The 100,772-nt window shown below is 33.3% G+C and carries 75 protein-coding genes, 1 other RNA gene and 1 pseudogene (1 of these 77 cut by a window edge); 48 read left to right on the top strand and 29 right to left on the bottom strand.

Features of this window, described 5'->3' with window-relative positions:
- The 18 genes from BC962_RS10905 to BC962_RS10820 all read left to right on the top strand — a co-directional run.
- Nucleotides 1-3,204 (top strand): LamG-like jellyroll fold domain-containing protein (locus BC962_RS10905; protein WP_121346018.1); only part of this gene is annotated, 3,204 nt, incomplete at its 5' end.
- Between the two features lie 17 nt (nucleotides 3,205-3,221).
- The gene (locus BC962_RS10900) at nucleotides 3,222-4,520 is read left to right on the top strand and encodes a hypothetical protein (RefSeq protein ID WP_121346017.1); all 1,299 of its coding nucleotides are present in this window, start codon (nucleotides 3,222-3,224) and stop codon (nucleotides 4,518-4,520) included.
- Between the two features lie 6 nt (nucleotides 4,521-4,526).
- Complete coding sequence (locus BC962_RS10895; protein WP_121346016.1) at nucleotides 4,527-5,408, top strand: hypothetical protein; 882 nt, start codon at nucleotides 4,527-4,529, stop codon at nucleotides 5,406-5,408.
- Between the two features lie 2 nt (nucleotides 5,409-5,410).
- Nucleotides 5,411-6,292 (top strand): glycosyltransferase, encoded by an 882-nt coding sequence (locus BC962_RS10890; RefSeq protein ID WP_121346015.1) that lies wholly within the window; start codon nucleotides 5,411-5,413, stop codon nucleotides 6,290-6,292.
- Nucleotides 6,293-6,415: 123 nt separating this feature from the next.
- Nucleotides 6,416-7,609, top strand: a complete 1,194-nt coding sequence (locus BC962_RS10885; RefSeq protein ID WP_121346014.1) for a glycosyltransferase family 4 protein — start codon at nucleotides 6,416-6,418, stop codon at nucleotides 7,607-7,609.
- A gap of 10 nt (nucleotides 7,610-7,619) precedes the next feature.
- Nucleotides 7,620-8,597: a glycosyltransferase family 2 protein gene (locus BC962_RS10880; protein ID WP_121346013.1), complete on the top strand. Its 978-nt coding sequence runs from the start codon at nucleotides 7,620-7,622 to the stop codon at nucleotides 8,595-8,597.
- Nucleotide 8,598: 1 nt separating this feature from the next.
- Nucleotides 8,599-9,762, top strand: coding sequence for a glycosyltransferase family protein (locus BC962_RS10875; RefSeq protein WP_121346012.1), 1,164 nt, complete (start codon nucleotides 8,599-8,601; stop codon nucleotides 9,760-9,762).
- A gap of 8 nt (nucleotides 9,763-9,770) precedes the next feature.
- Nucleotides 9,771-10,814 carry a glycosyltransferase family 4 protein gene (locus BC962_RS10870; RefSeq protein WP_121346011.1) on the top strand — a complete coding sequence of 348 codons (1,044 nt, stop codon included), beginning with the start codon at nucleotides 9,771-9,773 and terminating at the stop codon, nucleotides 10,812-10,814.
- Nucleotides 10,801-12,048, top strand: coding sequence for a glycosyltransferase family 4 protein (locus tag BC962_RS10865; RefSeq protein WP_121346010.1), 1,248 nt, complete (start codon nucleotides 10,801-10,803; stop codon nucleotides 12,046-12,048). The genes BC962_RS10870 and BC962_RS10865 overlap by 14 nt, the downstream gene beginning before the upstream one ends.
- Entirely contained in the window at nucleotides 12,045-13,319 is a 1,275-nt protein-coding gene (locus tag BC962_RS10860; RefSeq protein ID WP_121346009.1) for a hypothetical protein, read from the top strand. Before BC962_RS10865 ends, BC962_RS10860 begins: the two co-directional genes overlap by 4 nt.
- 4 nt (nucleotides 13,320-13,323) lie before the next feature.
- On the top strand, nucleotides 13,324-14,490 hold the full coding sequence (locus BC962_RS10855) for a glycosyltransferase family 4 protein (protein WP_121346008.1): 1,167 nt from the start codon (nucleotides 13,324-13,326) through the stop codon (nucleotides 14,488-14,490).
- 2 nt (nucleotides 14,491-14,492) lie between these two features.
- Nucleotides 14,493-15,689, top strand: coding sequence for a glycosyltransferase (locus BC962_RS10850; RefSeq protein WP_121346007.1), 1,197 nt, complete (start codon nucleotides 14,493-14,495; stop codon nucleotides 15,687-15,689).
- A complete protein-coding gene (locus BC962_RS10845) occupies nucleotides 15,667-16,266 on the top strand; it encodes an LbetaH domain-containing protein (RefSeq protein WP_121346006.1) in 600 nt (199 codons plus the stop codon). Before BC962_RS10850 ends, BC962_RS10845 begins: the two co-directional genes overlap by 23 nt.
- 478 nt (nucleotides 16,267-16,744) lie before the next feature.
- A complete protein-coding gene (locus tag BC962_RS10840; protein WP_121346005.1) occupies nucleotides 16,745-17,512 on the top strand; it encodes a glycosyltransferase family 2 protein in 768 nt (255 codons plus the stop codon).
- 51 nt (nucleotides 17,513-17,563) lie between these two features.
- Complete coding sequence (locus BC962_RS10835; RefSeq protein WP_245984141.1) at nucleotides 17,564-18,919, top strand: exopolysaccharide biosynthesis polyprenyl glycosylphosphotransferase; 1,356 nt, start codon at nucleotides 17,564-17,566, stop codon at nucleotides 18,917-18,919.
- 29 nt (nucleotides 18,920-18,948) lie between these two features.
- Nucleotides 18,949-19,725: a polysaccharide biosynthesis/export family protein gene (locus tag BC962_RS10830; protein WP_121346004.1), complete on the top strand. Its 777-nt coding sequence runs from the start codon at nucleotides 18,949-18,951 to the stop codon at nucleotides 19,723-19,725.
- A 9-nt stretch (nucleotides 19,726-19,734) separates the two neighbouring features.
- The gene (locus BC962_RS10825) at nucleotides 19,735-22,101 is read left to right on the top strand and encodes a GumC family protein (protein WP_121346003.1); all 2,367 of its coding nucleotides are present in this window, start codon (nucleotides 19,735-19,737) and stop codon (nucleotides 22,099-22,101) included.
- Between the two features lie 7 nt (nucleotides 22,102-22,108).
- A complete protein-coding gene (locus BC962_RS10820; RefSeq protein ID WP_245984140.1) occupies nucleotides 22,109-23,140 on the top strand; it encodes a phytase in 1,032 nt (343 codons plus the stop codon).
- Between the two features lie 117 nt (nucleotides 23,141-23,257).
- Here BC962_RS10820 and BC962_RS10815 read toward each other — a convergent pair whose 3' ends face one another.
- From BC962_RS10815 to BC962_RS10795, 5 genes are all read right to left on the bottom strand, one after another.
- Nucleotides 23,258-23,536, bottom strand: a complete 279-nt coding sequence (locus tag BC962_RS10815; RefSeq protein WP_121346002.1) for an STAS domain-containing protein — start codon at nucleotides 23,534-23,536, stop codon at nucleotides 23,258-23,260.
- Nucleotides 23,537-23,708: 172 nt separating this feature from the next.
- Nucleotides 23,709-23,996 (bottom strand): hypothetical protein, encoded by a 288-nt coding sequence (locus BC962_RS10810; RefSeq protein ID WP_121346001.1) that lies wholly within the window; start codon nucleotides 23,994-23,996, stop codon nucleotides 23,709-23,711.
- Nucleotides 23,997-24,183: 187 nt separating this feature from the next.
- Nucleotides 24,184-24,900 carry an energy transducer TonB gene (locus tag BC962_RS10805; protein WP_121346000.1) on the bottom strand — a complete coding sequence of 239 codons (717 nt, stop codon included), beginning with the start codon at nucleotides 24,898-24,900 and terminating at the stop codon, nucleotides 24,184-24,186.
- A gap of 325 nt (nucleotides 24,901-25,225) precedes the next feature.
- Nucleotides 25,226-26,104, bottom strand: coding sequence for a nuclear transport factor 2 family protein (locus BC962_RS16505; RefSeq protein WP_121345999.1), 879 nt, complete (start codon nucleotides 26,102-26,104; stop codon nucleotides 25,226-25,228).
- Nucleotides 26,105-26,355: 251 nt separating this feature from the next.
- Nucleotides 26,356-27,459 (bottom strand): PAS domain-containing sensor histidine kinase, encoded by a 1,104-nt coding sequence (locus tag BC962_RS10795; RefSeq protein ID WP_121345998.1) that lies wholly within the window; start codon nucleotides 27,457-27,459, stop codon nucleotides 26,356-26,358.
- 221 nt (nucleotides 27,460-27,680) lie between these two features.
- Here BC962_RS10795 and BC962_RS10790 point away from each other — a divergent pair, with 221 nt between their 5' ends.
- The 6 genes from BC962_RS10790 (at nucleotide 27,681) to ligD (ending at nucleotide 38,470) form a co-directional block, all read left to right on the top strand.
- Nucleotides 27,681-29,093, top strand: coding sequence for a glycogen synthase (locus tag BC962_RS10790; RefSeq protein WP_121345997.1), 1,413 nt, complete (start codon nucleotides 27,681-27,683; stop codon nucleotides 29,091-29,093).
- Nucleotides 29,090-30,355 carry a glucose-1-phosphate adenylyltransferase gene (locus tag BC962_RS10785; protein WP_121345996.1) on the top strand — a complete coding sequence of 422 codons (1,266 nt, stop codon included), beginning with the start codon at nucleotides 29,090-29,092 and terminating at the stop codon, nucleotides 30,353-30,355. Before BC962_RS10790 ends, BC962_RS10785 begins: the two co-directional genes overlap by 4 nt.
- A 181-nt stretch (nucleotides 30,356-30,536) precedes the next feature.
- Nucleotides 30,537-32,450 (top strand): 1,4-alpha-glucan branching protein GlgB, encoded by a 1,914-nt coding sequence (gene glgB / locus BC962_RS10780; RefSeq protein ID WP_121345995.1) that lies wholly within the window; start codon nucleotides 30,537-30,539, stop codon nucleotides 32,448-32,450.
- Nucleotides 32,451-32,581: 131 nt separating this feature from the next.
- Nucleotides 32,582-34,984 carry a glycoside hydrolase family 31 protein gene (locus BC962_RS10775; protein WP_121345994.1) on the top strand — a complete coding sequence of 801 codons (2,403 nt, stop codon included), beginning with the start codon at nucleotides 32,582-32,584 and terminating at the stop codon, nucleotides 34,982-34,984.
- A gap of 273 nt (nucleotides 34,985-35,257) precedes the next feature.
- On the top strand, nucleotides 35,258-36,034 hold the full coding sequence (gene ku, locus BC962_RS10770; protein ID WP_121345993.1) for a non-homologous end joining protein Ku: 777 nt from the start codon (nucleotides 35,258-35,260) through the stop codon (nucleotides 36,032-36,034).
- Nucleotides 36,035-36,037: 3 nt separating this feature from the next.
- Nucleotides 36,038-38,470: a DNA ligase D gene (gene ligD, locus BC962_RS10765; RefSeq protein ID WP_121345992.1), complete on the top strand. Its 2,433-nt coding sequence runs from the start codon at nucleotides 36,038-36,040 to the stop codon at nucleotides 38,468-38,470.
- Between the two features lie 22 nt (nucleotides 38,471-38,492).
- Here the strand turns inward: ligD and BC962_RS10760 are convergent, their stop codons facing one another.
- Nucleotides 38,493-40,529, bottom strand: coding sequence for an ATP-dependent helicase (locus tag BC962_RS10760; protein ID WP_121346066.1), 2,037 nt, complete (start codon nucleotides 40,527-40,529; stop codon nucleotides 38,493-38,495).
- Between the two features lie 26 nt (nucleotides 40,530-40,555).
- On the opposite strand from BC962_RS10760, the gene BC962_RS10755 reads away from it, so the two are divergent.
- A complete protein-coding gene (locus BC962_RS10755; protein WP_121345991.1) occupies nucleotides 40,556-41,911 on the top strand; it encodes a GIY-YIG nuclease family protein in 1,356 nt (451 codons plus the stop codon).
- Between the two features lie 219 nt (nucleotides 41,912-42,130).
- Here the strand turns inward: BC962_RS10755 and uvrA are convergent, their stop codons facing one another.
- On the bottom strand, nucleotides 42,131-44,668 hold the full coding sequence (uvrA, locus tag BC962_RS10750; RefSeq protein WP_121345990.1) for an excinuclease ABC subunit UvrA: 2,538 nt from the start codon (nucleotides 44,666-44,668) through the stop codon (nucleotides 42,131-42,133).
- A 477-nt stretch (nucleotides 44,669-45,145) separates the two neighbouring features.
- Between uvrA and BC962_RS10745 the strand changes: the two genes are divergently transcribed.
- The 9 genes from BC962_RS10745 to BC962_RS10700 all read left to right on the top strand — a co-directional run bounded on the left by BC962_RS10745 (nucleotide 45,146) and on the right by BC962_RS10700 (nucleotide 54,849).
- A complete protein-coding gene (locus BC962_RS10745; RefSeq protein ID WP_121345989.1) occupies nucleotides 45,146-45,838 on the top strand; it encodes a DUF6799 domain-containing protein in 693 nt (230 codons plus the stop codon).
- A 60-nt stretch (nucleotides 45,839-45,898) separates the two neighbouring features.
- A complete protein-coding gene (locus BC962_RS10740; RefSeq protein ID WP_245984139.1) occupies nucleotides 45,899-46,798 on the top strand; it encodes a hypothetical protein in 900 nt (299 codons plus the stop codon).
- Between the two features lie 993 nt (nucleotides 46,799-47,791).
- On the top strand, nucleotides 47,792-49,054 hold the full coding sequence (locus BC962_RS10735) for a tyrosine-type recombinase/integrase (protein WP_121345988.1): 1,263 nt from the start codon (nucleotides 47,792-47,794) through the stop codon (nucleotides 49,052-49,054).
- Nucleotides 49,051-49,965, top strand: coding sequence for a hypothetical protein (locus BC962_RS10730; RefSeq protein WP_121345987.1), 915 nt, complete (start codon nucleotides 49,051-49,053; stop codon nucleotides 49,963-49,965). Before BC962_RS10735 ends, BC962_RS10730 begins: the two co-directional genes overlap by 4 nt.
- Nucleotides 49,966-50,056: 91 nt before the next feature.
- Complete coding sequence (locus BC962_RS10725; protein WP_121345986.1) at nucleotides 50,057-50,344, top strand: helix-turn-helix domain-containing protein; 288 nt, start codon at nucleotides 50,057-50,059, stop codon at nucleotides 50,342-50,344.
- Between the two features lie 461 nt (nucleotides 50,345-50,805).
- On the top strand, nucleotides 50,806-51,483 hold the full coding sequence (locus BC962_RS10715) for a BT4734/BF3469 family protein (RefSeq protein WP_183075492.1): 678 nt from the start codon (nucleotides 50,806-50,808) through the stop codon (nucleotides 51,481-51,483).
- Entirely contained in the window at nucleotides 51,483-52,946 is a 1,464-nt protein-coding gene (locus BC962_RS10710; protein ID WP_121345983.1) for a DUF5906 domain-containing protein, read from the top strand. Before BC962_RS10715 ends, BC962_RS10710 begins: the two co-directional genes overlap by 1 nt.
- 371 nt (nucleotides 52,947-53,317) lie before the next feature.
- Nucleotides 53,318-53,824, top strand: a complete 507-nt coding sequence (locus tag BC962_RS10705) for a plasmid mobilization protein (protein WP_121345982.1) — start codon at nucleotides 53,318-53,320, stop codon at nucleotides 53,822-53,824.
- A gap of 521 nt (nucleotides 53,825-54,345) precedes the next feature.
- Complete coding sequence (locus BC962_RS10700) at nucleotides 54,346-54,849, top strand: hypothetical protein (RefSeq protein ID WP_121345981.1); 504 nt, start codon at nucleotides 54,346-54,348, stop codon at nucleotides 54,847-54,849.
- 1,038 nt (nucleotides 54,850-55,887) lie between these two features.
- Here BC962_RS10700 and BC962_RS10695 read toward each other — a convergent pair.
- The 7 genes from BC962_RS10695 to BC962_RS10665 form a co-directional block, all read right to left on the bottom strand.
- Nucleotides 55,888-58,854, bottom strand: a complete 2,967-nt coding sequence (locus tag BC962_RS10695; protein ID WP_121345980.1) for a type I restriction endonuclease subunit R — start codon at nucleotides 58,852-58,854, stop codon at nucleotides 55,888-55,890.
- Nucleotides 58,855-59,084: 230 nt separating this feature from the next.
- Nucleotides 59,085-60,260: a PD-(D/E)XK nuclease family protein gene (locus BC962_RS10690; protein ID WP_121345979.1), complete on the bottom strand. Its 1,176-nt coding sequence runs from the start codon at nucleotides 60,258-60,260 to the stop codon at nucleotides 59,085-59,087.
- Nucleotides 60,260-60,619 carry a hypothetical protein gene (locus BC962_RS10685; RefSeq protein WP_121345978.1) on the bottom strand — a complete coding sequence of 120 codons (360 nt, stop codon included), beginning with the start codon at nucleotides 60,617-60,619 and terminating at the stop codon, nucleotides 60,260-60,262. Before BC962_RS10685 ends, BC962_RS10690 begins: the two co-directional genes overlap by 1 nt.
- Nucleotides 60,620-60,631: 12 nt before the next feature.
- Nucleotides 60,632-61,855 (bottom strand): restriction endonuclease subunit S, encoded by a 1,224-nt coding sequence (locus BC962_RS10680; RefSeq protein WP_121345977.1) that lies wholly within the window; start codon nucleotides 61,853-61,855, stop codon nucleotides 60,632-60,634.
- Nucleotides 61,848-63,311, bottom strand: coding sequence for a type I restriction-modification system subunit M (locus BC962_RS10675; protein ID WP_121345976.1), 1,464 nt, complete (start codon nucleotides 63,309-63,311; stop codon nucleotides 61,848-61,850). Before BC962_RS10675 ends, BC962_RS10680 begins: the two co-directional genes overlap by 8 nt.
- Entirely contained in the window at nucleotides 63,312-65,093 is a 1,782-nt protein-coding gene (locus BC962_RS10670) for a DUF262 domain-containing protein (RefSeq protein WP_121345975.1), read from the bottom strand. It abuts the gene before it with no gap.
- Complete coding sequence (locus BC962_RS10665) at nucleotides 65,093-66,574, bottom strand: type I restriction-modification system subunit M (RefSeq protein ID WP_121345974.1); 1,482 nt, start codon at nucleotides 66,572-66,574, stop codon at nucleotides 65,093-65,095. Before BC962_RS10665 ends, BC962_RS10670 begins: the two co-directional genes overlap by 1 nt.
- A 392-nt stretch (nucleotides 66,575-66,966) precedes the next feature.
- Here BC962_RS10665 and BC962_RS10660 point away from each other — a divergent pair, with 392 nt between their 5' ends.
- From BC962_RS10660 to BC962_RS10645, 4 genes are all read left to right on the top strand, one after another.
- The gene (locus BC962_RS10660) at nucleotides 66,967-67,881 is read left to right on the top strand and encodes a hypothetical protein (RefSeq protein WP_121345973.1); all 915 of its coding nucleotides are present in this window, start codon (nucleotides 66,967-66,969) and stop codon (nucleotides 67,879-67,881) included.
- A gap of 737 nt (nucleotides 67,882-68,618) precedes the next feature.
- Nucleotides 68,619-69,629, top strand: a complete 1,011-nt coding sequence (locus BC962_RS10655) for a competence protein CoiA family protein (RefSeq protein WP_183075491.1) — start codon at nucleotides 68,619-68,621, stop codon at nucleotides 69,627-69,629.
- A 489-nt stretch (nucleotides 69,630-70,118) separates the two neighbouring features.
- Nucleotides 70,119-71,735 carry a reverse transcriptase domain-containing protein gene (locus BC962_RS10650; protein WP_121345971.1) on the top strand — a complete coding sequence of 539 codons (1,617 nt, stop codon included), beginning with the start codon at nucleotides 70,119-70,121 and terminating at the stop codon, nucleotides 71,733-71,735.
- Nucleotides 71,736-72,023: 288 nt separating this feature from the next.
- Nucleotides 72,024-72,374 (top strand): hypothetical protein, encoded by a 351-nt coding sequence (locus tag BC962_RS10645; protein WP_121345970.1) that lies wholly within the window; start codon nucleotides 72,024-72,026, stop codon nucleotides 72,372-72,374.
- Nucleotides 72,375-73,443: 1,069 nt separating this feature from the next.
- Here BC962_RS10645 and ssrA read toward each other — a convergent pair.
- Nucleotides 73,444-73,845, bottom strand: a transfer-messenger RNA (tmRNA) gene (gene ssrA, locus BC962_RS10635).
- Between the two features lie 187 nt (nucleotides 73,846-74,032).
- Here ssrA and BC962_RS10630 point away from each other — a divergent pair.
- The gene (locus tag BC962_RS10630) at nucleotides 74,033-75,241 is read left to right on the top strand and encodes an NAD(P)-dependent oxidoreductase (protein WP_121345968.1); all 1,209 of its coding nucleotides are present in this window, start codon (nucleotides 74,033-74,035) and stop codon (nucleotides 75,239-75,241) included.
- 75 nt (nucleotides 75,242-75,316) lie between these two features.
- On the opposite strand, the gene BC962_RS10625 is transcribed toward BC962_RS10630, so the two are convergent.
- The 4 genes from BC962_RS10625 to kdsA all read right to left on the bottom strand — a co-directional run bounded on the left by BC962_RS10625 (nucleotide 75,317) and on the right by kdsA (nucleotide 80,071).
- Complete coding sequence (locus BC962_RS10625) at nucleotides 75,317-76,174, bottom strand: universal stress protein (protein ID WP_121345967.1); 858 nt, start codon at nucleotides 76,172-76,174, stop codon at nucleotides 75,317-75,319.
- A gap of 6 nt (nucleotides 76,175-76,180) precedes the next feature.
- Nucleotides 76,181-77,806: a BCCT family transporter gene (locus BC962_RS10620; RefSeq protein ID WP_121345966.1), complete on the bottom strand. Its 1,626-nt coding sequence runs from the start codon at nucleotides 77,804-77,806 to the stop codon at nucleotides 76,181-76,183.
- Between the two features lie 70 nt (nucleotides 77,807-77,876).
- Entirely contained in the window at nucleotides 77,877-79,028 is a 1,152-nt protein-coding gene (locus BC962_RS10615; RefSeq protein ID WP_121345965.1) for a hypothetical protein, read from the bottom strand.
- A 224-nt stretch (nucleotides 79,029-79,252) separates the two neighbouring features.
- Nucleotides 79,253-80,071: a 3-deoxy-8-phosphooctulonate synthase gene (gene kdsA / locus BC962_RS10610; RefSeq protein WP_121345964.1), complete on the bottom strand. Its 819-nt coding sequence runs from the start codon at nucleotides 80,069-80,071 to the stop codon at nucleotides 79,253-79,255.
- Between the two features lie 149 nt (nucleotides 80,072-80,220).
- Here kdsA and BC962_RS10605 point away from each other — a divergent pair, with 149 nt between their 5' ends.
- Complete coding sequence (locus BC962_RS10605) at nucleotides 80,221-80,709, top strand: DinB family protein (protein WP_121345963.1); 489 nt, start codon at nucleotides 80,221-80,223, stop codon at nucleotides 80,707-80,709.
- Between the two features lie 63 nt (nucleotides 80,710-80,772).
- Here the strand turns inward: BC962_RS10605 and BC962_RS10600 are convergent, their stop codons facing one another.
- The 4 genes from BC962_RS10600 to BC962_RS10585 all read right to left on the bottom strand — a co-directional run bounded on the left by BC962_RS10600 (nucleotide 80,773) and on the right by BC962_RS10585 (nucleotide 83,317).
- Nucleotides 80,773-81,489, bottom strand: a complete 717-nt coding sequence (locus BC962_RS10600; RefSeq protein WP_121345962.1) for a LytR/AlgR family response regulator transcription factor — start codon at nucleotides 81,487-81,489, stop codon at nucleotides 80,773-80,775.
- 10 nt (nucleotides 81,490-81,499) lie between these two features.
- Nucleotides 81,500-81,820, bottom strand: a complete 321-nt coding sequence (locus BC962_RS10595; RefSeq protein ID WP_121345961.1) for an Hpt domain-containing protein — start codon at nucleotides 81,818-81,820, stop codon at nucleotides 81,500-81,502.
- Nucleotides 81,821-82,147: 327 nt separating this feature from the next.
- Nucleotides 82,148-82,564 carry a response regulator gene (locus tag BC962_RS10590; RefSeq protein WP_121345960.1) on the bottom strand — a complete coding sequence of 139 codons (417 nt, stop codon included), beginning with the start codon at nucleotides 82,562-82,564 and terminating at the stop codon, nucleotides 82,148-82,150.
- A 318-nt stretch (nucleotides 82,565-82,882) separates the two neighbouring features.
- Entirely contained in the window at nucleotides 82,883-83,317 is a 435-nt protein-coding gene (locus BC962_RS10585; RefSeq protein WP_121345959.1) for a hypothetical protein, read from the bottom strand.
- Nucleotides 83,318-83,574: 257 nt separating this feature from the next.
- On the opposite strand from BC962_RS10585, the gene typA reads away from it, so the two are divergent.
- Nucleotides 83,575-85,374 (top strand): translational GTPase TypA, encoded by a 1,800-nt coding sequence (typA, locus tag BC962_RS10580; RefSeq protein ID WP_121345958.1) that lies wholly within the window; start codon nucleotides 83,575-83,577, stop codon nucleotides 85,372-85,374.
- Nucleotides 85,375-85,661: 287 nt separating this feature from the next.
- On the opposite strand, the gene BC962_RS16375 is transcribed toward typA, so the two are convergent.
- Together BC962_RS16375 and BC962_RS10575 are read right to left on the bottom strand one after the other, a co-directional pair.
- The gene (locus tag BC962_RS16375; protein ID WP_183075490.1) at nucleotides 85,662-85,838 is read right to left on the bottom strand and encodes a hypothetical protein; all 177 of its coding nucleotides are present in this window, start codon (nucleotides 85,836-85,838) and stop codon (nucleotides 85,662-85,664) included.
- A gap of 18 nt (nucleotides 85,839-85,856) precedes the next feature.
- Nucleotides 85,857-86,540, bottom strand: a complete 684-nt coding sequence (locus BC962_RS10575) for a cell division ATP-binding protein FtsE (protein WP_121345957.1) — start codon at nucleotides 86,538-86,540, stop codon at nucleotides 85,857-85,859.
- A gap of 250 nt (nucleotides 86,541-86,790) precedes the next feature.
- On the opposite strand from BC962_RS10575, the gene BC962_RS10570 reads away from it, so the two are divergent.
- The 4 genes from BC962_RS10570 (at nucleotide 86,791) to BC962_RS10555 (ending at nucleotide 94,735) form a co-directional block, all read left to right on the top strand.
- Nucleotides 86,791-89,811 (top strand): tetratricopeptide repeat protein, encoded by a 3,021-nt coding sequence (locus tag BC962_RS10570; RefSeq protein ID WP_121345956.1) that lies wholly within the window; start codon nucleotides 86,791-86,793, stop codon nucleotides 89,809-89,811.
- Between the two features lie 31 nt (nucleotides 89,812-89,842).
- Nucleotides 89,843-91,573: a TonB-dependent receptor domain-containing protein gene (locus tag BC962_RS10565; RefSeq protein ID WP_121345955.1), complete on the top strand. Its 1,731-nt coding sequence runs from the start codon at nucleotides 89,843-89,845 to the stop codon at nucleotides 91,571-91,573.
- 232 nt (nucleotides 91,574-91,805) lie between these two features.
- On the top strand, nucleotides 91,806-92,930 hold the full coding sequence (locus BC962_RS10560) for a hypothetical protein (protein ID WP_121345954.1): 1,125 nt from the start codon (nucleotides 91,806-91,808) through the stop codon (nucleotides 92,928-92,930).
- 173 nt (nucleotides 92,931-93,103) lie between these two features.
- The gene (locus BC962_RS10555) at nucleotides 93,104-94,735 is read left to right on the top strand and encodes an amidohydrolase (RefSeq protein WP_121345953.1); all 1,632 of its coding nucleotides are present in this window, start codon (nucleotides 93,104-93,106) and stop codon (nucleotides 94,733-94,735) included.
- Nucleotides 94,736-94,835: 100 nt separating this feature from the next.
- Here the strand turns inward: BC962_RS10555 and BC962_RS10550 are convergent, their stop codons facing one another.
- Both BC962_RS10550 and BC962_RS10545 read right to left on the bottom strand, forming a co-directional pair.
- On the bottom strand, nucleotides 94,836-95,612 hold the full coding sequence (locus BC962_RS10550) for a hypothetical protein (RefSeq protein WP_121345952.1): 777 nt from the start codon (nucleotides 95,610-95,612) through the stop codon (nucleotides 94,836-94,838).
- Between the two features lie 94 nt (nucleotides 95,613-95,706).
- The gene (locus BC962_RS10545; RefSeq protein WP_121345951.1) at nucleotides 95,707-96,444 is read right to left on the bottom strand and encodes a class I SAM-dependent methyltransferase; all 738 of its coding nucleotides are present in this window, start codon (nucleotides 96,442-96,444) and stop codon (nucleotides 95,707-95,709) included.
- A 12-nt stretch (nucleotides 96,445-96,456) separates the two neighbouring features.
- Here BC962_RS10545 and BC962_RS10540 point away from each other — a divergent pair, with 12 nt between their 5' ends.
- Nucleotides 96,457-96,954 (top strand): YkgJ family cysteine cluster protein, encoded by a 498-nt coding sequence (locus BC962_RS10540; RefSeq protein WP_121345950.1) that lies wholly within the window; start codon nucleotides 96,457-96,459, stop codon nucleotides 96,952-96,954.
- Between the two features lie 52 nt (nucleotides 96,955-97,006).
- On the opposite strand, the gene BC962_RS10535 is transcribed toward BC962_RS10540, so the two are convergent.
- Together BC962_RS10535 and BC962_RS10530 are read right to left on the bottom strand one after the other, a co-directional pair.
- Nucleotides 97,007-97,537, bottom strand: a complete 531-nt coding sequence (locus BC962_RS10535) for a GNAT family N-acetyltransferase (RefSeq protein ID WP_121345949.1) — start codon at nucleotides 97,535-97,537, stop codon at nucleotides 97,007-97,009.
- 10 nt (nucleotides 97,538-97,547) lie between these two features.
- The gene (locus BC962_RS10530; RefSeq protein WP_121345948.1) at nucleotides 97,548-98,813 is read right to left on the bottom strand and encodes an exo-beta-N-acetylmuramidase NamZ family protein; all 1,266 of its coding nucleotides are present in this window, start codon (nucleotides 98,811-98,813) and stop codon (nucleotides 97,548-97,550) included.
- A gap of 9 nt (nucleotides 98,814-98,822) precedes the next feature.
- Here BC962_RS10530 and BC962_RS10525 point away from each other — a divergent pair, with 9 nt between their 5' ends.
- Nucleotides 98,823-100,058, top strand: a complete 1,236-nt coding sequence (locus tag BC962_RS10525; protein WP_121345947.1) for an ABC transporter permease — start codon at nucleotides 98,823-98,825, stop codon at nucleotides 100,056-100,058.
- Nucleotides 100,059-100,144: 86 nt separating this feature from the next.
- Nucleotides 100,145-100,772: pseudogene (locus tag BC962_RS10520) on the top strand (PLP-dependent cysteine synthase family protein) (its annotated part continues 350 nt past the right edge of the window); the annotation flags it as partial.

Below are 100,772 nucleotides of genomic sequence, written 5' to 3'. Positions count from 1 at the left end.
ATTACATTTAATGACATTGTTGAAACTCAAACCGATCTTACAAGCACCAGTGCAACACCAAATAACTTAGCCAATAATACCAACTATTTCTGGCGTGTATTTGCATTGAATGCAGGCGGTTCGAGTGAATCTACAATTTGGAGTTTTACCACAGTTCCGGCCATTGCCGATGCGCCAACTTTAGTATCACCATTAGATGCAGTGACAGATGTTGCTTTAAATTCAAGCTTAACTTGGAATGCCGTTTCTGAGGTTGATTCTTATACCTTAGAAGTTGCGACAGACATTGCTTTTGCTAACATCATCGATACTCAAACCGATCTTAAAAGCGCCAATGCAACGCCAAATAACTTGACTAATAATACCAACTATTTCTGGCGTGTATTTGCTTTAAATGCAGGCGGTTCGAGTGAATCTGTTATCTGGAGTTTTACAACAGTTCCTGCCATTGCCGATGCGCCGACTTTAGTTTCCCCTTTAGATGCAGCGATGGATGTTGCTTTAGATGCAAGTTTAACTTGGAATGCCGTTTCCGAAGTCGATTCTTATACCTTAGAAATTGCGACAGACATTGCTTTTGCTAATATCATCGATACTCAAACCGATCTTACAAGCACCAATGCAACTCCTAATAACTTGGCTAATAATACCAATTATTTCTGGAGAGTATTTGCTTTGAATGCTGGAGGTTCGAGTGAATCTACAATTTGGAGTTTTACTACAGTTCCGGCCATTGCCGATGCGCCGACTTTAGTTTCCCCTTTAAATACCGCGACAGATGTTGCATTAGATGCAAGCTTAACTTGGAATGCCGTTTCTGAAGTTGATTCTTATACTTTGGAAATTGCAACCGATATTACATTTAATGACATTGTTGAAACTCAAACCGATCTTACAAATACCAGTACAATACCAAATAACTTAGCCAATAATACCGATTATTTCTGGCGTGTTTTTGCTTTGAATGCAGGTGGTTCTAGTGAATCTGCTATTTGGAGTTTTACAACAATACCGGCCATTGCAGATGCGCCGACTTTAGTATCACCATTAGATATAGCGACAGATGTTGCTTTAAATTCAAGCTTAACTTGGAATGCCGTTTCTGAAGTTGATTCTTATACCTTAGAAGTTGCGACGGACAATGCATTTGCCAACATTGTTGAAACTCAAACCGATCTTACAAGCACCACAACCATTCCTAATAACTTAGCCAATAATACCAACTATTTCTGGAGAGTATTTGCTTTAAATGCAGGCGGTTCGAGTGAATCTGCTATATGGAGTTTTACAACAATAGGAATGGCTGCGGGAAACTTAGTAGCACATTGGAAAATGGATGAAGGTTCAGGAACTATTTTAACAGACAGTTCCCCAAATGGTAATACAGCTTCAACTTTTGGCTCACCTAGTTGGATCGAAGGAAAAGATTCCTATGGTTTAAGATTCAATGGATCCAATCAATATGCTTCAATTGCAGATAATAATATGTTAGATATAAGTGGGGCTATTACAATTGCGACTTGGATAAAGCCAGAAAGAATTACAACCCAATACTTAGTTAAAAAAGCCGATCAAAATGGAATAGACGGTTACGAATTATCACTGTCCAGTACCGGTAAAGTATTTTTCAGATTTAATCAAAAAACCTCAGGAAATACTTATCGATTAGATTCTCAAGTGTCATATCCTTCAAATGGATCCACTTGGATGCATGTGGCCGTAACATATAACGGTTCAGAAATAAAAATGTATATAAATGGGGTTGAGAACAGTTCTATAAATTACACTAATACTCCTCCAATAAGTAATAATTCTCTTGCATTAGCTATAGGAGCGGGATCGGATGGGTTTAGAGGTATAATGGGAGCAATGGATGATGTTCGAATCTATAATACTGCTTTAGACGCTAATGCGATAATGGAATTAGCAACCATTAACTCTAGCCCCGAGCAACCGGAGATACCTTTATTAAGTTCGCCTATTAATGGAGCAACAAATATTTCGATTAATGGTATTTTAAGTTGGAATTCATCATTAAATTCTAATAATTATTCAGTTCAGGTTTCTCCTCAAAATGATTTTTCCACTCTAGTTTTTGACCGAATAGGGGTAAATGGAACTTCAATAACTTTAAATGGATTAAATAATTTTACAACCTATTATTGGCGTGTAAGAGGATATAATTCTGGTGGTTTTGGTGCTTGGTCTTCTACTTGGAGCTTTACAACTATTCAAAATAATTCTAGCAACTTAGTAGCTCATTGGGATATGAATGAAGGCATTGGCTCTAGCCTGGACGACAGTTCTACATATTTGAATAATGCGGTTGTTATTGGCTCTCCTTCCTGGGTAGCAGGGATAGATTCCTATGCCTTAAGGTTTAATGGGTCTAACCAATATTCTTACGCAGCAGATAATAGCTCATTAGATATTTCCGGACCAATTACGATTGCCAGTTGGATAAAACCAGAAAAAAAGGCTACACAATACCTTGTTAAAAAATCTGAACATAATAGCATAGATGGGTATGAATTGTCACTTTCTAGCAGTGGTAAGATCTTTTTCAGATTTAATCAAAAAACTTCTGGAGATACATATAGAATAAATTCCCAGATTTCTTATCCAACTAATGGGTCCACATGGATGCATGTAGCAGTTACATTTAATGGATTAGAGATGAAAATCTATATAAACGGGATAGAAAATAGCTCCAAAGGATTTTCATGGACTCCAGCTATTGCTGTTAATTCTCAAACATTAGCAGTTGGTGCTGGGAATGATGGGTATAGGGGGATAATGGGAGCAATGGATGATGTTAAAATTTATAATAAAGCACTCACAGCTTCAGAAGTCTATAATTTATTTAGTCCGACTTCTTCCCTTAAAAACCATTTTGAAATTTCAGAGAATTCCAATTTAATTAATTCTGAGGATGATGAATTCAGGGAAGAATTTTTGGTTATTCAAAACCCGGAAACTACAGTTGCTACAATACAATTTTCTATGAAGGAATCTTCTAAATATAACTTGGTTCTCTATGATACTAAGGGAACCAGAATATCTAAAATAAAAGAAGGAAATGTTAAGGCTATGGAAACTAACTTATTTCGATGGGATGGTAGTTGGCTTCAAAGAGGTGTTTATCTTCTAAGATTAGAAACTGCATCTGGTTATGGAAAAACACTTAGAATAATTTTGAGATAATAATTAAAACAATTTCTATGCAAACTTTAGGATCCAATGTAAAATTTAGAATTAATAAACTACTTCAGTTTTTACCACCCGAGATATATTCTAAAATTCTTAAGAGTATAGTGATAAGGAGAACTTATAATAAACTTAGAGATGATTATAGATATATAAGATCTAAACTTAATCCACATAAATCTGCAAGAGTATATATAAGAAAGGGAATTAGTCGAATGGAATTTTTTTCTATTCTGAATGATAGAAAGATAGATTATGTCTTACTGAGATGGTGGGAAGGGCTTCCAGAAATGCCCGTAGACGAGGATATGGATATTTTAATTAAGGACGAACATAGAAATAAAATTGATGATCTAATAACATTTACTGATAATGGTAATGGATTAAAATGCGATATATATACACTTACAGGTAGTTTCTATGGAAGTCATAAGGGTATTCCATATTTTCAGTCTAATATGGGGCACGATCTCTTAAAATCTCGGAGACTTTTTAAAGGAGTATACGTTCCATCTCCTAGAGAATACTTTGCTTCATTGGCCTATCACGCCTTATTCCATAAAGGAAAGGCTTCAGGAATTGAGGGATTTGGCGATTATTCTGGCGCAGTAGAGCATGCTTATTCAACAATTCTTTCTGAACATTCGCTTAACATAGGAGAAGAGGTCGATATTAATGCAGAATGTTTGTTTAAATGGTTGGAAACCAATGAATATATTCCTGCTGAAGATACTCTTTCAAAATTAGTGGATATAAAACCCGAATTGGAAATTTTTCAAAAGAGATTATCCAGTGATATCCGTGGCGGGGAACTTACTGTGTTTGTTATAAGGGAAAGATTAGTTAAAGATAAATTACTGGAAGATTTTAAGCTTTTTCTTGAAAATGAATATCAGTTCGAAATATTAGATATACAATTTCTTAACCAAAAGCAAAAGGATAATGCAACTAGATTTATACGTGGTGGAAAATGGGATAAAGGACCATTTAAATACTCTGGTGGTGTGCCTGAAGCTTTTCTAGTTGCCTATGATTTTGAACCGAAACCTTTAAATGATATTGATCAAAAAAAGCAATCCCGAACCACAAATAATAATAATATGCTGGCTAAGTATAGGTTTAGAGATTTAATAACTTCAAATAGAACTATAAAAAAAGCAGATTATAATGGGGTTCATTCTTCAGATAATGAAATGGATGCTAAGTACTATTTATCTTTTTTGGGTGGTGATTACCTAGAACATATTGAAAATATAGTGGAGGATAAGAGAAACTATAAAAGCATTAATAGGATATCGTCTCAATTAATATGATTAAAAATGGCTAGAATAATTGAAATATGTGGTTCGCCGGGAGTAGGAAAATCTACCATTTTTAAGGAGCTCGAAAAGATCTCTGAAAATGGGGATGCTTGGGAGACTGTTTCCAATAAAAACCCGATGGGAGAAAAAAGTCACTTAGAATTTTTAGAAGAGCTATTATCCGAATTAAAGAAAGGTAGAAGACCAATAAATAGTCGTGTATCCAAGCTTGAAGACTCATTTAGTTTTATAAAAAGAATTTACAGAAAATTTAAGTTAGGAAGAAATTTCACAGATCTGTATATTTTAAAGCAGGCTGGTGAAAGATTTGTGTCTAAATATCCAAAATATGTAGATGCCTGTTGGAAAAATATTTTTTATAAGCAAGGGAGTAGTTCGAATGGAATGGATCTAAGGTTTGAGAAGGCAGAATTCATTTATTTGATCATGAAAAAATTCCAAATTTTAATGGAAAAAAAGGACGATAAAACATTTATTATAGATGAAGGTTTAATAAATATGATAGACCGCGGATTGTACAAGAGTAATAATATAATAGATGAAAAAGTAGAAATCAAAGATTTGCTAGATACAATGCCATGGCCTAACGGAATTGTTTATTTGTACACCGATTTAGTGGAAAATGCAAAAAGAATTAAGTATAGAACAGACATAAGAGATATGCATAAGGGATTGACATCTAAAGAGATAATAGAGTTTTCTGCAGCATCTAGGCAAAGAATAGTTACAGCAATTGAGTATGTTAAAGAATGTGGATGCCCGGTTTTAGTTTTAGATTCAACAGAGTCTATCCGGGATAATGCTTTAAGAATAGTTGAGTTTATAAAGAATGAATTCCATGAAATACCAGTTAAAGGAATATTACAAAATAGATATTGATCATGAAAAATCATTTTGTGTCCATAATAATACCGACTTATAAAGATTGGCCTCGTCTAGAATTATGTCTTAATGCATTAAAAAAACAAAGCTATCCGCAGGATCATTTTGAAATTTTGGTAATAAATAATGCTCCAATAGAAGATCCATTGCCAAAAAAAATCCAATTAGCCAAGAACTGCAGGTTGCTTATTGAGAAATTACCAGGATCTTATGCTGCAAGAAATAAGGGGCTTAATGAGTGCAAGGGAGAAATTATTGGATTTACAGATTCAGATTGTATACCAGATTTACTATGGATTGAAAATGCCGTGAATTTTTTCAATAAATTTCCAAAATATCAGCGAATGGGGGGTGGTATTAGAATTTTTTCAAAAAATAAGTTGCCATCTTTTGTAGAATGGTATGATTATATATTTGCTTTTCCTCAAGAGGCCTATGTGCGTTCAGGAAATGCAGTTACAGCTAATATGTTTGCCTATAAGGAAGTTTTCAGAAATGTGGGTTTCTTTAATGATAAATTAATGTCTGGTGGAGATTACCAATGGGGTAAGCTTGCAAATAAAAACGGTTACAAAATAGGCTACGCTCCTGAGAGTTTTGTTAATCACCCTGCTAGATCTACCGTTTCTGAGTTGGTAAAGAAAGCAAAGCGAGTTGGGGAAGGGCAAGCAATGTTTAATACTACTAATAGAGGATCTAAATATAACAGATCCTTAGCCTATCTAAAACTTGTGAAACCTCGCTTTTGGGAGATCAAGAAAATCTTTGCCTATTATAGTGATGGAATTAATTTTTTAGATAAATTCTTCGTGGTTCTTTTAAGGCATTATATAACTGCAACTGGAGATTATGCCAAATTAAAATATGAGAATAAAAAATAGTATCGGACTAAATATAAGCTCAATAAATCCCTCAAGTTTTATTTAATTATTATTCTGAACTATTCATTTACTAGTTTTTTTTGACTTGTAATCCATTACTTTTTACCTATAATTATTTAAAAAATGAAGATCGCACTCTGTTCTAAGGGCAATTTTTCACTAGAAAAAGGCTTCACCAAAAATCGAATTGAATTAGCTCAAGGCCTTGAAGGCTTAGGTTGGAACACCACACTTGTAGATAAAAAATTACTGGGGATCCCAGAAAAGGAGAGATATAACGCCTTGAAGCATAGTTTAGCCTTAAAGCAGTATTTACAGGATAACTATTATGAGTTTGACGTTATTTTATATGAATATGATACTCTCCCATTTAATAGAGATCTTTTTAATCCGAAAACCTTATTCGTAGCTAGGCCGGCAATTTTGGCTTATCATTTTTCTATAGTGAAATTTAAACACGATCTAAAAACTCGCTTGTCCCTTTTTACTAAAGAAATAAAAGATCTTGTTTTTGCTAATAAGGAAAAATTGCAACATCAAAAAAGGATGGACTTTAGTCTATCTCAAAGTGATCTTATTCAGGTACAAAATAAACAAGACAGAGATATGCTTATTTTTAAGGGCTATGCTGCAGACAGAATAATAATTATTCCTAATGGAATTCATTCCCATAGAATACTTAAATTCAATAATATAACAATTGAAAAAACCTTTCCCCTACAATTGGCATTTGTTGGAACCTTCGATTTTAGAAAAGGAGCAATGGATTTCGGCCCAATATTTACAGCATTAAAGGAAAAATTTCCCGAGATACGTTTGAAACTTTTGGGAACTGGGGGTTTGTTTGCTACAAAGGAGGAAGTTTTAAAATTTTTTCCCAGAAAACACCATCCTTCTATTGAAGTTCACCCGAAATTTAAGGCAGATAATTTACCTGAGCTTTTAAAAGGTTGTCATGCCGGAATTTTCCCATCTTATCTTGAAAGTTTTGGGTTTGGTGCATTAGAAATGATGTGTGCCGGGCTTCCAGTAGTTGCATATAATGTTCCTGGACCTTCAGATTTTATACTCCCAGAACTACTTATAACTAGAGGTAATTGGAAAGGAATGGCACATAAGATCACAGAAATTTTGCAATCCCCAGATATATTAGAAGAATTGTCTAAGAGAGCACGTAATAGAGTTGTTAAACATTATTGTTGGGAAAATATAGCGAAAACAGTAGATGAGCAGTATAGATATTTTCATTCTAATCTCCAAAACGAGAATTCTGGCGTTGAAAAGAATTTCAATAAAAACTTAATTTATAAGGCTTAATTTTTTTTATATGAAACCACTAGTGTCCATTATTATTCCATTATATAATTCTGAAAAATATATACATGATACTCTTTATAGTTGTTTAAATCAGACTTACAAGAATTTTGAAATTATTATTGTGGACGATGGAAGCATTGATAGATCTTCAGAAATAGTGAATTCTATGAATGATAATCGAATTCTATACTTCAAGATTCCAAATGGCGGTCCATGTAAGGCAAGGAATTTTGGAATCTCAAAATCTAGTGGACAGTTAATTCAGTTTTTAGATGCAGATGATATATTACATGAAGAAAAGCTAGAATTACAAATGCTTCAGTATTTAAAGTATGGAGATAATTACATCTATAGCGGTACAATGGGATATATTATTGGTGATGAGAAGAAGTTGGAAATAGGATTTGATTTCTATTATTCAAATTTAAAAAGGGAAGAATATTTTAATAGAATGTTTGATAATTTCGGGAAATATTACACTACAGGCATGTGGCTAGTGCCTGCAAAATTGGTTAAAATTACTGCTGGATGGAATGAAGAGGTTTTAATAAATAATGATGGAGAATATTTTACAAGGTTAATTTTAAATTCAGAAGGAATTATTTATAGTGAAGGTTCAATATTTTTCTATAGACGTGATGTTCCTCAAAGCGTAAGCAAAGCATTTAACTCAAAAAAAGTCTATGAAAGTTGGCTATATTCCTATAAATGCTATGTAAAATCTTTCCAGCAATTTTTAGATATGAGAGCATCTCATGAATTGGGTCGAAAAGCTTTAAGCGTTTATTATTGCAACTCTTTTCCAAATTATCCAGATTTACTTTTACAGTGTAAAAATGAGATAAGAAACCTGGGTTATTCATCTCCATCTCCTCACGGTGGTCTTGTCTTTAAAAGTATTTCGATGTTATTAGGAGTAGATTTAGCCCTCAAAATTCGCTTGTTCAAGCAACGAGGAAGATTGAAATTTAACGCTTTAATGAATTGATATGAACATTGTATTTATATGTGGAACATTAGAGCCTGGTCGAGATGGAGTAGGTGATTATACGCGCCGTTTGGCTGCTGAATTAAGGACCCAGCATCTAAATACAGCTATATTATCCTTAAATGATAAATATATAGATGAGTATAGTGAATCTATCCAAGAATTTAAAGGTGTAGAAATTCCAGTGCTTAGGTTAGGAGAAAAATTAGCTACTTACCGGAAAACTATTTTAGCTAAAAACTGGATAGAGAAACAAAACCCTGAATGGCTAAGCTTGCAATATGTACCCTATTCCTTCCAACAAAAAGGAATTCCTTGGAATTTGGCATATCAATTACATTTCTTTTCTAAAGGAAGAAAATGGCAAATTATGTTTCATGAACTTTGGATTGATTCTACTAATTATAAAAATACAATTATCGCCTCTTTACAAAGATTTTTTATTAAAGATCTGGCCAGGAAACTCAATCCAAATGTAATTCATACCAGTCTTCCACTATATAAGAAAAGGCTTAAGTATCTCGGGTTCTCGGCAAAAGAATTACCAATATTTTCAAATATTTTAGAAAACAATGGTTCTTTACATGGATATAGCCCAAATTTTAATATTGTTTTTTTTAGCCAATTTAAAGTAAGGGAAAGTGTTATTGAGTTTATGAAGAAATTGGTTAAAGAACTTATTTTGGCAGATATAGATTTTAGAATTTTACTAGTAGGAGGATGCCACGAAGAACGTGTAAGATTGGTTAATGAATTAAGAAAAATACCTAGAGTTAACAGGAGAATTATTTATAAAGGTTTTTTAAATGAAATTGCACTTAAAAAAACAATTCAATCTTCAGACCTTTGTATTACACCAGTTCCGCAACATGTTTTAGGGAAAAGTGGAAGCGCAGCAGCTTTTCTAGCTCAAGGTATACCGGTAGCTGCTCCATATATTAAAGCGGGTTATGAGGAATTTGGAATTGGATTTTATGATGAGAGATTAAAAAATGCAATATTAAGATCACCGAATTTAAGACACTTAGATATTGCTAGAGAAGCTGCAAAGGAGGCACCCGCAATTTTAAATATTTCAAAGATTGCCAATCAATATTTAGCTGATATTTTAGAAGAATCGTCTGTTAAATTTAGTGGTTATCCTATAAAACTGGAACAAGAATAATCTAGATAATGAAAATTCTGTTTCTTACTCATAGTTTTTTTCCAAAGTTGGGTGGTATTGAAAGAACTTCTGAAATCCTTTCAACCTATTTTACAGATTATGGGGCCGAGGTCCATCTAATTACTTGGACAGTTGATAATGCTATTAATGAATTTCCATTTCATGTAATTCGCAATCCTGGAATATATACTCTTTTAAAGGAATTTCTTTGGGCGGATATCATATTTGAAAATAATCCTTGTTTAAAATTATCTTGGCCAGTAATATTCTTTTCAAAACAACATTTTGTAGTTCTACATACTTGGTTAACTGGTTCAAATTCACAATTAAAATCTGTGAAACTGAAAGAACTATGGCTTAAAAAAGCAAACCATGTAATTGCCGTAAGTAACAAATTAAGAGAAATCGTTTTTCCTTCAGCAGAGGTAATTAAAAACTCATACGATAATAACTTATTTAAGAGGCTTCCTGAAGTTGAAAAAACAAAGGATTTCGTTTTTCTAGGTCGTTTGGTATCAGATAAAGGGGTGGATCTAGCACTTATGCTTTTAAAGTTGTTAAATGAAGATTTAAATAGTAGTGCGAGCTCTACACCCTATTCCCTCACTATCGTAGGAGAAGGCCCAATGGATACTCGGCTAAAGAAAATAATTGAGGAATATAAAATTGAAGATTTTATAGAATTTACAGGTCCATTAACTGGAAATGATCTAGTTAAAACCTTAAATGAACATAAGTATATATTAGTTCCCTCACGATGGAAGGAACCTTTTGGGTTAGTCGCATTAGAGGGAATGGCATGTGGCTGTATTCCAATAGTTGCAGATGGTGGCGGTCTTCCGGAGGCCGTTGGAAATGCTGGAATAATATTTAAACGCAATGATATTTCATCTCTTTATATAGAAGTAACGAACCTGATACAAAACCCTCAATTTGAAATGGAAATCAGAAATAAGCTCTCAAAACATTTAAGTAATCATACTTCAGAAATTGTTTGTAGTAAGTATTTCAAAGCGATCACAAAATTATATCATTTACATGAACAAAACTAACCTGATATTTTCTCATCCAACAGGTAATGCTAATGTAAGAGCATTGGCAGATGGGTTTTTAGAAAACGAACTTTTATTTAAGTTTTATACTTGTATAGCTCTGTTTGAAACTAGTGCAATATATCCTTTAACGACTATTGGAATGTTTAAAGATTTAAGAAAGCGAATTTATAGAACAAATCTTAAGCCTTTTACTCAATCTCACTATATAAAGGAAATTTTAAGACTTGCTTCAGAAAAAACAGGTTATAAGAAATTTACAACTCACGAATCTGGAATGTTTTCTGTAGATAAAATTTACCGAGATTTAGATAAGTATGTATCAAAAAGAATTCAGTCAGCTAATGGAGTTTATGCCTACGAGGATGGAGCTTTACAGATTTTTGAGAAGGCTAAATCTACTGGAATAAGTTGCTTTTACGATTTACCAATCGGGCATTGGAGGGCAATGCGGGAATATTTGAATGTTGAACGAGAACGAAATCCAGAATGGGCAGAGACTCTTATTAACTTTCGAGATTCGCCACGTAAATTATCTAGAAAAGACGAGGAATTAAAACTAGCAGATCAAATTTTCGTTGCAAGTAGTTTTACAGCTAATTCTCTTAAATTATTTCCTGGAAAGTTAGCGCCAGTGCATGTTATACCTTATGGGTTTCCAGATGTTAATAATAAACGTACATATTTAAAAAATTATAATAGACCCATTAAAGTGCTATTTGTTGGAGGTTTATCACAGCGCAAAGGAATTTCATATTTATTTGAAGCAATAGATAAATTTAGAGGTCAATTTGAATTAACGATTGTTGGAAAAAAAGCAACAGACACTTGTGGCATTTTAAATAGTAATTTAAGGAAGCACACCTGGATCCCTTCTATGGACCACACTAGTATATTAAAACTTATGCAGTCTATGGACTTATTAGTTTTCCCCTCTCTTTTTGAAGGATTTGGAATGGTGATTACAGAAGCGATGTCTCAAGGAACTCCTGTAATAACAACTGAAAGAACTTGCGGTCCCGATTTTATAAAAAATGGTGAAAATGGATGGTTGGTAAAAGCTGGATGTCTTCAAGACTTAGAAACAAAATTAGAACAAATCCTTATAAAACCTGGAATTTTAAGTAGTGTTGGGAATGAAGCAAGAATAACAGCTAGCCAACGCCCGTGGTCTGTATACTCTAATTTGTTAAGTATAACTATTAAGAATATTCTTGAAAAAGAAAGAGTATGACGATGAATTTTAATGATAATAATATTCTGAAAAAGTACATTTGGCTTTACTTCTATCTTCTCATTTTTGAAGGCGCTTTAAGGAAATGGGTTTTACCAGGTTTATCTGAACCATTACTAATTATAAGAGATCCGCTCGCTATTTACATACTATTTCTTGCTTTAAGAAATAATCTTTGGAAATTCAACGCCTATGTGAGCTTTGTAATTGGCATAACTATTTTATCATTTATTATTACCCTCTTTATTGGGCATGGAAACATTCCTGTAGCTATCTACGGATTACGTATTGGACTAATCCATTTCCCGGTAATTTTTGTGATAGGGAATGTTTTTAATAAGGAAGATGTTCTAAACCTAGGGAAAAAAGTCCTCTGGATAAGCATTGGGATGACCATTTTAGTAACAATTCAATTCTATAGTCCGCAAAGTGCATGGATAAATCAAGGTGTTGGTGGAATGTCCGGTTCTGGGTTTGGAGAAGTGAGTGGTTTTTTTAGAGTGCCAGGAACCTTTTCATTTACGAACGGTTTATCGTTATTTTATGGGCTTTCCGCAGCTTACATCTTTTATTTCTGGTTAATGGAAACACAAATATCGAAGGTTTTATTAATTACGGCGAGTTTAGCATTATTAATTGCGATTCCATTAAGTATAAGTAGGACTATATTTTTTGAAACTATTTTGTCTTTAGCATTTATGATAGCCATTTCCGGTAAAAAACCACAGGCAATAAAGCGATTTGTAGGACTAGCTTTAGTTTTACTTACCGTATTTATCGTATTAAGTAATTTTAATTTCTTTCAAACTGGTAAAAGAGTTTTTACAGAGCGAATGGTAACTGCAAACGAAGCAGAAGGCGGTGTTCAAGGTACTGTGATAGATAGATTTTTAGGTGGAATGTATTCTGCTGTAATAGATCCCGAAAATTCTTATGCGGGTTTAGGTTTAGGTATTGGAAGCAAAGTAGCCTCTAAATTACTAACAGGAAATGCCAGCGTATATCTTTTGCCAGAGGGGGAATGGGGAAGGATAGTTGGAGAAATGGGTTTTATATTAGGTATTTTTTTCATTCTAATTAGGATGACATTAGTTTTTGAATTCTTTAACAAGACTTGGAACGCTCTTAATTATAATAATGTTTTACCCTGGATGTTATTAAGCTTTGGAGCGATAATTATTATGCAGGGACAATGGTCGCAGCCAACAGCCTTGGGTTTTAGTGTTTTAACTGGAGGCTTGATTTTATCTTCACTTAGGGAAAAAGAATGAACTGATGCATTTGGTACTTTTTACACATCCTAATTTTAAACTATCTCAAAGTATGCCTAGGTATGCTAAGATGATTAAAGATGGAATGATAGCTAGATCTCATACCGTGGAATTATGGACAGCTAGAGGTTATTTTTCAGGATTAATATCTAATGGAACAGTAAAAAAATGGCTTGGATATGTAGATCAATTCTTAGTATTTCCTATTATATTAAAATGGAAATTAAAAAAATACCCATCTAATACCTTATTTGTTTTCACAGATCATGCTCTAGGTCCATGGATTCCTTTAATCTCCGGCCGACCACATATAGTGCACTGTCATGATTTTATGGCTCAACGTTCGGCAATTGGAGAATTACCAGAAAATAAAATAAAATTAACTGGAAGATTATATCAAAAAATTATAAGATCGGGTTACAGAAAAGCAGAGAATTTTATTTCTATATCCCATAATACAAGGTCTGATCTTCATCGGTTTTTAAATAGTAAGCCTAAATTTTCTGAAGTTATATATAATGGATTGAATCAAGATTTTAAGCCGAAAGATAGTGCAATAGCTAGGAAATTATTAGGGGATAATTTTAACTATAATTTGGAGGAAGGTTATATTCTTCATGTGGGTGGAAATCAATTTTATAAAAATAGGATAGGCACTATTAAGATTTATTCTGCCTGGAGAGAGATTTCAAATAAAAAGCTTCCTTTATTAATGGTTGGAGCTCCTCCCACAGAAAAACTACTTCAACTTCGAGCGAATAGTTCTTTTAAAAATGATATATATTTTTTGAATAATATTTCTGATTATGAATTGCAAACGGCTTATCAAGGTGCATCAGTATTAATTTTCCCATCATTGGATGAAGGTTTTGGTTGGCCTATTGCAGAAGCAATGGCTAGTGGGTGTCCAGTAATTACCACTAATAAAACGCCTATGACTGAAGTAGGAGCAGATAGTTGCTTTTATATACCAAGACAGTTTATAAAAAGTACAGAAGATAAGAGTTGGGAGGAAGTATGTGCAGATGTTTTGGAAAATTTGCTAAGCTTATCCAGCAAGGAAAGAGAATTGTTGGTGAAAAGAGGTTTAGAAAATTCTCTTCGTTTTAAAACATCTAGTTCAATATCTCAAATAGAGCAGGCGTATCTCAAGGTTTACGAAAGTTATTAATTATGAAGATATTAAGAGTAATACCATCTATGGATCCAAAACAGGGAGGTCCATGTCAAGGAATTAGAAATAGTATTCCCGCACAAGAGAAATTAGGTGTTATAAATGAAGTATTGACTCTGGATGATCCTGCATCGGCATTTCTCAAGCAAGATAATTTTATAATAAATGCTATTGGACCTTCTAATGGGCCTTATAGTTATTGCTCCGGTCTTAAGGATTGGTTAAAAAATAATTTAGAAAGATTTGATTTAATAATTATTCATGGTTTATGGCAATATCACAGCTATACCACTTATAAAATATGGCGAGAATTAAAGCGCAAATCTCGAAAAGCACCTTCAATATATGTTATGCCACATGGTATGCTAGATCCTTATTTTCAAAGAGCAAAAAGTAGACGATTAAAAGCGATAAGAAATTGGATTTTCTGGAAATTGGTTGAAGGTAATGTCCTTAATAAAACTTCCGGAGTTTTATTTACGTGTGAAGAAGAGTTGTTACTGGCAAGACAAACTTTTAGTCCGTATAACCCGAGATTAGAATTAAATGTTGGATATGGAATTCAGCCTCCTCCATATTTTAAGCATATACATAGCGCAGATTTTCTAGATTCCTGTTCTGGTTTAGATCACAAGAATTACTGGCTGTTTTTAAGTCGGATTCACCCTAAAAAGGGAGTTGATATGCTTATTAATGCTTATACACAATTGGAACAAGAAAACCCTCACTTACCCTCATTAGTAATTGCAGGTCCAGGTATGGAAACTGCGTATGGTAAATATTTGAGGAAATTGGCGGAGGGAAAGAAAATATATTTCCCTGGGATGTTAGAGGGAAATTCCAAGTGGGGAGCTTTTTATGGTTGTAATGCCTTTATATTACCAAGTCATCAAGAAAATTTTGGGATTGCTTTAGTAGAAGCTATGGGCTGTAAGAAACCAGTATTAATAACCAATAAAGTTAATATTTGGAGAGAAATAGATGAGGGGAATGGAGGATTAATCTGTGATGATACAGTATCGGGGGTTAAAAATATGTTGCAAAAATGGTTGAATTTTTCTTCGGATAAAAAATTAAAATATGGAGAAAATTCTTATAAAATTTATCAATCTAATTTTGAAATAGAACATGCATCTTATAAAATGATAGAAGCTTTTAAAAACAATTATAATTATGAAAGAACAGTTATTAATTAATTTAACAGCTTATAATTCTAGTTTTAGTTTCTCTAATAAATTAAAGAGATTAACGTGGAATTTAGCATATTATATATTTTTCCGACCATTTAATCTTGGATATTTTAAAGATTACAGAGCTTTTGTTTTAAGACTGTTTGGAGCAAAGATTGGTAAAAATTCCCATATTTATGCGAGTGTTAAAATCTGGGCGCCTTGGAATCTGGAAATCGGAGAAAATTCTATAATTGGACCCAAGGTAGATTGCTATAATCAAGGAAAGATAACTATAGGTAATCAAACGGTTATCTCTCAAAAAACGTATTTATGTGCATCTTCGCATGACTATAAGATCTTTAATTTTCCCTTAATTAAAAAACCTATCCAAGTTATGGATCAAGTTTGGATTGCTGCTGATGCTTTTATTGGTCCAGGATCTTTTATAGAACAAGGAGCAGTAGTTGCTGCCAGATCTGCTGTTTTTGGTAGAGTAGATTCATGGACTGTGGTAAGAGGAAATCCTGCCACATATGTGAAAAATCGAAATATGACGGAAGTTTACAATGGGCAAATTGTTAAAAATGCCACATCTTTATAAAAACAATTATAGTAATTGGTTTTTGGTTAATTAAATATTAAATTTAAGTACTACTAGAAAACCACCCTACTATTTTAATAGTAATTGATCGAGTTCTAACTTCTTGTTAGAAAAAGATCTTATTTAATTTTATACTCTACAATTTTATTAAGAATTCTCCCCGCTGTATCCCTACATATTTATTGAAGCGTAGATAACTAGATTAGTTATAATCGAGGAATCTACCTTTTTTACTCAGATTTAAAATATTTAAAAACAGTAAAAATATGAGAAAGTCAGCTACTTTTATCTCATTCATGGCAATGGTCCATTTGGGATTTATCGATATAATATTCTTATTAATGCCCTTTCCAACAATCAACTATTTTATTCTAGTCAGTTATAATATTGCTTGGTTTTTAATTGTGTTCCTAATTTGGAATCATAGTTACAATCAATCTAGAAGCTAAAAAATTCTTCGTAACTAATTATTCATTATATGAAAATCTCTATAATCACTATAGTTTATAATAGAGTTGATTTAATTTCAGAATGCATAGAATCTGTGATAAATCAAACCTATGAAAATGTGGAATATATTATTATTGACGGGGCATCAACAGATGGTACTCAAGAAAAAATTGAGGCTTATGGAGATAAAATCGATCATTATATTTCAGAGAAGGACGAAGGAATTTTTGATGCCCTTAATAAGGGTATAAGTAAAGCTTCAGGAGATGTGATAGGTATACTCAATTCTGATGATGTTTTTTATAATTGCAACACACTTAGCAATATTGCTAATGCATTTCACACATCTCAGGCAGATCTTGTATATGCAAAAGGATTATTCGTAGATCGGTTTAACCCGAAAAAGGTGAAAAGAATTTATCCATCTAATCCTTTTAGAAAGTGGTATTTAAATTATGGGTGGATCCCATTGCACACGACCATTTTTGTAAGAAATGAAGTTTTTCAAAAATTTGGTAATTATAATTCAGGATTTGTGATTGCCAGTGATTATGAGATTTCTCTTAGATGGTTTCAAAATGATAAAATTAAAAAGCACTTTTTGAATGAATGGGTAGTTAAAATGCGCTTGGGTGGGCTTAGTACTTCTGCGAGACTACAAATTAAAAAATCTAGAGAAGATCTTAGAATTATAAACTGTTCTAATTTAAACGGCTTCCTTACACTAAGTTTTAAGATTGCTAGAAAAATACCACATTATATTGCCCCGCAATTCATGAGATCTATTACAGTTTGATGAATTATTTCTGCCTTTATTTTTTAAGTTAAAAACATAAATTTTGGTTAGATGTCTGGAAAAATTAAATATTCCTACCTTATTATACCATTTTCGGTTACCGCTCATTTGGTAACCATTAATCTTACATTATATCTTTTAACTCCTGAAACTTATTTTAAAGGGCTGGCTATTTTTGGATATAATGCTTCCTGGCTTTTAATTGCAGTAGGGATGAATTTTTATACTATTGAAAGGAAGGAGCGATTTATTACCAAATTTCATAAATTTCTCAGGCATTATTTTTTGTTTTGTATTTCTTATTTTGCACTTTTCTCTATCCTATCTATTAATTTTTCAATCGGCTATCAGCTTTTTGTGCTCGGTTTTTTATTTTTTATTCTAACCTTTTATCGGTGGTTCTTTTTTTCGTTAAGACGTTTATATAGAGTGGAAGGTGGAAATTTTGTAAATGTAGTTGTAATTGGCAAAGATGATAACTTATCTACAATTCAAAAAACTTTCCAAGAACCCGATTTTGGATATAGATATAGAGGTTATTTCAGTAATAAATTTTCTAATGATAAAGATTATTTGGGAAATATAGAGGAGGGTTTTGGCTACATTTTAGAGAATGATATTGAAGAAATGTATTGTACTATCTCACAGGTAACTAAGAAGGAACTTTCCGAACTTATTTCTTTTGCCGATAATAATTTAAAAAGATTAAAATTAATCCCAGATAACAAGGGGATTTTTACAAGAGCCATGCATGTAGAACTCTTTGATACCGTTCCAGTATTGAATTTAAGAGATTCTCCTTTAGAAAGGAATTATGCAAAATATGGTAAAAGAGCGTTTGATGTTATTTTCTCACTTTTAATTATAGTTTTTATTTTGTCCTGGCTAACCCCTTTGCTATATGTACTATCTCGTATTGAGAATCAAGAATCATTATTTTTTAAGCAGTTAAGACATGGCTATAATAAGAAAGTTTTTTGGTGCTATAAGTTTAGATCTATGGCAGTTAACAAAAATGAAAATTCACAAATGTGTGTGAAAAATGATGTGCGAGTTACTAGGATGGGAAGAGTATTAAGAAAGACAAGTATAGATGAGTTACCTCAATTTTTTAATGTTTTAAGAGGAGAGATGAGTGTAGTGGGACCACGTCCACATATGCAAATGCATACCCTAGAATTTTCTAAATCTGTAGATAAATATTTAGTGAGACATTTTGCTAAACCCGGAATTACGGGATTAGCTCAAATAAAAGGTTATAGAGGAGAAATATCTAAGCCATCGGATATTATTAATAGAACCAGGTATGATATTTTTTATTTGGAAAAATGGTGTCCAATATTAGATCTAAAAATTATAGGTCTAACCGTCACTAATCTTCTTCGCGGTGAAGAAAAAGCATTTTAAAAGCTAGCACTCAATTTAATATTTAAATTATGAACATCTCTAAAATTACTAAAACCGTATTAATCTTTATTTTTCTAATCTTTTTTACCTCATGTGTTTCTCCGAAGCAAATGGTTTATTTTCAAGACAGCAATAACCCTTCAGAAAATATTGCATATCAACATAATGTAAGTCTAGAAATAATGCCGGGAGATTTACTTACTATTAGAGTCTCAGCTTCAGAACAGGAAGCAGCACAACCTTTTAATTTAGTAAAATCTGTTGCTTCCACAGATAGGATAAGTGGAAATGTACAGTTAGAAACTTATATGGTTTCTAATGAGGGAGAAATTGATTTTCCAGTTATAGGAAAAATGGAAGTAAAAGGTCTTACAACTTTCGAACTTTCAGACAAATTAAAGGAAAGAATAAGAGAATATGTAAAGGATGCAATTGTAAATGTGCGTATTCTCAACTTTAAGATTAGCGTTTTAGGAGAAGTTAAAAGCCCGGGAACTTTTACTATTGAGGATGATCACCTTTCATTAGCACAAGCTCTTGGGATGGCTGGCGATTTAACTATTTATGGCAAAAGAGAAAATATTCTTGTAATGCGAGAAGTGGATGGAAGGAAGGTAACAGCACATTTAGATCTCACAGATGGAAATGTTGTTAGCTCCCCATTCTATAGTTTAAGGCAAAATGATGTGATTTATGTTGAACCTAAAGTGTCTAAAGTTCAATCTGCAAGTTCTTTAGGTGTAGCTTCAAGATATCTTTCAATCGCCTCTATTATTGTGTCTTTAGTGATCTTAATAACGAAATAGAAATTTGTTATGGAAAGTAAAAATGAAACATTTATTATTCCTCGAAAACATTCATTAAGAGATGAGTTTGGGAAATATTTAAAATTTTGGCCGTGGTTTTTAATTTGCCTTTTATTAACCATGGGAGCAGCTTGGCTCTATTTAAAATATGCCACTCCAATTTATAAAGCTTCGTCCACAATTGTTATAAATGAGGAGAGTGGTGGTGGTAGCGAATCTGAGATGTCTGCATATTCCTCTATGGGGTTTGTTAATGGCTTACAAAGTAATGATCTAGACAAAGAGCTTGCAATTTTAAAATCAAGGAGATTAATGAGGGAGGTGGTAAAAGCATTAAATATAAATGTTCAATTTTTTAATATGGATGGTCCAATAGAAAAGGAAATGTATAAAAACTTACCATTTTCTTTTCAGATTTTAAAACTGGATGATGAAAAATTAAAAAGGATTAATGGAGTAATATTAGAAATAAGTTATAAAAATGAAAATGAATATAAATTAACAAATAGTAAAAGTGGTAAAATCTATATTCTAGAAGCTGGAAAACCTTTTGATCTTGGATATGCAGATTTAGTAATTGGCAGTGTAAATAAGAAACAAATACCTTTTTCTAATTTAACTGTAAAATTTAATCATTTAGATAAAATTGGATCTTACTATAGGGGGAAAATTCAAATAATTCAAGTTAAAGATAATTCTAATGTATTGGAAATACAGGTTGAAGATCCTGTAAAAGAAAAGACCAAAGATATTATAGATCAATTGATTTTTGAATTTAACCGAGATGCAATTGAGGATAAGAATTTAATTGCGGGAAATACCGCTCAGTTTATCAACAGAAGATTAGATATCATTAACGATGAATTAGAGTCTGTAGAAAGTGGGAAGGAAGAATTTAAAGAAACTAATCGTCTTACCGATCTAGGCGCAGAATCGCAAATGTATATTCAAAATGCGAGTGAATATAATAAGAAACTTCAAGATGTAACAACCCAAATGGAGCTATCTAAAGCAATGTTGGAGTATATCTCATCTGCCTCTAATTCTGAACTTTTACCAGCAAATCTAGGAATTCAAGGAGGAGCTGTGAATCAGCAAATTAATGAGAACAATGATTTAATTTTAGAGCGAAATAGAATATTATCTAGTTCAACTGAAAAGAATCCAACAATTGTAAGGTTAAACAATCAAATAAATCAAATCAGATCAAATATAGTTCAAGGACTTCGCGGAATGCAAACCAATCTACAAATAGCAAGAGATGATCTAAGTAGGCAAGCTTCAAGCATAGGCTCTAGAATTCTTGCGGTTCCATCTCAAGAACGACAGTATCGAGGTATAGAACGCCAACAGGATATTAAGGAGGCATTGTATCTTTTTTTACTGAGAAAAAGAGAGGAAAATTCTCTTGCATTGGCAGTTACAGCTCCTAAGGCAAAAATAGTAGATAAGGCTTATAATACTGGGGGTGTGGTTTCTCCAAATTCTGGAGCGATTTTGTTGGGTAGTTTGGTGCTGGGACTTTTTATTCCTTTTTCTGTAATTTATTTAAAAAGCTTGTTTAATAATAAGATAAGAAGCAGAGAAGATCTTGAAGGGAATCAAGAAATTCCGATTATTGGTGAGGTGCCAAAAATTAAAAGAAAAGAAGGAGTGCTTATTAAGGAAAATGACCGTTCAATTTTAGCTGAATCTTTTCGTATACTTTTATCTAATATGCACTATTTGCGTATTAATTATAAAGATAAAGAAACGGGGGTGATTGCATTTGTAACATCTTCAGTTAAAGGGGAAGGAAAAACTTTTGTATCCCTAAATTTAGGAATAACACTTGCAAATGCCGGACATAAAGTTGTTTTAGTGGGAGGTGATTTAAGAAATCCTAAGTTGAATAAATATGTATCTAAGGAAAACTCAAAACTAGGAGTAAGTGATTATTTGGCGTCTAACGAATTGGAATTAACAAGCTTAATACATAAATCAGAAATCCATGATAATTTAGACTTACTTATTTCAGGAACCATTCCACCGAACCCTTCCGAACTGCTTAATCAGGATAAAACGGGGAAAATGTTCCAAAAGTTAGGGACATTTTACGATTATGTAATTGTAGATACCGCTCCTTCTATGATGGTGGCAGACACTTTTTTTATAACCAAATATGCAGATGTAGTTCTTTATATTGTGAGAGCTGGATATACAGAAAGTAAATTGATGGAATTCGCTACCTCCGCTAAAAAATCTGGATCTATTAAAAATGTAGGATTTATTTTAAATGATGTAAGTAAAGGTAACTTGGGGTACGGGAATAAATATGGATATGGTTATGGTGCGGAAAAGGAGGTTTTTTGGAGAAGGACTTTTAGCTTGAAATAATATAGAAATGATTGGGAATAAATTTATAAGTTTTTTCTTACTAATGTCCTCATTTTTCTTTTGTACCGGCCAAAAGATAGAAAGGAAAATCGTGCAGCCAGATATTATTACACAACAAATCCCAAACGATTCGGAAGATCCTGCAATTTGGGTGAATTATAAATATCCAGCTGAGAGTATCATTTTTGGAACAGATAAAAATATTAAGGGTGCTGTTTATGCCTTTAACCTCAATGGTAATATTATTCCAGAAAAAACGATTTATAATCTTAATGAACCAAATAATATTGATATTGCATATAATGTAATAATAAGCGAGGAATTTAAAGCAGATATTTTAGTTGTTACTGAGAGGGGACGAAAACAGATAAGAATTTTTGCTATTCCCTCTATGCAACCTTTAGATAATGGCGGTTTAGCAGTATTTGTTGGAGAACCAGATAAATATAATGAACCTATGGGAGTTGCTTTTTATAATTCCCCTGTAGATAAATCAACCTATATTATAGTTAGTAGGAAAAATGGACCTGTGTCAGACTATCTTTATCAATATAAACTCATGCCCGATGATGGAGCCTTAGATTTAAAATTAGTAAGGAAGTTTGGTACATTTAGTAATGAACAAGAAATAGAAGCAATAGCAGTAGATAGCGACCTAGGATTTATTTATTATGCTGATGAATCTAAGTGTATTCGAAAATATTATGCAGAACCCCTTAAGGGAAATATGGAATTAGGCTGTTTTGGTGAAGGTTTATTTGAGGGCGATATTGAAGGTATAGCCATTGCAAATTTTAAAAATGGTGCTGGGTATATTATTGTTTCTAATCAGAAAAAAGGGACTTTCAATATCTTTTCCAGAAAAAGTAATGAATTTATTGGAGAGATCAATTTAAATACAAAACAAACAGATGGTTGCGAAGTGGTTACCATTCCACTAAATAACACATTTAAGAAAGGACTATTCGCTGCGATGAATAATGATAGAAATTATTATTTTTACGACCTTGAAAAACTTGGTTTATTCGAACTAAATTAAGTTTCCAATTTAATATAAGAATTAAATTTTTTTAAAAAAATCAGCTATTCAAAGTAGTTGGTTTTTTAAAGAGAAAATTTGAGTTTTAATTTCTAGAGAGGTAGTTTCACGAATAAATTACTCAGAGGGGTTTCTTATGTTTAATAGTAAAACTTCTTCTTGATCACTAAATATAATGACCTCTTTCCCATTCAATCTAGCCTTCTGTTTTAAACCCGATAACAGTTTTACTCCAGCCTTATCTAAATACTTTAAATCACTTAAATCTAATATTAGAGTTTCAAAATGATAAAGTACCATTTCAAGATCTAACTGAATTTCAAAAGAATTAGCATAAGTAATTTGTCCTTTTAGCTCGACAATGAATTCTTCTTGATCTGGAAGTGTGTGAAACATTAGTTTAATTTGTTTACGTTAAGGTAAGATTACTTGTTTCTGAACTTCTATTAATACGATGAGATTGACTATTTCTTAGTCGAATAGGTATAACTAAAACGTGAATGAACTAATAATGAGTTTGTTAGAAGGTGAAGTGTTATGAAAACCTTCTTATTATGAAATATAATTTTTACTGATTTTTTAGTTTTTCTATTACCGACGCGGGTAGCTTAGAAGAATAATTATCCAAAATAAGATTAAAAACTAGCTTCCATTCAGGATTATTCCTATCTAAAAGCGACTCCTTATTTTGTTTCAATTTTTCTAAAACAAGATTTAGTGAATATAGAGGGAAGGCTTCTTGGTATTCCTCCAAATTTTTAATTGATTGGATTACATCTCTATTAAGTATGCTTTTTAGTACATCTATTAATATTTGAGAAGCATCATTCTTACACCACAGTAAGAATAAGAACATGGAATTGGGTTAAACTATTCTAACTACAGGCAATAGCATTCTAGCTTTACTTTCATAGTTACTGCAATATCTGTAGCAGTTTTATTCCGGGAAGAAATGATAGAATTTTAAATTAGTGGAATAAAAAAATTCCGCTGTATTGCTACAAACGGAATTTTACAACTAAAGGTTGTTGGAGTATTTAATTTTATTCTTGAACTTTAAATATGATGGGAATTGCATATTGAACAATCACAGGATTTCCTCTTTGTTTTCCTGGTTTCATTTTAGGCAAAGCCTGGATAACCCGTTTTGCTTCTTCTTCTAATTTAGGATGTGGAGCACGAGCGCCTATATCCACGATATCACCATTTGTATCAATCTTAAACATCACGTTTATTTTGTTAATTCCTTTTAAACCTAATTGACTTCCTAGCGCTGTATTAAATTCTTTATTGATGAATTTTGTGATTTTCTCACTCATACAATTTTTTCTCTCTACATTATTGCTTAAGCTTTCACAGCCAGGGAATATTGGAACATCTTCTATTAATATAAATGGTACTGTTTCTACTTCTACAACCTTTTTCACCTCTTTTATGTCTTCCATTTCAGCGATGGGTTCATTATCTATTTCTGAAGATTTAATAGGATCCTCTTCTATGTCTTCATCATCTAATATCAATTTAATCTCATCTGGAGCTACAGGTATCTCTGGTGGAGGAGGCGTAGGTAAAATAGTAATGGGAATTTCCAACTCCTCTATGGGTGTTGTTACAAATTGATCTTGATTAATTTCTGCTGTTTCGTAAGAACGCCATTGTACAATGAAATAGGCCAGAAGAAGCACGAGAATTAAACCAATTTGTAAGAAGAATACGGTTCGCTTGTTAAGATCTGCTTTTGTAGTTTTTTTTACTTCCATAATTTTTTGAAGATTTAAAAATGAATAGAAAAGTTAATCTGGTTGCGATGAATAATTATCAAATAATATGCCTAAAACATGGTTTTTTGATAATTATTTAATATCACGATAATAATTATTATAAAAAAAACTGTAATAGACTTAATGATTATAAAAAAGGGGGAGTATTTTGTAATGTAGTAGATAGATCACTTTGCATAAGAAGTAGCAAAATAAAATTGAAATCTATTTAAGATTACGTTGTTTATGTCTAGAGGATAAAAAATAATGCCAGAAGTATGTTATGGATATGATATACTTTTGGATTTATACTGAAATTCTTGGTTTACATTTTAAAGGCTTCATCTATTTTCTTGGTATCTACAAATTGCTGGAAGCTTATTATTTTTCCATCTTTCAGTGTGAATAGATGTGCAACTTGTGCATCATAAGTAGCTGCATTATCCTTTATTTTTGCATTATATCTTAATGTAGCAAGAACCTTATTGTTGCTCATTTCGTGCAATTCTATGTCATTCAGTTTAAAATATTCATGATCTGCACCAATCTTTGCAAATACTCCGTTTAATACTGCTTCTGGCCCTATATAGGGATTTCCACTTGCATAAGAATTACCCTCAGCCTCATTCCAAACTATTTCTGGATCCATCGTACTTAAAGCAGCTGGAATGTCACCAATTGAAAAAGCTTCGTACAAGCTGTTAATTACGGCCTTATTATTTGGATCTGAGATTAATCCTAGTTGACTGTAAAATTCCATATTATCCATAAAATCTTGTTCTTGTAGAATCTTAGCATTTTTCATTTTAACAAGTGTAACACCTTGAACCTTTACTTCTTTTCCAGTGGGAGGGATACCAAAGAAATCTCCCGTGTGTTTTCCTTTAAAATTCCAGTGTTTTACAATTTTATCTTCCTGTCCAAAAGCATCAATTATGGTAAATTCAATCTCAGAAAAACCGGTTAGAAAATTTTGGTAATATGCTTTAAAATTTTCGATTCCTACTATGTTTTCAGGCCTCATAACAATAGTGGCATTTTTATCGAAATTTTCACTATTTATCTTTTCAATTTCTCCATTATTAATTATTGCATCCCATACTTCAGAATACATTGTCAAATTTTTATCTATATCATTATTTTGTGCAGATATTACAGATGCGAAGAATAGACTTAAGACAGTGCATATTAATTGTTTTTTCATAATGATCTCTTTTTGAAGACAGAATTCCTAATTATTTGCTTTTAGTTGTAATCTAAAGATAGTCAAATAGTTGTAATAATTTAGAGGCCAGTTAGGAACGCGAAATATTCAACTATTTCAAGTTTTTTTAGCTATCTAAAAAAGGAGGTTTTATAAAAACAATGTATAGGAGATATGATTAGGCGGAGAATCCTTCCATATATTACTAATGTCTTCTGAATACTATTTAATAAGATTGTAGTGTAAGTAAACTATTTCTTGAAGATTAATTTAAAAGTAGTTCCTTCATTTACCTTACTAGTTACAGATATTTTACCACCTAAACTTTCCATATGGCTTTGAACTAGATATAGTCCTATTCCTTTGCTATCGGCATTATCATGAAAACTTTGATGTAAGCCAAAGATGGAACCTTCCACCTTTTCCATGTCAAATCCAATTCCGTTATCTGTAAATAAAAGTTGAACCCCATTTTTCACCTTAGTAGATTTTATGGTAATAGCTGGAGCTATTTTTGGGTTGGAATATTTAATGGAATTAGAAATAAGATTAAGTAATATACTTTGCAAATAAAAAGAACTAAAATTCACTTCTGGAGCTTCAGAAAAATCCACCTCAAAATTGGCATTTGATTTTTGAGCCACAGTATTAATTGAGTTTAGTACCATAAAAAAGGTTTCCTCTAGGCTTAGAGCTTCCACCTGTATATTTATTTTTTTCTCTTGACTCACAGCGTCAACGTATTTATCTAAGGTGCTTTTCATTTGGATAGTAGAAGAATTGAGTAATTCTATATACTCTAGCGTTTGTTCGTCTTCTATCTTAGAAAGATCTAATAAATTGAAAAGCGATAGTAAATTGTTCACAGGCGCCCTTAGGTCATGAGTTGTAGTATAAGTGAATTTCTTAAGATCGCTATTTAATTTTGCGAGATCTATTAGCAGCAAATTTCTTTCTTCCTCTAGTTTTTTAACATGAGTTATATCCTTTGCTATGGCATAAATTAACCGGCTTTCTGGTTCCGAAACAGATGTCCATGACAACCATATAATATTACCGCTTTTAGTAAGATATCTATTTTCGAAATTTAAAACAGGGTTTTTCTCCCTAAGATTATCTCTAAAACGTGAGGTGTTTAATTTATCTTCAGAATATATAAAATTACTAACCGGGCTATCAATCAGCTCCTCCATTTTATATCCTAATATTTTGGAAAAGGCGGGATTTACTTTTTTTAAATTCCCTTTGTAATCTGCAATACAAACTATATCTGATGTTAACTGAAATAACTGCTCAAGATCAAAAGGTGTTTGAGTTCCTATACCTGGAAGGATTGAATTGCTAGCACTTTTCATAAGTAGGAAAAATAACAGTTTGTTTTAACAACTGCAAGTTAGTCTAAAAATTAATTTAGATATCTATTAAAATAGAGCTACTTAGGATATATTTTAAAGTGAGTAATATGTAAATATGAAATTATAATATTTTATATAACACCACTATTTACAATTAACAATTATAGATTTCTGTAAATCGGAGATTTTTTTTTGTAAATTAATTGCTTATATAAATTTTAATGAAGATTATACATATAAGTGCCGAATGTTTTCCAATAGCAAAGGTAGGAGGATTGGCAGACGTTGTAGGGGCTTTGCCTAAGTATCAGAATAATGTAACAACTATAAGTCAGGTTGTTATGCCTTTCTACAATAATAAATTCACTCAAGAGAATAAGTTTAAAAGCATATATAAAGGTATTTTAAAGCTGGGAACAGATTCTATAGATTTTAAGATCTTAATTCCTGAATTAAATACCTTAGGTTACGATCTCTTCCTTGTAGATATTCCAAAATTGTTATTTACAGATTATGTGTATTCTGATAACGATACCGAGAGATTTCTGGCTTTTCAAATTGCTGCTTTAGATTGGATCCTTCAAAATAAAAAATTACCAAATATTATACATTGCCATGATCATCATACTGGTTTGATTCCCTTTATGATGTCTCATGCTAATAATTATAGAGAATTAAAGAATATTCCTTCTGTATTTACTATTCATAATGCCCAATATCAGGGTTGGTTCTCTCATGATAAAATAGATCTTCTTCCTTCTTTTCCTTTGTCCCTTATAGGTTTATTAGATTGGAATAATTGCGTAAATCCATTGGCTACAGCAATAAAATGTGCCTGGCTTGTTACTACTGTTTCTCCAAGTTATATGGAAGAATTGAAAGTGAAAGCAAATGGCCTGGAAAGTTTAATTACTTCGGAAAGTCAAAAATGTATTGGCATCCTGAACGGAATAGATATCAAGGTTTGGAATCCCGAAACCGATGATCTTATCCAAGCGAAATATAATAGTTCTAATTGTAATAATGGTAAAAAGGCATCAAAGGATTGGTTATGTGAAAAGTTTAGTTTAGATCCTGAAAAACCATTATTCGTTTTTATAGGTAGATTGGTGGGCGAAAAGGGAGCCGATCTTTTCTACGAATTGTTCGAGCATGCTTTAAAAAATCTGGATATTTCTATTCTTTTATTAGGTTCTGGGAGCAAGCAGATAGAAGAGCAATTATCTAAGCTTACCAGCAAATATCCAAACTCGTATAATGCATATATAGGTTATGATGAGGCATTGTCTCACAATATGTATGCAGGGGGCGATTTTTTATTAATGCCTTCTCGTGTAGAACCTTGTGGACTTAATCAGATGTATTCCTTAAGATACGGTACCATTCCAATTGTTAATAAAATAGGTGGGTTAAAAGATACCGTTATAGATGTTTCTAAAAATGGTTTTGGATTCGTGCACACAGAGAACACGGTAGAGGGGATTTTTAATTCCATGAAAAGAGCCAGCCAATTTTATAATGACACTTCAAAATTTAAAGACACCAGAAAAACGATCATGCAAATAGATCATTCCTGGGATGAGTCGGCACAGCAATATGTTAGTTTATATAAATCTTTAATTCAGAATTTATGATCAATGACAAGGTATTAGCAATTATTATGGGCGGTGGCCAAGGTTCCAGATTATATCCTTTAACAGCAACACGGTCTAAACCCGCAGTTCCAATAGCAGGAAAATATAGATTGGTAGATATTCCAATTTCTAATTGTATCAACTCCGATATAAAGCGAATGTTCGTGCTCACGCAATTCAATTCTGCTTCATTAAATACACATATTAAAAACACCTACCATTTCAGTTTTTTTAGTTCAGCATTTGTAGATGTTTTGGCGGCAGAGCAGACTCTTCAAAATAACACTTGGTTTCAAGGAACTGCAGATGCTGTTAGGCAAAGTATGCATCATTTCCTAAACCATGATTTTGAATATGCACTTATTTTATCTGGAGATCAATTATATCAAATGGATTTTAATAATATGCTGCAAGCGCATATAGATAGTGATGCAAAAATATCTATTGCTACTTTACCAGTGACAGAAAAGGATGCTACTTCCTTCGGAATTCTTAAAACAGATGAAAGCAACTTAATCACATCTTTTATAGAAAAGCCAAAGACAGAGCTTTTGAAGGATTGGACTTCGCCGGTTAGTGATGAGATGAGTGCAGAGGGGAGAAATCATTTAGCTTCCATGGGTATCTATATTTTCAATAAAGATCTTTTGGTAGAACTTATGAATGATGAGTCCACTGTCGACTTTGGGAAAGAGATCATCCCGCAGAATATCCATAAACATAAAACGCTTAGCTATCAATTTGAAGGTTATTGGACAGATATTGGGAATATAGAATCTTTCTTTGAAGCCAACTTAGGTTTAACCGATGATATTCCAAAATTTGACCTTTATAATAGTGCTAAGCGAATATATACACACGCAAGATTACTTCCTACCACCAAGATATCGGGCACAGTTCTTCACAAAGCCGTAATTGCAGATGGATGTTTGATAACTGCTTCTAAGATAGAGCGTTCTGTTATTGGAATTCGTTCTAGAATAGGTAGCGGTACTGTAGTAAGCAATACTTATATGATGGGGAGTGATAGTTACCAAACATTGGATGATTTAAAAGATAGAGATACTAAGATTCCAATGGGAATTGGGGAAAATTGCAGTATTAATAATGCGATTCTAGATAAGAACTGTTGTATTGGAAATAATGTGAAAATAAATGGAAATGCGCAGTTAGAAGAAAAAGAAACAGACACTTATTTTATAAAGGAAGGAATTGTAGTTATAAAAAAGGGAGCTGTTATTCCCGATGGCTATGAAATTTAAATTTCTTTTTTTAGGAAGTAATTTCGTCACCCTGAATTTATTTCAGGGTCTCAACTAATTGTTATAATTTATAGAGTTATGAGATTCTGAAACAATTCCGATATCTATCGGAACAGAATGATGCCCATTATTAGTTAATGCCACTTTATGAATATCAATCTTTTAATTAGCAGTCAATAATATGTCTAAAGTAATAGCTCACAGTTTATTTACAGATTTTGATATTTCTTTATTCAAAGCTGGCAAACATTTTAAACTTTACGAAAAATTTGGTGCGCATACAATCCAATTAGATGGAGAAGAGGGCGTGTATTTTTCGGTTTGGGCTCCTTCTGCTAAATCTGTTGCAGTAATTGGCGATTTTAATTATTGGGACGGGGATGAACATTTGCTTAACGTGCGTTGGGATTCATCCGGAATTTGGGAAGGTTTTATTCCATTAGCAAAAAAAGGAATGCGCTATAAGTTCAAGATCACTTCCAATAATAACGATATTATTACTGAAAAAGTAGATCCTTACGCGCATTATTTTGAAAGATCTCCAAATACAGCTTCAATTATTTGGGACATTAAGGATTATCTATGGAAAGATAAAAATTGGATGGGTTATAGAAAGGATAAAAACGATCTAGATAAACCTTATTCAGTTTACGAAGTACAACTGGGTTCTTGGAAAAAAAATACAGAAGGTGAATTTCTCACCTACAAAGAACTAGCTGAAGATTTGGTGAAATATGTGAAGGAGATGAATTTCACACACGTGGAGCTTATGCCAATTATGGAATATCCTTACGACCCTTCATGGGGATATCAACTTATAGGGTATTTTGCACCAACTTCTCGCTTTGGATCTCCTCAGGATTTTATGTTTTTAATAGATGCTTTTCATCAGAATGATATTGGCGTGATCCTAGACTGGGTTCCTGCACATTTTCCATCAGACAATCATGGTTTGGGTCTATTCGATGGGACTCATCTTTATGAACATCCAGATACTAAAAAGGGATATCATCCAGATTGGAAAAGTTTGATCTTTAACTATGAGCGAAATGAAGTTCGTTCCTTTTTAATTAGCAATGCGCTATTCTGGCTGGAATATTATCATATTGATGGGCTACGTGTAGACGCTGTAGCTTCAATGATCTATCTAGATTATTCCAGAGAAGACGGGGAGTGGGAACCAAATATATTTGGTGGAAATCAGAATTTGGAGGCTGTGTCTTTCTTAAAAGAATTCAATACAGCGGTTTATAACAATTTTGAAGGAGTGCAAACCATAGCAGAAGAATCTACTGCTTTTCCGGGTGTTACAAAACCTGTAGATCAAGGAGGCCTAGGTTTTGGAATGAAGTGGATGATGGGCTGGATGCATGATACATTGGCATATTTCAGTAAAGATCCCATTCATAGAAAATTTCATCAGAATGAGTTGACGTTTAGTTTGGCTTATGCCTTTACAGAAAACTTTATGTTACCACTTTCTCATGATGAGGTAGTTCATGGTAAAAAGTCACTTTTAAGCAAGCAACCCGGGGATGAGTGGCAACGATTTGCTAATTTAAGAACCTTATATGGTTTCATGTTTATGCACCCTGGAGCGAAACTCTTATTTATGGGCGCTGAATTTGCCCAATATGAAGAATGGAATTTTGAAAAGAGTTTAGACTGGAATTTGCTGGAGTTTCTTCCGCATCAAGGAATGCTGAATTTCGTTAAAGACCTCAATCTATTTTATAAAGAAACACCAGCACTTTATGAAAAAGCATTTAGTACTGACGGATTTGAGTGGCTCGCCTACGATGACAATGAAAATTCGGTGGTGTCCTTTTTAAGAAAGGGTCATGATGCCGAAAATGATGTGATCGTCGTGTGTAATTTCACACCTACTGTAAAGGAGAATTATAAAATTGGACTTACTAAACCAGGACAAATAAAGGAAATCTTCAACAGCGATTTATTGCCTTATGGGGGTAGCGGAATTAGTAATTCTGAAAATATCAAGGTTTCTCAGGAAGCATGGAATCAACGAAATTATTCAGCAATAATCACCTTACCGCCTTTAGGAATAGTGGTTTTTCAACACATGAAATTATAATTGCAAAATACTGTGAATTAGGAGTTTTAATTGCGTTTTATGTAATAAATGCCCTTTATTATTATGGAATTGCACGCTTTAGATTTTGCTTTTTTTAGTACGTTTACACCTTATTTTTTAGCACCCTAACTATGATCACTAATACAGAATTAGAATTAAAAGGAAATCAATTTCCAAACCATATAGTTTCCTATAATAAGAACATCGATGTTCTGGATTTTAAAACAGAAAATGATGTAACTCTTCAAATTACAATTGTTAGAGATAGTGTAATAAGATTTCGATATTCCACAACTTCTAATTTCGATAATGACTTCTCCTATGCTATTACTAAATACGCAAGCACCGGCTATAATTTTTTGGAAATAGAGGAAGAGGAGGAACAGTATATTATTACCACTCAAAAGCTTATTTGCCATGTAAATAAGCAAGATCTAAAAGTGAACATTTATGATGCAAAGGATAAAAGCCTTATAAGTCATGATGAACTTGGTTTTCACTGGGAAGAAAGCTACGAATTTGGTGGTGACATCGTGAAAATGAGTAAAACCTCTCAGGATGGAGAAAGCTACTATGGCCTAGGAGATAAACCATCTCATTTAAACCTTAAAGGAAAGCGTTTTGAAAATTGGGTGACAGATTCTTATGCATATGGCAAGGATACAGATCCTATTTATAAAGCAATACCCTTTTATACCGGCTTACATCACGGGAAATCTTACGGAATATTTTTCGACAATACTTTTAGATCATTTTTTGATTTTGCTCATGAACGTAAAAACGTCACCAGCTTTTGGGCACAGGGAGGGGAGATGAATTATTATTTTATCTATGGTCCAAAAATGACCGATGTGGTTGCTAACTATACCGATCTAACAGGAAAACCACATCAATTACCTGCGCTTTGGACGCTTGGATATCATCAATGCAAATGGAGTTATTATCCGGAATCGAAGGTAAAGGAGGTAACGGCTAAATTTAGAGAACTTCAAATACCTTGTGACGCTATCTATTTGGATATAGATTATATGGAAGGTTTTAGATGTTTTACCTGGAACAAAGAATACTTCCCAGATCCAAAAGGGATGGTGCAGGAGTTGCTAGAAGATGGATTTAAAACTATCGTCATTATAGATCCGGGAATTAAAATAGATAAGGATTACGAAGTCTATAAAGAAGGAATAGAAAACGATTATTTCTGTAGACGTGCCGATGGTCCTTATATGAAAGGAAAAGTATGGCCCGGGGAATGTTATTTTCCGGATTTCACTAACCCAAAAGTGAGGGATTGGTGGTCTGGATTATTTAAAGAACTTATAGAGGATATTGGGGTAAAAGGTGTTTGGAATGATATGAATGAACCTGCCGTGATGGAGGTTCCCAACAAAACATTTCCCGATGATGTAAGACATGATTACGATGGAAACCCTTGTAGCCATAGGAAAGCCCATAATATTTATGGGATGCAAATGGCTAGAGCTACTTATCAGGGTTTAAAAAAGTTTGGATACCCTAAGAGGCCTTTTGTAATTACTCGTGCCGCATATGCCGGAACACAACGTTACACCTCTTCTTGGACAGGAGATAATATAGCCACTTGGGAACATTTATGGATCGCCAATGTGCAAGCACAACGAATGGCGCTATCCGGATTTTCATTTATAGGAAGTGATATTGGAGGATTTGCAGAACAGCCCAATGGAGAACTCTATGCTCGTTGGATCCAATTAGGAGTATTTCACCCATTTTGTAGAACGCATTCTTCAGGAGACCATGGCGAACAAGAACCATGGATGTTTGGAGAAGAGATCACCGGGATAGTGAAAAAATTCATTGAACTTAGGTATCAACTTTTACCTTATTTATACACTTCATTTTGGCATTACTTAAATGAAGGAACACCAATATTAAAATCTTTGGTATTGTATGATCAGGAAGATATTCAAACTCATTATAGAACAGATGAATTTATATTTGGAGATCAAATACTTGTGTGTCCAATAATTGAAGCCAATTCTAAGGGAAGAAGATTATATCTTCCAAAGGGAAACTGGTATAATTACTGGAATAATGAAGTTAGCTCTGGAGGAAAAGAGCATTGGGTAGAGGCAGATCTGGATAGTATGCCGATTTTCGTGAAAGAGGGAGCAATAATTCCTAAATACCCAATTCAACAATATGTGGGTGAAAAAGAGATAGATGAAGTTGGTCTAGATGTTTATTTCAAAACAGGAAAAGAAAATTCTTTTCTGTTCGATGATGCTCACGATGGCTACGATTATACCAAGGGAAGATTCAGCTTAAGAACTTTTAAACTTACGGGGAAAACAAATGAGTTGATCATTCAGCAACACAAAGCTGGAACCTTTATCACGAGTTATAAAACCTTTAAATTAAAATTGATAGGCTTGCCATTCAAGATCTCCAAGATCCAGGTAGATAACGAAGAAATAGCACTTGAATCCTTAAAGGTGAATGGAGATAACACATTGATCATAGATAAAGATTTCACTGAGTTACATATCATGGAGTAGTGCTGAAGTAAACCTCAAATATTATAAAGCAAAAATCCTGTAAACAATAGGTTTATGGGATTTTTTGTGTTTTATAACGCCTAATTTTTATGATGAATTATAAAACTAAAGATATATATTACTTCTGAACGCAAGCTAATTTGCCATTCAAACTTAGAGCGTCTATTCTTTCAGGGCTTACAAATTAATGTTAATTCCAATTATATTTTAGCTTGAATACTTAATTTTAATACAGACAAATATTTCCACTTGTCTAATTAAAATGAGTTAAGTATGAGATCAATTTGGAATGGCTCAATAAGCTTCGGACTAGTTTCAATACCTATTAAATTGTATTCTGGTTCAGAAGATAGAAAGCTGGATTTAGATATGCTTGATAGACACGATAATGCCCGAATTCGGTATAAACGAGTTAATGAAGATACCGGGAAAGAAGTAGAATGGAAAGATATTGTAAAAGGATTCAAAAAAGATGAAAGTTATATAGTTTTGGAAAAGGAGGACTTTGAACAAGCTAATTTGAAAAAAAGTAAGACTATAGATATTGAGGAGTTTATAAATGAAGCAGATGTGGCTGATGTACTCTTTAAAAAACCCTATTTCCTGGAACCCCAAAAAGAAGGGGGGAAATCTTATAACTTATTACGAGATGCATTAAAAAAAACTAAAAAAGTGGGAGTTGCAACCTTTGTTATGCGCCAAAAGGAACACCTCAGTCTTATTGGTATTTATAAAAATGCACTTGTACTTCATGTTATTAGATTCGATGATGAAATTCGAGATCCAAGCGAGCTTAAATTACCATCTACTAAGATTTCAAAAAAAGAAGTAGATATGGCTATTAATTTAATTGACCAGTACACCGATAAATTTGACCTTGAAAAATATAAGGATGTGTACAATGAACAATTGATGAAAATAATTGATTCGAAATCTACAGGGAAAGTAAAGAAACCCGAAAAATTTGAAAGTAAGCCGACTCCTGCCAAAGATCTCATGGCACAACTTAAAGCTAGTTTAGAGAAGAAAAAGAAGAGTAAAGCCTCCTAGATCATGGCACTCCACGATTACAATAAAAAACGCGATTTCAATAATACTCCAGAACCTCCGGCGGAGCTTAGCCATGAGAATGCTGGTCGATTTGTTATTCAACGCCACAAGGCAAGTAGATTACATTATGACCTCCGTCTGGAGATGGAAGGAGTTTTAAAAAGTTGGGCAATTCCTAAAGGTCCATCGATGAATCCGGATGATAAGCGATTAGCTATACAAACTGAAGATCATCCAGTAAAGTACCTCAGTTTTCAGGGCACTATTCCAAAGGGTAATTATGGGGCAGGGGTTATGAAAATTTGGGATGAAGGCACCTATAATGTTGCTCCGGAATTTCAGGAGATGGATCTAGTGAAACAATTTGAAAAAGGAGATCTAAAAATTGAATTTTTTGGTAAGAAGATCAAGGGCACGTTTGCTTTGGTACATACCAAGCGTCGCGATGCAGATAATCACTGGTTATTAATAAAAAAGAAGGATAGTTATTCTACAGATCTCGATTATGATGCAGAAGTTTTTTCTGATGCTAAAAAACCTTCAACAAATAAAGACACTCCAGTAAAAAAGCTGAGTCCGGAGAAGTTTGTAAAACCAATGTTGGCATCTTCAATAAAGGATATTTTTAATGATAAAGCTTGGGTTTACGAGTTAAAATGGGATGGATACAGAGTAATGGCCAATATTAAAGACGGGAAAGTGCATCTTTATTCGCGCAATGGAATTGCCTATAATTCTAAATTTAAGCAACTGGTTAAAGATCTGGAACATGTGGAAAATGATGTTATACTTGATGGGGAAGTAGTTGTGGTAAATGAAAATGGGCTTCCCCAATTTCAAGCCCTGCAAAATTATGATGAAAACACTTCTGGAATACTGCGATATTATGTTTTCGATATGCTCTATCTCAATGGTCACAGTATGCTGGATCTCGATTTACTTGAAAGAAAAAGCTTGATCCCTGAAATCATTGAAAATTTATCCTACACCCTGTTTTGTGACCATATAGAAGGAATGGGAACCGCACTTTATAAAAAAGCAATTGATGCTGGGATGGAGGGAGTGATCGCAAAAAAGATCGATTCCACCTATTCGCCTGGATATCGAAGTGAAAAGTGGCTTAAGATAAAAGCGGTAGAGACTGAAGAAGTGATCATCTGTGGATATACAGATTCAGAAAGTGGGGGAGCTATTTTTGGCAGTTTAATTTTAGGAATGTTTGTAGAGGATCAATTAAAGTATATTGGAAATTGTGGCTCCGGATTTTCAGCAAAGGATCAACGTGAGTTGCTGAATAAGTTAAAAAAACTCGAAGTTGAAAAACATCCTTTTAAGCGAAAGCCAAATCTTAAAGGTCGCAATTCGCATTGGGTAAGTCCGATCTTAATTTGTGAAGTGAAATTTTCTGAATGGACAAAAAGCGGACTTATGCGTCATCCCGTTTATAAAGGGATTCGTAGCGATAGAGATCTTCATGAAGTATCTAAATCCACTCATAAAAAAGAGAAAGTTGAAACACGTAGTTCCAATTCAAAAGCTACTATTTTAGAAGTAGAAGGAATCGATGTGCCAATCACAAATTTAGAAAAGGTTTTATGGCCAGATAACGGATATACTAAATATGATCTTATAGATTATTATCTTAATGTTTCAGATTATATTCTACCCTATTTAAAAGACCGTCCTCAGAGTTTACACCGTCATCCTAACGGCATTAAAAGTCCCGGATTTTTTCAGAAGGACAATGAAAATTTGCCATCATGGATAAAGACAGAAGAAATATTTTCAAAATCCACAAAAAAGAACATTAACTATCTCCTCTGCCAGAATGAAGCGAGCCTCTTATATATGGCTAATTTGGGATGTATAGAAATTAACCCGTGGCACTCTCGGGTAAATAATTTAGACTATCCAGATTATACTATAATAGACCTAGATCCATCTAAAGAAAATACTTTTGAAGAAGTAATTACTGTAGGGCAAGCTGCAAAAGAGGTTTTAGATTTGGCGAAAATAAAAGGATTTTGTAAAACATCCGGTTCCAGTGGTCTTCATATCTACATTCCGTTGAACGCAAAATACACCTATGAAGAAGCTAGAAATTTCACAAAACTCCTTTGCTATTTCATCGAACAAAAAGTGCCTGAACTAACAAGCATGCTTAGGGCGGTAAAAGACAGAAAAGGGAAGATCTATCTGGATTACCTTCAAAACAGAAAAGGGCAAACAATAGCTGCACCTTATTGTGTACGACCAAAAACAGGCGCTCCAGTTTCTACACCATTAGAATGGAAGGAAGTTAAGTCTGGATTGAAGATCTTAGATTTTAACATCAAAAATATTCAAGCACGAATTCAAGAAAAGGGTGATCTATTTGCTGAGGTGTTATCACTTGATACAGATATGATGGCTGCAATCCAGAGACTAGAAAATTAGCCTCAAGTATTACAATTTATTTTTACGAAAAATCCATTCCCGCAGAGAGATCAATTTTATTTGGAGTTAGAATATCTCTTGGTTTAATTACAGAAAACGGATTGATTAGTTGATCTATCAAGTTCTCTGGCAAATTCTCAAGAAAATACTTTGAAGAAGAATCAGAACTTTCAGAATTATTAACTGTATTTATGGAATTAGTATCACGAGTAATGAATAATTCATTTTTAGCTCTGGTTAAAGCCACATATAATACCCGTCTATCCTCTTCAATACTTTCTTCACTATGAAGGTTCCAAGCACTGGGATATACTTTTGGAGAGACATTCAACACATAACACACGTCAGATTCTAAACCTTTAGCCGAATGCACCGTAGATATTATAACATGATCTTTTATCTCGCTATCATTTAATTGAGATCCTTCCAAAACCGGCTCTCCATTTATTTGTTTTGCATTTTCAAGAATACCTTCAGAAATTAACTGGCCAATGGTGGAATAATTGTCACCCAGCATTTCCAGCACTGGAAAGTCAGATTTTCTTTTCTCTTCCCAATCTTTGCGATACTTAAAAGCCAAAGGCATTTCCATTATAGAATATGTCTCTTGAAGTGCCTTTTTAACGTTCCCAGAATTTATAAAAATTGTATTATAGATATCTCCAATTTTTTCTCCATCTGCACCACCAATAACATCTTCCAGATTTTGTGCACACTCTAATGGATCTTTAAATTCTAGGATTTTAGAGATGTATTTACCGGCTCGAATTTCACCAATACCATCCCAAAAAGTTAGAAAACGCATCCATCCAATTTCATCATAAACATTATTCACCACTCTTAAAGCAGATATCACATCTTTAATATGAGCGGCTTCCATAAATTTCCTTCCCCCATAAGTTACGTAGGGAATTTTCTTCTGAATAAATACTGCTTGTAGCGGTTTGGTATAATAAGTAGATTTTGAAAGTATTAAATGATCTATGAAATTCTTATTGTTTTCTGTGAAGTTCTCAAGAATATTTTCGGCTATAAAATTAGCTTCTTCCCATTGGCTAGCAACATTTATCAACTTGGGTTTGAGCCCTTCTCCACGGGTGGAAATTAATTTTTTCTTATAATCCAAACTGGATTCATCTAACAGCCAATTAGAAAGATTTAATATTTCTTGGGTAGATCTATAATTATTATCAAGTATCAAAACTTCAGATTCTGGAACTCTTTCTTTAAATAAATGTACATTCTTATAATCTGCACCTCTAAAAGAATAAATAGACTGGGCATCATCTCCCACACAATAGAATTTTGCAATTTCTAAAAATGGCTCCAGCAAATACCATTGTAGTGGATTGGTATCTTGAAATTCGTCTATCAATAAATGCTTGATCTGATGAGAAAGAATTGTTCTGGCCTCTTCATCGTTTCTTAATCTATTAGCAACTATTAGTAAAAGATCATCATAATCTAAATAACGTCCATCTCCTTTTTTTGTTTGATAGGCTCTTAATAAAACTTCAACTTTTGGTCTAATAATATCTATTTCGTCATTCGTTTCTTCATCTGTCTTACCCTTATAAACTTTTTCTCGAATGGAATTAGAAAGATTTTGTCGGGTATTTCTTCCGTAAGAATAGATGTCTATTAATTGCTGAGGTTTTATGCGTATCCCTTTATACTCAATAACCTGATCTCCACACACCATTTTCATCACGCTTAATTGATCATCTGGATCTATCACAGTATAATTAGAAGCCCCAAATAAATTTGGATATCGCACAATTAACTGATTGCACCAAGAGTGAAAAGTAGAACCATTTAAGCTTTGCGCTTGATTATCTGAAAGTGAAGATTTTACTCGCTCCACAATTTCATTAGCAGATCTTTTCGTAAATGTGAGGATTTGTATCTTTTCTGGAGGTGTTCCCTGATCTATTAAATAAGCTGCTCTCCCTACAATACATCTGGTTTTTCCAGTTCCCGCTCCTGCAAGTACCAATAGATGCTTCCCGCTAAATTCAACAGCTTTTTTCTGCTTTTCGTTAAGAATATGATTCTCCACTTTTTTTTGTAAAGATAATAATTTAAATGCAATTAGGAATTTTTCCAATATGCGGAATATTTCCTATTTTTGTCGAGATGATATTTATTTATATTCAATACTTAACACTAGGCGTAAAGACAAAAGTTCCATTTCGTTTAGTGCTATTTTCTGAAGACTTTCCTCAGAATTATATGGTATTTGGTATTAGACCAGCTTTATCGATTCCTAAAAAGTTATATACTCCGAATAACTTGGATCGATTAAAAATATTATCCTGTGAACCTTTTTGTAATTCTGCAGATGAATTGATCGAACTTTTTACAGATCAGAAATTAGTTTTTAGCGAAAAAGAACAGTTCAATTTACTTAAAGCTCAATTTAGGAATATTGGCTACAATTTTAATCTGAAGCCAACAATTCTATGGACTTCATTAAAAGAGAAAGGGGATTTAGAACAGCTAATAGAATTGATCTCTAAGCGACATTTGCCTAAATCTTTAGAATTTGCTAAGGTCTTCTTGGAGGTAATGTTTAATTACAAAGATCGGCAAGAACAACAATTAGAAGATTACAAGGAAATTCATATAACGAAACAGGCTCATGATCTTTCAAAATTTAATAAATGTCCTGGAGTTTATTTCTTTTTGAACGCTGCAGAAGAAGTGATCTATGTTGGCAAAGCAAAAAATATTAGGAAACGTTTGCAAAGTCATTTTTCCAATACCGCTGAACAAAGTAATATTGATTATTCGGAAGTAGCAGATATTGATGTGATCTATACTGGGAATGATATTATCGCCCAACTTGTGGAAACCGAGAATATCAAGAATTTAAAACCTTTTTATAATACTCAACAAATCACAAACCCTGACCCGTATATAATTACAGTAGGTGCTACTTCTAAAGGAATTTCTAAAATTAAGATCACCCGAAAAGAATATGAAGATAGTTTACCCGAAAAATATTTCAATAGAAAATCTGTAGTAGCTTCATTGAAGACTTTCTGCCTCGAATATCAATTGTGCCAAAAGCACTGCGGACTTGAAAAGGTGAAAGGTCCATGCAGTAATTTCACAAAAAGAACTATTCCCTGCGTCTGTTCAGGGGGAGAATCTTTTGAATCATATAATAAAAGATTTCAAATTGCCTTCGATCAATTCCGAAGAAAAACAACAAGAAGGATCCTTAAGTTAAAAGGTAGAAACCTTTCTGAAGATGCTTTTATTTATGAGTCTAATGGTATCTATGAAGGTTATGGATACATCGAGAAATCTTCCAATATCTCCAATCACAATGATATTTTAGGGCATTTGGTAAAACAAAAGAACAATTATGACACCACTAGGATTGTAAGCTCCTTCGCGAAAACTTTAAGAAAAGAAGACATACTTTATATTTAATTTTCCAAGATCTGGAATTCCAATAGGCTAGGCTCATCTCTATCGTAATTTTACCTTTCATTAGTTCTATATCTGTAATTTATTCTCTTAAATCTATATCTACTGTGACAGGTTCAATGGAAGTGATCGTAATATTAAATTCTTATGAAACCATAGTCTTTTTGCAATTTCAGTATTAAAATCAACCTGAGTTCAGAATACGGTATTAGGAATTAATTACTAATGTCCGCTCAAAGTTCTCGCTAAATATAATGCTGTTTTACTTTGATTGTTTTTTGCAACTTTCTCTGGTGTTCCTTCTGCTACCACTTTTCCTCCTTCTTCCCCAGCACCAGGGCCAATATCGATAATCCAATCACTTCCAGCAACGATCTGCATATCATGTTCTACCACAATTACTGTATTGCCTGCATCCACTAATTTTGCTAGCTGAAGCTGTAATTTTTCTACATCGGTAGGATGTAAGCCAGTAGTTGGTTCATCTAAAATAAAAAGCGTATTTCCTCGGCTTAAACGCTGAAGTTCTTTAGCAAGCTTTATACGCTGCGCTTCCCCTCCGGAGAGTTCGGTTGCCGGTTGTCCTAAACGTAAATAGCCCAAACCTACTTCCTGCAATACTTTAAGAGTACGGCTTACTCGGTCTTCTTTTTCAAAAAAGTCTGTAGCTTCATTTACGGTCATGCTGAGAACTTCAGCAATATTTTTATCGTGATAGGTTACTTCCAAGGTTTCATCATTGTAACGAGTACCACTACATACAGGACATGGAGCATAAACACTTGGAAGAAATAAGAGTTCCACCATAACAAAACCTTCCCCTTCGCAATTGGGACAACGTCCCTTTCCAACATTAAAGGAAAAGCGACCAGCATTATAATGACGTGATTTAGCTAATTTTGTTGAAGCAAATAATTTTCTAACTACATCAAACAAGCCTGTGTAAGTCGCCAGATTAGAACGTGGGGTTCTACCAATTGGTTTCTGGTTAACCACTACCATGCGTTTTATATTTTCGGAACCTTCGGTGATTTCACCTCCCAGCGTGGCTACAACATCCTGTTGCAGCGCATCTTCTACTTCTTCTTCATTAGCAGATCCATTTCCTAATTTTGTAGTCATTAACTCAACCAAAACCTGGCTTACCAAGCTACTTTTTCCCGAGCCTGAAATCCCAGTAACACTCGTTAATGCACCTAATGGAAAAGAAACATCGAGGTTAGATAAATTATTTCTGGAAACTCCACTCAGTTTAAGCCATGAAGAAGGTTTCCGTGGTTTAGATTTCTCAAATGGTAGATCATTAAAAAGATGTTCTCTGGTTTTAGATCTTGAAATGTTTTTCAATCCCTCGGGAGGACCACTGTATAAAATTTCTCCCCCACCTTCTCCAGCATCAGGACCTACATCTACTATCCAATCGGCATGGCGAATTACATCCAACTCATGTTCAACAACAAAAAGTGAATTTCCGCTTGCTTTTAGTCTGTCTAAAGTTTTTAGTAAAGCTTCGGTATCTGCAGGATGTAAACCTGCAGAAGGCTCATCTAAAACATATACCACTCCAAACAAATTACTACGCACTTGGGTTGCAAGTCTTAATCGCTGATGTTCACCCGGGGAAAGGCTAGGCGTGTTACGCTCTAAGGATAAGTAGCCTAGTCCTAATTCTAATAAAACTGTGACTCTTGCAACAAGGTCTTCTGCAATGCGTTGGGCTACCATTGCCTTTTCCTTGTGATTTTCACCCAATTTAGCCAAACCAGGTGCTGAGCCATTGCTATATGGAGAGAAAATAGAAAGTAATTTTTTAAGAGGCAGTCTTGAGATGTCTGCAATATCATATCCAGCAAAAGTCACAGAAAGCGATTCACGACGTAAACGTTTTCCGTTACAGCTAGGACATTCACTGCTTATCATGTATTTTGACACACGCTTTTTCATTAAAGCACTTTGCGTATTTGCAAATGTGTGCAATATGTGTTTTTTGGCACCCGTATATGTTCCCATATAACTTGGCTGTCTTTTTTCTTTAATTGCAATTTGAACCTCATCTCGATTGAGATTTCGGTATACAGGCACCTGTGGTTTTTCGTTTGTGAACAAGATCCAGTCACGATCTTTTTTAGGAAGATCTTTCCAAGGAACATCAACATCGTAACCAAGTGTGACTAAAATGTCTCGAAGATTTTTTCCTTGCCATGCAGTGGGCCAGGCATCTATCGCTCTTTCTCGAATAGTTAAGCTGTCATCTGGAACCATGCTTTTTTCCGTTACCTCGTAGACTTTTCCCAGTCCATGACATTCTGGGCAGGCTCCTTCTACTGTATTCGTTGAAAAAGAATCAGCATATAAAAGAGGTTGATGCGCTGGATAATCCCCTGCTCGGGAATATAACATGCGCAGCAAGTTTGATAAAGTCGTTACAGAGCCTACAGAAGACCTTGTAGTTCCTGAACCTCGCTGTTGCTGTAAGGCAACTGCCGGAGGTAAACCCTCAATTTCATCTACCTCTGGAATTGGCATTTGATGAAAAAGGCGACGTGCGTATGGCGATACAGACTCAAGATACCTTCGCTGAGCCTCGGCATATAGAGTACCAAAAGCGAGGGAAGATTTCCCCGACCCGGAAACCCCGGTAAAGACCACCATAGCATCGCGGGGAATTTCCAGAGAAACATTTTTTAAATTATTTTGGCGTGCTCCAATTATAGCAACGAATCCTTCTTTTATTGTCGTATTGTCATGCGGTTGTTCCATGTCATCCTTTCGACCAATAAATATACCAATAACCTGTAGAAAAAGTTTAAAGCCTAGACTTTTGGATTAGTTTAACGCTTGATCAAGGCTACACAATTAGATTACTTGTTAATAATTTATTTAATAGATATAAGGTCTTAATAGTAGTGATTTAATTCCTTTCGGGATTTTCAAATGATTGTGAACTCTGATGATTTTTAGAGCCCTAGTACTCCCATCCTGCAAATGGAACTTCCCGACGACTAAGGCCGTCGATGTCTTAAAATATAAATTCCCGTTCAGGTGATAACACCTGACGGGAATTTATAATATTTAATCTATTTCGGGATTTCCGAGTTTTAGGGGAGTCGCAAGCTATCGTCCAATCCTAGAACAAGGAGTTGCAATTAATATTTGTCCCTGTTGGAGGTGATATAAATCATTTTTTACAAGTATTGAATAGCATAGTTTTATTAGACAATTTTAAAAATTTCAAAAATGAAAAATTTATTGATTTTGCTGGTACTTTTGGTCTTTAATCCTGTTATGAATGCTCAGGATCAAATTAAAGATCAGGATAGGGATAAGACCAGACTGATGATGGTAGACGGGGATCTGCTACAGATAAGGGATCGCGATCAGGTCCAACTAAAGGATAATGTCACCCTTAATGACGGCACCGTTCTAAGTCCAAACGGCAGCTATGGCACAAGGGAGGGTGAAAAACTTCGTTTGAGAGACGGGGAATGTCTAGACATGGATGGTGTTAAATACAACAACGAGTACCAGTACAGGTTCAAGGTAATGCAGGAAAATAAAGGACTTTCTCAGGAGCAAATAAGAGAAAGAAATGAGAAACGAACCCAGTTTGTAGCGATGGATGGACAGATTTTCCAGATTAGGAACCAAGAACAAAATCGTCTTCAGAATGAGATGGCTTTGGGAAATGGAACCAGAATTAATCCGGATGGAACTTATCAAACCAGGGATCAAAAACAACTCCGGCTTAAGGATGGCGAATGCCTTAATCTTGATGGCCAAAAATACCAGAATATCCTGCAGCACAGAAAAATGGTCATGCAGAAGAACATGAACCAGCAAAAGAACATAAATAAGCCGCAAATGCAGCCAAAGGTTCAGAAAAACGTTCAGAAGAAGACTACTGCAGTCAAAAAAAAGGGTAATAATTAAAAACTAAATTTCAGGAAGAGCGTTTCCAGAGAAAGCTCTCTTCCTGAAATAAGTCAAGTCATGAAAATAAGTACCATATTTTTCCTGTTACTCATATTGGTAAAGGGAAACCTAATTGCCCAAGCCCCCGAAGAATCCTCTCAAGATTTCTCGTATGTTCTTGGGGATATCAGCTATTCAAGTGATGCGGTTTTTATGGGCCGCAGGGACTCTATCAAAGCACCTTATATATTTTCTTCCCTAGGTTATTATAATAAGACCGGTTTTTTTGGAAATGCTTCTGCCTCCTACCTAGTTTCTTCAGATGAGCAAAGATTCGATTTGTTCCTTATTAGTGCCGGATACCTTTTTACAGGAGAGGATTTCAGCGCCGGAATTTCGGGTACTACATACTTTTTTAATGAGGAAAGTTATAATGTGCAATCAGAGATTGATGCAGACATTACAGCAATGGTTGGTTATGATTTCAAGATCGCTGAACTCACCTTAAGTGCAGCAAGTTATTTTGGCTCTGGTAGTTCTACTGATTTGGTTGCCAGTTTGATGCTGGACCGGACATTTTATGCCATGGACAGGAAGCTACTAATTATGCCCGCGGTTATGGTAGGGGCGGGAACCCAATACTTTTATGAAGAGTATTACAATACCAGCAGGCTCGGCAATCGCAAAGGTGGAGGTAACGGGCAACAAGGACCAGGCTCGGGTGGATCCAGTATTATGCAATCTGAAATTAATAATGTGACAATTTCAGAAGCTTCAGAATTCAACATCCTTAACATTGAAGCACGAATTCCAATGCAGTACTACCATAAATCCTTTATTTTCTCTTTTACACCCATGGTTGCATTTCCGCAAAGTAGTGCAAGTATCACTACAGAGAGTGCAGTGTATACAGAAGATCTTGAAAGCGTGTTCTACTGGTCTGCCGGTATAAGCTACTGGATCAAAACAGGGAAGTGATTAGAAGCACGTTTCTCTTTGTTAAAGCTAACGGTGTTAGAAATTCATAGAATCTATAGTAAAAGTCAGTGCTCCCGAGAAATTCTGAATGTGGATGGGCCAAATAAGATTAGCAGGGAGTATAATTTAAAACTACAGGTTGATTTTCTTTCGGAATTGGTTAGGGAAGTAGCAGATGATATAGTTATTTTGGTCTTAAGAATTTAAAGCAAATGCAATTATAGTCCTCATGGCCTGCGGGACAGAAATCTTAAAAATGTCGCAATTTTTGTCACCTTAATACAAAAAAAACCAGTAAAAATAGTGCTTAACGGATTATCTAGTGGAGTCGTAGGGTTTATAGAACCCTAATGCTCCCATCCTGCAAATGGAACTTCCCGACGACTAAGGTCGTCGATGTCTTAAAATAAAAATTCCCGTTCAAGCGAGCTTGACGGGAATCCGTTAGTTTTGATCTGTTACGGATTTACCGCTTCAAGTGGAGTCGGAGGGTTTATAGAACCCTAGTGCTCCCATCCTGCAATTGGAACTTCCCGACGACTAAGGTCGTCGATGTCTTAAATTATAAATTCCCGTTCAGGTGAAAATACCTGACGGGAATTTATAATTTTTAATCCATTTCGGAATTTCCGATTGATTGTGGAGTCGGAGGCTTGAATAAAAATAGAACCCTAGTGCTCCCTATTAGGAAATGCCGCAGTGCTTTACCGTTCCTACGGCCCGGGCGTCTTAAAAACAAAAAATCTGCTCAAGTGAAAATACTTGGCAGATTTTTATTTTTTTAATCCGCAGCATAGCTGCGCTTCATAGTGGAGTCGGAGGGTTTCGAACTTTCTTTATCTTAATTTCATTAAACCATCATATACATTCGACAAAACCCTTTATTAGTTGATGAAATTAACATTAATATTACTGGTTAATATATTAAGTTTAGGTTATATTGTCACCGATATTGTCACCGAGTATTGTCACCTAATCAAATTCTAATACTACATGACTAGTACATTCTATCTGAAAGAACCAAAATCAAAAAAGGAATCGTTAATATATTTTTCGTGCTATTTTAAGGAAGAAGGTAAGAAATTTGTTTATTCTACTGGAGAGAACATTTTGCCGGCTCATTGGAGTCAGGAGAATAAAACCCCATTAGTTAAAGGTAAAAATAAAGCTTTAAATCGAGGGTCTATTAAAACACAGCTAAGTAGGTATGAAAGATGTTTTAGGAATTTAAGATCTCGATGCATTGAAATGCAAGAGGATTTCACTTCACTACTATTAAAAAAGGCTTTTGATGAAGAATTTAAGAATGCCCCTACTGGTAAAAATATTTTCTTCGATGCATTTGATGCATTCGAAGAACAAAAAACAAAAAATAAAGAGTGGGCGAAATCTACTGAAAAGCGTTATAATAACATCCAGAACTTACTTATTAGCTTTGAAAAGGACCGAGGATATAAACTAAATTTTAACTCAATTAATAATAATTTCCATGCTGAATTCACTGATTATTGTATGAGTGAGAAAAAGCATATTAATAACACCTATTCTAGGAACTTGGGACTATTTAAAACGTTTATGTTTTGGGCTTTAGAAAATCGTTATACTTATAATGAAGATTTTAAAAAGTTTCGCAAGAAAGAGAAAGTAATTACTGCTCAAGTTGCTCTTAAACAAAAAGATCTAGAAATAATTTTGAAACACGAATATAACAGCCCTAAACTTGAAAGGGTTAGAGATATTTTTGTTTTTGCTTGTGTAACTGGGTTGCGCTTCGGGGAATTAAAGCTTATATCAAACGAAAATATAATAGATGGATATTTGCACCTTAAAGAAGAAAAAGGCTCGGAAAAAGAAGCGAGAACGATCCCTTTAAATGATCTTGCAATGTATATACTAAGTAAATATGATTATAAACTACCGCTGATTGCCAATCAAAAGCATAATGAATATATCAAAGAAGTTTTCGAAAAGGCTGGATATAATCATTTTGTCGAAAAAATCACTACTAGGGGAAAGGATGTGATCAGAGAAAATGTGCTTTTTAAAGATAGAATTAGTACGCATACATCGCGTAGGTCTTTTATTACAATGCTTAAGCAAAATGGCAAGAGTGATAAGCTAATTATGAAAATTACCGGCCATAAGGATCTAAAAACTTTAAATCAATATTACCAAGTTGATGATCACGCTAAAAAAGAAGCAGTTGAAAGTACTTTTAAAATTAAATTTCAAAACCTAAAAAAGGAAAAACAATGATCTTCAACAAAAATTTAATACCAAAACACGAAGATGTAATTAATGAAGTCACTTACTTTTTGGTTTTATGGGCACGCGATTTAAATTTTGATTATTATTCTGAAGATTATTTTTTTGCAGCATCTTATGATTTCATAAGGGGTAATGATTCCAGTGATCCCATTTCATATGCTATCTTTCAAAATGAGTTCATTGAAAATGAATTAGAAATTATAACTGAAAATATGGAGGAGCTTAAATCTATTTTTTTGCGTTATAACGTAGAGAGTTCTGTCATGGAAATTAAGGATGTAAAATCATTTCGAAAAGCTAATGATTATGATGAAACATTATTAACTGACTTAAAGAGCAAGTCTATTATGCATCAAGATTTAGTGAAATTTATTGAATTAAGGATTAATAAAACTTCGCTTACAAGTTTGATAGATTATTGCTATGTTGTATATCTCGACCTATATAAAATTCATCAATTTTTGATTTCAAAGTTTGATAAATCATTACAAAAATCTTCTGAAATAAATTTGAACTTATCTCAAAATGAAACTAATAATAAATCATCGAATGTTCAGCTATCAATTGCTGAGAACGCTAAAGTATTTAATACTGTTTGGGAAGCGGTTCTTTATCATTCAGTATTAGTAGAAAAGGATCGTAAGAATTATTTTAGACGCAAAAAAGATATATCTGAATTAGTAAAAAATATGATTAAACCAGATGGGAAAGCTATTTCTCATAATACCTTTTATCAAAAGCTTCAGAAACTAAACGATGCAAGGAAAGGTATTTCAGATCCCAAACATGGCAAGTATACTATGAATGATTATAAGTCGGTGGAGGAAAGACTTAAGACTGAATTTCCACAAGCTGTTTCTTTACTCAAACTTAATTATTTCTATAACGAATTATATTAGGTAAAAAATAGTAACCCCTTACTGTAACCCCTTACATTGTAAAAAGAGATATATCTAATGCAATTTTGCCTTGAATAAAAATCTCAAGGTAATGGAAAACATAACACAAGTACATGGTATAACAAAGGATGATTTTTTGAGGGTATTTCAACGCTTAGAAGATAAAATTAATACTCTTCAAAAGGCCAACAAAAAACCTGAAAAGTATTCGGTTAAAGAATTGGCCCAACATTGCGGTGTAGCAGATCTAACCGTTAGAAATTGGATTACGGAGGGCAAAGTAAAGGCTGAGCGAATTGGACGTAGAATATTTATTTCAGAGGAGGAATTCCAAAATGCCCTTTCTGAGGTTAAATCAATAAAATACAAAAGAACATAAAAAAACCCGCAGTCTTCAGCTGTCGGGTTTTTTTTACAAATTATTCCAAATTATAAAATAGATGATAAATATACAAAATTATCAGAAAGAACAGATTTTCAATTTACCGAAATATAGATTAGGATCTCCCAATGAATTTACCTCTTGTAATCATAATAATCCTAATCCTTATGGTTCAATACAGCATTTTAAAAGAGTTAAAGGCTTAAATCATTATACTCTTCAAACGCCGCGTTTATTTGAATTCAACATATTGATTGCACCGGCAGGACTAATTTTTATAATCCATTTATATGAATAATCAACAGAATATATTTAAAATGGAAGTTTCCTGGATTGTCAACTGCAGATCAAAATACTCAACCCCCATCAAATTCATTGAAGCGATTCAAAGAATTAAAGAAGGACAAAGTAAAAATTTGATTTCTAAGATCAGGAGTGCTAAGAATAAAAATGAAAGAATGTTTTTCAAGCAAAAACTACCTGCAACTTGCTTCTCGGGAGTGCTCGAGAATAGAACTACTCTAAAAAGGGGGACGGGCTTGGTTTGCCTCGATTTTGACGAAGTGAATTCTACTTCAAGTCTCATCCAGAAACTTTCAAACTCGAAATATATTTTAGCAACTTGGATTTCTCCCTCTGGTAATGGGGTTAAAGCAATAGTTAAGATCCCAATTGTGAATTCGAAAAAGGATTATAAGGAGTATTATAATGCTGTTATAGACCATTATTGGAAAATGGGTCCTGACCGGACGACCAGTGATGTAAACAGATTGTGTTTTGAAAGTTATGATCCTAACCTGATTTTCAATAAGAATGCTACTCGTTTTAATCTCAGAAAGAAAATTACCGTTACAGAAACTTTATATAGTTCCCATAAAAATAAAATTTATTCTGAAGGATCTGTAGTTGAACGATTGATACGATGGTGGAGCAAAAAATATGATTATTCTTCGGGTAATAGAAATAACAGTTTATTTGTTTTAGCCTGTTCTCTTTCGAATTTTGGAGTTGCCAAATTGACTACGGAAGATCTATTCGGTTCATTTGTAGATAAGGATTTCGGCTATGAAGAAATTCTTAAAATAATTGATTCCGCTTATAAAAGAGCTGAATTTGCCTCTAAATCTTTTGATTAATGGACGGAGCTATCAGAAAAAAATTAGACGGAAAAGTTTTTAATATCAAATATGGAGACAAAACTATATTTTGGAATGAAAAAACTAAGCTTAAGGATGATAAAGTATATAAAGAATATACTCTAAATACACCAAGATTAAGACAATTTATTATTGATTCTGGTTTTAGAAACCACGAGAATAAATTAATCTGCCTAAAGAATAATATTGCAAATCCTGTTTCACCTGAAGTGATTTATAATCACTGTTATAACTATATAAAAAATTTAAAAGATCCAGGGCTAGAGGGGGCATATATAAAACAGGGAGAATCAATTTTAATTAAAAATAGAGGTTTGCTTATTTCCTTGCCAATTATAGAAGTCCCTATGATTAGGGATCACCAAAATATAAGCTATAAATTTTACAAGAATGCAATTGTAGAAATCACTCCAAATAAGCCATTTAAATTGATAGCCTATAAAATGGCTCCCGGTTTCATCTGGGAAAAAGCAATTAAAAAAAGAGATTTCAAAGTATATCCAGATTTGGATGAGTTTTACGATATATCTATGTTTAGTAAGTTTATTAAAAATTTATCTAATGGGTCTGATCATTTTGTTTCAATATGTTCCGCGATTGGATACGCCATTCATACATACAAAGATGAACGAAAACCTATTTGTTTAATAATAAATGATGAGAGTCAACCAGATGAAGAAAAACCGCAAGGAGGAACCGGTAAAGGTCTAATAGTAAAAGCTATATCTCAGATTGTAGAAAAAGCCGTGTATAATGGTAAAAATGCTGATTTTTCAAATAATAAATTTGCATATCAAAATGTGGATGAAACGACTTGTGTTATGTTAATTGATGATGCCTGTAGAAATTTTGACTTTGAATCACTTTTTAGTGTAATTACTGACGATCTACCTGTTGAAAAAAAGCATCAGCCGATAAAATTAATCCCATATAAAATAAGTCCAAAATTTATAATTACTACTAATTATACCATAAAGGGGGATTCCTCAAGTTATAAACGTAGGCGATTTGATATATTTTTAAAAAACCATTATAGCGATACTTTTTCTCCCGCAGATGAATTTAAATGCGAATTTTTTCATGAATGGGATAAAGAAGAATGGAAATTATTTGATCATTTTATGTTAGGCTGCTTAAAGTTGTATCTAAATAAAGGTTTGATTTCTTATGAAAGCAAAAACTTAAGATTGAAAATGCTTAAAAATGAGACGTCTTCGGATTTCTATGATTTAATGGAAGAGAAATTTAACATACTCAATGTCAGTCATGATTATCAGACTTTAAGAGGTGAACTTATTTCAATATATGGTAAAAAGTATAATTTCTTGGAAATAAATAAGAAGCGAATAGTTGAATGGGTAATGAGATATGCCGAGTACAAGGAATATTTTTTAAATAAAAAGAGAGGTAAAAATGGAATGAACTTCACTTTTATTAAATAATTGTTGTAGGAGATGTAGCAGATCAATTTACTAATGTATGTGGAGTGTAGATTAAACACTAGTAATTACTTGAAAAATGTAGGAGGTGTAGGTTAATTGAAAATAATATGTAGAGAGAATTTTTCATAAATAATGTATTAGCAATTCTAGTACACCTGATACACCAAATAACAATTTAGAAAAGATTTAAAATCTCATTAGCAAGAGAAATATTTATCCAAATTATCAGATAGGGAGTAAGTAGAAAAATCGATAGAAATAATATCTGCCAGACGGACTGCAAGATGTGTTTTCGTTAAACGAAAACTAAACCTTGTTTTTCCTGGCGTCAAAAGAAACAAATATTTTCGCAGCTCAATATTTTAAAAAAAATGAAAAAGAAATATAATAAGGAAGAAAAGGATCTTATAGTTGAAGAAGCTATTCAAAGTAAAAATAAGGGGGAAATTGCAAAAAAATACGATATTCATTTAGCTACACTTTATGTTTGGATAGCTAAAAAGAACCCTGAAAGTAAAACAGATTTTATAGGATTTAAGGTTACTGAAAAGGAAAAAAAAATAATTTATGATAGGATTGGTAAACTTGGTTATGGAAATGATATTAGTACATATATGAGAAAAATTATATTTTCAAAGGAAATTCTAGTTGGAGATCCACAAGAAGTTAGGGAAGAATTGTATAGAACCAGGGGAGAATTAAATAAAATTGGGAGTAATATAAATCAAATTGCAAACTACACTAACTATTTATGGAAGAATAAATATGTTGAAAATTCCTTTTCAGATGAAATTATCAAGCAAACTTCTCTATTATTAGAGGTATGCTTAGATCAAAAAACGGTTATAGATAAATCTTTAAGAAGGATCTTTAATTAAAAATTCTAATTAGAATTAAATTGATTCACTAAACTATTAGTGTCTAATAGAACTTTACAAATTAACTATAATATGCTAATATAATATTATCGCATTGCCATAATATATTAAAACTATAATATGCTAATATAATATTATCGCATTGCCATAATATATTAAAACTATAATATGCTAATATAGTATTATCGCATTGCCATAATATATTAAAACTATAATATGCTAATATAATGGCATTATGATATTACACCAATTAAGCAGTTCTATAAATATTCAATTCCATAATTGAGTATTTATGCTATTAATTACCTGACTGTTTTTATATTACAATAATTGGAATTAAATCTTTGGACTTCTTCACATTTCTTTATTCGATAGCAAAACTACCTTATCCATTTCTGAAGCCGGCATAAAGCCGTTACACTTTTTATACGGCTAATTCAGTAATAGATAAGGTTCTTCGTTTGGCATCAAAAAAGTAAACATCAAAGTCCCGAAGAGGATATAATTTAAATCAATTAATTATGGAAAATCAGAAGAACAAATCAGAAATGACATCAAAAGAAATAGTAGAAATACTATTAGAAGATTTTAATAAAATAGATATAGGTAGATATGATTATTATTATATCCCACACAAATCTGACTTCACCAAAGCAATGAGTTTATCCATAAAAGAAACATGTAATAGATTAAATCTAAGAGTTGTTCCTGAAGTAGACATAATTATGCCGGAACATATTAGAAATGAACACAAAAGAAAGATCGGTGGAATTGTAGACTTTATTATAATTAACCCGAATGGAAAAGATATTGCTATAGAACTAGATAGCTCTCATAAAATTTATAGCTATAAGAAACTTGAAGTTTTAAATGATCAAGGCTATGATGCTTATTGGATAGTTTGGAACAAAAACACAAATGGCAAAATTTATCCTCCTTACAACAACAAAGAATTAGGGTTTAATAATGAAAATGTAAATATCGTTAGACATACTTTTCATGCTGATTTAAGTAATAAACCCTAGTCGGTTTATTACTCTTGGCAATCAAACTATACTATTATATGAATAAGTAGTTACAACCTTAAAGTTCAGTGCTCACTGCAAGGTTTTTTTAGTATTTGTAATAGTTAAAATGATTAGAACATATAAAAAAATTATACTGTTCAAACGCAACATATAATTTAAAGGATTTTTTCCTACAAAATATTAATTAATTAATATTATTGAAATTATTATGTTTGTTGAAATACAACACATAAATAATATGAAATTATATAATTCTTATTTAATTAGTTAAAATATATGATATTATTATTAAAACAGTTATAAAACTACATAAATTTGCGTATTTCTTAATTCAATTACGAGTTTTCTAGATGTACAATTTTAAAATTTAGCTATGATTTAATTTTTTTTCCTACACTTTTATTATTTAAATAATATTTTTTGAACTGTTATATAAAAAAATCGCAACATATAATTAATATTAAAAATTCTAAATAATTATATGTTGCGAAGTTGCAGTAATATGCCTGTCATCGACTTGGTTTTTAAATTAAGAATTTAGCATAGTCCAGAAATATTATGCTTTTGTGATAGAATAATTTCTAAAACCATTAAAAAACAGGGTGTTTTATGAATTTGAGGATGAAATAAATATTCTATCTTTTTGTAAACAAAACAATTAACAATTAACAATTACACGTTCCTCAATTAAAATATATAATTGCTAAAGCGCCAAATTTATAATTTAGTCTTCCTTCAATATTTTCTCTTAAAGTTTTACTATTAAAACAACATTTTTATCTTGTTATATAAAATCCACAACATATAATTAATATTAAAAATTATTATTAATTATATGTTGCGAAGTGGCAGAAGAGGCTTGTTTTGTTAACCTATGTAATTAGTGAAATCCTTTAAGAATATGCTTTTGTGGGAGAATGATCTTTTAAACCTTACCACAAAAATAGGTTTATTGTTTAAGGGCATTAATCAGTTCATTGTTTGAAAATGAATAAAATAAGTGTTAAATAAATAATTCTTCAAATGATTCTTTATTTAATAATACTCCTTGATATATGCATAAGCCCTATCAAATAGAACTTGATCTTTGTGTAGTTGATATTTTAAAAGTTGTTTTCGCAGGGACTGCTGTACCTCCCTTTCTCCAGAACTTGTAGTTTGCCATCCAGGAAATCTTATAACCCTTACAATACTGTCTATGTCATCTACAATTCTTTCAACCACTGCAGGAGTTTGATCTGATTTCAATTCTGAAAATAGATCTGATAAGGCAGCCCTTGGCGTTTTCAGTTGAATATTTGCAGCGGCTTCCTTTTCCGCCTGAACCGTTTCTTTAGCCAATTTACAGAGTTCTTTTACAAATTCTATAGAAGTGATTAAACCTTGTTCTGCTCGTTCTCTAAGCTTTTCCAAGCGCTCACTCAGTTTTTTGAATTTAGGGTCTCCCTGATGCTTCTTAAATCGCTTTATGAGCATTTGCTCCAGGGTTCTTGCTCGTTTAGGATCTGGGTTATTGAAAATATCTTCAATTACATCTGCATCTAAGATAAATTCATCTAATGTGTGAACTTGCCCTACATGTATACCTTCATGAATAAGTTTAGTTGTTTGTGCTCCCAGTGTAAACCACAAAAGTTTTCCAATATTATTAGATGCTGGTTTTACTGATTCGAATACCTGAGAAAGCCACTTATAATCTGTATTATAAATATCTAACATTCTATCAGGAGATAAGGATTCCCAAAGCTTAGAGAGAAATTTATAATCCCTCGCAAAAGCATCTTTTTTATCATTAGTATCAATTGCGTTTTGTGCTGCTTCCAGACCTTCAAAACCAAGAATGGCTCTATCTACTCCTTCAAAATGTGCCAATGTATCCTGCATGGCTTTTGGTAATTCATCTCGTAACTTAGATAAGTTGGAAATTACCTGTTTTACGCTTTCTTCATCGAATTGAAGTGCTTTAGCAGCATCATCAAACACTCCGAAATAATCAACTATTCTACCGAATGTCTTTTTAGGATATAACCTATTAGTTCTACATATAGCCTGCAAAAGGGTGTGATCCTTTATAGATTTATCCAGATACATGGTTTGAAGTATTGGAGCATCAAATCCTGTTAATAGCTTTGCGGTAACAATTATGAATTTTAATTCTGATGAAGCATCATTAAACTTATCAATTATTTTTTCCTGTGCACTTTTATCAATTCCCCACTTCTGTTTAAATTCTAAAGGATCATTAGCTGTAGTTGAAATTACAACTTGGCTTGTTTGCTCAGAAAAATATTTGTCAAGCTCCTCTTTATATTGAACACACGCATGTCTGTCTGGAGTTACGATCATAGCTTTGAAGCCATGAGGTTCAACTTTTTCCTTAAAGTGATTTGAGATGTCTTCTACAATTCTTTCAACTCTCTCAGGGGATTTTAAAAACGCAGCCATTTTTGCTGATCTCTGGTTCAATGCATCTGCCTCTTCATCTGAGAGTGCAGAACTTTCCTTAAATTCTTCGAAGGCTTTATCTATTGCTTCTTTATCGACATGAACATCTACTAAGCGAGGTTCAAAATGTAATTTTAAAGTAGCGTTATCTCTTACCGAATCATGGAAGGTATATCTGGACATATAACCACCTTGATCTTCTTCAGCTCCGAAAGCCCAGAACGTGTTTTTATCAGCCTTATTAACTGGAGTTCCAGTAAGTCCGAATAAAAAGGCATTTGGCAAAGCGGCCCGCATTTCTCTACCTAAGTCACCTTCCTGTGTTCTGTGAGCCTCATCTACTAAGACAATTATATTATCTCTAGTATTCATGTTAGGTTTAGCGTCCCTAAATTTGAAGATCGTAGATATAATAATTTTACGCGTATCCCTTTCTAGCATCCGCTGTAATTCACCAATACTCTCAGTAGATTCTACATTGGCTATATCTGCAGCATTAAACGTCCCACTAATTTGAGTATCTAGGTCTATTCTATCAACCAAAACTAGAACCGTAGGACTTTTTAATTCCGGGGATTTTCGAAGTTTCTGGGCTGCAAAAACCATCAACAGTGATTTTCCAGAGCCCTGAAAATGCCAGATCAATCCTTTTTTAATTAAACCCTCCTTAACTCTTTCTACAATTTTATTTGCGCCCTCATATTGCTGAAAGCGAGGAATCACTTTCATTCTCTGCCTTTTTTTATTGGTGGTGAAAAGGGAGAAGTTTTGAAGTATATCTAATAATCTGGCGGGATGTAAAAGGTCTAAAAGCTCTTTTCCAACTTCACCTAAGCCAAAATGTTTTGCTAATGCTTGGTCATCATTTTCTAACCTCCAAGGTGCCCAGAATTCTAAGGGAGTACGAATAGGACCAAAATATAATTCTTTACCCTCTGTAGCAAATGACAAAATGTTGGGAACAAATAATTGAGGAACTGCATTTTCATAAATCTCATGAATTTCATGAGCTCCATCTAACCAGCTTACCGATGGACGAATAGGTGTTTTGGCCTCTCCTATAACAACTGGGATGCCATTAATCATCATAACAACATCCGGAATTTTGGTCTCACGATGATGGATATGAAATTGGTTTGTAACTATATATTCATTGTTGGAATGATCTTTAAAATCTATTAACCTTACCGGGACATGTCTATTATTCTCACCAAAAGGCATGGTTTTTTCACCCGCTAACCATTTAAAAAACTCCTCATTAGCTTTAACTAACCCAATTTGATTCACCGAAATCAAAATAGCCCGGAGTTTGTAAATCACTTCCTCCGCTAACTCTGGTCTAGACTTTATTTCAGGATTTAAACGCACAAGTGCATCGTTTAAATCAGGCTCAATTAAAACCTCATTAATAGATCTGTCTAAGTCTTTAGATGCTTTGAACTTCCAGTGGGGAGAATATCCTGAGATGGGCTCTTGAGCTTCTCCATTATTTAAATTATCTCCACTTAGTTTGTGGATGATGTAGTGTTCTACACTGTTGAGTTCGTTGAAGGCCATTGGTTATTTTTTAATATATGATTTATCTTTTCTATCACTATATACATAATTTCTTCCTGTATAAGGGGGTGTATATGCACCGGTAATTCATCCTCCAGCAATCCTTTATTATAAACGAGCTCCAAGTTTCCATTAAATAGGGTAAAATGCTTTCTTAACTTTCATTTTTAATACTATATCGTAAATCGCGATATGAAATACTTCGTCTGTTCTAACTTAAAACTTGTTTTTCAAATTTTTCCCCTCCTTGAAGTTTCGCTTTGAGTATTTACAGTAAATTCATTTTCATAATCATAAAGTTCCACAATATCTATAGTAGGTTTATCCCTTATATATTCCCATAAAACCTCAGGTTGCTTGACTTTTTTTAATCTGAGATCATCTCTCTTGTAAGGAAATTTAACCTTAGTTTGGTAACCTGCTTTATGAGAACAATATTTATTTACAACACAGGAAATACATTTGTTAACATTAGGATTTCGGGATAAATTCAATTCTTTTTTATTCTGAAAAACTTTAAGTTGATGATGAATTTTGGTTAATAATGAAAAGTCTTTTTCACTTTTTACCACCTTAATTTTAACATCATTAATAAATGGCTCATAAGTTTGGAAATGAAAATCGTAACTCCAATTTATTAATACACCATATTTTATATCGTATTCCGTAATGTATGCTATGTAAGCCTGTAATTGTACTAGTTGATTATCATATTGTCCTGGTTGAACAGCATGAAATTTTTCTTCCACCACAAAATAATCCCCATTTGGATCTTGAAAAATATAATCTGGCTGACCAATGAATTTCTCAGATTCATTTATAAAAACTTTCCTTTCCTTAGTGTGACCAGCGAAAATAAGTTTGCAACCTCTAATCTTTTTAATCTTCTGCGCCTCGGGTGTATAATTCTTGCTATCTGTATTTTCCAAATATTGTTTAGGTAACCGGGAAATTAGTCTTAATTGCTCATGTAAACCGGTTCCAATTGACCTTGAGCGTAGATTGGTGGGGAATTTTACTTCCAAGGATTTAGAAATACTATAACTAACAGGACAAAAACAAAAATTGGCAAGGTCCGTTGCGCTAATTAGTGAATTATGTTTACTATCTATAGAAACTATTAGTTCAAGATTTTCTCTTATTGCAATTTCCATACTCAGCAACCCAAAACAACGGGAGGAATTATAATTAGTGATGCTTCTCCCTCCATGATATCTCGAAATCCTAGTCTTCTCGTTTTTGCCATAAACTTTTATTACCCCTTCTAAATATGCGATTAATCTCTTTTCATCCTTAAAACCAATCTTTTTTAAAAGAAACACCAAAAAAATCATATCCAAATCAGAGAATTGGGGATTTTCTGGAAGTTTTTCTTGGATAAGCAAATCAGTCATAGAATGTGGCATTAATCAATAAATTTAAATTTCTCCTTTACATAAGGCTTAAAATCAAATCCAGTCCCGCCAGACTTTACATCTTTTAAATATTGAATGCTTTTATCTGCTGAAATTTCTAAATCCACTGCATTTTTATCTTCACGAATCTTGAAAGGGACTCCCTTTGCAAATCCTTTTGGTAAGCAAAGCCAGATTGAGTAATTAGAAACATTTAACAGTAAATGCACATCATCATTAAATTTATGAACTGGAATATTTAACCACCAAACTTCTTTAGATTTATTTATACTCCCAAAACTGGTGTTAGCCGCAGATAAAAGACCATTATAATTATGGTTAACAAAGCCTATAAGTTGGTTTTTTCTCATGACCCTTTTTTTCTAAAATACCTGATTGATTAAACTCTTTTGAAGGGCTTTGGATGTTGCTAATTTTGAAAGTATATGATTTCTTGAATTATCTATCCCTGTCAATATTTTCACAATTTTCCTTTGTTCTTCAGCCTTAGGAATTGGTATATATATTGCTCCAAGTTCGTCCCTATTAACTTTAGGCATTCCTGTTCTATTTTGAAACCTTAAAATACTTTGAGTAAATTTTTCTGTCAACAAATAAAAAAACAGAAATTCCTTGCTAATGATATCTTGATTAGGCAGCAATGGGTAAATATCTGCACTACATAACCCCATAATATTTGGATTAGCAACCTTTTTAAAATATGGTCTAATTTTAGAATATATTATATGTTCCTTAGTGAATAAGAAATTTCCACTTGTAATATTTAACTCTTGTGCAGTTTTAAACTCAGTGATTTTTCCAGTATTTGGTTCAATCCTTTCTGATCCAATTTGGTACAAATTTTTAAATTGCTCATCTGTGGGATCAACTTGACCACTTGTGATTTTAACAATTTCTAAAAACTTTCTTTCGTCCCATTTTACAGGAATTATACCAGAATGTCCCTTTCTAGTGGATATTTTCAATCCATTCATAGCAGAAATACCAAAAGTGTATAATCTTTCCCTGTTAACATCTCTAAGAGTCTCGCAATTTAATAACATTTCAGTTTCCTTCTCTATCACATTATCCATCGCCCAAAATAATTTAGCAAGTTGGACTTGTTGGTCTTTGGGTGGAAGAAGAAACTCATACTCTTCTAGATCTCGCCATTTCACACGTTTAGACATTGTGCCTGCCGCATTTGAATTTGCAAAATCCCACAGAGCATTAGAATTTAATAAAAATGCTAAAAAACCGGTTACTACTTTATTGTGATTTTCTCTTAATACAAAAGCGTCCCCGGAACAGCAGCCATCGAATTCGACTAAGGAAGCTCGTCTCAAATAAGCATTACGTCTAGCAAAAAGGATATCTCCAGCTTGGAAAGCTCTTGCTGAGGAGGCAAGGTTTTCAGTGGTTTCCCAAGTTCTAATTTTAATATCACCAGACACGAAATTTCCGAGCCCTACGAACCGGTCATATTCTGATTTACTTGGATTATCAACACGTTTTGAGATATCATTTGCCAAGTCCCCCAGCTTAGCTAATTTCCAATTTGACTTGTCTAAATTCAAAACCTTATTTTCCATTAATATACTATCCATTGCCTAAGGTTTTAAAGAGTTCATCCATAGAGCTTTTAAGTGAAATAGAGCTTTGTTCACATTCTTCAAGAATTACTTCAAAAGATTCTTCATCAATTTTATCTGCTTTCACAAATAACTGTACACTTATTCTTACGTTCTTGTCTTTTAAAATTTCTTCCTTATCAATTACGGCTGAAAAATTTTCTTCATTTTTGAAACTCAAATAAGCATTATGTATCCTTTCAACATGTTGAGGATCTAAATAGCTCATTGTCTTTTCATTTCTTACTTCATTCACGGCTTGTACGAATAGAATTTTGTTTTTTCTATCAGGAGTTTTATTGTTATTCGTAATTAATAAGCAAGATGTCATTGAAGAATTATAGAATAAATTAGGGCCCAAACTAATTACACATTCTACTGCATCTTCTTCGATCATTTTTCTTCTCATCTCTACTTCAGAATCCCTAAACAGAACTCCATGAGGCCATAAAGAAATTGAACGGCCATTTTCATTATCTAAACTCTTTTGTATATGTTGCTGGAAAGCATAATCTGCACAACCTTTCGGTGGTACTCCCCAAAGGTTACGCCCATAAGGATCATTGATAAAGGATTTTTGGTCCCAGGATTTAATGGAATAAGGTGGATTAGCTAATATTACATTAAACTTCTTCAATTCATCATTATGTAAGAATGCTGGATTTGCTAAAGTGTCTCCACGTATAATGCTAAACTCCTCTATGCCGTGCATAAACATATTCATACGCGCAATGGCAGAGGTAAGCAGGTTAATCTCCTGCCCATATAACTTTAAGTTTCTATATTCTTTTCCTTCTTCTTTTAAATGTAAAGCGCAATTCAACAACAAGCCACCAGAACCACAGGTAGGATCGTACACAGATTCCCCGGGTTGCGGGTCCATGATCATTGTCATTAACTTTACTACGGTACGGTTGGTATAGAATTCGGCAGCGGTATGCCCGCTATCGTCTGCAAATTCCTTAATCAAATATTCATAGGCATTCCCAAGCTTATCATCTGGAATATTGCTTAAGCTTAATTTATGCTGAGAGTAGTGTTCTATAAGGTTAGTGAGCGTTTCATCACTTAACCTGTTTTTATTGGTCCAAGAAGCATCTCCAAAAATTCCATATAAGGTGTCTGGATTAGTCTTCTCTATAGCCCTCATAGCTTCTTGAAGCGCCATTCCAACATTAGTGGTGGTTTCTCTCACGGTATTCCAATGAGTATCTTCTGGCACCAGAAAATGATGATTTTCTGCAAAAGAAGCATATTCTATATCGCCATTGCTTTCCTTTAAAGCAATTTCAAATTCTTCATCATATACATCGCATATTCTTTTGTAGAATAATAATGGGAAAATATATTGTTTATAATCTCCGGCATCTATCGTCCCTCTAAGTTGAACAGCGGCACCCCAGAGATATTTTTCTAATTCTTTTTGGGTCATTTAGTTAATTTCTGTGGTTTCCACCTGTTTCACATTCAAAATGGTGTTTAACTTTTTCTCTAGGACAGTTTTTCTTACTTCATAAAAATCTAAAAAATCTTCAAATTTCAGTGACTGATTGGTCTTAATATGATTTTGCATTAAAAAAGATTGGGTATCTAATTCATTTGGAAAGGTTTTACTTATCCATTCTTCAAAATAAATATCACTTTTTTCTATATTTTGGTTTGCCTGTAATAATTGGAGATTTGGTAACTTATTAAAACGAGCTGTAAATTTTTCTTTCAGATCCTCATCTTCAATTCCCAATTCCACAAGTTTTCTTTTATTAAAAAATGATTTTGGATGAATATGATCTTGATGGTATTTAAAATTATAATTGAGAGAGGGATATAATAAGGTTAATGCACAATAAGTTCTCGCTTTACCATAATCCATTTCCAGAATATTGGTTATATCATCTTCTGTAAAAGAAATAGATTTTCTTCTACCTTTATAATAATCAATAATTTCTTCTAATGGGAACCTTTCCTTGTGTTCATTCATTAAGTTTCGCATTACCGGATAAATAGCATCTGGAGTTCCACCAAAAGTTCCTTTAAGGAGTACTCGAGCAAGCCATTCTTTTATAGCTCTACGATCATTTTCTCTTGAGGAAGAATGTAGAATAGAATCTTCAAAGTTATTAGTATAAATAAAATAAGCTATAGGAATTATAGCGGTTGTTGCTAATAAATTATCACGATTGTAACCATATTTTGAAACTAGCTCAATTGCTTTACGAACGCAGGATGAGACCTTCTCCCAGTTAGACTCTATCACCTTCATGTTCTCTTTTGTGAAATTGTCAACCTTGAATTTAATGTCATTGAAATCTGCTAGCACTAAGCAAGACTTTAGAACAAAATCTTTATTAAAGGCAAAACCATCTCCAATTGCATTTATTTCATCTACAAACTCATGAATAACTTCTCTCGCATCTTTTTCTTTCCATTGCGCTGTTGCAATTGATAAAAGTAAATCTGAATAACTGAGTTTGGTGCCACCACTATTTATTCTAATAAAAATTTGAAGAACTTTATCCAATTCCTCGTCTTCTTCAAGATAATAACTAATAGTACCTTTTTGGTGTATCACATTAAAAAAGGAGGTAAGTGTGTCAATAGCGAAATCCCTTTGATTTTCATTATATATAGAAGAATCCATTAGGTTATTTCTAGAAAGATATTTTGAAACTTTTCCCATATCCTCTAACTCCATAATCTCCGAAGTCTCAAACCAATATTTATTCTTCGTTTCTAAAACTTCCTTTTCAGTCAAAAATTTAAAGTCAAATTCCATTTCTATATCATTAGCCTTAGCTAACAAATTGAGATATAATTTTTTAGAAGGAAATCCATTTGGATTATCCCAACTGTAATAAGGCAATTTCTTAGTGTAAGTACCTGTTAAAGCTATAAACAAAGAGGTCATTCTTTGTTGCCCATCAAGAATTGCAATTACATCTTCATCGTTTCCAAGATCTACTTTAGTATTATGTTTTGCATTTTTCTCGTGGTAATGCTTAAGAAATTCGTAAAATTGAAAATTTTTGATATTATCCTTATCTACTTTCCAAAACAGGAAAGTGCTTATTGGATACTCTCTCATTAATGAATCAAATAATTTTTCAATTTGTTCTGTATTCCAAACAAATTCTCTCTGAATTGAAGGCAGAACATATTTTCTTTTTCTAATATGTTCGATTGCCTTTTTAATGGTTATTGGAGTTTCGTACGCCATTATAAAAATTCTTTTAAAATTGTTTTGAACTTTTCTTCTGCAATTAAGCTTTCATTCCAGGCTTCTTTTAAATCTGCCAAGGCTTCGTCCACGGAGGGTAAATTATCTTCAATGATTTTCTCTACATAGAGAGGAATATTGAGGTTATAATCGTTTTCTTTTAAATCAGTTTGTGAGGCTATTTTAACGTAATTCTCTACATTTTCAAAAGCTTTGTACCAATCAAAAATTTGATTTACATGTTCAGGTTCTAAGTAATTTTGCGCTCGTCCAACTCTAACTTGGTCTGAAGCATCTATGAACAGCACCTTATCCTCTTTTACTGCATCCTTTTTCTTCTTAAAAACAATCACACAGGCTGCTAACTGTGCTCCATAAAAAATATTTGGACCTAAGCCAATAACTGCCTCCAGTAAATCTTGTTGCAGTAACTCAGTTCTAATCTTTGCCTCTGCTCCTTTTCTAAACAAAGCACCCGGAGGGAGTACCACCGTCATGCGTCCATTCGAATCCATGGATTTGATCATATGCTGTACCCAAGCCAAGTCCGCATTACCTTTGGGAGGAATCCCTGCAATATTTCTTCCATATGGATCATTCGCCCAATTCTCAGCACCCCATTCTTTTAAAGAAAATGGTGGATTTGCTATCACACAATCAAAAGTTTTAAGACCATCTGCCTCAAAGAAAGCGGGTTGTCGTAATGTATCGCCACGAAAGATTTGAAAATCTTCTATACCATGTAGGAACATATTCATCCTGGCAATAGAACTCGAAGTAAGATTCTTTTCTTGTCCAAATAGTTTAAGGGTGCGGTAATCTTCGTGATTATCTTTTAGATGGTCCACACATTCTAATAGCATGCCTCCAGTTCCACAAGCAGGGTCGTATATACTTTCCCCCTCATGAGGATCAAGAATTAAACCTAATAAATGAATTACGGATCTTGGTGTATAAAACTCTCCAGCTTTTTTGTTAGTAAGATCTGCGAAGTGTTTAATAAGATACTCATAGGATTGTCCGAGCAAATCATTGTCAACCTTACTATTTGATAAATCATATTGTGAAAAATGCTCAATAAGATCAATTAAGAGCCTATCTGAAAGCTTGTTTTTATTACTCCATTGGGCATCCCCGAAAATACCATAAAGATATTCTTGATTAGCCTGTTCTATTCCTCGAAGTGCCTTTTCAATAGCTAAACCAATATTAGTTGTTGTTTCCCGTACATCATTCCAATGACAACCTTTTGGAATTACAAAACGATGAAATTCGGGCAAAGAAGCATATTCATCATCTCCTTCGGAATCTGAAAGAGCTTGCTGATATTCTTCATCATACACATCCGAAATTCGTTTGAAAAATAATAAAGGAAATATATAAACCTTAAAATCTGAAGCATCTACCGGTCCTTTTAAAATCCAGGCGGCTTTAGATAAATATTGTTCTAATTGGGATAGGGTGATTTTTTCTTTTTTCATTAATAAAAAAGATGTAATTGCAAATGAATGATTAAAATGAAATAATTGAATTTGAGCAGTAGGGGCTCATTAACCTCGAATTGTCGAAGAGAAAGTAAATATAGAAAAATCTGAACCAATGGTTAAATAAATTAAGCCATAAAATATCCTGTATTATCTAACCTAAAAATAATCAGAATTATTTAAATTTAAATATGACAAAATGCAGCTCGGAAAAGGTATTTCTATCTCGAAATGAAATTTATGAACTAATATGGTCAAAGCCCTTTACGACATTATCGAAGGAATATAATTATTCTGATAATGGATTGCGTAAGATTTGCAAGAAACACAATATCCCTACACCTAAGGCAGGACATTGGACCAAACTTCGACATGGTAAATCGTCACCTATGAAACCTTTGCCAAAAGGAGTCAACACCAAAATTGAGCTTAATATTAGAGACGAAGGAAGCAAATCAATTCATACTAATAGCCAATTGGCAAAAATCAAAAACGAACTTCAGAATTCAGATTTAAATTATATAGTTCCAGACAGACTTTCCAATCCACATCCTTTGGTCAAGAAAGCAAAAGAAGTTTTAAAAAATCAGAAATTGGGCTGGTATGGTAAAGGTCAAGATATAATTTATTCTAGTGGGGAGTGTATTGCGACTGAAGTTACAAGGTTAAATATCCCAAGGGCTTTAAGGATCTGGGATACCCTAATTAAATTAATATTACAAAGAGGGCATGAAATTTCCAATGAGAAAAAATCTGAATTTTTAATTTATGATGAAAAATTTCAGATTAGAGTAAGGGAAATATTGAAAAAAGTAAAGGCAAACGATTCTTCATGGGAACTCTATGAGATGATAGGGTCGGGAATATTATCAGTTAAAATTGAGAATACTTATCCGGTAAAGGAATGGCGTGATCAGAATACCAAAACCTTAGAACAACAATTACTTAGTATTTTGGCCAAACTAGAATTGTTATCTGAAAAGAAAAAACAATTTAAAATTGAACGTGAAGCTTGGCATAGAGAGTATGAAGAAGAGCAAGCCAAGAAAAAAGCCAGAGAGGAAAAAGTTGCTGAAGAGCTAAACAATTTCAAACAACTTTTTGATACTGCAACTCGCTGGCATAAATCTCAATACATAAGAAATTATATTAAGGAGTTTGAGGAACATTCTATCCAATCGGGATCCTTAAATGAAGGAAAACGAAAGTGGATTAAATGGGCCAGGGAAAAAGCTGATTGGTATGATCCATTTGTTGAAACGGAAGTTGATCTATTAAAAGAAATAAACAGAAACAAATTTTAATAAAAAAATGTAAAAACCATAGAGAAAGTACAGATGATCCCCGAAGAATTGAAATATTCTCTGAGTTCTTTCCAACTAATATCAATGCTCTCCATTGAGATTCTAAAGTTAGATCATTTACCTGGAATTCAATCATAGGTTTAAAAATTCGATATAATGTTTTTTGTTATCAAAAGTGGCGTGGAGTAAGGACGCGAACCTGCCGGCTTGGTTGTTTATCACTTAGTGTAGAAAATATCACTTTCCACTGGAATGCCTATTATTTGCTGTAAACCGTTTTGTCAGCTGGCGTTTCGCGATATCTTTCTACAAATTCGATTAAGCATTCTTCGGGATTAAATTTTTGACCGGCTAGATCGAAGATAGCTTTCTCAATTTCAACTGCATTCATTTATATTCTCCTCTTGCTTATTAGTAGATCGGGATTAAGTCTTTATAGATAGAATTTAAATTATTCCTGTTGCAAAGTAAGTGATTAATAGTGAAATACTTTTTACATCATTTTACAACCTTTGAAATTATCTTATTTTCGGTTTTCAAAACAAGAATAATATTGCTGACGTCCTAAAATCAAAAAAAAATCTAAGCTAATTATGCCTGACCATTTTGATGGCACTGAACAAAATATTACCCTTGTTACCATCACATTGAAAACATTGATTTAGAAAAATATGGCCTTAAAGCTCCCAAAGGTATTAGATAGGAATGGTGATCTAATAGATATAAATGACTCCTCCGTGAAAAGAGGATTTAACCCTAATTTGAAGTGTCCAGATCCTTTCTGTCAGTCCCCGGTTACAGCTAAAAAAGGCAGTATTAGAGATCATCATTTCGCTCACAGCCCCGAAAATGGATGTACTGGTTATGAAAGTATGTTGCATATTTTGGCAAAAGAAGTCCTCAAAGAATTAGAAAAATTTGAACTACCAGATTATAAACTTTACTTCAATGAGCTCATTCCATATTTTAAAGACGAGATAAATAGTTATGAGAAAAAGCTTGGTTTCCAGGTACCAGATAAAGTTTATTATTCTTATGAATTTAGCCATTGCCTAACAAACTGGGACAAAGCTGCAATTCAGGTATTCCCAGGCTGTACACTTGATTTATCCGATATCGATTTATTTGTGGAAAAATCGATAAAGGACATGACGCCAGATCTCAGGCTTCAATTAAAAAATACGGATCGAAATCTTCATATTGAAATTTATGTTACCCATAAAGTGGAAAATAAAAAGAAAGAACGATTGACTGAAAGGAATCTATGCTTTCTTGAAATAGATCTTTCAAATTATTTTAAAAGCAGTGAGGATTACTCAATTGAATACGTAAAAAGCATTTTAGTAAATAAGAGATATTTACACAACTGGCTTCATTTTCCGAATTTAGAAAAGTTTCTTAAACGAAATCGGCAATCAATTCTGAATGAGATGTTATCCAGGGTAAAGGTTTTTTATGATGATTATGTTGAGTTTAAAAATGAGGAGCTAATTCCTGAAATAAGAAATTTTGAGAGAGATCCAAATTATGCTATAAGATTGATTATGGATCTAAAGAAAGATCGCAGCAAAAAATATAAATGTTTAGAGATTCCTGAATTTTACTATTTATATATTGCGATTTTTCAAAACTCCAGTGAATTCTCTGAGGAAATAAGTAATCAGAACATTGAAAGACAAATAAGAAAAAATGATTTTGTTAGCCGATGGGGTGAGGATGTTTATAAGAAAATTTATGGCAAATGGTAGAGAGGTGAAACTAATTGTAATTTAAACATAAGTCTTAGTAATCATTTGAAAAAAGTTTACAGGTTCAAAACTAATATGAGTAATTATATAAAAGCTTTAAGTGACTAATAAAAAAAAATTATATTTGCATGAGAGCTGGTTAGCCGGTAAGTACGTTTATTTACGGTATTCTTACTGTAGAGTAGGAATACAACCAGCTACGGGTTGTCCGTAGTTTGATTGAACATTCCAAAGTGTGGTACGTTCTCTCTTCCCGTTAGTCGGTCAGAGAAGAGCAACCTTACAAGGAACTGCGATATGCTGTTGATAAGTAATTCTGTCATGTTAAGTGGCGTTAATATATTTATTAATATAGCAATAAGTATTCTAATTAGCGTAGGGACGCTATCTATAAGCGTAATTATATTGCGTGATAAAGTAGCAAGCCGATGTACTACCAAGTCTTAAGACAGGCGACAATATAGTCCCGACCAGCTCTTTTTTTTCATTATGGCTACAGATAATTGGTTTAAATTAAAGCAATACGCACATATTGGTCTACCCTTCAAACCGAAGGATAGAAGCTGGCTAGTTGATTACGTCACTAATCCTGAATTAATAAGAAAACATAGATTTACACCATTTATTAAGCGTGAAATCATTCAGCGTAAGTATAGGGCAATAGGATCTGAGAAAAATGAATTTGGGAAAAGAGTAAGAGAAGTCAAGGAACCCCCCAAAAAAAGACCTATCCTCTACGCTACACATTTGGACTCATTGATTTTTAGCTATTATAGTTATTATCTAAGTATAATGTACGAGTGGTTTATTAGGCATAAAAATTATAATCACTGTTCTGTAGCTTATCGAAAAATAAGACAGGAAAAAGGTAAAAAAGGCAATAAATCTAATATTGAATTTGCTCATGATGCATTTAGAGCAATCAACGATTTTGATGGTAAACCAGTTAGTGTAATAGTTGCAGATGTATCAAACTTTTTTGATAATCTCGATCATGGAATCCTTCACACACAATGGAAAAGGATTCTGAGCCAATATGATGACAAAGGAAGGCTTTCAATGCCAGATGATCATTACAATGTTTATAGGGCTTTAACAAAGAAACGCTATGTTAAATTAAATGAGCTTCATAATACTTTTCATAACAGGTTATGGGTAGAACGCAAAAAAATAAATAATCCCAGCATATCAGAATGGAAACAAAAAAAAGTTGCCAAGCTTAGAAATTTCAGAAGAGAAAATGTAATTGCTTTTTGTGAAAAAAAAGAATTTTTTAAGAAGCATACATATTTAGTGCATTCAGAGAGACGTGGACTTAAAGGGGACAAAAACCACAAGAATACATTTTCCGAAAAAGGAATACCTCAAGGTAGCCCTATGAGTGCGACTTTAGCAAATATTTATATGTTATCTTTTGATGAAGAGATGTTTGATGCGGTATCGGCAGTTGGGGGTTTTTATCAGCGTTATAGTGATGATTTGATTTTGATTTGTCCTTTAGAAGCGGAAGCAGAAATTCATAATGCTATGCTCGATTCTATTTCAGGCACTTGCAAACTAGATATTCATCCAGATAAAACAAAGCTTTATCAATATCATCATAGTTCGGGACATTACAAAGGCGGATTGATAGGGGAAAATGGTAAAGTGAACCCAGATTATCAACTTGAATACCTTGGATTTGAATATACCGGGAAGCGTGTTTATGTAAAAACACAGGGAATATCAAGGTATTACCGAAGTATGATAAGAAGTATTAAAAGAGGGAAGTTTTATGCTGGAAAGAAGCATCACCAGGGAAAAGGATTGTTTAAGCAAAAATTAATTAAAAGATTTACCATAATCGGTGGTAAGCGAATTTTAAAAAGAATTCCTGATCCAAAAAATCCAGGCAAATACCTTACTGATCCTGAAAAGACTTACAATTGGGGGAATTATTTCAGTTATCTTAATAAGGTAAACCATGTGATGAAAGAACTGAATGGAGGAGAAGACACAATCAAAAAACAAACTCGAAAATTTGAAAGAAATTTTCATCGCCTAATTAAGAGTCCGGAAACTAAATTACGAGAACGAGAAAAAAGAGTAAAAGGTAATAAATTGTAATACGGTTGTTTCTGTAAAAATTGCAATAGTTGAAAATTCTTAAATTTATTTTATTAGTTTGAACGATTTAAAAGTAAACAACCTTACTAAATTCTTTGTGAATTACAAAAGCTCCGTGAGTAATGGAGACCTATAGAAAATAAAATTTCTTATAAATGTTTCACTAACGATCAAGGTACGCTGGAAGCTGTAGGACCCGTAACAGCAATAGACAGATTAAATCAAAAAGTTTTTGACTACAATAATCGACAACCTATATCTATAACGGAGGATTTTGCCGGACTTTATATGTTTTTAAAGGATGATGAACCTTTTTACTGTGGAATTTCTAGAAATGTGATAAAGAGAATCTTAGATCATCAAAAAGGAGGTACAAGTTCAACAGCAACATTGGCTCATAGAATTGCAAAAAATAAATATCCAGATACTTCAGATAAAAGATATATCGAAGCTTTTGAATCAGAACGTAATGATTTATTGAACTGTGAAATTTCCATGATTAAATTCTACGATCAAGACCTTGAGGCACATGAACAAAACAATTTCGCTCAACATAAAGAGGAAGTAATGCTGTACCTTTTTGAAGTTTTTGTTTCGGTAAGATTTAACACTAAGCATAATAGCTTTAGAACACATTAAAATTTATACCAAATGGAATTACCAAAGTACCACGAGTCCAACATGCCACTGTTAGAAATTCTTGGTTCAGGTGAGCCTATGAATAGTCGAAAATTAGATGCCAAAATTCGTGAAAAATACTTTTCCCATTTACCAGAAGATATTTTATGCAATAGGGTCCAGAAAATGTTCGAGGAGGAAGTACCTTGGTAGCCTATAAAAGGTTAGTAGATCCGTTGAAATCCACTCGAAAAAAATATTTCTTTCTCTCATCAACTTTTCGAAGATTATAAACTTCCATTTAGCGAATTAAGTGATCTAGATCTCTACGGTTTTATTTGTAAAATGGGAAGGTGAAGTTTGGAAGTCAGGATCTTGGACTAACATGGAAGATTAAATAGGAGTGCCTATCTAATAGATAAAGTAATAGGTCGAATGAATGCGTAAGAATAATTGTCTATTTTCCAATCAACTTATTAACCGATGTTAAAAAGTAAAACCGAAGATTTTCAAGACCAATAATTAAATTAAATCATTAAGACTATATTTGTATTATATTAGAAAAAAAAAACCACCTTGTTTTGGCAAGGTGGTTTGAAAATTACAGTTCTCTAACTATTACATAAAGAACTACCATGGCAAATATTAACTGTTCCATTTGATACAATTTGAAGGAACGCTTAAAACTAAAAGATCGGACTGGAATCCGGTCTTTTGTTATTTCAGTCCTAGATAGTTCCATTACTAAGACATTTCAAAATTACTTCTTTGTTACCAGTAAAAACACCTATTGTTATTAAGATTTACTATTTGTTGATAAATCCGGTAAAGGTTGTATCTGCATATATAAATAGGTTTTATAGGATTAAAACCAAAAAATAAGGAGTGGCTACTTGTTAAAATTTGATTTAATATCTTTCGAGAAGATTTAATATCTTTTGCCAGATTTAATTAAAATCTGCTACATTATTTTTTGAAGAAATATCTGAATTGAGTTTTGAATAACGTAATGTTTTTAATCCATTTTTTGTCACCAAAATTGTCACCTAAAAACAAAAAACCCAGTAAGATTAGTGCTTACCGGGTTATCTGGTGGAGTCGGAGGGTTTCGAACCCTCGTCCAAACAAGCAATTAACATAGCTTTCTTCACGCTTAGTTTTCACTTAATTGTCGATGCAAGACCGGCCGAAAACCACCAATCTTACACGTATTCTCAATTGAGTTTCGGAATTACATCAAGACCCTGCAATTCCTATATTTACTTTATCGATACCTCTGGTGTGAACGCCGTAAATCAAGGCTTTCACGAGGCATCTCGGCTCCCTACCTGGTAGGGATAAAGATAATCCTACTGTAATTCGGATTATGCAGCCAAGGCGTAGTTATTCTCGCCGTTTAAAAAAGTGTGAAATATGAGATTTACGAGCTATATCTCAGCGCTCGACGTGCTTACTATCCAATTAGACTCGCTGTCAAATCCAAGTCGACCCCATAAAATAATGAACTTTTGTGCGTTTCCCGCATCTGCGGGACCGGGCTATCCGCTTCAATCCAGTTTAATTTCAAAAAAAAATTAAACTGGGATTTTCACTTCTATCCCTAACGCGGCTGCAAAGATACAGATTAAAATTTATATCTTTGGAACACACAGAATAATCTGCAAAAAATATACCAGTCTATGATAAAATTTGCTTTAATCAAAGAGCGTAAAACTCCACCAGATAGAAGAGTTGTTTTTTCTCCTCAAAAATTACAAGAGATCGTTCAAAATTTTCCAGAAGCAAGTTTTAAAGTTGAAGCCTCAGATCTTAGAGTATTTAAAGATTCGGAATATGAAGATGCAGGATTTGAAGTATCTCAAGATATTTCAGATTGCGATGTTTTGCTTGGAGTGAAGGAAGTGCCAATTGCTAATTTAATACCTAACAAAAAGTATTTCTTCTTTTCTCATACCATAAAAAAACAACCTTATAATAGAGAACTCTTAAGGGCTATTTTAAAGAATAATATAGAATTATTAGATCATGAGGTTATTGTTAAGGAGAATGGACATAGATTAATTGGTTTTGGTAGATATGCAGGTTTGGTAGGTGCTTATAATGGATTTCGTGCTTTAGGATTAAGAGATTCTTTTTATGAGCTACCTAAAGTAGAATCTTTGCCAGATCTAAAATCTGTAATGAAGGAGTTAGATAAGATTAAAATCCCAAATATTAAAATAGTGCTTACCGGCTCAGGAAAAGTTGCCCACGGAGCTAAGGAAATATTAGATCATTTAAAAATCAAACAAGTACCTGTTTCAGAATACTTGGAGAATGAATTCCACGAGCCTGTTTATTGTTTAATAGACGTACGAGATTATAATATTCATAGCAGCGGAAAGAATACTACAAATAGGCATTTCTATAAACACCCCGAAGAATACAAATCCAACTTTATGAGATTTGCAAAGGTGAGCGATATGTTCATTTCAGGACATTTCTATGGAGATGGAGCACCCATATTTTTTACTCAAGAACAGGCAAATTCACCTGAATTCAAGATCAAATTGGTTGCAGACATTTCATGCGATATAGGTATTCCTATTGCAAGCACCATAAGATCATCTACAATTGCAGATCCTATTTATGGATATAATCCTAAAACTGGAAAAGAAACAGATTTCAGAGAAAAGGGAGCCATTACTGTTATGGCAGTAGATAATTTGCCTTGCGAGTTGCCTAAAGATGCAAGTGAAGGATTTGGGGAAATGTTTATGGAGCATGTAATTCCCGCATTTTTTAATGGAGATAAAGATGGGATCTTGAAGCGTGCTAAAATGACTGAAGGCGGAAAACTCACCATAAGATTCAAGTATCTACAAGATTATGTAGACGGGAAAGAATAGGTTTGAGAATTAATAAAAAGAGAAAAAGCTTGGAACATTTAGTTTCAAGCTTTTTCAATATATAATAGATTATAATTATTTTGTGATCCAGAGTGGCACATCTAGATCTTGATTGAATATTTCCTCGGTTACACTACCTACTAAAAGAGAAGAAAAAGTATTTCCACCTTTATCTCCTAAAACAATTAAATCCACTTTAGAATTTTGTGCTTTTATTTGTAATTTTTCAGCAACTCCAGTATCTCTTCCAGGAATGATCTCAATTTCTAATACCCTATTTAAATGGAGTTTTTTTACAAACTTATCATAGCGTTCTTTCAAATGTTTTTCAATTTTGAGATCAAGATTATCTTTGGGAATATATGGAGAGAATTGAACTGGCATATTATAAACATGCACTGCTTTCGCCTGGGCATTTGTACAATTTTGTAATACTTCTGTGAGTTCGAAAACTTTTTTAGAAGCGTTAGAAAAATCTGCTCCTGCCCAAATATTTGTGATCTCCGGTTTTGCGTTTTTTGGGATAGATAAGATATTGCATTTAAGCATACGGAGTAATTTCCCGCTTACAACTCCTGAGCCTCTAACTTTATTCTTGTTACCAATGATGGCAAGTTGAATTTCGTATTTATTAACGATATAATTAATAAGAGATTCTGAATAGGGATCTTCTGAAATAAGAACTTCCCAGTCTACGGGAGCTTTAAATTTCTCTTCCACTTTTTCATTTAATTCGTCCCCTATTATTTCATCTAGATTTAGATCCTTCAGCTGTTCATCGAACAAGGCTGAAATTTCATATTTCTTAATATTATGCACAAAATATACTTTATCTGCTTTAAGACTTTCAGCAATAAATGAAGCATAATTTATTAAAGTGTCATCAATATCAGATAAATCGAGTGCAACCAGAATGTTTTTAATATTGTACATATTGGACTATTTTAATGTGTTTTGCTGATTTATATTTCTCTTCTTCACGATGTCGGAAACTATTTCTTCATAATTTTCGAGTTCCTTCTGAGATTCCTTTTTTTGTAGTTTCTTCAGATCTTCACTTAAACCTTTATATAGTGAGAAGCACATGATTATGAGAATCACTGCAAAGGGCAAGCCTGTAACTATGGTTGCGGTCTGGAGTGCCTGTAAGCCACCACCTATTAATAGAACAGCCGCTACACTACCTTCAGCAATCGCCCAAAAGATCCTTTGACCTACGGGAGCGTCTATCTTACCACCAGAAGTTAAGTTATCTACTACCAAAGATCCAGAATCTGAAGAGGTAATAAAGAATCCTGCTATTAAAATTATAGCAATAATGTTAAGAATAAATGCGAAAGGATAATCTTCTAAAAACACAAATAGGGCAGTGGCAACATTATCATTCACTGCATTTACGATTGTATCGTTTCCAAGAAGTGCCTCGTGTATTGCGGTACTTCCAAATGCAGAGATCCAAAAGAAAGTTACAATCGATGGAACTAATAAAACTCCTAAAATGAATTCTCGTACGGTACGCCCTTTAGAAATACGAGCAATAAACATTCCTACAAAAGGAGACCAGGCGATCCACCAGCCCCAGTAAAATACAGTCCAAGCATTTTGCCAATTAGAACCGGTATAACTTTCTGTCCAAGTTGCGATTTCAAGAAAACCAGAGAAATAATTCCCGGTATTTTGCACAAAAGATTTAAAAATAAAGATAGTTGGTCCTAGAATTAAAACAATGAGAAGAAAGAAAACCGCAACTCTCATATTCCATTCACTTAAAACTCTTACTCCTTTATCTACTCCTAAAACAACAGAAATAGTTGCAATCAAAGTTATTCCGGCAATTAAAAGTATTTGAGTTTGTACCCCGCTATCGATTCCGAAGAGGTGATTTAATCCTGCTGCTATTTGTTGTACTCCCATTCCTAAGGAAGTGGCAAGACCAAATAAAGTGGCTAGTACTGCAAATATATCTATGGCATCTCCAATTTTACCATATATTCTATCTCCTAAAAAAGGATAAAAGATCGATCTGATAGTTAGAGGTAAACCACGGGAATAAGTGAAATACGCCAAGGATAATCCAACTAAGGCATATACTGCCCAAGCGTGGAATCCCCAGTGTAAAAAGGTGAATTTCATAGCTTCCTTGGCTGCTTCGGCGGTTCCGCCTTCTGCCATCGGAGGACTTAGAAAATGATAGATAGGTTCAGAAATACTCCAAAACAATAATCCAATCCCCATTCCCGCACTAAATAGCATCGCGAACCAGGACATGGTTTTAAACTCTGGTTTGGCAGATTGCCCTCCAATTCTTAGCTGCCCAAATTTACTAAAGGCCAGATAGACCATGAATATTAAAAATAGGTTCACACTTAATATGAAGAACCATCCTGCTTTGTTAGCTACAAAATTTTGTGTAGCAGTAAAATATTCTTCTGCCTGCTCCTTAAAAAGCAAGGTGAAAGTAATTATTAGGATGATGATAATTGCTGAGGTGAAAAAGACAGGGCCGTTTACTTCTAAGCCAAAAATGGATTTTCTTTCATCACTTCTTATAATTTTCTTAGCCATAAAATAGATTGTTTAGTTGATGGTAATTAGTTGTAATAGAACTTCAATTCTATAAGTAACAAGTTGGTTTTTAAAAGTAATAACCAATATTAATATTGAATCTAGCTTCCCATTTAGCATCAGGGTTTCCCTTAGAGAAATCGTCAACAAAATTTCCCCCTAACCAAGAATGGTTGTATCCGGCCGCATAATCTACATAAGTATATACATTTCCGGCGCTTACTAGAACTCCTGTAACATTCATGTAGGTGTCCTCAAAACCTTTAGTTTTCTTCTGCATGTAACCAAAATCATTATAGAATTGTAGGTTTGAAATTGGGCCCCATTCCACCGGGATATTTCTGGAAACGGCAAGAGAATACAAGTTGAAATGAGCGGCAACTTCATAAGGAGCACCATATGCAGCCATTACTACCACATCTCTGGGTTCTCCTTCAGCATTTGCAGGATCATGAGTAGCAGTAATAAATTGTGCTTTTGCATTCCACTTTCCTTTGGTAAACTCATAATGGGCTGCAAGTGCAGAGTGATCTCCAAGATCTTCAGTATCTAAGTTGTAAAGCTTCCCATATTCAGCAGAAAAACCAAGCCTATGCGCTGCCTCATTTCCAAACTTATAAATAAATTTACCGTTGAATTGGTTTATTTCTTTATTACGCCCAGTAACATCATAGGAATATCTATTGGGAGAACTTTCAGTATTATTACCAAATTTTAATTCTTCAGCATTTTTGAAGAATGCCAATTGGTATTCAAATGTATCTCCAATATGCATGTATTTTACTCCCATATCGTGATCATCTTCCATCCCTACGTAATAAGTAAGATTAAAAAACCAATTATGTGAGTTGTATTGCTGAATTCCGAAGGGAACTTGGGTAAGACCAATATGAAGTTGATCTAATTCATTGAATTTATAACCTACCCAGCCTTGTTTTAAAAATCCTCCTCCAAAGCCATCTGAATATAAACGATATTCAGCATTAAGAAAGACTCCTTTATAAGCAGCTTCGGCATTCACTCTAAACATGTCATAACCAAAATCTCCTCCGCGTTTTTTTTGCCCATCTTTCCAGGAAGATAAGTTGTAGTTAAAGCGTAATGCTCCTCCTACTTTTAATTGTAGTGAGTCTTGAGCAGTGGCAGGAATTATAAAGCATAAGCTTAATAATAGGAGGTAAAATTTTTTTGAAAATAATAAATGAGTAATGTTATCTATCATGTAGGGAATTAAGAGGTTACTAAATATTTCGGATTGAAAGGGGAAAATCCCAAGTTTGGTAATTTACGACTTCAATAATGGTTTTCAGGCCTATTTAGGAAAGCTATAACAAATTAATATATGAAAACTATAGATATCTAACGAGGGTTTATGCTGATATCTACTTATATAAAACAATAAAACTCTTACCTAAAGCAAGAGTTTTATTTATAAAATAGGTTTGATTATAGTGTGTTTACCGTTTTTCTAATTGCAGTAAGATTGGTAAGTAATTTCTCAAGATATTTTAGGTCTAACATATTCGCACCATCACTTTTTGCATTAGCAGGATCAAAATGAGTTTCTATAAATAAACCATCCACATTATTTACAATTCCGGCTCTAGCGATGGTTTCTATCATATCTGGTCTTCCACCCGTAACTCCACTACTCTGATTAGGTTGTTGTAGAGAATGTGTAACATCTAGAACAGTAGGCGCATACTCCCTCATAGTTGGAATACCTCTAAAGTCTACAATCATATCTTGATAACCAAACATAGTCCCTCTGTCTGTGATCATTACCTGTTCATTATTGCAATCGGTTACCTTGGTCACCGCATGTTTCATGCTTTCAGGACTCATAAATTGTCCTTTTTTTAGATTTACCACTTTGCCGGTGTTGGCTGCTGCTACAACAAGATCTGTTTGTCTAACAAGGAAGGCAGGAATTTGTAATATATCTACATATTCTGCTGCCATTGCCGCATCGCTAATTTCATGAATATCTGTTACAGTTGGCACTTTGAAAGTTTCGGATACCTTTCTTAATATCTTTAATGCCTTTTCGTCCCCGATCCCAGTAAAACTATCTATTCTACTTCTATTTGCCTTTTTAAAAGAGCCTTTAAAAATGTAAGGGATCTCTAATTTATTAGTGATCTCTAAAACTTTCTCGGCAATTCTCAATGCCATTTCTTCACTTTCTATAGCGCATGGACCAGCAAGTAAAAAGAAGTTTTTTGACTTAAGATGTTGTATTTGAGGGATTCTTTCTAGTTTCATGATATTCTATTAAGGGACAAAGATAATGATATAGAAAGTTCTTGGCGAGCAAAATTACGGGAATTCAAGTATTCAATAAATTTTAATATTTGATTTTATGGATTATAGAAATCGTAAATTAACGAGTACTAATTTAAAATAATCAGATCATGGATATTCAAGAAATATTGATCCCTGAATTACAGCAAGAAGCAGCATTGACAGAGAAATTTTTAAGAAGGATCCCTCAAGATAAAATGGAATGGAGGCCTCATAAAAAATCCATGAACATTAGAGAATTAGGTAATCATTTAGCTGAAATACCTAGTTGGATAACCGGTACCATGGAAATGGATGAGATGAATATGGACGATTACAAACCTACTGATATTAAATCTGTGGACGAGCTGGTGGAAACTTTAAGGAAAAATGCCTCGGAGGCTGAAGCATCCTTAAAAAAGTCTGATAAAGAGTATCAGAAAAACTGGAAAATGATAATGAACGGAGAAACGGTTATGGATATGCCTAAAATAAAAGTGCTAAGAAGTATGGTTTTAAATCAGATTCCTCATCATCGTGCACAGTTAGGAGTTTATTTTAGATTATTGGATATTCCTGTGCCGGCAACCTACGGGCCTTCTGCAGATGAAGATCTTTAATTATTCCTTAATAATAAAATCACCATGATGTTCATTTTATTATGAATAGGGTGGAAGATAATATTATAATAAATTTAAACGTTGCATCAACTCTGGGCGTTTAGAGCGACTTATAGGAATAATGTTCTTAGAAATTAGCACACTATTATCTTTAATATCTACTATTTCCTTCAGGTTTATAATATAAGATCTATGTATTTTTAAAAAATAATCTCTTTGAATACGATCCTCGATCTTTTTTAATGTTGAATGAACTGTGTAATTCTTTTGCTCTGTTTTTATTAAAATATAATCTCCTTTTGCTTCTATTACTTGGATTGTCGGAATATCTATTTTAATTAATTTTCGATCTACATTTACAAATAAATCGTCGCTACTAGAGGAAATTGGCATTTCATCTGTTGTTTCTGATATATTTTCAATTGGTTTTTTATCTAGTGCTTTTTGTATAGCTCTTTGAAATCTTTCTAAAGTTATAGGCTTTACTAAATAATCTACTATTGCATCATATTCAAAAGCTTGAATTGCAAAATTTTTATCGGAGGTGGTAAGTATTATTTTAGCCTCACTATTTATAGTTTGAATAAAATCAAATCCATTAAAACCAGGCATATGAATATCTAGAAAGATAAGATCTACCTTAGGATTTGTGTTTAAATATTTAATGGCAGCGATCCCGCTATCAAATTCATTTGCTTCAGAAATATGAGTATTGATGGATGCAAACTGATGAATTATAGCTCTTGCCAGTTCTTCATCATCAACTATAATGCAATTCATTTTTATTTGGTTAAAGGGTATTTATAAATCGTGTCATTTCTTCTAATATTGCTTCAAACTCGCTTTTCATTTCACAGTTACCAGATCTCAATTCATTTTCGAATTTAACTGCTGTTTTGCTTCCTTCTTCGAGACCGAAGATATTAATTTTATGGTTTAATTTATGAACGTTTTCTGCAGCCTTAATATAATTAAAAGCAGCAAAATTTTTATTTAGCTGTTCAATTTCTTGAGGTAGTTCTCTTCTTATTATTGATAAAAGTCTCTTTTCGAACTTGTTATCTCCAGATGCAATTTTTTTAATAGTATCTAATGAAGGCTTTTCGGGCATATTTTAAACGTAAGCGTAGGGAGAATTAGGCTTAAATTTAATAAAAATTAATATATGGGAGGCCGCTTTGACTAATTAATCTGTTGTCAAATAAAATACTTCAAGAATAATGAAATACTTATGCAATGTATATCTGTAGAATAAAAATGGCTAATTTCAAATAGAGTTAGAGATTACTTCAGTAGAAAAGAAATATTGAATATTAAGATTGGAAAATTTCTGTAACAATTTTAAATAAAAAAAGGAGATATTACTAGCTACTAAATTGTAGGGATTTAGTTACTAGATATCTCCAATTAAACAATGTAGGGGATTGTTGTCCTTTATTTATGAGGCTTTTGCCAGCTCATTATAACTCAAGTAGTCAAATAAGCTTTTTAATTTTTCTTGATATTCTACAAACTTTGCTGGTTTAATTATATAGCCTGAAATGCCAAGACGATAACAATTTAAGATGTCCATATTATTCTCAGATGTCGTAAGAATAACAGTTGGGATAAGTTTTAATTTTTCATCTGTCTTCAAATATTTCAAAAATTCAATACCGTTCATTCTTGGCATATTGAGATCAAGTAGAATTAGATTGGGTGAAAAATCATTATTCTTCAGCGCCTCTATAGCTTCTTGTCCATTTTCTGCCTCTATAATTTTATGTGGTAGTTTTAAAGTAGTTAATGTTCTTCTTAGTTTCATTATTTCTATTGAATCATCTTCAACTAAAAGGATTTTAAAATCTTCAATCATAGCTTTTTATAAATAGATATCTTAGTTTGGGAATGTAAAGATGTGGCATTCGTTGGATGATTATAGTTTTATTCGCCCACTGCCCTTATTTTATCGATAATAAACATAATTTAAAAGTTATGTTATACTATCGTATTTTTGAACAGTTGGAAGTTGTAAGCGATTAAAAATGAATATATTATTATCGGTCTTGGTCAACGCAAATCGTGGCTTAGGGACAAGTTCTTATCTACTTTGATGTTTGTTAGTTTATATAAAAGATATCACAATACGCTGGAATACCCGCTATATGCAATAAACGTTGTTGCATGAAGTATTTTATCGCAAAAATCTTATTCTTTCTCCAGAATCTGGATCAGATAAAAAATGCCACAATTGAAAATCTTTATCATTTTTATAGATCTGTAATTCTTTAGAAATATTATCCTTAAAGTTTAATATAATTGATTTTTCTCTCTTAAAACTTTCAATTTTCCAAGTTCCTTTTACTGTTGTATTGTCAATTTTATTATCGAACAATTTGGATGAAGTATTTAATATAAAAGTGCTATCATTTTTAAATTCAATTATAATGCTATCATTTTTGAAACTTGAGAGATATTTATACGAAAATGAATCCATCTTCCATTTCCCTAAGAGTTCATCTTGAGAAATTTTAAAATTTTCGGTTTCTATAGACATATCAACAGGACCGAATCCATTACAAGAGATGTTAAGGAGAATAATTAGTGAAATCAGGTATATTCTATTCATTTCAATTTCTGTAATAATACAGACATCACCTTTTAAAGAGTCTGTAAGAAGCTGGTATTAAATGTTTCCAAATATCCTTTTTTCAGTTTACATTCTTTATATACCTCTGTGATATTAATAGTTAAGTATATGTAATTTTAAAAGACAGTAGGCCAGAATATTGGTTCTTTGCCTTTAAATTAAAGAATATTTGTTAACTATAGTATTTTCGACGAAAATAGGAGTACCTTTGCAGCCTTAAAAATGAGGCGTTTATTATGAAAGCTACTAAAAATATTGCGATTATCGCACACGTTGACCACGGTAAAACCACCTTGGTTGATAAAATTATGTACCATTGTCAACTTTTTCGTGACAACGAAAATACTGGCGATCTTATCCTTGATAATAACGATCTTGAAAGAGAACGTGGTATTACAATTACTTCTAAAAACGTTTCTGTAGTATACAAAGACACGAAAATCAATATTATTGATACTCCTGGTCACGCCGATTTTGGTGGTGAAGTAGAGAGAGTATTAAATATGGCAGATGGTGTACTTCTATTAGTAGATGCTTTTGAAGGGCCAATGCCACAAACGAGATTTGTACTTCAGAAAGCGATCGACCTTGGTCTTAAGCCTTGTGTTGTTATTAATAAAGTTGATAAAGAAAACTGTACTCCAGACGAAGTTCATGAGAAAGTTTTCGACTTGATGTTTGAATTAGGTGCTGAAGAATGGCAACTAGATTTCCCAACGGTTTACGGTTCAGCTAAGAATAACTGGATGAGTGACGATTGGAAAAACCAAACTGAAAATATCGAACCATTATTAGATATGGTTTTAGAACATATTAAATCTCCAGTAATTGAAGAAGGAACAACTCAAATGTTGATCACTTCTTTAGACTTTTCATCTTTTACAGGACGAATTGCAATTGGAAGATTACAAAGAGGAAAGTTAAAAGAAGGTATGGCTGTATCTTTGGTTAAGCGCGATGGAAGCATCAAGAAAACCAAGATTAAAGAGCTTCATACTTTTGAAGGATTAGGAAGAAGAAAGATAGACGAAGTTGTAGCAGGAGATATTTGTGCTATTGTTGGTCTAGAAGGATTTGAAATTGGTGATACCGTTGCCGATCTTGAAAATCCAGAAGGATTAAAAACTATTGCTATCGATGAGCCTACCATGAGTATGCTTTTTACAATTAACGATTCTCCATTCTTCGGGCAGGATGGTAAATTTGTAACTTCTAGACATATTAGAGAACGTTTGGCTAAGGAACTTGAAAAGAACCTTGCGCTAAAAGTTGAACCTACAGATAGTGCCGATAAATTTATGGTATTTGGTCGTGGAGTACTTCACTTGTCTGTTCTTATTGAAACAATGAGAAGAGAAGGGTACGAACTTCAAATTGGTCAGCCACAAGTTATCATCAAGGAAATTGATGGTGTTAAATGTGAGCCAGTAGAAGAAATGACTATAGATCTTCCAGAAACTGTTTCTGGAAAAGCTGTGGAAATGGTTTCTATGAGAAAAGGAGAGATGACAAGTATGGAAGCTAAAGGTGACCGTATGACTATCCAATTCATGATCCCATCTCGTGGAATTATTGGTTTAAGAAACAACTTGCTTACTGCAACTGCAGGAGAAGCAATTATGTCTCACCGTTTTAAAGAATACCAACCATTAAAAGGTGGAATTCCAGAACGTCAGAATGGATCTTTAGTTTCTATGGAAAGAGGAAAAGCAATTCCTTATTCTATAGATAAATTACAAGATAGAGGGAAATTTTTCGTAGATCCGGGTGAAGATATTTATGAAGGTCAGGTTATCGGTGAGAATTCTCGTCAGGATGATATGGCTGTAAATATTACTAAGACTAAGAAAATGTCTAACGTACGTTCTTCTGGAGCAGATGATAAAGCGAAGATTGTTCCGGCAATTAAATTCTCTTTAGAAGAAGCTTTAGAATACATTCAAAAAGATGAGTATGTAGAGGTTACTCCAAAACATATTCGTTTACGTAAGATCTATCTTTCGGAAAATGAACGTAAGAGAAATAAAATAAATTAATACTTTATTGTATTAAACAAAAATCCCGAACTGAAAGGTTCGGGATTTTTTGTTTTATATAATGTTTTAAATGAATGTCACCCTGTCCCGATAGCTATCGGGATTGTCGAAGGGTCTCGTTGGCTAAATTATTATTTTAAGTGTATTCAGAATATGCATTCTTCGACAGGCTCAGAATGACCAAGCAGAAGTCTTCCTGTCCCGATAGCTATCGGGATATTTCAGGATCTGGGGAAAGTAAGAATTCTTTGATATCAGAGATTCATCAATCATTCAATTAAAAACTTTTATTTCTTTTTATTATACTTCTGAATTACAATAATCGTCGCAATGATTATAGCGATAATTAAAAATACGATCACGTAAAATACCCAGTTATAGTTAGGATAGAATTTTAGAATAACACCCAATAATATTATCAGGGAAACACCTATTAAAGTGAAACCAGTTTTTTGAATTTCCATAAATTGGTGTAATTAGAATTATAGGGATTTCTGTACCACCTCAAAAACACGTTCTCCATCACACTTTAACGTTTTAGAAGGATATTTCAGTAATAAGGCATAATCATGAGTAGCCATTAAAATGGTATTTCCATTTTTGCTTATTTCTTGTAATACTTCCATAACCTCTACAGAAGTTTGTGGATCTAAATTTCCTGTAGGTTCATCGGCAAGAATTAATTCTGGATCATTTAAAAGTGCGCGGGCAATCGCAATACGCTGTTGTTCTCCTCCAGACAGTTGATAAGGGAATTTAAAACCTTTAGTCTTCATTCCTACCTTATCCAAAACTTCATCTATCCTGCGTTCCATGGAGGATTTGTCTTTCCATCCGGTTGCTTTTAATACAAAATTCAAATTTTCACGAATATTTCTATCATTCAGCAATTTAAAATCTTGAAAAACCACTCCCAATTTTCTTCTTAAAAATGGGATCTCCTTTTCCTTTAAAGTTCTAAGATTATAATCTACAATACTTCCTTCTCCTTCTGTTAGTGGAAGATCCCCATAAAGCGTTTTCATAAAACTACTTTTTCCGGTTCCGGTCTTTCCAATTAAATACACAAAATCCCCTTTGTAGATGGTTACATCTACTTCAGATAGAATTAAACTTTCCCGTTGGTAGATTGCTGCATTTTTTAATTCTAGGACAATGTTGGACATATGGTATGATTCTGGTTATGTAGGTTAAAAAATATTGGTAAATATACATTTTTCATCTGTTTCTAATATTTCTTTTTAGAGGACATATTAGATTTCCTCAAAGCTTTTTATTTTAAGAAAATATTGAATATTGGCGAATTTGATAATGTTACAAAAGACTTTTTTTCATATTAACATAATTATCACATTGATGTTGCGTTATGGAATAAGTGTTTAAGTATCTTTGATTCATCAACCTAAAAAAAAATTAATGACACGATATTCCGCATCCCTTTTTGTTGGTTTCTTCTTATTTTTTTCTTCACTTTTTGCACAGCAATCTGCAATCAATACAAACGATCTGGTAAAGTTCAATAAAGCTTTAGCGCTTTATAATAATGAGCAATTTTTACCAGCCCAAACTTTGTTTGATGAGGTGAAAGATGAAGCTGAAGATGAAAAAATAGTTTCAGATTGTGCTTATTATATAGCAAATGCTGCTGTAAGACTAGGCCAGCCTGGTGCAGATAAATTAATGGAAAGCTTTGTAGAGCGTTATCCAACTTCAACTAAAAGAAATACTGCTTTTATAGATGTAGCCGATTATTATTTCCAAACCGGTAAATATTCCTATGCTAGAAAATGGTACGATAAAGTAGATGAAAAGGGGATGGGCCGTGCAGATAAAGAGCGTTATTACTTCAACAATGGATATGCATATTTTGCATCTAATAATTTTGAAGAAGCAGCAACCTATTTAAATAAAGTGCGTGATTCTAAAGAATATGGTTCTCAAGCCAAATATTATTTGGGATATATGGCTTATGAAGGAGACGATTATGAGCAAGCAAATGAACTTTTTGAAGAAGTAAAGGGAGAAGACAGGTATTCTGAAAATCTTTCTTATTTCCAAAGTGATATGAATTTTAAGCTTGGAAATTTCGAAAAAGCGATCGCATTAGGATTAGAACAACTTCCAACTGCAGATAGAGGAGAGATTTCTCAACTAAATAAAATTATAGGAGAGAGTTATTTCAATCTTGAAAAATATGCGGAAGCAATTCCATATTTAAAAGAGTACAAGGGATTAAGAGGGAAATGGACGAATACAGACTATTACCAATTAGGATATGCTTATTACAAGCAAGGAGATTATGAAAGTGCTATTTCAGAATTTAATAAAATTATAGACGGAAATAACAGCATTGCCCAGAATGCTTATTATCACTTAGCGCAATCCTATTTGAATTCAGGTAAAAAGCAAGAAGCACTGAATGCATTTAAGAATGCAAGTGAAATGGATTTTGATGCCAAATTACAAGAAGATGCATTTTTGAATTATGCGAAATTAAGTTATGAAGTTGGGAATAGTTATATGAGTCCTTCTGAGGTGATCATTAATTATTTGAATAAGTATCCTAACACTTCAGTAAAAGCCGAAATGGAAACCTTGCTTATAGATTCTTTTATCACTTCTAAGAATTACGAAAAGGCGATGGAATTGTTGGAAACCAATAAGAATTTCAGTGATAAAGGTGCTTATCAAAAAGTGGCTTATTTCTACGGATTGGAATTATATGAGAATGACGATCATAGAAATGCAAGTATCAATTTCGAAAAAGCTTTAAAGAATAGAGTGAATCCTGAGATCTCGGCAAAAGCAGTTTTTTGGAAAGCAGAAAGCGATTTCAACTTAAATAGAATGCAAGAAGCTTTAAGAGGATATCAGGAATTTAGCGCTATGAGCGGCAGTGCTGGTTTAGCTGAAAAAAACAATTTAGATTACAACATAGCATACGCATATTTCAAACAAAAGGAATATGGTAAAGCGATCGATTTCTTCAATAGATATGCTAATAATTCAGAAAAAGACAAGGCTAGAAGAAATGATGCCTTCACAAGGTTAGGAGACACTTATTTTGTAACCAGTAAATATTGGCCAGCAATGGAAGCTTATACGAAAGCGATCGATATGAACCTTGGAAATACAGATTATGCAGCTTATCAAAAAGCCATTAGTTATGGTTTTGTAGATAGAAACGAGAGTAAGATCGAAGAGTTAAGTAGTTTCACCAATAAATATCCAAGGTCTTCTTATAGGGACGATGCGATGTATGAATTAGGGAATACCTATGTAGCCATGAACAATACTGCAAAAGGAATAGAAAGCTACAATAAACTAATTCGGGATGTACCAGGAAGTGCTTTTGTGCCTCAAGCAATGTTAAAGCAAGGCTTAATATATTACAATAGTGATCAAGCTAATAAGGCTTTGGAACGTTTTAAGAAAGTAGTTTCAGACTTCCCAAATACACCAGAATCTTTGCAAGCTGTTACAACTGCTAGGTTAATTTATATAGATCTTGGAAAGACCGATGAATATGCGGCATGGGTGAGAAATGTGGATTTTGTTGAAGTAACAGATTCCGACCTTGATAACACCACTTTTGAAGCTGCAGAAAAGCAATATTTAAATAATAATACTGCTGCTGCAAAAACCGGATTTGAGAAATATCTACAGACTTTTCCTAATGGATTAAATTCTTTGAAGAGTAACTTCTATTTAGCACAACTTTATTTTAGAGACGATCAAAAAGATAAATCTATTTCTAACTATAAATTCGTAGTAAACAAACCAAGAAGTGAATTTTCTGAGCAAGCCTTGGCGAGATTATCTCAGATCTACTTAGAGAAAAGAAATTATCAAGATGCCTTGCCTTTGTTGCAGCGATTAGAAAATGAAGCAGATTTCGATCAGAATGTGATCTATGCGCAGTCTAATCTTATGAAATCTTATTACGAGTTGAAAGATTATGGAAAAGCTGTTGCCTATGCTGAAAAAGTGCTTAAAAATTCTTCCATCGAAAACAACGTGAAATCAGATGCGCAAGTGATCATTGCGAGATCTGCATTTAGCACTGGCGATGAGAATAAAGCGAAAAATGCCTATGCAGAAGTACTTAAAATAGCAACAGGAGAATTAGCTGCTGAAGCGCTGTATTACGATGCATATTTTAAGAATAAAGCTTCAGATTTTAAAGGTTCTAATGCATCGGTTCAAAAACTAGCAAAAGATTATTCTGGTTATAAATTCTATGGTGCAAAAGGATTGGTTGTTATGGCTAAAAACTTCTATGCATTAAAAGATGCTTACCAAGCCACTTATATTTTGGATAATGTAATTAAGAATTTTAAGGAATATCCAGATGTTGTTAAAGAAGCTCAAACAGAGCTGAATAAGATCAAGGCCATGGAAGCTAAAACCAATGCTTCTATAGATACAAGAAACTAAAATTATCAAATTAACATTTAAGTACCTCAATATGCAAACCCCTTCAATTAAAAGAAGTCTGTTTTTATTGTCATTTTTATTTACCGGTGTTTTAGTGGCTCAGGATAAACCTTTGGGTAACGAAACGGTGATCGTAGTTAAACCTTACACACCATCGGTGAATGATGCGTTTAAAATTAAGGAAACTCCGGTTTTAGGAGATTCGGTAAGTTTAGAAAAGAAGCCTATTAAGTACAGTGTTTTTTCTGTACCAGTAGCTTCAACATTCACACCCTCAAAAGGACGTGCAACAAAAGTAGAAAGAGAAAAAAGGATAAAGCTGTATGATAATTATATCACACTTGGATTTGGAACTTATTCTAATGTTTTAGCTGAATTCTACAGTAATTTAGAGGTGAGTAATAGCGATAATTTTGGGGTATATCTTACTCATAATTCTTCGCAAGGAGGAATAGAAGATGTGAGATTGAACGATGAGTTTTACGATACAGAACTTAATTTGAACTACAGTTCTAGAAACCGTAAAAGTTCTTGGAATACAGAATTAGGTTTAGAACATCAGTTATTTAATTGGTACGGATTACCAGAGCAAACTAGATTAACAAATGAGATTGTACATGCAATAGATCCTCAGCAAAATTATTTTTCAGGAAGTCTTGGAGGTGAATTAGAATTATATGATTCTTTTCTAAATAAGGCAGCAGCTAAATACAGATATTTTGGAGATTCATTCGATTCTGCTGAACATAATTTTAAAGCCGATGGAGCTTTTGAGGTTAATATAGCAGACGAACTTATAAGCACTAAAGTTTTTGCGGATGTTTTAAGTGGGAAATTTGATAAAGGATATAACGATCCAAATGAATTGAAATATTCACAAATGATCTTTGGAATTACGCCAAGTTTATTGATTTTAAGGGATGATCTTACTTTAAATTTAGGAGCATCATTTGTCTACGGCTTAGATACAGAAAATAGTGATAACAGTTTTTATATCTATCCACAGGTAACTGCTAGTTACAGGTTGGCGGGAGACTATTTTATTCCATATGCTGGATTGGAAGGAAGTTTAAGCCAGAACACTTATTATAATTTCGCTCAAGAAAATCCTTATGTTTCTCCGACCTTAAATATAACACCTACAGATAAATCGTATGATGCTTATGTAGGAGCAAAGGGGAAACTTACAAATAGCATTGGTTATAATCTAAAAGGTGGATATTCTTCAGAAATCAATAAAGCATTGTACTTGGCAAATTTGAGTAATACATCTAGTTCAGAAGATTATGCCTATGGAAATTCTTTTGGAGTTGTTTACGATGATATAAACACGCTTTCTATCTCGGGAGAGATAAATGTAGATGTGAATAGAGATTTTAAATTAGGCTTGAATGGATCTTTCTTTAGTTATAATTCAGAATTTGAAGCTGAAGCATGGAATTTGCCAGAGATGAAAGCTTCTTTATTGATGGATTATCAGATCAATGAAAAGTGGTTTGCAGGGGCTAACTTATTCTATACAGGAGAAAGAAAAGATAGAGAAGAAACATTAAACGGGGTTGGTACTTTAGGAAGTAGAACGATCAGTCTAGATGGTTTTACAGATCTTAATGCGAATTTGGGCTACAGGTTTAATGATCAACTTTCTATTTTTGCAAAAGGAAATAATCTCTTAGGAGATTCTTACGAACGCTGGTCTAATTTCCCAGTTCAAGGAATACAGATAATGGCTGGAGCAACCTATAAATTCGATTATAAGTAACATATAATTAATCATATTAAAAGGGCTATTCTTCTGGAATAGCCCTTTTTTTAGTTCGTATAATGTGTTGACAGGTAGATTAATGTGGCATTTAAATAACATTTAAAACCTTTGGTCGAATTAATAATTCCATATTGATTTAAAAAGTTTATTTTTGAACCCCATAAAGCAAAAAAATAAAAATACACATTCAATAATTTTATTTCCCATTAAACAAAAATACCCTAACTAGATGAGTAAGTTTAAGAGAAGCGATAGATCACGCCCATACCTGAATATTTTGGATTTCATGATTCAGGAAAAAGCGTTTCTGGCGCTAATAATTATTGGAATCGTATTAGCAGGAATTTTCACTGGTAACAGTCAGGCAGCAATGTGGCTTGGTTTCTTTTTTGCCGCTTATGCTACAGTAGCAAACGATAGTATTCAATCTTTAGGAACATTTATCGAGAGTAATAAAACTAGGAAATGGTGGGTTTTATGGCTTTATATAGGAGGGATTTTTCTAGCTACAGTTATCTTTAGTTGGGTTTATTTTGATGGTGATGTTACCTTCCAGAGGCTTTTAAAAGCCGATGGAACTACTAAATATCCACATCCCGAAAACTTTAGTTTTTTCCAGATTATTGCACCATTAGTGTTGTTGATCCTAACAAGATTAAGAATGCCAGTTTCTACCACTTTCCTTATTTTATCGGTGTTTAGTGCAGATACCTCTGGAATAACATCTGTAGTAATGAAGAGTTTGTCTGGTTATGCGATGGCCTTTGTTTTATCATTTGCCGTTTGGTATTTTTCTTATAATTTAATTAAGACTTTCTTTAAAAGCAGGAAATTCCATCAGGGATGGAGTATTGTTCAGTGGGTGGTAAGTGGTTCTTTATGGGCCGTTTGGGTAATGCAGGATGGAGCAAATATCGCTGTGTATTTACCAAGACAACAAACCCTTACTCAATTTATAATATTTGCTACTACCATATTTGCTGGTCTTGGTTTGTTATTTTACTTACGTGGAGATAAGATCCAGAAAGTTGTAAGTGAGAAATCTAGAATATCAGATATTCGAGCAGCAACCTTAGTAGATCTAACTTATGTTATTCTACTTATCTACAAACTATTTATAAGTACTGTTCCAATGAGTACCACATGGTTGTTCCTGGGAATTATAGGTGGGCGTGAAATAGCTATTAGCCTTGCCAGAAATAAGAAAGGAAAGAAACATCGTAAAAAAGCTGGTAAGATGATCTTTAAAGATTTCTCTTATGCAATTATTGGACTTACAATATCTATTGCCTTAGCTGCTGCTGCTAATCCAAGTATTAGAGAAGCAATATTAGAGGCAGTTGGATTAAGATAATTTGCATTTTATATAATTTAAAAGATCGAGATTTTTATCTCGATCTTTTTTTATTTATATCCATTTCTAGGATTGATAATTTTGAACCTACAATTGTTCCTTTTTCTTGAAACATTCTTAGGTAAATCTTTCAAATTGAATCACATTAGTTATTTTTATGAAAAATATTAAATATGTTTAAGAAATTATCTTTTTTGGTATTGCTGCTAGTACTAATTGCTTCTTGTAGTTCGAATGTTAAGCAGTCGGCAGATCTTTTAGTGTTTAATGCACAGGTATATACCGTAGATTCCTCATTTGCCATTACTAATGCTTTCGTTGTTAAAGATGGCAAGTTTCTAGAAACTGGAACTGCTGAAGCACTTAATGAAAAATATGATTTTAAGGAAAAAGTAGATGCAGAAGGTAAAACTATTCTTCCGGGCTTTATAGATGCTCATGCTCATTTTTATAGAATGGGTTTGCAACAACAAAAGGTAGATCTTACCGGGACTAATAGTTTCGATGAAGTTTTAGACCGAATAGTTTCTTTTCAGAAAGAACAAAATGCAGATTTTATTACAGGTAGAGGTTGGGATCAAAATGATTGGGAGATTAAGGAATTTCCTTCAAAGGAAAAATTAGATAGTTTATTTCCAGATACCCCAGTGGCAATGGCGAGAATAGATGGACATGCATTGTTGGTGAATCAAGCAGCTTTAGATAAAGCAGGAATTAATGCAAATACGAAGGCAGATGGTGGGGCTATTGAAATTAAGAACGGAAAACTTACAGGAATTTTAATAGACAATCCTATGAGTCTTGTATATAATTCTATAGAAGAACCTTCGAGAGAAGAGCAAATTCAGGCCTTGTTAGATGCTCAGGAAATATCTTTAAATTATGGGTTAACCACAGTTGTTGATGCTGGAATAGATAAAACCACAATAGATTTAATAGATAGTTTAAATACATCTGGCGATTTGAAGATCCGAATTTATGCTATGGTAAGTAATACTCCATCTAATTTGGATTACTACCTAGATTTAGAACCATACAAAACAGATTTATTAAATGTTCGATCTATTAAATTCTATGGAGATGGCGCTTTAGGATCTAGAGGAGCAGCATTAAAAGAGCCGTATTCAGATATGGCAAATCATTATGGTGCATTATTATCTCCAGTTGCAGATTTTAAGGAAACAGCGAAAAGAATTGCGAATTCTAAGTTTCAAATGAATACGCATGCCATTGGGGATTCAGCTAATAGATTAGTACTACAAACCTATGATGAGCTATTAAAAGGAAAAGAGGATCGCAGATGGAGAGTGGAGCATGCGCAAATAATAGATTCAATAGATTTTAAATATTTCAGTAAAAACATTATTCCATCTGTACAACCTACACATGCTACGAGCGATATGTATTGGGCAGAAGATAGACTTGGAGCCGAAAGAATTAAAGGAGCTTATGCTTTTAAGAAATTACTGGATCAGGCTGGAGTCATAGCTTTAGGTACAGATTTCCCTGTAGAGGAAGTGAATCCGTTTTATACTTTTTATGCTGCTACAGCTAGAAAAGATCTTAAAAACTATCCAGAGGCTGGATATAGAATGGAGCAATCATTGTCTAGAGAAGAAACCTTAAAGGGAATGACTATATGGGCTGCCTACTCTAATTTTGAAGAAGAAGAAAAGGGAAGTATTGAAGCTGGGAAATTTGCTGATTTTATAATCCTTGATAAAAATATTATGGAAGTGTCTGAAAATGAAATTCCAGATATCAATGTATTACATACTTATGTAAATGGGGAAAAACTTAAATAATAATAAGATTTATTTGAGACAAGGTTACCTGGAAATTTAAAATGCTTAAATAGTTCTTTTGGAAGGTACACTATTTAAAAAATCTTCAAGTAACCTCTATTTATCTTCCGCCATTAGCAACTAGATCGTTAATACAAAGATCGTCTAATTCAAGGATTTTATTATCTACCATATCTATAATACTACTTCCAAATTCGATATTAGATGTCATTAAACATCCGTTAACATTGCAATGTGCTAAATTTTCTGGATCTAAATGATCAACTTGCATAGGCGATCCTACATCTACCAAACCAAATAAGTGGCCAAATTCATGTTTAAGAACTGCAGATTCTACATCGCTTCTTGAAACAGAATTAGCATTGTTCGCAATATTTGCAATGGTCTTACCATATAGGACCATAGATGTGTTTCTAAAAGCAGACCCTACAACTACTTTATTATCTTCATCATTTTCATTACTTCCATCTGCAACATAAATAAACACAGCAATTTCGTCTCCAGCGTTGTAAACGGTGCGTTCTTCTGCTTCTAATTCTGCGATCTCCTCAATAGAAAAAGGTGCTTTATTAGAGCTGGCAACCGCTCTGGTAGAAATTTTAATCCCATCGGGTTTAAATGTGTGCTTGGATAAGAACTGTGCTAAATTATTAAGAGCAGCATCAGTGGGTTTGAAGCCCGTAACATAGACTACCTCAATTGTTAAAGAAGTGAACTTCATGTCACTCAAAAGTTCATTTGCAGATGCTCCTAAGGATTTTAAATTCGCACTCCTATCTATACGCGGATTTTCGCTATCTGGATTGGCCGTATCTTTGGAACATGAGATTATTAATAGGAGCGTTATAAGAGGAAGTATTATTTTTTTAAATTTCATTATGGATTGTTTTGAATAAAGAATTATCTAAATTTAAATATATTATGCGAAACTTCTCGAAATACAGCTTCATCTAATATTTACGAACTTTTAGTTATAAAGGTTTTAGAATGGCCAAATAATCATAATGTTCCCCTTTCTTAACTATTTCACAGCTAAAATTATTTCCTTCTGCTGCAAGTGCCAAACTATTATAATCTAAATATAGCCAAGGAAATTCAGTAGAATGTTCTCCTTTAAAACTAATTCTGAAATTTAATTCTCCATAATAAGGAGCATCTGGATCTATCCAGATCCCACCATCTTCATCTGGATCAAATAAATAACTTAAGTCTGAGGAGTCGATTAAGATTTGTCCGTTTTTTGCTAAAAGTGTCTTGGAATGCTGAAAAAAATTATCCAAATGTTCTAGTTTTCCAATGATTCCTGTACCATTCATCAATAAGAGAATAGTGTCGAATTTTTCATTTTTTAATTTGAAGTAGTCGATGTTTCTAACATCTTTAATTCCTCTTTTTTCGCAAATTTCCAAAGCACCTTCAGAAATGTCTATTGCGGTTACTTGTAATTTTTTTTCGTTTTGAAGATATAAAGCATGACTTCCCGCGCCACAGCCTACATCTAAAATTTTTCCTGAAGCCTTTTCTAAAGCAGCTTTCTCTAATGCGGGCATTTCTTTGAAATCTCGGAACAAATAAGGAACTAAGATCTCATCGTCATCGAAATCTGGAGAGTGCACCAATATCGGGGTTTCGTCTTTGTAATAATAGAATGATGAAATTGCTTTACCAAACACATCTATCCCAGCCTTGTTGCTTTCTTGCTTCTTCATATCTTTGCACTTATGGAAGAAATTTTGAAGGATCTCCCGAAAAAGGCCAAAGATAAGCATAAGGAAAATAAAAAGTTCTTTGCTAAGCTGCGTAAAAAGCCGCCGAAACATTTAGACATACAGATGCAAGAATTGCATGAAGAAGAATTTAAGCGCACAGATTGTCTTACTTGTGCCAATTGCTGCAAAACTACCGGCCCATTATTTACGAATAAAGATATAGAACGAATTGCGAAGCATTTCAGACAGAAACCTGTTCAATTTATTGAAACTTATTTGAGGGTAGATGAAGATAATGATCATGTATTAAAGCAGGTGCCCTGTACTTTTCTAGGCGAAGATAATTATTGTTCTATCTATGAGGTACGTCCAAAGGCTTGCAGAGAGTATCCACATACAGATAGAAAAGATTTTCACAAGATCTCTAACATCACTTTAAATAATACGGCTATTTGTCCCGCTGCATATAATATTGTGGAAGAAATGAAAAGAAGGATCAAACTGAAATAAAATTTTAGTAGCTCTTTGGCTGAATTAAATCTCTAATAATTTTTTTTGACTTTTAGTCTTTAAAGATTAGTCGAAATCCATATACAGGGAGGCTGCCTTGCATAAAGTCCAGATCTTCCGATCTTTTAAATCCTAACCTTTCATACATTTTCCAAGCAAGCTTCATGAATTCTGTTGAGTGAATGATTACTTGTTTTTGGTGGATCTCCTTAGCCTTATCTATGCATTTAATAGTCAGTAATTTTCCAATTCCTTGACCTCTTGCTTCATGATCTACAGCTAACAGTCTAAAGCCCGATGACATCTTTTCGTTGGTTGCAGTTCCTCCAGAACCATATAAGCTCATATCACTAAAATATACTACTGCTCCTAGAACTTTTTTTTCGGGTGAGAGAGCAACCAATAGTTCTGTATTCGGTTTTTTAACGAATTCCCCAATGTTTGCGAGCATTTTATAATATTCGGGTTGCTCATATTCTTTAGGGAAACCTTCTAATTGTGAATAGACCTGGACCATTAAATTCCCTATTTCTTCAAATTCTTCAGGAGCTGCATTTCTAATTAAACAATTTGTGTTGGTCATAAATCTCTACCTATTTGTAAAGTAAATAAGGTTGTCTTTTCAATTTAAATTCCTTTAATCCCGGTTGCCAACTTTTCTTTATCTCTTCTGAAGTCATTCCGGCTTCAATTTGATTTTGAAGTTCTTTTCCACCAGCGAGTTTTGTAAAAAAGTTATTGAAAAACTCTTTCTTGTTTTCAGTATTCTCATAAGCCTCTATTAGCCAATTCAAATTGATCTCTTTTAGAAAAGCAGATTCGCTAAGATCTTCTCCATAACAAAGTTTTCCTAGATGTTTTGGATTTTTTGCACCATCTAAAGATTCTGGGGTGTAAGAATATTTGTAGATTTCCTTATTTAAAAATGGAGATCCATAAACTTGAAATTGTTTATTAGTTCCCCTGCCCGCATTTACATTGGTACCTTCAAAAAAGCACAAACTAGGATATAAATTAATGGACTTGGCATTAGGTAAGTTTGGCGAGGGTTTAACAGGAAGCTCATATTTTAGTTCATGAGTGTAGTGTTGCATTTTAATAACTTTAAGTTCGCATTTAACCCCATTTTTCAACCAATTTTCGCCATTTATCATCTGGGCATATTCCCCCATTGTCAATCCATGTACTATCGGAATTGGATGCATTCCCACAAAACTACTATGTTCTGGGTTTAAAATTGGACCATCTACATAATGTCCATTTGGATTTGGCCTATCCAAAATAATAAGTTGAATGTTATTTTCTGCACATGCTTCCATCACATAATGTAAAGAAGAAATGTAGGTATAGAATCTGGCGCCCACGTCTTGAAGATCGAATATCAGTACATCCAGATCTTCTAATTGTGCAGGATTTGGTTTTTTATTGTCTCCATACAGAGAAATAATAGGAAGCCCAGTTTTTGCGTCTTTCCCATCTACTATAATTTCTCCAGCATCCGCAGTTCCCCGAAAGCCATGCTCTGGCGAAAAAAGCCTTACCACCTCAAGATTCAATGCCACTAAAGAATCTACTAAATGAGTATAGGTTGGAACCTCCTTTTTTAAAGAACTGTTTAATATTAAACTGCTTTGATTCCCTACAATTCCAATCTTTTTATTCTTCAGCAGAGGCAGATATGCTTCAATATTATTTGCTCCTAAAATTAATTCTTGCGCATTTTTTTCTACTGAATTCAATGAATCTATTTCCTTGATGTTCTCATTGTTTTCGCTAATGATTTGTCCGGTACTTCTTCCGCAGGAAACAATAAGTATAAAAGCGAATAAAAATGTATTTTTGAATAATCTATAAACCATAAATATATCTTGAATTTCGAATTTTTTATTGCCAAACGGCTTATCCGGGCAAAGAAGTATAAAAGTAGTATTTCAGCACCAATAATAAAAATCGCAATTGCAGCAATCGCTATTGGGGTAATTATGATGTTGGTGTCTTTTGCTACCGGGATGGGGCTTCAGGTGAAAATACGTGAAAAGATTGCTGCTTTTAATGGACATATCACCATTGAGAGTTACGATAATAATAGTTCTCAAGTTTCTCTAATGCCTGTTTCTCTTGAACAGGATTTCTATCCGGAATTCAAATCTGTAGAGGGAATTACACACGTGCAGGCGGTCGCAACAGAGGCTGGTATTATTAGAACAGAAACAGATTTTGAAGGTGTTATAGTAAAAGGAGTAGGAGCAGATTATAAATGGGAAAACTTCTCAGACTTTTTAGTAGAAGGGGAATTGCCAGATTATACAGATAACTTGAACGAAGATGTACTAATTTCTCAATATATCGCTAATAGATTGGGCTTTAAAGTTGGAGATAAAATTATTACATATTTTCTTAGGGAAGATGCAAGCCGACCACCTTTACTTAGAGCTTTTAAGGTAAAAGGGATTTATAATTCTGGTTTTCAGGAATTCGATGAACTGTATATGCTCTCCGATATCCGTCATATTCAACGAATAAATGGTTGGGAGAAAGATCAAGTTGGTGGATTTGAAGTCTTTATTGAAGATTTTGATGAACTGGATCTTAAGGGTGCAGAAGTCTATGATAACACGAATTCTTTTTTAGATACTCAAACTATCAAACAGAAATACGCTTCGATTTTTGAATGGCTTTCTTTATTCGATTTTAATATTGCGCTCATAATCGGGATCATGATCTTAGTAGCTGGCATAAACATGATCACCGCACTTTTAGTATTGATCTTGGAACGTACTCAAATGATCGGGATCTTAAAGGCTCTTGGAGGAAGTGATTGGAGTATAAGAAAGATCTTTCTTTATAATGCTTCCTATTTAATTTTGTTGGGACTTTTTTGGGGCAATCTTATAGGTTTAAGCTTACTGTTTATACAGAAGTATTTTAAGCTCTTCCCTTTAAATCCACAAACTTATTATGTAACAGAAGTGCCAGTTTATATTGGATGGGAGTATATTATAGGGGTTAATATTGGAACTTTAATACTATGTCTTCTTATGTTATTAATACCTTCTATTATTATAACTAAGATCTCCCCAGTAAAAGCAATGAAATTCGACTAGCTTCTCTATAACTGTATTTACAGATTTACTCAAATCCTTGCAAAGTGCTATTCTGAAGAGTATCTTTGCGCCTTCAAAAATAAACTATGGAATACGCAGAAAATATATTAGGAACCATTGGAAATACTCCATTGGTGAAAATGAATAAACTTACCGCAGAAATAGACGCATTAGTATTAGCGAAATATGAAACTTTTAACCCGGGAAATTCTGCAAAGGATAGAATGGCAGTAAAAATGATAGAAGATGCTGAAGCGAGCGGGAAATTGCAGCCAGGAGGAACTATTATTGAAGGAACTTCGGGAAATACAGGAATGGGATTAGCACTTGTTGCTATTATAAAAGGATATAAAATGATTTGTGTGCTTAGTGATAAGCAAAGCAAAGAAAAAATGGATATTCTTAGAGCGGTTGGAAGTGAAGTTGTTGTATGTCCTACAGATGTGGAACCAACAGATCCAAGATCTTATTATTCTACCTCCAAGCGTTTAGCTGCAGAAACACCTAATTCTTGGTATGTAAATCAATATGATAACCCATCGAATGCACAAGCACATTATGAAAGTACTGGTCCGGAAATTTGGAAACAAACAGATGGAAAAATCACACATTTTGTAGTAGGAGTAGGGACAGGTGGAACTATTTCTGGAGTTGCCAAATATTTAAAAGAGCAAAACCCGGATATTAAAATTTGGGGTATAGATACTTATGGAT

This window comes from Gillisia mitskevichiae, assembly GCF_003634585.1.
GTDB classification, from domain to species: Bacteria; Bacteroidota; Bacteroidia; order Flavobacteriales; family Flavobacteriaceae; genus Gillisia; species Gillisia mitskevichiae.
This window is presented reverse-complemented; position numbering and strand designations above follow the sequence as displayed.

Excerpts from the sequence above, each read along its gene's own strand:
- typA (WP_121345958.1), top strand. The coding sequence starts at position 83,575 with ATGAAAGCTACTAAAAATATTGCGATTATCGCACACGTTGACCACGGT.
- BC962_RS10585 (WP_121345959.1), bottom strand. The coding sequence starts at position 83,317 with ATGAATAGAATATACCTGATTTCACTAATTATTCTCCTTAACATCTCT.
- BC962_RS10675 (WP_121345976.1), bottom strand. The coding sequence starts at position 63,311 with ATGACCCAAAAAGAATTAGAAAAATATCTCTGGGGTGCCGCTGTTCAA.
- BC962_RS10715 (WP_183075492.1), top strand. The coding sequence starts at position 50,806 with ATGTTTTTCAAGCAAAAACTACCTGCAACTTGCTTCTCGGGAGTGCTC.
- BC962_RS10670 (WP_121345975.1), bottom strand. The coding sequence starts at position 65,093 with ATGGCGTACGAAACTCCAATAACCATTAAAAAGGCAATCGAACATATT.
- BC962_RS10850 (WP_121346007.1), top strand. The coding sequence starts at position 14,493 with ATGAAGATATTAAGAGTAATACCATCTATGGATCCAAAACAGGGAGGT.
- BC962_RS10630 (WP_121345968.1), top strand. The coding sequence starts at position 74,033 with ATGATAAAATTTGCTTTAATCAAAGAGCGTAAAACTCCACCAGATAGA.
- ligD (WP_121345992.1), top strand. The coding sequence starts at position 36,038 with ATGGCACTCCACGATTACAATAAAAAACGCGATTTCAATAATACTCCA.
- BC962_RS10570 (WP_121345956.1), top strand. The coding sequence starts at position 86,791 with ATGACACGATATTCCGCATCCCTTTTTGTTGGTTTCTTCTTATTTTTT.
- BC962_RS10615 (WP_121345965.1), bottom strand. The coding sequence starts at position 79,028 with ATGATAGATAACATTACTCATTTATTATTTTCAAAAAAATTTTACCTC.
- BC962_RS10620 (WP_121345966.1), bottom strand. The coding sequence starts at position 77,806 with ATGGCTAAGAAAATTATAAGAAGTGATGAAAGAAAATCCATTTTTGGC.
- BC962_RS10535 (WP_121345949.1), bottom strand. The coding sequence starts at position 97,537 with ATGACCAACACAAATTGTTTAATTAGAAATGCAGCTCCTGAAGAATTT.
- BC962_RS10680 (WP_121345977.1), bottom strand. The coding sequence starts at position 61,855 with ATGGATAGTATATTAATGGAAAATAAGGTTTTGAATTTAGACAAGTCA.
- kdsA (WP_121345964.1), bottom strand. The coding sequence starts at position 80,071 with ATGAAACTAGAAAGAATCCCTCAAATACAACATCTTAAGTCAAAAAAC.
- BC962_RS10695 (WP_121345980.1), bottom strand. The coding sequence starts at position 58,854 with ATGGCCTTCAACGAACTCAACAGTGTAGAACACTACATCATCCACAAA.
- BC962_RS10545 (WP_121345951.1), bottom strand. The coding sequence starts at position 96,444 with ATGAAGAAGCAAGAAAGCAACAAGGCTGGGATAGATGTGTTTGGTAAA.
- BC962_RS10820 (WP_245984140.1), top strand. The coding sequence starts at position 22,109 with ATGATTGGGAATAAATTTATAAGTTTTTTCTTACTAATGTCCTCATTT.
- BC962_RS10565 (WP_121345955.1), top strand. The coding sequence starts at position 89,843 with ATGCAAACCCCTTCAATTAAAAGAAGTCTGTTTTTATTGTCATTTTTA.
- BC962_RS10835 (WP_245984141.1), top strand. The coding sequence starts at position 17,564 with ATGTCTGGAAAAATTAAATATTCCTACCTTATTATACCATTTTCGGTT.
- BC962_RS10900 (WP_121346017.1), top strand. The coding sequence starts at position 3,222 with ATGCAAACTTTAGGATCCAATGTAAAATTTAGAATTAATAAACTACTT.
- BC962_RS10805 (WP_121346000.1), bottom strand. The coding sequence starts at position 24,900 with ATGGAAGTAAAAAAAACTACAAAAGCAGATCTTAACAAGCGAACCGTA.
- BC962_RS10810 (WP_121346001.1), bottom strand. The coding sequence starts at position 23,996 with ATGTTCTTATTCTTACTGTGGTGTAAGAATGATGCTTCTCAAATATTA.
- BC962_RS16375 (WP_183075490.1), bottom strand. The coding sequence starts at position 85,838 with ATGGAAATTCAAAAAACTGGTTTCACTTTAATAGGTGTTTCCCTGATA.
- BC962_RS10860 (WP_121346009.1), top strand. The coding sequence starts at position 12,045 with ATGACGATGAATTTTAATGATAATAATATTCTGAAAAAGTACATTTGG.
- uvrA (WP_121345990.1), bottom strand. The coding sequence starts at position 44,668 with ATGGAACAACCGCATGACAATACGACAATAAAAGAAGGATTCGTTGCT.
- BC962_RS10840 (WP_121346005.1), top strand. The coding sequence starts at position 16,745 with ATGAAAATCTCTATAATCACTATAGTTTATAATAGAGTTGATTTAATT.
- BC962_RS10730 (WP_121345987.1), top strand. The coding sequence starts at position 49,051 with ATGATCTTCAACAAAAATTTAATACCAAAACACGAAGATGTAATTAAT.
- BC962_RS16505 (WP_121345999.1), bottom strand. The coding sequence starts at position 26,104 with ATGAAAAAACAATTAATATGCACTGTCTTAAGTCTATTCTTCGCATCT.
- BC962_RS10830 (WP_121346004.1), top strand. The coding sequence starts at position 18,949 with ATGAACATCTCTAAAATTACTAAAACCGTATTAATCTTTATTTTTCTA.
- BC962_RS10740 (WP_245984139.1), top strand. The coding sequence starts at position 45,899 with ATGAAAATAAGTACCATATTTTTCCTGTTACTCATATTGGTAAAGGGA.
- BC962_RS10815 (WP_121346002.1), bottom strand. The coding sequence starts at position 23,536 with ATGTTTCACACACTTCCAGATCAAGAAGAATTCATTGTCGAGCTAAAA.
- BC962_RS10870 (WP_121346011.1), top strand. The coding sequence starts at position 9,771 with ATGAAAATTCTGTTTCTTACTCATAGTTTTTTTCCAAAGTTGGGTGGT.
- BC962_RS10855 (WP_121346008.1), top strand. The coding sequence starts at position 13,324 with ATGCATTTGGTACTTTTTACACATCCTAATTTTAAACTATCTCAAAGT.
- BC962_RS10710 (WP_121345983.1), top strand. The coding sequence starts at position 51,483 with ATGGACGGAGCTATCAGAAAAAAATTAGACGGAAAAGTTTTTAATATC.
- BC962_RS10745 (WP_121345989.1), top strand. The coding sequence starts at position 45,146 with ATGAAAAATTTATTGATTTTGCTGGTACTTTTGGTCTTTAATCCTGTT.
- BC962_RS10700 (WP_121345981.1), top strand. The coding sequence starts at position 54,346 with ATGGAAAATCAGAAGAACAAATCAGAAATGACATCAAAAGAAATAGTA.
- BC962_RS10790 (WP_121345997.1), top strand. The coding sequence starts at position 27,681 with ATGAAGATTATACATATAAGTGCCGAATGTTTTCCAATAGCAAAGGTA.
- glgB (WP_121345995.1), top strand. The coding sequence starts at position 30,537 with ATGTCTAAAGTAATAGCTCACAGTTTATTTACAGATTTTGATATTTCT.
- BC962_RS10590 (WP_121345960.1), bottom strand. The coding sequence starts at position 82,564 with ATGATTGAAGATTTTAAAATCCTTTTAGTTGAAGATGATTCAATAGAA.
- BC962_RS10825 (WP_121346003.1), top strand. The coding sequence starts at position 19,735 with ATGGAAAGTAAAAATGAAACATTTATTATTCCTCGAAAACATTCATTA.
- BC962_RS10605 (WP_121345963.1), top strand. The coding sequence starts at position 80,221 with ATGGATATTCAAGAAATATTGATCCCTGAATTACAGCAAGAAGCAGCA.
- ku (WP_121345993.1), top strand. The coding sequence starts at position 35,258 with ATGAGATCAATTTGGAATGGCTCAATAAGCTTCGGACTAGTTTCAATA.
- BC962_RS10705 (WP_121345982.1), top strand. The coding sequence starts at position 53,318 with ATGAAAAAGAAATATAATAAGGAAGAAAAGGATCTTATAGTTGAAGAA.
- BC962_RS10555 (WP_121345953.1), top strand. The coding sequence starts at position 93,104 with ATGTTTAAGAAATTATCTTTTTTGGTATTGCTGCTAGTACTAATTGCT.
- BC962_RS10875 (WP_121346012.1), top strand. The coding sequence starts at position 8,599 with ATGAACATTGTATTTATATGTGGAACATTAGAGCCTGGTCGAGATGGA.
- BC962_RS10540 (WP_121345950.1), top strand. The coding sequence starts at position 96,457 with ATGGAAGAAATTTTGAAGGATCTCCCGAAAAAGGCCAAAGATAAGCAT.
- BC962_RS10685 (WP_121345978.1), bottom strand. The coding sequence starts at position 60,619 with ATGAGAAAAAACCAACTTATAGGCTTTGTTAACCATAATTATAATGGT.
- BC962_RS10845 (WP_121346006.1), top strand. The coding sequence starts at position 15,667 with ATGAAAGAACAGTTATTAATTAATTTAACAGCTTATAATTCTAGTTTT.
- BC962_RS10600 (WP_121345962.1), bottom strand. The coding sequence starts at position 81,489 with ATGAATTGCATTATAGTTGATGATGAAGAACTGGCAAGAGCTATAATT.
- BC962_RS10550 (WP_121345952.1), bottom strand. The coding sequence starts at position 95,612 with ATGAAATTTAAAAAAATAATACTTCCTCTTATAACGCTCCTATTAATA.
- BC962_RS10625 (WP_121345967.1), bottom strand. The coding sequence starts at position 76,174 with ATGTACAATATTAAAAACATTCTGGTTGCACTCGATTTATCTGATATT.
- BC962_RS10530 (WP_121345948.1), bottom strand. The coding sequence starts at position 98,813 with ATGGTTTATAGATTATTCAAAAATACATTTTTATTCGCTTTTATACTT.
- BC962_RS10575 (WP_121345957.1), bottom strand. The coding sequence starts at position 86,540 with ATGTCCAACATTGTCCTAGAATTAAAAAATGCAGCAATCTACCAACGG.
- BC962_RS10755 (WP_121345991.1), top strand. The coding sequence starts at position 40,556 with ATGCAATTAGGAATTTTTCCAATATGCGGAATATTTCCTATTTTTGTC.
- BC962_RS10560 (WP_121345954.1), top strand. The coding sequence starts at position 91,806 with ATGAGTAAGTTTAAGAGAAGCGATAGATCACGCCCATACCTGAATATT.
- BC962_RS10795 (WP_121345998.1), bottom strand. The coding sequence starts at position 27,459 with ATGAAAAGTGCTAGCAATTCAATCCTTCCAGGTATAGGAACTCAAACA.
- BC962_RS10690 (WP_121345979.1), bottom strand. The coding sequence starts at position 60,260 with ATGCCACATTCTATGACTGATTTGCTTATCCAAGAAAAACTTCCAGAA.
- BC962_RS10880 (WP_121346013.1), top strand. The coding sequence starts at position 7,620 with ATGAAACCACTAGTGTCCATTATTATTCCATTATATAATTCTGAAAAA.
- BC962_RS10725 (WP_121345986.1), top strand. The coding sequence starts at position 50,057 with ATGGAAAACATAACACAAGTACATGGTATAACAAAGGATGATTTTTTG.
- BC962_RS10650 (WP_121345971.1), top strand. The coding sequence starts at position 70,119 with ATGGCTACAGATAATTGGTTTAAATTAAAGCAATACGCACATATTGGT.
- BC962_RS10885 (WP_121346014.1), top strand. The coding sequence starts at position 6,416 with ATGAAGATCGCACTCTGTTCTAAGGGCAATTTTTCACTAGAAAAAGGC.
- BC962_RS10865 (WP_121346010.1), top strand. The coding sequence starts at position 10,801 with ATGAACAAAACTAACCTGATATTTTCTCATCCAACAGGTAATGCTAAT.
- BC962_RS10660 (WP_121345973.1), top strand. The coding sequence starts at position 66,967 with ATGAAACCTTTGCCAAAAGGAGTCAACACCAAAATTGAGCTTAATATT.
- BC962_RS10595 (WP_121345961.1), bottom strand. The coding sequence starts at position 81,820 with ATGCCCGAAAAGCCTTCATTAGATACTATTAAAAAAATTGCATCTGGA.
- BC962_RS10895 (WP_121346016.1), top strand. The coding sequence starts at position 4,527 with ATGGCTAGAATAATTGAAATATGTGGTTCGCCGGGAGTAGGAAAATCT.
- BC962_RS10645 (WP_121345970.1), top strand. The coding sequence starts at position 72,024 with ATGTTTTTAAAGGATGATGAACCTTTTTACTGTGGAATTTCTAGAAAT.
- BC962_RS10785 (WP_121345996.1), top strand. The coding sequence starts at position 29,090 with ATGATCAATGACAAGGTATTAGCAATTATTATGGGCGGTGGCCAAGGT.
- BC962_RS10890 (WP_121346015.1), top strand. The coding sequence starts at position 5,411 with ATGAAAAATCATTTTGTGTCCATAATAATACCGACTTATAAAGATTGG.
- BC962_RS10735 (WP_121345988.1), top strand. The coding sequence starts at position 47,792 with ATGACTAGTACATTCTATCTGAAAGAACCAAAATCAAAAAAGGAATCG.
- BC962_RS10775 (WP_121345994.1), top strand. The coding sequence starts at position 32,582 with ATGATCACTAATACAGAATTAGAATTAAAAGGAAATCAATTTCCAAAC.
- BC962_RS10665 (WP_121345974.1), bottom strand. The coding sequence starts at position 66,574 with ATGAAAAAAGAAAAAATCACCCTATCCCAATTAGAACAATATTTATCT.